The organism is Ruania suaedae, assembly GCF_021049265.1.
GTDB classification, from domain to species: Bacteria; Actinomycetota; Actinomycetes; order Actinomycetales; family Beutenbergiaceae; genus Ruania; species Ruania suaedae.
The window spans coordinates 684,199-797,616 of sequence record NZ_CP088018.1; the positions used below are offsets into that span (position 1 = coordinate 684,199).

The 113,418-nt window shown below is 71.3% G+C and carries 101 protein-coding genes, 3 tRNA genes and 5 riboswitches (2 of these 109 cut by a window edge); of the genes, 65 read left to right on the forward strand and 39 right to left on the reverse strand.

What is annotated here, in order from left to right; translation table 11 throughout:
• The 7 genes from LQF12_RS03120 to LQF12_RS03150 form a co-directional block, all read left to right on the forward strand.
• A protein-coding gene (locus tag LQF12_RS03120; RefSeq protein ID WP_231054545.1) for an HNH endonuclease signature motif containing protein crosses the window boundary here: on the forward strand, positions 1-213 show its 3' end. The gene continues 1,314 nt to the left of window position 1, outside the view; 213 of the gene's 1,527 nt are visible here — the last part of the coding sequence; the start codon falls outside the window, past its left edge; its stop codon occupies positions 211-213.
• Between the two features lie 112 nt (positions 214-325).
• Positions 326-769, forward strand: a complete 444-nt coding sequence (locus tag LQF12_RS03125; RefSeq protein ID WP_231054546.1) for a MarR family winged helix-turn-helix transcriptional regulator — start codon at positions 326-328, stop codon at positions 767-769.
• Positions 766-2,220, forward strand: coding sequence for an MFS transporter (locus LQF12_RS03130; protein WP_231054547.1), 1,455 nt, complete (start codon positions 766-768; stop codon positions 2,218-2,220). The genes LQF12_RS03125 and LQF12_RS03130 overlap by 4 nt, the downstream gene beginning before the upstream one ends.
• Before the next feature lie 51 nt (positions 2,221-2,271).
• Positions 2,272-2,383, forward strand: a riboswitch (TPP riboswitch).
• A 57-nt stretch (positions 2,384-2,440) separates the two neighbouring features.
• Positions 2,441-3,079, forward strand: a complete 639-nt coding sequence (locus LQF12_RS03135) for a YkoF family thiamine/hydroxymethylpyrimidine-binding protein (RefSeq protein ID WP_231054548.1) — start codon at positions 2,441-2,443, stop codon at positions 3,077-3,079.
• Complete coding sequence (locus LQF12_RS03140; RefSeq protein ID WP_231054549.1) at positions 3,076-3,732, forward strand: ECF transporter S component; 657 nt, start codon at positions 3,076-3,078, stop codon at positions 3,730-3,732. Before LQF12_RS03135 ends, LQF12_RS03140 begins: the two co-directional genes overlap by 4 nt.
• Before the next feature lies 1 nt (position 3,733).
• Positions 3,734-5,416, forward strand: coding sequence for an ABC transporter ATP-binding protein (locus LQF12_RS03145; RefSeq protein ID WP_231054550.1), 1,683 nt, complete (start codon positions 3,734-3,736; stop codon positions 5,414-5,416).
• Positions 5,413-6,243, forward strand: coding sequence for an energy-coupling factor transporter transmembrane component T family protein (locus LQF12_RS03150; protein ID WP_231054551.1), 831 nt, complete (start codon positions 5,413-5,415; stop codon positions 6,241-6,243). The genes LQF12_RS03145 and LQF12_RS03150 overlap by 4 nt, the downstream gene beginning before the upstream one ends.
• A 6-nt stretch (positions 6,244-6,249) precedes the next feature.
• On the opposite strand, the gene LQF12_RS03155 is transcribed toward LQF12_RS03150, so the two are convergent.
• From LQF12_RS03155 to LQF12_RS03165, 3 genes are read right to left on the reverse strand one after another with little or no spacing between them, the layout of a single operon-like run.
• Positions 6,250-7,062 (reverse strand): SDR family NAD(P)-dependent oxidoreductase, encoded by an 813-nt coding sequence (locus LQF12_RS03155; RefSeq protein WP_231054552.1) that lies wholly within the window; start codon positions 7,060-7,062, stop codon positions 6,250-6,252.
• Positions 7,062-8,183, reverse strand: a complete 1,122-nt coding sequence (gene serC, locus LQF12_RS03160) for a phosphoserine transaminase (RefSeq protein WP_253073855.1) — start codon at positions 8,181-8,183, stop codon at positions 7,062-7,064. Before serC ends, LQF12_RS03155 begins: the two co-directional genes overlap by 1 nt.
• A 25-nt stretch (positions 8,184-8,208) precedes the next feature.
• A complete protein-coding gene (locus tag LQF12_RS03165; RefSeq protein ID WP_231054554.1) occupies positions 8,209-9,207 on the reverse strand; it encodes a citrate synthase in 999 nt (332 codons plus the stop codon).
• 115 nt (positions 9,208-9,322) lie between these two features.
• Here LQF12_RS03165 and LQF12_RS03170 point away from each other — a divergent pair, with 115 nt between their 5' ends.
• The 3 genes from LQF12_RS03170 to LQF12_RS03180 all read left to right on the forward strand — a co-directional run bounded on the left by LQF12_RS03170 (position 9,323) and on the right by LQF12_RS03180 (position 12,279).
• Positions 9,323-10,003: an iron-dependent transcriptional repressor DtxR gene (locus tag LQF12_RS03170; RefSeq protein WP_231054555.1), complete on the forward strand. Its 681-nt coding sequence runs from the start codon at positions 9,323-9,325 to the stop codon at positions 10,001-10,003.
• Positions 10,004-10,162: 159 nt separating this feature from the next.
• Positions 10,163-10,311, forward strand: a riboswitch (cyclic di-AMP (ydaO/yuaA leader).
• Between the two features lie 139 nt (positions 10,312-10,450).
• Positions 10,451-11,158 carry a C40 family peptidase gene (locus tag LQF12_RS03175; RefSeq protein ID WP_231054556.1) on the forward strand — a complete coding sequence of 236 codons (708 nt, stop codon included), beginning with the start codon at positions 10,451-10,453 and terminating at the stop codon, positions 11,156-11,158.
• A gap of 185 nt (positions 11,159-11,343) precedes the next feature.
• Complete coding sequence (locus LQF12_RS03180; RefSeq protein ID WP_231054557.1) at positions 11,344-12,279, forward strand: universal stress protein; 936 nt, start codon at positions 11,344-11,346, stop codon at positions 12,277-12,279.
• A gap of 7 nt (positions 12,280-12,286) precedes the next feature.
• On the opposite strand, the gene LQF12_RS03185 is transcribed toward LQF12_RS03180, so the two are convergent.
• The gene (locus tag LQF12_RS03185) at positions 12,287-12,739 is read right to left on the reverse strand and encodes a hypothetical protein (RefSeq protein ID WP_231054558.1); all 453 of its coding nucleotides are present in this window, start codon (positions 12,737-12,739) and stop codon (positions 12,287-12,289) included.
• Positions 12,740-12,825: 86 nt separating this feature from the next.
• Between LQF12_RS03185 and LQF12_RS03190 the strand changes: the two genes are divergently transcribed.
• The 3 genes from LQF12_RS03190 to LQF12_RS03200 all read left to right on the forward strand — a co-directional run bounded on the left by LQF12_RS03190 (position 12,826) and on the right by LQF12_RS03200 (position 17,651).
• Positions 12,826-12,901 (forward strand) — tRNA-Arg (locus LQF12_RS03190).
• A gap of 165 nt (positions 12,902-13,066) precedes the next feature.
• Entirely contained in the window at positions 13,067-17,446 is a 4,380-nt protein-coding gene (locus LQF12_RS03195; protein WP_231054559.1) for a PDDEXK-like endonuclease domain-containing protein, read from the forward strand.
• Positions 17,439-17,651, forward strand: a complete 213-nt coding sequence (locus tag LQF12_RS03200) for a hypothetical protein (RefSeq protein WP_231054560.1) — start codon at positions 17,439-17,441, stop codon at positions 17,649-17,651. The genes LQF12_RS03195 and LQF12_RS03200 overlap by 8 nt, the downstream gene beginning before the upstream one ends.
• A 7-nt stretch (positions 17,652-17,658) precedes the next feature.
• Here the strand turns inward: LQF12_RS03200 and mscL are convergent, their stop codons facing one another.
• The 3 genes from mscL to LQF12_RS03215 all read right to left on the reverse strand — a co-directional run bounded on the left by mscL (position 17,659) and on the right by LQF12_RS03215 (position 19,212).
• Positions 17,659-18,069, reverse strand: coding sequence for a large conductance mechanosensitive channel protein MscL (mscL, locus tag LQF12_RS03205; protein ID WP_231055495.1), 411 nt, complete (start codon positions 18,067-18,069; stop codon positions 17,659-17,661).
• Between the two features lie 23 nt (positions 18,070-18,092).
• On the reverse strand, positions 18,093-18,752 hold the full coding sequence (locus LQF12_RS03210; RefSeq protein ID WP_231054561.1) for an SAF domain-containing protein: 660 nt from the start codon (positions 18,750-18,752) through the stop codon (positions 18,093-18,095).
• A gap of 100 nt (positions 18,753-18,852) precedes the next feature.
• Positions 18,853-19,212 carry an FmdB family zinc ribbon protein gene (locus LQF12_RS03215; RefSeq protein WP_231054562.1) on the reverse strand — a complete coding sequence of 120 codons (360 nt, stop codon included), beginning with the start codon at positions 19,210-19,212 and terminating at the stop codon, positions 18,853-18,855.
• 139 nt (positions 19,213-19,351) lie between these two features.
• Between LQF12_RS03215 and LQF12_RS03220 the strand changes: the two genes are divergently transcribed.
• Positions 19,352-22,036 carry a penicillin acylase family protein gene (locus tag LQF12_RS03220; RefSeq protein ID WP_231054563.1) on the forward strand — a complete coding sequence of 895 codons (2,685 nt, stop codon included), beginning with the start codon at positions 19,352-19,354 and terminating at the stop codon, positions 22,034-22,036.
• A gap of 37 nt (positions 22,037-22,073) precedes the next feature.
• Here the strand turns inward: LQF12_RS03220 and LQF12_RS03225 are convergent, their stop codons facing one another.
• Positions 22,074-22,694 carry a 5-formyltetrahydrofolate cyclo-ligase gene (locus LQF12_RS03225; RefSeq protein WP_231054564.1) on the reverse strand — a complete coding sequence of 207 codons (621 nt, stop codon included), beginning with the start codon at positions 22,692-22,694 and terminating at the stop codon, positions 22,074-22,076.
• Positions 22,695-22,785: 91 nt separating this feature from the next.
• On the opposite strand from LQF12_RS03225, the gene LQF12_RS03230 reads away from it, so the two are divergent.
• The 5 genes from LQF12_RS03230 to LQF12_RS03250 all read left to right on the forward strand — a co-directional run bounded on the left by LQF12_RS03230 (position 22,786) and on the right by LQF12_RS03250 (position 26,699).
• A complete protein-coding gene (locus LQF12_RS03230; protein WP_231054565.1) occupies positions 22,786-23,706 on the forward strand; it encodes a UTP--glucose-1-phosphate uridylyltransferase in 921 nt (306 codons plus the stop codon).
• Positions 23,703-24,929, forward strand: coding sequence for a molybdopterin molybdotransferase MoeA (locus LQF12_RS03235; protein ID WP_231054566.1), 1,227 nt, complete (start codon positions 23,703-23,705; stop codon positions 24,927-24,929). Before LQF12_RS03230 ends, LQF12_RS03235 begins: the two co-directional genes overlap by 4 nt.
• 1 nt (position 24,930) lies before the next feature.
• A complete protein-coding gene (locus tag LQF12_RS03240) occupies positions 24,931-25,506 on the forward strand; it encodes a GNAT family N-acetyltransferase (RefSeq protein WP_231054567.1) in 576 nt (191 codons plus the stop codon).
• A 101-nt stretch (positions 25,507-25,607) separates the two neighbouring features.
• Entirely contained in the window at positions 25,608-26,549 is a 942-nt protein-coding gene (locus LQF12_RS03245; protein WP_231054568.1) for a hypothetical protein, read from the forward strand.
• Between the two features lie 77 nt (positions 26,550-26,626).
• Positions 26,627-26,699, forward strand: a tRNA-Ala gene (locus tag LQF12_RS03250).
• Between the two features lie 56 nt (positions 26,700-26,755).
• Here LQF12_RS03250 and LQF12_RS03255 read toward each other — a convergent pair.
• Positions 26,756-27,967: an IS481 family transposase gene (locus LQF12_RS03255; protein WP_231054569.1), complete on the reverse strand. Its 1,212-nt coding sequence runs from the start codon at positions 27,965-27,967 to the stop codon at positions 26,756-26,758.
• A 220-nt stretch (positions 27,968-28,187) separates the two neighbouring features.
• Positions 28,188-29,198 carry an NAD-dependent epimerase/dehydratase family protein gene (locus LQF12_RS03260; protein WP_231054570.1) on the reverse strand — a complete coding sequence of 337 codons (1,011 nt, stop codon included), beginning with the start codon at positions 29,196-29,198 and terminating at the stop codon, positions 28,188-28,190.
• Between the two features lie 62 nt (positions 29,199-29,260).
• Between LQF12_RS03260 and LQF12_RS03265 the strand changes: the two genes are divergently transcribed.
• Positions 29,261-30,085: an NAD-dependent epimerase/dehydratase family protein gene (locus tag LQF12_RS03265; RefSeq protein WP_231054571.1), complete on the forward strand. Its 825-nt coding sequence runs from the start codon at positions 29,261-29,263 to the stop codon at positions 30,083-30,085.
• A gap of 42 nt (positions 30,086-30,127) precedes the next feature.
• On the opposite strand, the gene LQF12_RS03270 is transcribed toward LQF12_RS03265, so the two are convergent.
• The 5 genes from LQF12_RS03270 to LQF12_RS03290 all read right to left on the reverse strand — a co-directional run bounded on the left by LQF12_RS03270 (position 30,128) and on the right by LQF12_RS03290 (position 35,779).
• Positions 30,128-31,531 (reverse strand): alanine racemase, encoded by a 1,404-nt coding sequence (locus LQF12_RS03270; RefSeq protein WP_231054572.1) that lies wholly within the window; start codon positions 31,529-31,531, stop codon positions 30,128-30,130.
• Positions 31,528-33,186: an FAD/NAD(P)-binding protein gene (locus LQF12_RS03275; RefSeq protein ID WP_231054573.1), complete on the reverse strand. Its 1,659-nt coding sequence runs from the start codon at positions 33,184-33,186 to the stop codon at positions 31,528-31,530. The genes LQF12_RS03270 and LQF12_RS03275 overlap by 4 nt, the downstream gene beginning before the upstream one ends.
• Complete coding sequence (locus tag LQF12_RS03280; protein ID WP_290370724.1) at positions 33,183-34,145, reverse strand: pyridoxal-phosphate dependent enzyme; 963 nt, start codon at positions 34,143-34,145, stop codon at positions 33,183-33,185. Before LQF12_RS03280 ends, LQF12_RS03275 begins: the two co-directional genes overlap by 4 nt.
• 238 nt (positions 34,146-34,383) lie before the next feature.
• Positions 34,384-34,881 (reverse strand): DUF427 domain-containing protein, encoded by a 498-nt coding sequence (locus LQF12_RS03285; RefSeq protein WP_231054575.1) that lies wholly within the window; start codon positions 34,879-34,881, stop codon positions 34,384-34,386.
• 25 nt (positions 34,882-34,906) lie between these two features.
• A complete protein-coding gene (locus tag LQF12_RS03290; protein ID WP_231054576.1) occupies positions 34,907-35,779 on the reverse strand; it encodes a UbiA family prenyltransferase in 873 nt (290 codons plus the stop codon).
• Between the two features lie 17 nt (positions 35,780-35,796).
• On the opposite strand from LQF12_RS03290, the gene LQF12_RS03295 reads away from it, so the two are divergent.
• The 4 genes from LQF12_RS03295 to LQF12_RS03310 all read left to right on the forward strand — a co-directional run bounded on the left by LQF12_RS03295 (position 35,797) and on the right by LQF12_RS03310 (position 41,353).
• The gene (locus LQF12_RS03295) at positions 35,797-36,873 is read left to right on the forward strand and encodes a type III polyketide synthase (protein ID WP_231054577.1); all 1,077 of its coding nucleotides are present in this window, start codon (positions 35,797-35,799) and stop codon (positions 36,871-36,873) included.
• 5 nt (positions 36,874-36,878) lie between these two features.
• A complete protein-coding gene (locus LQF12_RS03300; protein ID WP_231054578.1) occupies positions 36,879-37,406 on the forward strand; it encodes an isoprenylcysteine carboxyl methyltransferase family protein in 528 nt (175 codons plus the stop codon).
• Complete coding sequence (locus LQF12_RS03305; protein WP_290370725.1) at positions 37,403-38,440, forward strand: NAD(P)/FAD-dependent oxidoreductase; 1,038 nt, start codon at positions 37,403-37,405, stop codon at positions 38,438-38,440. Before LQF12_RS03300 ends, LQF12_RS03305 begins: the two co-directional genes overlap by 4 nt.
• Before the next feature lie 99 nt (positions 38,441-38,539).
• Positions 38,540-41,353: a discoidin domain-containing protein gene (locus tag LQF12_RS03310; RefSeq protein ID WP_231054579.1), complete on the forward strand. Its 2,814-nt coding sequence runs from the start codon at positions 38,540-38,542 to the stop codon at positions 41,351-41,353.
• Here LQF12_RS03310 and LQF12_RS03315 read toward each other — a convergent pair.
• On the reverse strand, positions 41,295-42,242 hold the full coding sequence (locus tag LQF12_RS03315) for a MurR/RpiR family transcriptional regulator (RefSeq protein WP_290370726.1): 948 nt from the start codon (positions 42,240-42,242) through the stop codon (positions 41,295-41,297). The two genes, LQF12_RS03310 and LQF12_RS03315, sit on opposite strands and share 59 nt — an antisense overlap.
• Positions 42,243-42,313: 71 nt before the next feature.
• A complete protein-coding gene (locus tag LQF12_RS03320) occupies positions 42,314-43,399 on the reverse strand; it encodes a DNA glycosylase AlkZ-like family protein (RefSeq protein WP_231054581.1) in 1,086 nt (361 codons plus the stop codon).
• 97 nt (positions 43,400-43,496) lie between these two features.
• Between LQF12_RS03320 and ligD the strand changes: the two genes are divergently transcribed.
• A complete protein-coding gene (gene ligD / locus LQF12_RS03325) occupies positions 43,497-44,423 on the forward strand; it encodes a non-homologous end-joining DNA ligase (protein ID WP_231054582.1) in 927 nt (308 codons plus the stop codon).
• A 67-nt stretch (positions 44,424-44,490) separates the two neighbouring features.
• The gene (locus LQF12_RS03330; RefSeq protein WP_231054583.1) at positions 44,491-45,453 is read left to right on the forward strand and encodes a bile acid:sodium symporter family protein; all 963 of its coding nucleotides are present in this window, start codon (positions 44,491-44,493) and stop codon (positions 45,451-45,453) included.
• A gap of 12 nt (positions 45,454-45,465) precedes the next feature.
• Here the strand turns inward: LQF12_RS03330 and LQF12_RS03335 are convergent, their stop codons facing one another.
• Together LQF12_RS03335 and LQF12_RS03340 are read right to left on the reverse strand one after the other, a co-directional pair.
• Positions 45,466-46,770: an FtsX-like permease family protein gene (locus LQF12_RS03335; RefSeq protein WP_231054584.1), complete on the reverse strand. Its 1,305-nt coding sequence runs from the start codon at positions 46,768-46,770 to the stop codon at positions 45,466-45,468.
• Complete coding sequence (locus LQF12_RS03340) at positions 46,767-47,492, reverse strand: ABC transporter ATP-binding protein (protein WP_231054585.1); 726 nt, start codon at positions 47,490-47,492, stop codon at positions 46,767-46,769. The genes LQF12_RS03335 and LQF12_RS03340 overlap by 4 nt, the downstream gene beginning before the upstream one ends.
• Positions 47,493-47,711: 219 nt before the next feature.
• Here LQF12_RS03340 and LQF12_RS03345 point away from each other — a divergent pair.
• From LQF12_RS03345 to LQF12_RS03375, 7 genes are all read left to right on the forward strand, one after another.
• Positions 47,712-47,784 (forward strand) — tRNA-Arg (locus tag LQF12_RS03345).
• 1,353 nt (positions 47,785-49,137) lie between these two features.
• Positions 49,138-51,711, forward strand: coding sequence for an alginate lyase family protein (locus tag LQF12_RS03350; protein ID WP_231054586.1), 2,574 nt, complete (start codon positions 49,138-49,140; stop codon positions 51,709-51,711).
• Positions 51,712-52,157: 446 nt separating this feature from the next.
• Entirely contained in the window at positions 52,158-53,024 is an 867-nt protein-coding gene (locus LQF12_RS03355) for a carbohydrate ABC transporter permease (protein WP_231054587.1), read from the forward strand.
• Between the two features lie 101 nt (positions 53,025-53,125).
• Positions 53,126-53,911, forward strand: a complete 786-nt coding sequence (locus LQF12_RS03360; RefSeq protein ID WP_231054588.1) for a carbohydrate ABC transporter permease — start codon at positions 53,126-53,128, stop codon at positions 53,909-53,911.
• 62 nt (positions 53,912-53,973) lie between these two features.
• Positions 53,974-55,305, forward strand: a complete 1,332-nt coding sequence (locus LQF12_RS03365) for a sugar ABC transporter substrate-binding protein (RefSeq protein WP_231054589.1) — start codon at positions 53,974-53,976, stop codon at positions 55,303-55,305.
• Positions 55,306-55,423: 118 nt separating this feature from the next.
• Positions 55,424-56,356 carry a MurR/RpiR family transcriptional regulator gene (locus LQF12_RS03370; RefSeq protein WP_231054590.1) on the forward strand — a complete coding sequence of 311 codons (933 nt, stop codon included), beginning with the start codon at positions 55,424-55,426 and terminating at the stop codon, positions 56,354-56,356.
• Between the two features lie 3 nt (positions 56,357-56,359).
• Positions 56,360-58,702: an FAD-dependent oxidoreductase gene (locus tag LQF12_RS03375; protein WP_231054591.1), complete on the forward strand. Its 2,343-nt coding sequence runs from the start codon at positions 56,360-56,362 to the stop codon at positions 58,700-58,702.
• 235 nt (positions 58,703-58,937) lie between these two features.
• Here the strand turns inward: LQF12_RS03375 and LQF12_RS03380 are convergent, their stop codons facing one another.
• On the reverse strand, positions 58,938-59,111 hold the full coding sequence (locus LQF12_RS03380) for a CsbD family protein (RefSeq protein WP_231054592.1): 174 nt from the start codon (positions 59,109-59,111) through the stop codon (positions 58,938-58,940).
• Positions 59,112-59,417: 306 nt separating this feature from the next.
• Here LQF12_RS03380 and LQF12_RS03385 point away from each other — a divergent pair, with 306 nt between their 5' ends.
• Together LQF12_RS03385 and LQF12_RS03390 are read left to right on the forward strand one after the other, a co-directional pair.
• On the forward strand, positions 59,418-59,780 hold the full coding sequence (locus tag LQF12_RS03385) for a hypothetical protein (RefSeq protein WP_231054593.1): 363 nt from the start codon (positions 59,418-59,420) through the stop codon (positions 59,778-59,780).
• A gap of 48 nt (positions 59,781-59,828) precedes the next feature.
• The gene (locus LQF12_RS03390) at positions 59,829-60,410 is read left to right on the forward strand and encodes a site-specific integrase (RefSeq protein ID WP_231055497.1); all 582 of its coding nucleotides are present in this window, start codon (positions 59,829-59,831) and stop codon (positions 60,408-60,410) included.
• Positions 60,411-60,422: 12 nt separating this feature from the next.
• On the opposite strand, the gene LQF12_RS03395 is transcribed toward LQF12_RS03390, so the two are convergent.
• Positions 60,423-60,656 (reverse strand): metallothionein, encoded by a 234-nt coding sequence (locus tag LQF12_RS03395; protein WP_231054594.1) that lies wholly within the window; start codon positions 60,654-60,656, stop codon positions 60,423-60,425.
• A 171-nt stretch (positions 60,657-60,827) separates the two neighbouring features.
• On the opposite strand from LQF12_RS03395, the gene LQF12_RS03400 reads away from it, so the two are divergent.
• From LQF12_RS03400 to LQF12_RS03420, 5 genes are all read left to right on the forward strand, one after another.
• On the forward strand, positions 60,828-62,459 hold the full coding sequence (locus LQF12_RS03400) for an NAD-dependent epimerase/dehydratase family protein (protein ID WP_231054595.1): 1,632 nt from the start codon (positions 60,828-60,830) through the stop codon (positions 62,457-62,459).
• Positions 62,460-62,553: 94 nt separating this feature from the next.
• Positions 62,554-63,450 carry an SDR family oxidoreductase gene (locus LQF12_RS03405; protein ID WP_231054596.1) on the forward strand — a complete coding sequence of 299 codons (897 nt, stop codon included), beginning with the start codon at positions 62,554-62,556 and terminating at the stop codon, positions 63,448-63,450.
• Between the two features lie 45 nt (positions 63,451-63,495).
• The gene (gene ku, locus LQF12_RS03410) at positions 63,496-64,473 is read left to right on the forward strand and encodes a non-homologous end joining protein Ku (protein ID WP_231054597.1); all 978 of its coding nucleotides are present in this window, start codon (positions 63,496-63,498) and stop codon (positions 64,471-64,473) included.
• Positions 64,470-64,664 (forward strand): hypothetical protein, encoded by a 195-nt coding sequence (locus tag LQF12_RS03415; protein WP_231054598.1) that lies wholly within the window; start codon positions 64,470-64,472, stop codon positions 64,662-64,664. The genes ku and LQF12_RS03415 overlap by 4 nt, the downstream gene beginning before the upstream one ends.
• Positions 64,665-64,712: 48 nt before the next feature.
• Positions 64,713-64,985 (forward strand): DUF7218 family protein, encoded by a 273-nt coding sequence (locus tag LQF12_RS03420; RefSeq protein WP_231054599.1) that lies wholly within the window; start codon positions 64,713-64,715, stop codon positions 64,983-64,985.
• Positions 64,986-65,161: 176 nt separating this feature from the next.
• Here LQF12_RS03420 and LQF12_RS03425 read toward each other — a convergent pair whose 3' ends face one another.
• Positions 65,162-65,635: a hypothetical protein gene (locus tag LQF12_RS03425; protein WP_231054600.1), complete on the reverse strand. Its 474-nt coding sequence runs from the start codon at positions 65,633-65,635 to the stop codon at positions 65,162-65,164.
• 210 nt (positions 65,636-65,845) lie between these two features.
• Here LQF12_RS03425 and LQF12_RS03430 point away from each other — a divergent pair, with 210 nt between their 5' ends.
• The 16 genes from LQF12_RS03430 to ribH all read left to right on the forward strand — a co-directional run bounded on the left by LQF12_RS03430 (position 65,846) and on the right by ribH (position 82,761).
• Entirely contained in the window at positions 65,846-66,286 is a 441-nt protein-coding gene (locus LQF12_RS03430) for a hypothetical protein (protein ID WP_231054601.1), read from the forward strand.
• A gap of 134 nt (positions 66,287-66,420) precedes the next feature.
• Complete coding sequence (locus LQF12_RS03435) at positions 66,421-67,158, forward strand: sugar phosphate isomerase/epimerase family protein (protein WP_231054602.1); 738 nt, start codon at positions 66,421-66,423, stop codon at positions 67,156-67,158.
• Positions 67,158-68,255, forward strand: coding sequence for a Gfo/Idh/MocA family protein (locus LQF12_RS03440; protein WP_231054603.1), 1,098 nt, complete (start codon positions 67,158-67,160; stop codon positions 68,253-68,255). The genes LQF12_RS03435 and LQF12_RS03440 overlap by 1 nt, the downstream gene beginning before the upstream one ends.
• Before the next feature lie 186 nt (positions 68,256-68,441).
• Entirely contained in the window at positions 68,442-69,848 is a 1,407-nt protein-coding gene (locus LQF12_RS03445) for a dicarboxylate/amino acid:cation symporter (protein ID WP_231054604.1), read from the forward strand.
• A gap of 84 nt (positions 69,849-69,932) precedes the next feature.
• A complete protein-coding gene (locus LQF12_RS03450) occupies positions 69,933-70,439 on the forward strand; it encodes a MarR family winged helix-turn-helix transcriptional regulator (RefSeq protein WP_231054605.1) in 507 nt (168 codons plus the stop codon).
• Between the two features lie 271 nt (positions 70,440-70,710).
• Positions 70,711-71,388 (forward strand): DUF624 domain-containing protein, encoded by a 678-nt coding sequence (locus LQF12_RS03455; protein ID WP_231054606.1) that lies wholly within the window; start codon positions 70,711-70,713, stop codon positions 71,386-71,388.
• A 57-nt stretch (positions 71,389-71,445) separates the two neighbouring features.
• Complete coding sequence (locus LQF12_RS03460; protein WP_231054607.1) at positions 71,446-72,975, forward strand: extracellular solute-binding protein; 1,530 nt, start codon at positions 71,446-71,448, stop codon at positions 72,973-72,975.
• A gap of 90 nt (positions 72,976-73,065) precedes the next feature.
• Positions 73,066-74,037 (forward strand): ABC transporter permease, encoded by a 972-nt coding sequence (locus LQF12_RS03465; protein WP_231054608.1) that lies wholly within the window; start codon positions 73,066-73,068, stop codon positions 74,035-74,037.
• Complete coding sequence (locus tag LQF12_RS03470) at positions 74,037-74,936, forward strand: carbohydrate ABC transporter permease (protein WP_231054609.1); 900 nt, start codon at positions 74,037-74,039, stop codon at positions 74,934-74,936. The genes LQF12_RS03465 and LQF12_RS03470 overlap by 1 nt, the downstream gene beginning before the upstream one ends.
• Before the next feature lie 4 nt (positions 74,937-74,940).
• On the forward strand, positions 74,941-75,609 hold the full coding sequence (locus LQF12_RS03475; protein ID WP_231054610.1) for a GDSL-type esterase/lipase family protein: 669 nt from the start codon (positions 74,941-74,943) through the stop codon (positions 75,607-75,609).
• The gene (locus LQF12_RS03480; protein ID WP_231054611.1) at positions 75,591-76,277 is read left to right on the forward strand and encodes a DUF1961 family protein; all 687 of its coding nucleotides are present in this window, start codon (positions 75,591-75,593) and stop codon (positions 76,275-76,277) included. The genes LQF12_RS03475 and LQF12_RS03480 overlap by 19 nt, the downstream gene beginning before the upstream one ends.
• Complete coding sequence (locus LQF12_RS03485) at positions 76,274-78,919, forward strand: exo-rhamnogalacturonan lyase family protein (RefSeq protein ID WP_231054612.1); 2,646 nt, start codon at positions 76,274-76,276, stop codon at positions 78,917-78,919. Before LQF12_RS03480 ends, LQF12_RS03485 begins: the two co-directional genes overlap by 4 nt.
• A 65-nt stretch (positions 78,920-78,984) precedes the next feature.
• Positions 78,985-79,115: riboswitch (FMN riboswitch) on the forward strand.
• A gap of 100 nt (positions 79,116-79,215) precedes the next feature.
• Positions 79,216-80,307 (forward strand): bifunctional diaminohydroxyphosphoribosylaminopyrimidine deaminase/5-amino-6-(5-phosphoribosylamino)uracil reductase RibD, encoded by a 1,092-nt coding sequence (ribD, locus tag LQF12_RS03490; protein WP_231054613.1) that lies wholly within the window; start codon positions 79,216-79,218, stop codon positions 80,305-80,307.
• Positions 80,308-80,364: 57 nt separating this feature from the next.
• Positions 80,365-81,018 carry a riboflavin synthase gene (locus LQF12_RS03495; protein WP_231054614.1) on the forward strand — a complete coding sequence of 218 codons (654 nt, stop codon included), beginning with the start codon at positions 80,365-80,367 and terminating at the stop codon, positions 81,016-81,018.
• A complete protein-coding gene (gene ribB / locus LQF12_RS03500; RefSeq protein WP_290370727.1) occupies positions 81,011-82,279 on the forward strand; it encodes a 3,4-dihydroxy-2-butanone-4-phosphate synthase in 1,269 nt (422 codons plus the stop codon). Before LQF12_RS03495 ends, ribB begins: the two co-directional genes overlap by 8 nt.
• A complete protein-coding gene (ribH, locus tag LQF12_RS03505; RefSeq protein WP_354004693.1) occupies positions 82,276-82,761 on the forward strand; it encodes a 6,7-dimethyl-8-ribityllumazine synthase in 486 nt (161 codons plus the stop codon). The genes ribB and ribH overlap by 4 nt, the downstream gene beginning before the upstream one ends.
• Positions 82,762-82,776: 15 nt before the next feature.
• On the opposite strand, the gene LQF12_RS03510 is transcribed toward ribH, so the two are convergent.
• From LQF12_RS03510 to LQF12_RS03520, 3 genes are all read right to left on the reverse strand, one after another.
• A complete protein-coding gene (locus LQF12_RS03510) occupies positions 82,777-83,580 on the reverse strand; it encodes a VOC family protein (RefSeq protein ID WP_231054615.1) in 804 nt (267 codons plus the stop codon).
• Positions 83,581-83,582: 2 nt separating this feature from the next.
• Positions 83,583-84,050, reverse strand: coding sequence for a DUF1801 domain-containing protein (locus LQF12_RS03515; protein WP_231054616.1), 468 nt, complete (start codon positions 84,048-84,050; stop codon positions 83,583-83,585).
• Positions 84,051-84,139: 89 nt separating this feature from the next.
• A complete protein-coding gene (locus tag LQF12_RS03520; protein WP_231054617.1) occupies positions 84,140-84,874 on the reverse strand; it encodes a glycerophosphodiester phosphodiesterase in 735 nt (244 codons plus the stop codon).
• 166 nt (positions 84,875-85,040) lie between these two features.
• Between LQF12_RS03520 and LQF12_RS03525 the strand changes: the two genes are divergently transcribed.
• The gene (locus tag LQF12_RS03525) at positions 85,041-85,787 is read left to right on the forward strand and encodes a ParA family protein (protein WP_231054618.1); all 747 of its coding nucleotides are present in this window, start codon (positions 85,041-85,043) and stop codon (positions 85,785-85,787) included.
• A gap of 69 nt (positions 85,788-85,856) precedes the next feature.
• Entirely contained in the window at positions 85,857-87,617 is a 1,761-nt protein-coding gene (locus tag LQF12_RS03530; protein WP_231054619.1) for an HNH endonuclease signature motif containing protein, read from the forward strand.
• A 43-nt stretch (positions 87,618-87,660) separates the two neighbouring features.
• On the opposite strand, the gene recD is transcribed toward LQF12_RS03530, so the two are convergent.
• Genes recD through recC form a run of 3 tightly spaced genes read right to left on the reverse strand, consistent with a single transcriptional unit; the run spans position 87,661 to position 96,547 of the window.
• A complete protein-coding gene (gene recD, locus LQF12_RS03535) occupies positions 87,661-89,619 on the reverse strand; it encodes an exodeoxyribonuclease V subunit alpha (protein ID WP_231054620.1) in 1,959 nt (652 codons plus the stop codon).
• A complete protein-coding gene (locus LQF12_RS03540) occupies positions 89,616-93,113 on the reverse strand; it encodes a UvrD-helicase domain-containing protein (protein ID WP_231054621.1) in 3,498 nt (1,165 codons plus the stop codon). Before LQF12_RS03540 ends, recD begins: the two co-directional genes overlap by 4 nt.
• Positions 93,110-96,547 carry an exodeoxyribonuclease V subunit gamma gene (recC, locus tag LQF12_RS03545; protein ID WP_231054622.1) on the reverse strand — a complete coding sequence of 1,146 codons (3,438 nt, stop codon included), beginning with the start codon at positions 96,545-96,547 and terminating at the stop codon, positions 93,110-93,112. Before recC ends, LQF12_RS03540 begins: the two co-directional genes overlap by 4 nt.
• Before the next feature lie 71 nt (positions 96,548-96,618).
• Between recC and LQF12_RS03550 the strand changes: the two genes are divergently transcribed.
• A complete protein-coding gene (locus tag LQF12_RS03550) occupies positions 96,619-97,521 on the forward strand; it encodes an SMP-30/gluconolactonase/LRE family protein (RefSeq protein ID WP_231054623.1) in 903 nt (300 codons plus the stop codon).
• Positions 97,522-97,534: 13 nt separating this feature from the next.
• Here the strand turns inward: LQF12_RS03550 and LQF12_RS03555 are convergent, their stop codons facing one another.
• The 7 genes from LQF12_RS03555 to LQF12_RS03585 form a co-directional block, all read right to left on the reverse strand.
• On the reverse strand, positions 97,535-98,536 hold the full coding sequence (locus LQF12_RS03555; RefSeq protein WP_231054624.1) for a LacI family DNA-binding transcriptional regulator: 1,002 nt from the start codon (positions 98,534-98,536) through the stop codon (positions 97,535-97,537).
• A 26-nt stretch (positions 98,537-98,562) separates the two neighbouring features.
• Positions 98,563-100,128, reverse strand: coding sequence for a glycoside hydrolase family 1 protein (locus tag LQF12_RS03560; protein WP_231054625.1), 1,566 nt, complete (start codon positions 100,126-100,128; stop codon positions 98,563-98,565).
• A gap of 10 nt (positions 100,129-100,138) precedes the next feature.
• Entirely contained in the window at positions 100,139-101,089 is a 951-nt protein-coding gene (locus LQF12_RS03565) for a carbohydrate ABC transporter permease (protein ID WP_231054626.1), read from the reverse strand.
• The gene (locus tag LQF12_RS03570) at positions 101,086-102,246 is read right to left on the reverse strand and encodes a carbohydrate ABC transporter permease (RefSeq protein WP_231054627.1); all 1,161 of its coding nucleotides are present in this window, start codon (positions 102,244-102,246) and stop codon (positions 101,086-101,088) included. Before LQF12_RS03570 ends, LQF12_RS03565 begins: the two co-directional genes overlap by 4 nt.
• Positions 102,247-102,346: 100 nt before the next feature.
• Positions 102,347-103,675 (reverse strand): ABC transporter substrate-binding protein, encoded by a 1,329-nt coding sequence (locus LQF12_RS03575; protein ID WP_231054628.1) that lies wholly within the window; start codon positions 103,673-103,675, stop codon positions 102,347-102,349.
• Positions 103,676-103,884: 209 nt separating this feature from the next.
• On the reverse strand, positions 103,885-104,571 hold the full coding sequence (locus LQF12_RS03580; protein ID WP_231054629.1) for a trimeric intracellular cation channel family protein: 687 nt from the start codon (positions 104,569-104,571) through the stop codon (positions 103,885-103,887).
• Positions 104,572-104,620: 49 nt separating this feature from the next.
• Entirely contained in the window at positions 104,621-104,947 is a 327-nt protein-coding gene (locus tag LQF12_RS03585) for a histone-like nucleoid-structuring protein Lsr2 (protein ID WP_231054630.1), read from the reverse strand.
• Between the two features lie 83 nt (positions 104,948-105,030).
• On the opposite strand from LQF12_RS03585, the gene LQF12_RS03590 reads away from it, so the two are divergent.
• From LQF12_RS03590 to LQF12_RS03600, 3 genes are read left to right on the forward strand one after another with little or no spacing between them, the layout of a single operon-like run.
• Positions 105,031-105,663: a hypothetical protein gene (locus tag LQF12_RS03590; RefSeq protein ID WP_231054631.1), complete on the forward strand. Its 633-nt coding sequence runs from the start codon at positions 105,031-105,033 to the stop codon at positions 105,661-105,663.
• 11 nt (positions 105,664-105,674) lie between these two features.
• The gene (locus LQF12_RS03595; RefSeq protein ID WP_231054632.1) at positions 105,675-106,226 is read left to right on the forward strand and encodes a hypothetical protein; all 552 of its coding nucleotides are present in this window, start codon (positions 105,675-105,677) and stop codon (positions 106,224-106,226) included.
• Positions 106,223-106,768, forward strand: a complete 546-nt coding sequence (locus LQF12_RS03600) for a hypothetical protein (protein WP_231054633.1) — start codon at positions 106,223-106,225, stop codon at positions 106,766-106,768. Before LQF12_RS03595 ends, LQF12_RS03600 begins: the two co-directional genes overlap by 4 nt.
• A gap of 32 nt (positions 106,769-106,800) precedes the next feature.
• On the opposite strand, the gene LQF12_RS03605 is transcribed toward LQF12_RS03600, so the two are convergent.
• From LQF12_RS03605 to LQF12_RS03620, 4 genes are all read right to left on the reverse strand, one after another.
• Entirely contained in the window at positions 106,801-108,111 is a 1,311-nt protein-coding gene (locus tag LQF12_RS03605) for a hypothetical protein (RefSeq protein WP_231054634.1), read from the reverse strand.
• Positions 108,108-109,070: an alpha/beta hydrolase gene (locus LQF12_RS03610; RefSeq protein ID WP_231054635.1), complete on the reverse strand. Its 963-nt coding sequence runs from the start codon at positions 109,068-109,070 to the stop codon at positions 108,108-108,110. Before LQF12_RS03610 ends, LQF12_RS03605 begins: the two co-directional genes overlap by 4 nt.
• 44 nt (positions 109,071-109,114) lie before the next feature.
• Positions 109,115-110,524 carry an aminotransferase class V-fold PLP-dependent enzyme gene (locus LQF12_RS03615; protein ID WP_231054636.1) on the reverse strand — a complete coding sequence of 470 codons (1,410 nt, stop codon included), beginning with the start codon at positions 110,522-110,524 and terminating at the stop codon, positions 109,115-109,117.
• A gap of 30 nt (positions 110,525-110,554) precedes the next feature.
• Positions 110,555-110,670, reverse strand: a riboswitch (SAM riboswitch).
• A gap of 73 nt (positions 110,671-110,743) precedes the next feature.
• Positions 110,744-112,144, reverse strand: a complete 1,401-nt coding sequence (locus LQF12_RS03620; protein WP_231054637.1) for a hypothetical protein — start codon at positions 112,142-112,144, stop codon at positions 110,744-110,746.
• A gap of 114 nt (positions 112,145-112,258) precedes the next feature.
• Positions 112,259-112,343: riboswitch (SAM riboswitch) on the forward strand.
• A gap of 5 nt (positions 112,344-112,348) precedes the next feature.
• On the opposite strand from LQF12_RS03620, the gene LQF12_RS03625 reads away from it, so the two are divergent.
• The 3 genes in view from LQF12_RS03625 to LQF12_RS03635 are tightly spaced (at most 13 nt apart) and all read left to right on the forward strand, a layout consistent with a single transcriptional unit that may run on beyond the window.
• Entirely contained in the window at positions 112,349-112,615 is a 267-nt protein-coding gene (locus LQF12_RS03625; RefSeq protein ID WP_231054638.1) for a DUF1737 domain-containing protein, read from the forward strand.
• On the forward strand, positions 112,612-113,031 hold the full coding sequence (locus LQF12_RS03630; protein ID WP_231054639.1) for a rhodanese-like domain-containing protein: 420 nt from the start codon (positions 112,612-112,614) through the stop codon (positions 113,029-113,031). Before LQF12_RS03625 ends, LQF12_RS03630 begins: the two co-directional genes overlap by 4 nt.
• Before the next feature lie 13 nt (positions 113,032-113,044).
• Positions 113,045-113,418, forward strand: partial view of an O-succinylhomoserine sulfhydrylase gene (locus LQF12_RS03635; RefSeq protein WP_231054640.1) — the beginning only. The gene runs 850 nt beyond the window's last position; the window shows 374 of its 1,224 coding nt (coding positions 1-374); it begins with the start codon at positions 113,045-113,047; its stop codon lies off the right edge, out of view.

The following is a 113,418-nucleotide window of genomic DNA, read 5'->3' on the forward strand; positions in this document are numbered from 1 at the left end:
GATGCGGGTGGTCCGACGAGCGTGACCAATCTCGGTCCGCTCTGCGTACGCGACCATCTCCTCAAGACCCACGGCGATTTCGCCGTCACGCAGCCGGAGTCGGGGGTGTTCGAGTGGATCACGCCGACCGGGCACCGGTATCGGCGCGAACGGGACGGTGCCACCACCGGGGTGGGTATCGCGCGATCACCCGCGGGCGATCCGCCGTTCTGACACTCTGCCTGCCTCTGCTTGTCGTCGTGCTCCTAGTTCCCGCTCGCCGGAGCGCTGCCAGATGAATCCCGCAGCCTTTACTTACCCAAACTAACGAGTTACGATGGTTGCGATGGGCAACGAACGTGGGTGCGCTCCCCGGCCTCCCGGTGGCCTCGCCTCCCGACTGCGGACGACGCTGCTGCGGACCTCCCGCAAATTGCGCGCCGAGCACGCCGGGCAGCTGTCCGAGGCGCACCGGTCCATGCTCGGGAACGTGGTCACGAACGGTCCGCTCACCCCGGGGGAGCTGGCGGCGCGCGAGCACGTCCAGCCGCCCTCGATGAGTCGGATGATCCGCACTCTCGAGGAGGCGGGACTCCTGGCCCGCACGACCCACCCCAGTGATGGCCGGCAGGTCCTTGTCACGGCCACGGACGCGGGCAGGGCCTACGTCCGGGAGACCCGCCGCCGCCGGGACGAGTGGCTCTCCCGCCGTCTTGCCGCCCTGACCCCAGCCGAACGGCAGATCCTGTCCGATGCCGAAGAGATCCTGAGGAGGATCACCACCCAGTGAACAGAATGTTCGCCTCGTTGCGCCTGTACAACTACCGACTGTGGTTCGCAGGCGCCCTCGTGGCGAACGTCGGCACCTGGATGCAGCGCATCGCGCAGGACTGGCTCGTCCTCACCGAGCTCTCCGACGACTCCGGTACCGCCGTCGGTATCGTCACCGGACTTCAGTTCGTCCCATCGGTCCTCCTCACTCCCTACGCCGGTGTGCTCGCCGACCGGCTGGACAAGCGCACACTGCTGCTGGTCACGCAGGGCGCGATGGGCGTGCTGGCGGCCGCTCTGGGTGCACTTGTGCTGAGCGGTCAGGCCGAGCTGTGGCACGTCTACGTTTTCGCCCTGCTGCTGGGGATCGCCAGCGCCTTCGACGTCCCGGCCCGGCAGACCTTCGTCGCCGAGCTGGTCCCCGTGGACGGGCTGCCGAACGCGGTCGCCCTCAACAGCGCCTCCTTCAACGCAGCCCGCATGATCGGCCCCGGGGTCGCCGGACTGCTGATCGCCGTGGTGGGGCCGGGATGGGTCTTCCTCATCAACGCGGCCTCCTTCGCGGCCACGATCGTGGCGATGCTCGCCATGCGCGCGAGCGACCTACGCCGCGTGCCCCGCACCCCTCGCGCACGGGGACAGCTGCGAGCCGGCTTCGCCTACGTGCGCCACCGCAGTGACATCGTCCTCATCATGATCGTGGTGTTCGTGGTCGGCGGAATCGGCCTGAACTTCCAGCTCACCTCGGCGGTGATGGCCAGGGTGGAGTTCGGTCGTGATGCCGGCGAGTACGGGATCCTCGGATCGATCCTCGCGGTGGGCTCGCTGGCCGGTGCGCTGATGGCGGCCCGCCGCAGACGCCCGCGCGTGCGGATGGTCATCCTGGCAGCCTTCGGCTACGCGGCCTCGGCGACGCTGCTGGCGCTCGCACCCACCTACGAGCTGTTCGCCCTCGCCTGTATCCCGGCCGGGTTCTGCTCGTTGACGATGCTCACCTCGGCGAACGCCGCCATCCAGATCAGCACCGACCCTGCCTTCCGAGGCCGGGTGATGAGCCTGTACGTGGTGGTGCTCTTCGCGGGCAACCCGATCGGCTCGCCCCTGGTGGGATGGATCGCCGACGCCTGGGGACCGCGCTGGTCGATCGGGGTCGGTGCCATCGCCGCCTTCGTCGTCGCGGCCGCTGCCGCGGTCTGGGCGAGCCGGTCCTGGGACGTGGAGGTGCGGTACCGGATCGGTGCGCGCCCGCGCCTGCAGCTGACGAATGCCGGCGAACGAGCCGCCGCGGAGAGCATGAGCGTCAGCGCCACCGAACGCACCGGCGAGAGTGCCGACCAGGCCACCGACGAGAGCACCGACGAGGACGGCGCCGAGCCGTCGCCCGAGCAGCCCCCGCCGGACCGCACGGCGGCGCCCCGCAGCCGCTGGCCCCGGCGCCGCTCGGCCCGCCTCGGTCCGTACCGCCCCTGAGCCATCGCGGCCGGGTGTGGCTGGTGGCCCCGGGGGAGTAGGGTGTGCGGTGACAAGCCCCCGGGGAGCGCGTAGGCGCTGAGAGTGTGGTCGGTACACCGGCCGCAGACCCGCGGAACCTGACCCGGTTCGCACCGGCGTAGGGAGTAGGGCAGCACAGTGGCAGGCGCAGCGCACCCGTGCGCGGTGGTTGCCCACTGCGTCCTCCGGGGACCCATCGATGAAGGGACCCCTGATGCCCGCGAGCGACACCCCGGCCCCCACCCCCGACGCCTACGGCGTCGGCGCCCGCTTCTCGTTGCACCCGATGACCGATCGCTTCGTGGAGGTGATCCTGGGGGCGCTCGACACCGCCGACTCCACCGGTCTCGATCTCACCACCGACGACGTATCCACCCACGTCCGCGGCCGGGAGGATCGCATCCTGGCCTACCTCACCGAGGCGATCGCCCACGCCGGCCGCACCGGTGTGCACACCGTCGCCCACGTGCTGCTCTCCCGGGGGTGCCCGGGCGAGGTCGCCTGCGAGATCGCCGACGGCGCAGCGTACGCCCCTCAGGTCCCCGCCCGACTGCCCGCCACGGGCGTGCAGGCCAGCGCCCACTGGGCGCTCTACCCGCTGGACGACAGCCACGAGGCTGATCACATGGCCGGCATCTACGCCGCGATCGAGCACGCCCAGGACCTCGGCGTGTTCACCGGCTCCGAGCACTACGTCACCCGGCTCGACGGTGATCTGGCCGACGTGCTCGGCGCCGTCGCCGCCGGCTGGTTGCTCGTGGGGGAGAAGGTGCGGCACGTGACCACCCACGTCACCGTGTCCCTGAACTCCCCGACCGCCCAGGCAGGCGCCCGATGAGCGCCCGCGGGGGCGGCCGCACGGCCGGACGGCGTCCGATCACGCTGCACGACCTCGTCCTGCTGGCGGTGCTGGCGGTGGTCTTCGGCTTCCTGTACTGGGCTCTGGTGCAGTTGTGGGGCTGGCTGCAGGTGGCCATGGGCCCGTTCGGAGACCTGGCGCAGAACGTGCTCGTCGGTGGCTGGATGGTGGTGGCGCCGCTCGCGATCTACATCGTCCGCAAACCGGGAACGGGCATCGTGGTGGAGATCGTGGCCTCGATCGTCGAGGTGGTCTTCCTCGCCTCCCCGGTCGGGCCGATGCTGATCCTGGTCGGCTTCATCCAGGGTGCCGGCGCGGAGGTCGCCTTCGCGGCGACCCGCTATCGCCGGTACGGCTGGTGGGTCTTCATCGCCTCGGGGATCACTGCCGCACTGGCCAACCTGGCCCTCGGCATGGTCCGGTTCGGTTGGCTCGGGCAGGACTTCTTCGCCCTGCGGCTGGGCTTCCAGCTCGCCTCCGGCATCATCCTGTGCGGACTGCTCGCCAAGCTGATCGGCGATGCGCTGCTGCGCACCGGGGTGCTGGACAACTATGCGATCGGCCGGGCGGCGCGGGAGGCCGAGCACGCCACCCGCGCAGCCGCAGCCCAGTCCGGACCGGGCGACGCCTGACGTGGTCGTGCACCTGCGCGGCGCCGGCATCCACTACCCCCGCGCCGAGGCCCCCGTGCTCACCGCGGTCGACCTGGACCTCGCGGCCGGCGAGCGGTTGCTCGTGCTGGGCCGGTCCGGGACCGGCAAGAGCTCGCTGCTGCGTGCGCTCGCCGGTGTGGTCCCCGGCACGATCGAGGCGGATGTGACCGGCAGCTGGCAGGTGTGCGGCCACGACCCCCGGGTGACGCCGGTGCCGGAGCTGGCCATGCAGGTCGCGACCCTGACACAGGACCCGGCTGACCAGCTGTGCCTGCCCACTGTGATCGACGAGGTGGGCTTCGCGCTGGAGAACCGGGCCGTGCCGCCCGAGCAGATCCTCCCGCGGGTCCGTGCGGCCCTCGCTGCGGTCGGTGCCTCCCACCTGGCGGGCCGTCGTACCAGCGAGCTCTCCGGCGGCGAGGGCCAGCGCGTGGCCCTCGCCGCGGCGCTCGTGGCCGGGCCCGAGCTGATGCTCCTCGACGAGCCGACGGCGCTGCTCGACCCGGTCTCGGCGCGCGAGGTGGGAAGGCTGCTGTCGGACCTGCCCGGGGCGAGCCTGCTGATCGAGCACCGCCTCGACGAGCTGGGCGCCCTCCCGGAGCGCAGCCTCCTGCTGGGACCCGACGGAGCCGTGGCTGCGGTGGGGCCCACTGCGGAGCTGCTTCTCGACGAGAACGTCGCCGGGACCGGGACCTGGGTGCCGGCAGGGGTGGAGGTGGCCCGCGCCCTGCGCCGCCTCACCGGCGCGAACACCGCCGGGCAGGCGGCAATCACCGGAGCCTCGCTCGATACAGACCTGCCGGCGCTGGACGCCGCGCTGGCCTCCGCCTCCCACCGGCCCACCTCCCACCGGCCCGCCCGGGAGCCGGGGCAGGTGCTGGTCACCGGCGACGGCGTCTCGGTCCGGCGCGGCGAGCGCGAGGTGGTCCGCGGGGTGGACCTGCAGGTGCGCGCCGGGACCATCACGGCCGTGCTGGGCACTAACGGTTCGGGCAAGAGCACCTTGCTGCTGGGCCTGGCCGGGCTGCTCCCGGCCACCGGCGTCCATGGCGCGGGAAGCGTCGGGATGGTCTTCCAGAACCCGGAGCACCAGTTCCTGGCGCGCTCGGCCTGGGCCGAGATCGAGCTCGGTCTGCGCGGCGACCCAGCGGCCGGGCCGAGCGCCGGTGAGGCCGATGGGCTCGAGGTGCTGCGCCGCTACGGCCTCGCCCACGTCGCCGAGCGCGATCCGTTCCGGCTCTCCGGCGGTCAGCAACGCCGACTCTCCCTGGCCGCGATGACGGCGATGGGCGACGACGTGCTCCTCGCCGACGAGCCCACCTTCGGCCAGGACCGGCGCACCACCCTCGCCGTCGCCGACCAGCTGCGCGGGATCGCCGAGCGCGGTGGCGCGGTCGTGCTGGTCAGTCATGACCTACGGCTGGTGGCCTCGCTCGCCGATCAGGTGCTGCTGCTCGACGGCGGCCGGCCCGTGGCCACCGGCCCCACCGCCGAGGTGCTCACCGACGCGGTGCTCGCGCGGGCAGGCCTGCGGCTGCCGCCGCTGCTGCAGGCGTGGGCCGGAGCCGGTGGGGATCCGCACCGCCTCCCGGTGATGTTGGACGCCCTCGACGAGCTGGCGCTCGAGGCGAGCGATGGCGGTGCCGTGGGGGTGGGCCCGTGACCACCCCTGCGTTCGGACGTCCTCTCCCGGTCGACTCGCTGCTGCACCGGCGCGACCCGACCGTGAAGCTGATCGTGGTGCTGGTGGTGTGTCTGGCGATCACCGCCGTGGTCGACCCCGCGACCCCGGCGGCGCTCTACCTGCTCGCCTGGCCCGCCGCGGTACTCGCTGGGAAGATCCCGGTGCGCACGCTGCTGCGCGCGCACGTACCGTTCGTCGCGTTCGCCCTCAGCCTGCTGATGGTCAACGCCGCCACGCGTGAGGGCGAGGTCGTCGCCCGGGTGCTCGCCGTCGACGTCACCGCCGAGGGGTTGCTGATCGGCGCCGGCCTGGCGATCCGCACCCTGCTGATCGGCGTGGTGTCGGTGACCTTCGTGCTCACCACCGACGGCGCGCGGCTGATGACCAGCCTGCACCAGCATCTGCGGCTGAGCGGGCGGTTCGCCTATGCCGTGCTCGCCGGCTACCGGTTGCTCGAGCAGCTTCCCGAGACCTGGCAGACGATCCGCTCGGCACAGGCCGCACGCGACCCCCGGCAGCGCACCCGGCCGGATTCCCGCAGAGGGCCCTCCGCTCGTCCCAGAGCCCTCGCGCACGCCGCCTTCGCGCTGCTGGTCACCTCGTTGCGACGCGGTGAGCGGATGTCGATCGCCCTCGAGACCCGGGGCCTGGGCGCCGGCCGGCGGACGATCGCTGCGCCGTCGGACCTGCGCTGGGCCGACGGAGCGGTGGCCTTGGTGGCCCTGGGCACCACGGCCGCGGTGCTGCTCGTCTCCTGGCAGCTGGGCCTGTTGCGCGGACTCGGCGCACTGGGCGTGTTCGGCTGAGGCCCCTCAGCGCGGATCGGGCCAGCCCAGCCCGATCATGTGCGTCAGCGGGCCGGTCATCAGCCCGCCGTCCACCGGCAGGGTCGCCCCGGTGATCCAGGAGGACTCGTCCGAGGCGAGGAAGGCGACGGCGGCCGCCACCTCCTCCGGTAGGCCCACCCGGCCCATGGGGTAGGCGGCCGTGATGCGATCCAGCATGGCCCGCTGACCCGGGCCCTTCTCGGTCCAGTTGCGGGTGACGATCGTGCCGGGCGCGACGGCGTTCGCCCGGACCCAGCCGTGGTCGTCACCGACTGTGCCGCGCGCCTGCGGGCCGTGGGTGACCGCGATGTTCATGATCGCGTTGATCAGGCCCGCCTTGGCCGCGGAGTAGGGAATACTGCCGGCCGCGCCCATCCCGTTCACGGACGCCGTCGCCACGATGCGCCCGCCGCCGGGTGCCTCCAGCAGCGCCGGCATCGCCGCCTGGATCGTGCGCACCGCCCCGTGCAGCGTCGGGTCGACCTGGGCGTCCCAGCTGTCCTCGTCGAGCGCCTCGAGGGTCTCCGAGCCGGCCACGCCCACGTTCGGGACCAGCACGTCCAGCCGGCCGAACGCCGTCACGGCCTCCTCGACGGCGCCGCGGGCCTCCTCGAGGCTGCCCACATCGCACCGCACGGCGCGCCCGCCCACCTCGGCAGCCACCGACCGGGCGGCGTCGGCGTCGAGGTCGGCCACCACCACGTCGCAGCCCTCGGCGGCGAGACGGGCGCAGACCGCCCGTCCGATCCCGTGCGCCCCGCCGGTGACCAAGGCGGCGCGCCCGCTCAGCCCGCGCATCACAGCTGCTCCACCACGTAGTCCACGCACGCGGTCAGGGCCATCACGTCCGCGGGATCGACGGAGGGGTACATCCCGACCCGGATCTGGTTGCGCCCGAGCTTGCGGTAGGGCTCGATGTCGACCACCCCGTTCTCGCGCAGCACGGCTGCGACCCGGGCGGCGTCGACGTCGTCGGTGAAGTCGATGGTGCCCACCACGGGCGAACGAGCGTGGGGATCGGTGACGAAGGGGGTGGCGTACTCGCTGCGCTCGGCCCACTCGTACAGCGCCGCCGCCGACCGTGCACAGCGGCCTGCCGCGAAGGCCATCCCTCCGCCGGACAGCAGCCAGTCCACCTGTTCGGCCATGAGCACCAGGGTCGCGATGGCGGGGGTGTTGAGGGTCTGCTCCTTGCGGGAGTTCTCCAGCGCGACGCCCAGCGAGAGCGACTCGGGAACCCACCGTCCGGACAGCTCCTCCACCCGGGCCAGGGCGGCGGGGGAGAGAACGGCCAGCCACAGTCCGCCGTCGGAGCCCAGACCCTTCTGCGGTGCGAAGTAGTAGGCGTCGCACTGGTGCAGGTCCACCGGGACGCCCCCGGCGGCCGAGGTGCCGTCGACGAGCATGAGGGCCTCGCCCGGCTCGTCGGCGGGCAGGCGTTCGACCGGCGCCACCACTCCGGTGGAGGTCTCGTTCTGCGCCCAGGCGTAGGCGTCGATCCCCGCTTCGGGTCGCGGCCGTGCGAGCGTGCCCGGCTCGCCGGAGACCACGCTCGGCTCGCCCAGGAACGGCGCGCGCCGGGCGGCGGTGGCGAACTTCGCCCCGAACTCACCGGTGCTCACGTGCTGCGAACGCTCCCGGATCAGCCCGAAGGTCGCCGCGTCCCAGAAGAACGTCGAACCGCCGTTGCCCAGGACGATCTCGTGCCCCTCGGGTACGTGCAGCAGCTCCCGCAGGCCCTCCCGGACCCGGGCGACGAGATGCCGGACCGGTGGCTGGCGGTGGGAGGTGCCCATCAGCGTCGTCCCGAGCGCGGCGAGCGCGTCCGACTGGGCGGGGCGGATGCGGCTCGGCCCACTGCCGAACCTCCCGTCGGTGGGCAGCAGCTCGGGGGGCAGGGCGAGCGTGGTCATGGGCATCCCTTCGTGCGGTGGGCCGATCTTCTCACCTCGGCGCCACCGTCAGTTCGCCGTGCGCCTGCAGGATGTGGGCGCTCCACCCGGCGACGCGGCCGCAGGCGATCATCGCCGTGAACATCGGCGGCGGCACCTGGGCGAGGTCGAGCAGCACGCTCGCCCAGAACACGGCGTGCCCGCCGTAGGCGGCGGCGGGGCGGATGTTGCGCTCGGCCAGCGCGTCGTACCCGGCCTTCGCCACGGCGTCGGCGATCTCCAGGCGAGGCGCGCCGAGGGCGCGGGCGACCTCGCGCAGCGCCTCCACCCGCGGGTCGGTGCCGTGATAGCCGTCCTGATGAAACCCGAACAGTGCGCCCGCTGCCAGCGCCCGTTCCACCGCACCGCGTGGGTCACCGGTGCGTTCTGCCTCCTGGATGAGGGCCAGTGCCCGGACGGCGGCCCCACCCCCGCGTGGTCCGCTCACCGCGGCCACCGCTCCGGACAGACAGGCCGCGGCGTCCGCGCCCGTGGCCGCGATCTGGCGGGCCACTGCGGTCGAGGAGGTGAGGCCGTGCTCGGCGAGGGCCACCCAGCAGGCGTCGATGGCACGGACCTGGGTGTCGTCCACCTCGCCGCGCCAGCGCATCACGAAGCGGCGGGCCGTGCCCTCCACCGTGTTGACCTGCCGTTGGCGAATCGCAGGCCGGTCATCGCCGCGGGCCGACTGGGCGACGAAGGACAGCGCCATCACCGAGGCGCGGGCCAGGTCGCTGCGTAGCTGGGTCCGGTCGATCTCACCGATGGGCCGAAACCCCCACACCGGCGCGAGCTGGGCGAGGGCGCTCTGGACGTCCACGCGATGATCACCGGTGCGCACGGTCAGCGGGAAGGGTTCCGCCGGCGGGAGCTCGCGCCCCTCGTCGCCGTCGACGAGCAGGCCCCAGACCGTCTCGAACCCGCCCCGGGCGACCAGTTCGCGCACGTCCCGGCCGCGGAAGTACAGTCCGCGCTCTGGGTCGACCGAGGAGATCGGGTCGGGTGCCGTCATAGCGCCCAGGCTAGTCGCGTTGGTGAGGTGGTCGGCGATCCGGTGGAGGGGGTCATCACCGGACAAGTACTGTGGCCTGCAGGACGTGTGGGCGTAGGCGATGGGGAGAGTGCTCGTGAGCGATCTGATCGACACCACGGAGATGTACCTGAAGACCGTCTTCGAGTTGATCGAGGAGGGCATCGTGCCCCTGCGCGCCCGCATCGCCGAGCGGCTCGGGCACTCCGGTCCCACGGTCTCGCAGACCGTGGCCCGGCTGGAGCGGGACGGGCTGATGATCGTCACCGGTGACCGGCACCTGGAGCTGACCGACGAGGGCATGACCCGGGCCACGCGGGTGATGCGCAAGCATCGCCTGGCCGAGCGGTTGCTGACCGACGTCATCGGGCTCGACTGGCCACACGTGCACGAAGAGGCTTGCCGCTGGGAGCACGTGATGAGCAGGCAGGTCGAGGAGCGGCTCATCGCCCTGCTCGATCACCCCGGCTTCGACCCGTACGGCAACCCGATCCCCGGCTTGGAGGAGTTCGGTGAGGCGAGCCGGCCCGAGATGGAGCTCGGTACCTGGCTCACCGACGTCCCGGCAGGCGTGGACTACGTCCTGACCCGGCTGGGCGAGCCGCTGCAGGTGGACACCGAGATGCTGGCCGAGCTGGAGAAGGCGGGCGTGCGGCCCGGGGTGCGCGTCGCCGTGGGGCGCGAGGCGGGTGTGCACACGCTGGCACCGGCGGGCTCCGACGTCGTGCTGGAACTGAGCGAGGACGTCGCCAAGCACGTGTTCGTCCGGCCCGCCTGAGAGGTTGGCCTGACCGCCCGGCACCGCCGCTGGATGTGGTCCATGTCACAATCGTGACCGGAATGTGACATTCCCGTGATCCGGGGGGTAGTGTGTGCCTCGCTCGACGAAACCCTCCTTCGACGAGTACTTCGGCCAGACGCCTAACCCTGTCACTGGCTGGGGTGACGACTGACCCGTGACAGGGGCGGGGGACCCACTTCCGGTGCGCAAGCGCCTCGGGGTGAAGTCCACCGGATGACCGGCGGACCGGGTGTCTTTCCCACCCGAACCCGACAGCTCACCTCGTAGGCATCAGGAGAGGTAACCCAATTGACCCAGTGCACTGAGCGCTCGCGGCACCGCGCAGCGCAGCGCCCCGTCACCCCCCTCACCACCTTCGGGCAGGCCGTTCGCGGTCCGGTCGGACGGCGCACGGCAGTTGCCGTCGCCTCCTCCGGTGTGATCTTGGGGCTGAGCGCGTCCGCCGCCATCGCCGGTCCGGTCGACACCGGCACCGCGCCGGTGCGCACCGCGAACCTCGCCTCGGCCGTCGTGGCCGATGACGATTCCATCGCCGTCTCCGAGGTCGTCACCGTCGCGGCTGACATCTCGTGGACCCTCGGCACCGAGGTCGAGGTCTCCGCCGAGGCCCCGCCGCCCCCGCCGGAGCCCGAGCCGGAGCCGGAGCCGGTCGCCACCTACGAGCGTGCGACCACGACGGCCCAGACCTCACGTACCGGTGAGCGTGCCGCTGCCGCCGAGACCGAGCAGGCTGCCGAGCCGGAGCAGGCTGAGCAGGCCGAGCAGGCTCCCGCCGCCAGCTCCGACGCCTCCGGCGTCCGCGCCCAGATCGTCGACATCGCCCACCGCTACCTCGGCACCCCCTACGTCTGGGGAGGTGGCACGCCGGCAGGCTTCGACTGCTCGGGCTTCACCGCGTATGTCTTCGCCCAGGTCGGCATCTCGCTGCCCCGTTCCTCGGCTGCGCAGGGCAGTGCGGGTCAGCGTGTCTCGGCCGCTGAGGCCCAGCCCGGTGACCTGGTCTGGTGGCCCGGCCACGTCGGCATCTACCTGGGTGGCAACCAGCACATCGCTGCGCGCAACCCCAGCACTCCGCTGACCGCCGGCCCGATCTACAACTCCAGCCCCGTTTTCATCCGCGTCGTCGGCTGATCCCGGTCTGTCCCGGACGGGCCCGCTCCTCTTCAGGAGCGGGCCCGTTTCGCGTGCGCCCGTGCCTCACCTGGTGGACACCGGCGTCCGACTGGTGAGGCCCTGGCGCGTTCGGCCCCGGCGCGCCTGCCGAGCAGGCAGAATGTGACCACCAAGGTCCGCGACGGTCGGGGGTGGAAGAGGTCATGGAACACGAACAGGTCGTCCTCGTCGGGGTCGACGGCTCCGCCGCGAGCCTGAACGCTCTCGAGTGGGCCGTCGCGCAGGCGCGCCGGGTGGGGTGGCGGCTGCACCTGGTGTGCGCCTACGCGCTACCCACCTTCGCCGCGGCATCGCTCGACGGCGGCTACGCCACCCTCGACGACACCGCCATCCGGGACGGCGCTCAGGCCGCACTGGACGAGGCGGTCGAGCAGGCGAGCGGGCGCGGCGTCGACGTCACCAGCTCGCTCGAGACCGGCGACCCTGCCGGCGTGCTCGTCGAGCTCACCAAGCAGGTGTGCCTGGCGGTGGTCGGCACCCGCGGCAACAGCGGCTTCGCCGAGCGGATCCTCGGGACCGTCTCCTCCGCCCTGCCCGCCCACGCGCACTGCCCCACCGTGGTCGTGCCCTTGCACGCAGAGGACGGCGAACCCTCGCTGCCGATCCGGCGCATCGTGGTCGGGGTGGACGGCTCGGACTCGGCGAAGGTGGCGCTGGCTCGTGCGATCGAGCAGGCGGCGGTATGGGACGCCGAACTGACGGCCGTGGTCGGCGTGCCGATCGGCGCCGGCGCCGGGTTGCTCGGCTGGTTGCCGGCCTCCGTCGACCGCGAGGTCGTGCTGGCCGACATCACCGAGGGCCTGAACGTGACCGTGGACCGCGCCCTCGAAGGGCGCGACCTGACCGTGCGGCGCCATGCCCTCGACGGATCGGGGGCCGAGCTGCTCTCGGAGTTCTCCACCGCGGTCGACCTGGTCGTCGTCGGCACGCGGGGGCGCGGCGGTTTCGCCGGGATGCTGCTCGGATCGACGTCGCAGCAGGTGCTCCACCACGCGGTGTGCCCGGTGATGGTGGTACCCACGCGGATCAAGGACGAGGGCCTGCCGCCGATCGCTATGGGCTGGAAGCGGCGGCACTGAGGTCGCCTCAGCGCGGCGCCGGCCGGAGGGAGGCCTCCACGCGCTGCAGGGCGCGAGCCGTCATCAGCTGCATGGCCGGTGCCAGCAGCGGGTGCACCGCGCGCAACGGTCCGGCCAGGACGATGTCCTCGGTCCAGTCGACCCGGCAGGTGGTCGGCCCGAGCGGGATGACGACGATCCGGGCGACACCGAGCAACAGCGGGCCCACCTTCTCGAACACGGCCACGCCCGGACGTGGCGGTGGGCCGTCGTCGGGAGGGTCGGCGCGCGTGACGATCATGACGTCGCGCACCCACCGCGCCGACACCGCCACGATGGTGTCCCCGACCTGCGCCGGCGCCGGACGTGCCGTGATGCGCGTGAAGGGGATCAGCGACTCGTGCGCGGTCAGGGTGGTCAGGTGGTCGAAGACGGCCGAGGCCGGCTCGCCGAGCACCCGGGAGGCGGTGGTGCTGGTCACCCCGCTACCGTCCCACGCCGCGCGCCATTGTGCGAGAGCGGGTTTCGCGCAACACCGCGCCGGACGGGTAGTGTTTCCGGTGGTCCGCCCCCGTAGCTCAGGGGATAGAGCAACCGCCTCCTAAGCGGTAGGTCGCGCGTTCGAATCGCGCCGGGGGCACCAAGGCGCTTGCGCCGTTTGCCCCTCGGGCGATTCGGGAGGAGCGTAGCGACGGTTCGCGCCGGGGGCACCAAGGCGCGGTTGGGAAAAGGCGCCGGCGATCACGAGTTGGCTGCGTCCGCGGCGGGTCAGCGCCGAGAACGCCGAACCACTGGTTAGCGTGGGTGTGTGAGGTCCGTCCGTCTGCCACGCCCCGGTAGCTCCCGAGACCCGGGAGCGCAGCAGCCGACCCCGGGCGCGAGCGCCACGGGTGAGCGGGGCCGGTTCGAGGAGAACGACACCCCGCGAGAGCGCGAGGTGGCAGCCGCTGTGGCCGCCTGGCGCGCGCGCCTGACCGACCTCGTGGGCGGCAGCGCGTTGTGGGACGTCTATGCCCTCGGTGACGCGATGGTCGAGCTGACCGCAGCCCACCCCTCGGGCATCGCCCAGCTCTACGCCGGGCGCAGCACCCCGTTGAGCAATCTGGTCCGCGAGGGTTCGGCGCTGACTCAGGCACGCCGGCGCGCCCGGATCGTCGTGGCCCGTACCGAGGAGCTCGCCCAGCGCTTCGGTGTCGCCCCCACCTACGTCGCGATGGGGGTGGCCACCTGGGAGTCGACCACGGCCGGTGACCCGGCCGGTGCCGATGCGGCTCCGCTCGAAGAAGGCGACGGCAGCGAGGACTATGGCAACGGCGAGGACAGTGACCTCTCGGACCCCGGCACGGTGCCGGCCGTGCGCCCCCTCACCGCTGAACCCGAGGACATCGTCCCGCGGACCGTGCACGCGCCGGTGCTGCTGCGGCCGGTGCGGGTGCGGGTGCACGGCTCCGACGCCGAGATCGACCTCGAGATCGATCCGGCCGTCGAACTGAACAGCCTGCTGGTGCGTGACCTGCGCGCCCGCGGCGTGGAGGTGGATGCCGGGCAGATCGCGCGGTCGACGATGACCCCGCACGGCTTCTCGCCGCGGCCGGCGCTGGAGCACATCGCCGAGCTCGGTCAGATCCTCCCGGGTTTCCGGCTCGAACCGAGGATCGTCGTCGGAGCGTTCGTCCATCCGGGTCAGGCGCTGGCCGACGACCTCGACGCCCAGGAACGCGAGCTCGCCACGCACGACGTGGTGGCCGCGCTGGCCGGTGTCGATGGTGCGCGAATGGCCGTGGCGGGCGATCCGCCCGCGCCCGACCCCGACGATCGTGACCCCGACGAGGAGGCCGGCGTCGGAGACCTCGATCCCGGCCAGCAGGACGTGCTGGACGCCGTGACGGCCGGCGGGCACCTGCTCGTGGACACCCCGCCCGGCACGGACAGCGCCGCGACCATGGCGGCGGTCGTGGCGCAGGCCGCGGCGGACGGGCGGCGCGTGCTCTACGTGCCGGGTACGCGGCGCGCGGGCCAGGCCCTCCTGGACGCCCTGCGCCGCGCCGGCGTGGCCGATCTCGCCCTGGACCTGAGCAACGACCCGCGTTGGCCGAGCACGGCGTCGTCCCGGCTGGTGGAGGGTCTCAACCCACCCGAGCCCGAGATCGACACGGAGGCGCGGGCGGCCGAGCGGGCGAGACTGCGCCAGGCGCGAGAGGCGCTGAGGGAGCACCTGGATGCCCTCCACCGCCCGCGCCTGCCCTGGCAGGCCTCCGCCTATGACGCACTGCAGGCGCTCGCCGAGCTCACCTCGCAGCGACCGGGGCCCCGCACCCAGGTGCGCGTGGCCAGCCACGCCGTGCGTTCGATGTCCGAGCAGGACCGTCAGCACGCCCGTGAGGAACTGGCCCGGGCGGCCGCGCTCGGCGCCTTCCGGCTGCGGGCGGCCGATACGCCGTGGTTCGGGGCGCGACTGACCTCTGCCGATCACGCCACGGCCACCCTCGAACGCGTACGTGAGCTTGGCGAGCTGATGCCAGACCTGCGGGCGCAGATCGCCCGGACGGCCGTCCAGACCGGCCTGGACGAGGCGACGACGCTGGAGCAGTGGTCCGAGCAGCTGCTGTTGCTGGACGGGATCCGGTCCTCGCTGGACGTGTTCACGCCGCAGGTCTTCGAGCGCTCCGCTGCTGACATGGTCGCGGCCACCGGGACCCGGGCGTGGCGCGCTCAGCACGACATCGACATGGGCTGGGGCACCCGGCGCCGGCTCAAGAAGCAGGCGCGCGACCTGCTTCGCCCGGGCGGGTCCGTGGGGGACCTGCACGCCGAACTGATCGATGTGCAGGAACGACGCGACCTGTGGCGCCGGCACTGCGCCGGCGGCGGATGGCCCCGGCTGCCCGAGGGAATGTCGGAGATCGCCCGGACCGAGGCGAGGGTCGCCGGCCTGGCGAGCGAGCTCGACCCGGTCCTGGCCGGCACGCTCGGCGGGCGTGAGATGGCCGAGGTCCCGCTCGAGGAGCTGGCCACGCGGCTGGCCCGGCTGGGGGCCGACGACGTCGCGCTGCGCCAGCTTCCCGAACGGGCGGCCGTGCTGGCTCACCTCGGCGGACTGGGCCTGGACGACCTGCTCGCCGACCTCACCCATCGCCGGGTGCCCACCTCCCTCGTGGGCGCCGAGTTCGACCTCGCCTGGTGGTCCAGCGTGCTCGAGGAGATCCTCGGGGACGATCCCTCGCTGGCGGGACTGGAGACCTCCGTGCTGGAGGAGGCCGCTGCCACGCTGCGCGAGTCGGACAGGGCGCAGACCGCCTCGCTGACGGCGCAGGTGCTCGCACGGGTCCGGGAGCACGTGCGCGCGAGCATCGCGGCGGACCGGGCGCGGGCCCAGGAGTTCTACCGCGCGGTGCGCGGCGGCGGGACCGACCTGAAGGACCTGCTGGAGGAGTACGGGCAGGTCGTCTGGGCGCCGCGACCGGTGTGGATCGTCCCGCCGATGGTCGTACCGCAGGTGCTGCCCCCGGAGCGCACGGTCGATCTGGTGGTGCTGGACGCCGTCCAGCACGTGCCCGCCGAGCAGGTGATCTCCTCGATCGCCCGCGCCACTCAGGTGGTCGTGGTCGGCGACACGCGCCGCGGCAGTGAGGGCGGGGTGGTCTCGCAGCTGTCCTGGTTGCCGACGCTGACCCTTCACCCCGGGCGTGGCCGGCAGGCTCCCGATGTGGCCGCCTTCCTCTCGGCTCACGGCTATGACGAGACGGTCCAGCCGTTGCCCACCCCTCCCGGTGAGCGCAGCGTGCGGCTCGAGCTCGTGGACGGCACCGGCATGCCGGTGCCGGGGGCCGACGTCGTCGAGAGCGTCCAGGCCGAGGTGGATCGCGTCGTCGACCTGGTGATCGACCATGCGCTCAGCCGGCCGGAGGAGTCACTGGCCGTCGTGGCGCTGAACACCCGCCACGCCGACCGGGTCCGCGAGGCGGTGCTCTCCGTGGCGGCCGGCAGCGCCAGCATGTCGGCCTACTTCGACCAGTCGCGTACCGAGGCCTTCACCGTGGTGGACGTGGAGTCGGCCGCCGGTCTGCGCCGCGACGCCATCGTTCTCACGCTCGGGTTCGGCAAGACCCCGCACGGGCGCGTGCTGCACCGCTTCGGTGCCATCTCCGGCCCCGACGGCGTCGCCTACCTGACCGACGCTCTCGACGCCGTGCGTCACCGCCTCACCCTCGTCAGCTGCCTCGGCCCGGAGGACCTCGACCCGGAGCGCGTGCGCGCGCCCGGCTCGCAGATGCTGCTGGACCTGCTGCACATGGCCGCGGCCGGGCAGGCCCAGCGTCCGCAGGAGGACCCCGGCCTCGGGGTCGACCGGCTGCTGCTGGACCTGGCCGAACGGCTGTGGCGGCGTGGCCTGACAGTCGTGCCGCGGTACGGGATCCCGGGCGGTATCAGGATCCCGCTGGCGGTCGGCCACCCGGCCCTGCCGGACGATCTGCTGCTCGCGGTACGCACTGACGACGAGGACTACATGGCCGAGCCGAGCCTGCGGCGCCGCGACCGGCACTGGGTCGAGCGCCTGGTGGACCGAGGCTGGCACGTACGCACCGTCTACTCCTCGGCGGTGTTCATGGACCCGCAGGGCGAGGCCGAGAAGATCGCCGCCCAGCTCGATCTCATCGTCGCCGAGCGCACCGGAATCCCGCCCGAGGAGCGCCCCGCCCTGCCGCAGCGTTGGGAGGACGAGACCAGTGATCTCGCCGATGGCCCGGGCTCAGCCGTCACCTCGGCACGGGGGGTGGCGATGGTGGGCGCCTCGCTGGCGGGCAGCGCCGCCGGACCGGCGGACCGGGATGCCGGGATGCGCACCGACCGGCCGGACGTGCCGGCGGGGCAGCCGCTGAGCAGGTACGGCGACGACGAGCTCGATGCGCTTGTCGCGTGGATCGCCTCGGACGGGCTCGGGCGGACCGTCGAGGAGCTGCGGGACGAGCTGCGGCGCGAACTCGGGATCGCCAAGCGGGGCACGCACGTGGACGCGGTACTCGCCGCAGCGGCGCGTCGCTCCGGGCTGGCCGAGCCCGCTTCGGCTCCCGGGATCACCGAGACCACTGAGGTCACGGAAGCCACGGAGGTCACGGAGTCCCCGGCGGAGGCCGAGGAGAGCGAGCGGCCCGTGGCCGACGACGACGAGCGGGGCGAGCGTGGCTGAGGGCTCCGCCACGGGCGAATCCGGCGAGGACGAGGTCCCCGGCGAGGAGACCACCCGGCGGCGCCGGCACCGCCGAGTGGTCCGGCCGGGCACCGGGCCGGAGCCCTTGGTCGACCGGCGGCTGTTCGACGCCGAGGAGCAGCGCCGTGAGGACGGCTCCGATGACGATCGTTTCCTGCGGGACGTCCCGCCGCACTGGTCCTGACCGCTGCTCAGTTCTTCGTGGCGAGCAGGTCCCGGATCTCGGTCAGCAGCAGGATGTCCTCCGCGGGTGCCGCGGGCGCCGGCTCCACGCCGCGAGCGCGGCGCTCGGCGAGCTTGTTCATCGGCATCACCACCGCGAAGTAGATCGCAGCGGCGACCAGCAGGAAGTTGATCAGCGCCGTGAGGACGGCACCAAGGAGCACCTCGGTGGGTTCGCCGCCGGTCTGCTCGGCGGTACGCATCGTGATCACCCAGATCCGATCGAGGTTCGGCTGCCCGAAGATCCCGCCGATCAGAGGGTTGAGGACGTTGTCGACCAGCGCCGTCACGACGGTGCCGAACGCGGCACCGATGACCACGCCCACGGCCAGGTCGATCACGTTCCCGCGTGCGATGAACTCCTTGAAACCCTGCAGCATGGTCACTTCCCAACTGTCGCTGTCTACGGTTGATCCCCGGGGATCAGCACCGCCCGCACTGGCGTCAGCGCACCGGCACCGGACAGCACAGTAGCCGCATCGGGGGAGATCGCCACGACGACGGCGCCGGAGGCCTGAGCCCCGCCCACGTCGAGCAGTCCGGACGCGTCCTCACCCGCGTCCAGCCGGGCCAGCACCAGCGCGTCGTCGGCGACCAGCTCGGCGCCGGACCCACCCGGATCGAGCTCGGCGGACTCCCACGAGGGCGGCTGGTAGAGGCGGAGCCGGTCACCCACGCGGACCAGCGTCATCAGCTGCGGGTCGGCCAGCTGGACCGGGACCACGACAGTTCCAGGAGGTGCCGCGTCCACCAGCCCGGAGGAGACCACCATCGTGGCGGCCACCGGCAGATCCTCGGGTACGCCGGCGGCGAGTGTCTGGCCGATGAGTTCCTCGGCAGTGAGGGCGGCGGCCGGTGGGTTCAGAGCCGGGCGTTCCCGCAGATCACCTGAGGTCACCTCGGTCCCGGCCGGGAGGTCACGGGCGGCGACCGTCAGGGTGCCGGTCGGTTGCGGTGGGGCCAGGTCGGACAGGATCAGCAGGCCGGCACTGGTCAGGCAGACCGCGGCCAGCACGAACCTGAACCGCCAGAGGGTGCCGAGGAGCCGTGGTCGCGTCGTCATGGGGCGACGCTAGGCGCGGCCGGTCACCGGGCACGTGCACTCCGCGCGGGGCTGTGGACAGTGCTGCAGCGGGACGGTGGCCGGGCCGCCGCTCACCCGGTCAGGAGGACGAGGCGGCCTTCGCCGGCGCGGAGGACGCCGAGGAGTTCGAGGAGTTCGACGACTTCTCGGAAGACGCCGAGCTCGACTTCTCCGAGGAGGAGCTCGACTTCTCGGACGAGCCGGACTTCTCGGACGAGCCGGAGCCCGCGGACTTGCCGCTCCGGGACTTATCGGACCCGGCGCGGGAGTCGTTGCGATAGAAGCCCGACCCCTTGAAGACCACGCCGACGGCCGAGAACTGCTTGCGCAGCGTCGGCTGGTCGCACGCGGGGCACACCGTCAGGGAGTCCTCGCTGAACGACTGGTAGATGTCGAATGCGTGCGAGCAGGACGAGCACGCGTAGGCGTAGGTGGGCACCTGGTCCTCCGGGACTCGAGCGGGTTCGGCCGAGATGGCCGACGTCCCAGTGTACGCTGATCCGCCCCCTCGCCGTACGCGCCGGGCGGTAGGCGGCGCCTCGCCGCGGATCGCACTCCCGGCGGCTACCCTCGGGAGGGTGTCTGGGACAACAGTGCTCCGCCGGGCGGGCCTCGGCCTCGCCGCCGTGCTCGTGGTCGCGCTGGTGGTCGCGACCGTGGCGACGTTCACCTTCGTCCGCCGTCCTCTCCCCGATCACGACGGCGCCCCCCAGGTCCCCGGCCTCGGCGCCGAGGTCGAGGTGGTGCGCGACGAGCGCGGGATCCCGCACGTCTACGCCGATACGGCCACCGACCTGTTCATGGCGCAGGGGTACGTCCACGCCCAGGACCGGTTCTTCGAGATGGACTACCGGCGCCACCTGACGGCGGGCCGGCTGGCCGAGCTCGTCGGCCCCGTCGAGACGGCGCTCGAGGCCGACCAGGCCATCCGCACCATGGGGTGGCGCCGGGTGGCCGAGGCGGAATGGGAGTTGCTGGAGCCGCAGACGCGCACCTACCTCAGTGCCTACGCCGACGGCGTCAATGCCTACCTGAACGAACGCTCCCCGAGCGGCATCGCCCTCGAGTACACCGTGCTCGGGATCGGGGTCGAGGTGACCGACATCGAGCCCTGGCACCCGATCGACTCCCTCGCCTGGCTGAAGGCGATGGCGTGGGATCTGGTCGGCAACTACGCCGACGAGCTCGAGCGTGCCGCCGCCTACGGGCAGACCGGTGACCTGGACATGGTCGCCCAGCTGTTCCCGGAGTACCCGGCCGACCGGAACCTGCCGATCCTGCCGACCGAGCGCGAGATCGAGACCCACGCAGAGCTGGCCGCCGAGAACGACACCGGGACAGACACCGAGGCCGGCGGCGGGACGGGAGGCGACGCCGAGGCGTCCGGCCCGGATGCCGAGCTTACGACCGCCGCCGCGCAGGCGCTGGAGTCCACCCGTGCCGTGCTGGGAGCCGTTCCGCACGCGCTGGGCAGCGGCGACGGTATCGGGTCCAACTCCTGGGTGGTCTCAGGCGAGCACACCTCCTCCGGGCTGCCGCTGCTCGCCAACGATCCACATCTGGGGCCCTCCGTCCCGGGCATCTGGTATCAGGCCGGTCTGCACTGCCGCACCGTCGGTCCGGAGTGCCCGTTCGAGGTCAGCGGGTTCACCTTCGCGGGCATGCCCGGGGTGGTGATCGGCCACAACGCCGAGCTCTCGTGGGGCCTGACGAACCTCACCGCCGACAGCAGCGACTTCTTCCTTGAGCGGACCTACCCCGACGGTACCTACCTCTATGACGGCGCCCGGCGGCGGATCACCGAGCGGATCGAGACGATCGAGGTCAACGGTGGTGACCCGATCGAGCTGACCGTCCGGTCCACCGAGCACGGGCCGATCGTCTCCGACGTCATCGCCCCGACGCGTGCGGCCGCCGACCTTCCCCTGCCCGAGCAGTCGCCGCCCTCGGGCACCAGCGGGTTCGCCGTCGCCCTCTCCTGGACGGCGCTGGAGCCGGGCCGCACGATGGATGCGGTGTTCGCGATCAATACCGCCAGCGACGCCTCCGACATCGCCGCTGCGGCGGCGCTGTTCGAGGTACCGACCCAGAACATCGTGTTCGCGACCACCGAGGGCGACATCGGGTACCAGGCTCCCGGGAGGATTCCCGTCAGAGCAGCCGTCCCCGACGGCGTCGTCCCCGCCGACGGCTCCTGGCCCAGGCCCGGGTGGGATCCGCGCTACGACTGGCAGGGTTACCTCGATCCGGCAGATCTGCCCGCCGCGCTCAATCCGGAGTCCGGCTACATCGTGGCGGCGAACCAGCCCGTGCTCACCCCTGACCGGTACGCCGAGCTGGGCGGCGACTTCGCGTACGGCTTCCGTGCCCAGCAGATCCGCGACCAGCTGAGCGAGATGGTCGCGGCCGGGCCCGTGGACGGTGCCGACATGTCACGGATCCAGGCGGACGAGACCGATCCGGCCGCCGAGATGCTCGTGCCCACGCTGCTCGAGCTGGACCTCACCGACGACGAGGTCGACGGTGTCGACCCGGAGTTCGTGGCGGAGGCCGTGGAGCTGTTCGAGGACTGGGACCGCGTCAACGATGCCGACTCACCGGCGGCGGCCTATTTCGCCGCCGTCTGGACGAATCTGCTCCGGCTCACCTTCTGGGACCAGATGCCCGAGTCGCAGCGCCCGAGCGGGGGAAGTCGCTGGATCGAGGTCGTGCGCGGGCTGCTGGCGGAGGAGGACAACCCGTGGTGGGATGACCGCGCCACGTTGAACCAGGTCGAGCAGCGCGACCGGATCCTCCGGATGGCGCTGGCCGAGGCCCGCACCCAGCTGACGGTCTCCCTCGGGAAGAACCCGCAGGACTGGCGCTGGGACCAGCTGCACCTGCTCACCCCGGCCCACCCGATCCTCGGCACGCCCGGCGGCGGGATACCCGCGCTGGTCTCCGACTACGTCAACCTCGACACGATCGGCCTCGGTGGCGGCTCCTCGATCGTCAACGCCACCGGGTGGAGCGCGGCCGCCTGGTCGGAGGATGGGTACCCCGACTTCAGCGTCAGCGCTGTTCCCTCCATGCGGATGGTGGTCGACCTGGCAGACCTGGACGCCTCCACCTGGGTCAACCTCACCGGCAGCTCCGGGCATCCGGCGTCCGAGCACTACGGGGACCAGTACGAGGCCTGGGCGTCCGGGGAGACGTTCGCCTGGCCGTTCAGCCGCAGTGCCGTCGACGCGGCAGCGGAGCAGCGTCAGACCCTGGTCCCCTAGGAACCGGCCGGCCCGGAAGGCCGGTGCCCGGGTGAGGTCAGGAGCGCAGCCAGTGCAGGCCCGAGGGGGTCAGCACGCCGTCGACGGGCCGGTCGTGCGCAGCGGAGGGCAGCGGATCGCTGCACCGCTCGTCCTCGAAGACGATCGCGATCACCGGCGTCTGGTCCTGGGCGTGGGCGAGCACCCGGTCGTACCAGCCGCCGCCCTGTCCCAGACGCACACCGCGCGTGTCGACGGCCAGCGCCGGCGCGAAGATGAGGTCGGCAGAGGCGATCGCGGACTCGCCCAGGCCCGGCCCCTCCGGCTCCGGGGGGCGGCCCGGGGCGTGCTCGGCGAGCGGGTCGCCCACCCGGTAGGCCGCCCAGTCGCGTGTCAGACCCGGCCCCAGCACCGGCAGCAGGATCCTCACGCCCGCCTCGTCGAGCACCTCCAGCAACGGGCCGGTGTTCGGCTCGGAGGGCCGGGCGGCGTAGGCGGCCACGGTCGTGACGCCGTCGAGCAGGGCACGGGCGTGGACGGCGATCGCGTCTGCGGCCTCCCGGCGCTCACGCTCGGGGCGGTCGCGACGATGGCGCCGGACCTCTTCCCGCACGAGGTGCTTGGCGTCCTCGAGCTCCAGCCCGGATGCGCCGGGGGAACTGGGTGAGAGGGTCCACATGCCCCTACCTTCCCACCCCGGGTGCGTCCACGCCACAGCCAGGTCGCACGGCCACAGCGCATCTCGGCAGGTGGACCGATAGCCTCATCCCATGAGCGCAGTGACGAAGGCAGTGGTTCCCGTGGCAGGTCTCGGCACCCGGTTCGCGCCGGCGACGAAGGCGATCCCGAAGGTGATGCTGCCGGTGGTGGACACCCCCTCGATCCAGTACGTGGTCGAGGAAGCCGCCGCCGCCGGGCTCACCGACGTGGTGCTCGTGACCGGGCGTGGTCAGGCCTCGGTGGCCGACCACTTCGACTCCAACCCCGAGCTCGAGCGCGTGCTGGAGGAGAAGGGCGATCAGAAGCGACTGGACGCCGTCCGAGCCTCCTCCGAGCTGGCCCAGGTGCACCTCGTGCGCCAGGGTGCCCCGCTCGGGCTCGGCCACGCGGTGCTCACGGCGGCCGCGCACGTGGGCGAGGAGCCCTTCGCCGTCCAGCTCGGCGACGACCTGATCGACGCGCGCGACCCGATCCTGCCGACGATGATCGCCGCCCAGGAGGCCCTGGGTGGCTCGGTGATCGCGCTGATGGAGGTCGAGCCCAGCCAGATCCACCTGTACGGGTGCGCAGCCGTGGAGCCGGTGGACGCCTCCGCGCTGTCGGGAGAGCTGGCGGACCGGAGCGAGGACATCGTGCGGGTGCGGCACATGGTCGAGAAGCCCGATGCCGCCGATGCGCCCTCCAACCTGGCGATGATCGGACGCTACGTGCTCCACCCGGACGTCTTCGACGTGCTGCGCACCACCGAGCCCGGCCGGGGCGGGGAGATCCAGCTCACCGACGCCCTCGCCGAGCTGGCCGACCGCCCCGGCCCGGGCGGCGGGGTGCACGGCGTGGTCTTCCGCGGACGGCGCTACGACACCGGTGACCGTCTCGACTATCTCAAGGCCGTGGTCCAGCTCGGCGCCGACCACGAGGACCTGGGCGAGGACTTCCTGACCTGGTTGCGCGGGTACGTGGCCCGGCGATGAAGTCCGTCTCCGAGCACCTCGCCGCGGTGCTGGACCTGCTGCAGCCGTTGCCCGCGCTGGAGGTCGTGCTGCGTGATGCCGTGCGCTGCGTGCTCGCCGAGGACGTTACCGCCGACCAGGACCTGCCTGAGCGTGATCTCGCCGGGATCGACGGTTACGCCGTCCTGAGCAGGGACGTCGACGGCGCCTCGCCACAGGGCCAGGTCACGCTCCGGGTGCTCGACGACCTGCTCGCCGGGGCGGTGGAGGCCCAGCGCGCGGTGACCGGTTCGGCGCTGCGGGTGGCGTCGGGGGCGCCACTGCCCGCGGGGGCCGATGCCGTGGTCCCCCTGGAGAGCACCGACGGCGGCCGCGCGGCCGTGCAGGTCAGCGCCGGTGCGGCGCCGGGCGCGTACGTGCGGCGGCAGGGGGAGGACCTGCGCGCCGGTGAGATCGCGCTCGCCGCCGGCGAGCGCATCGGGGCCCGGCAGATCGCGTTGCTCGCCGCCCTCGGGCGCGGCCGGGTGCGTGTGCACCCGCGGCCACGGGTGGTCCTGGTCTCCATCGGTGACGAGCTGGCCGAGCCGGGCCGCCGGGCCAGCGCCGGCGAGATCTTCGACGCCAACGGCCACGCCCTGTCCACCGCGGTGCAGGATGCGGGCGGGTCGACCTTCCGCGTCGCCGCCGTCGCGGACGAGCGCACCCGGCTGGCCGAGACCCTGGAGGACCAGCTCGTCCGCGCTGATCTCGTCATCACCACCGGGGGTTTGAGCTACGGCGGCAACGACACCGTCAAGGAGGTCGTCGGGCAGCTCGGGCAGGTGCGGTTCGACAACGTGGCGATCTGGCCAGGGCGGCAGTTCGGCGTCGGGTGGATCGGGGGAGAGGCCGGCCGGGAGACCCCGATCGTATGCCTGCCCGGCGACCCGGTCGCCGCTCAGGTGGGCTACGAGGTCTTCGTCCGGCCGGCGCTGCTGGCGATGGCCGGGCATAGCGAGCGCTACCGGCCGACGGTGAGCGCGGCGGTCACCCAGGCGTGGCGCTCCCCGGACGGTCGCCGTCAATTCGTCCCGGTCACCGTGCTCGGTAGTCCGCAGGAGGGCTACCGGGCTACGCCGGCAGGTGCCCCGGACCGGCTGTCGGTGAGTGCGATGTCGCGTGCGAACGGGCTGGCCGTGGTGCCCGAGGCCGTCACGACCGTCGAGTCCGGCAGCCGGCTGCACTGTCTGGTGCTGGAGAGCTGAGGTGGACCTCGAGCTCGTGGCCCCGGAGCTGCGACTGCGGCCGCTGCGACGCCGGGACCGGAACGCATGGGAGGCGCTGCGCCGCAGCAACGCGGCCTGGCTGGCGCCCTGGGAGGCGACCTCACCCGAGGCGGGGGTGTACCGGCCGACGTTCTGGCGCTACATCCGCGATCAGGCCCGGGCCGCCCGGGAGGGGACCGGCTATGCGTTCGTGATGGAGCACGAGGGTCAGATCGTCGGGCAGGTGACCATCGCCGGCGTCGCCCGCGGGTCGCTGCAGGCGGCCACGATCGGCTACTGGATCTCCGAACACGTCGCCGGCCGCGGCCTCACGCCGCTGGCGGTGGCGATGGCCGCCGACTTCTGCTGGTTCCGTCTCGGGCTGCACCGCGTCGAGGTCAACATCCGCCCCGAGAACGCCGCCAGCCTGCGCGTGGTGGAGAAGCTCGGCTTCCGGCCCGAGGGGATGAGGCCCGGCTATCTGCACATCCAGGGCCGCTGGGCCGACCACCTGAGCTTCGCGCTGAACCGCGAGGAGGTCGGGGAGGGGCTCCTGGCCCGGTGGCAGCGGCGCTGACGCCCTGCCCGACCGCGCGCAATGCCGACTTCTGCGAACGCGGGCCGACACGCCGCCGGTGATGAGCGCCTGCGGGGCTGCGTGGTCATACCGTTCAGAGCGTGGAGTTCGCCGGATGGGTCGTCGTGGCGATCGCGGTGATGATCTTCGGATACCTGCTTCCGACCGCGATCCGTTCCAGGCAGGTCGTCATGGACTCCCGGGTGGCCGACAGGTTCTCCGGGGGACTGCGAGTCCTGGCCCGCACCGGTGACGCTCCCCGCACCACCACCACCCCTACGAGCACCAGCCGCGGATACCTGCACCCCGCCGTGGCCGAGGAGGACAGACCGATGCACTCGCCCGTCGCTGCGCGGCCCGCTGCCGCGGATGTGCGCCGTGCGGCTGCAGCCCGCGCCGCGCGCGCCGCTGCCGCCAGCCGACGCGCTGCCGCGGCGAGGCGCCGGCTCGTGCTCACCCTGGCCCTGCTCGGGCTGACCATCGCCGGCTGGGCCGTGGTCGGAATGACGACCCTCGGCGTCGCCGCCGGCATCGTGCCGAGCGTGGCGTTCGCCGGCGTGCTCGTACTCGGCCGACGTGCCGCCACGCAGGCCAGGATCGCCGACGAGCGCTGGGCAGCGGAGATCGAGCGCGCGAGGAAGGCCGAGGAGGCGCGCGCCGCGCGCCGCCCGAAGCAGCCCGCGGCCACGCCCGCCAGCCTGCGCATCGAGCTCGATCCAGGCACGATGATGGCCGAGCACGCCCCCGAGGTCGAGGAGCGCCGGGTACAGATCCCCGCGAGTGAGGGCTGGACGCCGGTCCCCGTGCCGGCGCCGATGTACACCATGAAGCCCGTCGCGCGGCGGCGGGAGCAGCCGGCGGCCGCCGAGACCGTCGAGGAACAGTCCGCCGGCCAGGTGCAGCACGCCCCGGCGGCCCCGATGGGTTCGATTCAGGAGCCGGTCCTCGGCGAGGCTCGCCCCAGCGGGGCGGGACGCGCGGTGGCGGCGCCGTCGGTGGACCTGCAGGCGGTGCTGGAGCGGCGCCGGGCCGTCGGCCAGTAGGGGTCGAGGACCTACCGGCTCGGCACCGGCGCGGAGTTCGCCCAGCCGTTCACAGGTGTTATCCTGGATCCCGCCCTGGGGCTATGGCGCAGTTGGTAGCGCGTCTCGTTCGCAATGAGAAGGTCGGGGGTTCGAATCCCCCTAGCTCCACCCTGTGATGTCGCAGGACATCGGAATAGCCCGAACCCACGGATTGTGGGTTCGGGCTAGTTCTTTGTGGGGGCTGGTCCTGGGGGGCGTCCGGTGGGTTGGTAGCGCTTGGTGGGGTCGAGGGTGAGCTCGCGCAGGATCTCGCCGGTGGCGGCATTGATGATGGTGATGTCGAGGTCGGCGATGAGGAGGATCACGGGGGTTCGGGCGTGGGTTCGTCCGATGCCGATGTGGTGGAGGGTGCCGCCGTGGCGGAGGGTGACTTTGCCGGCGGTATCGACGCGGTCGTGGCGCACGCGGTGGTGAGGTTCGCCGGGTGTGGTGGCGGGGGTGGCCTTGGGGCGGGGTGTGTAGGCGGTGGCCGGGGTTGCCCGGTGGGGTAGAGACCGGTGGGGGCGTCGGTGGTTGTACTCGGTGGTGAACTCATCGAGCAGCGCTTGCAGGGCGGTGATGGTGGTGGGCTGGTCGGGGCGGGCGCGTAGCCACTTCTTGAGGGTCTGCTGGAAGCGCTCGACTTTGCCCTGGGTGGTGGGGTGGCCAGGCTTGCCGTTCTTCTGGATGATGCCGCGGCGGTGCAGTTCGGTCTCCAGTGCGGTGCGTCCACCGCGGCGCTTCTTGCTGGCCAGGCGCACGGTGTAGACCAGGCCGTTGTCGGTCAGGGTGGAGGCGGGGTAGCCGTGTTCGCGGGCGGTCTGGGCGAAGGTGGCGGCCACGATGGTGGAGGTGATCGCTTTGTGGGCGCTCAGGTGCAGCACGGCGCGGGAGTGGTCATCGAGCCAGGTGATGATCTCGGTGTCGGCGCCGGCGCGTCCGCTGGGGCGGGTGAGGCGGTAGTGGGTGAAGTCCGATTGCCAGCACTCGTTCGGCTGCGCGGCTTCGAAACGCACGTAGGAGGACTTCGGTCGCTTCTTCGGCTCGGCGGTGATGAGCCCGGCGCGGGTCAGGATCCGGTGGATCGTGGCCCGGTGGACCTCGATGTGGTGGGTGTGGCCCAGGTGCCAGGCGATCGTTTCGGCGCCGCAGTCCAGGCCAGCACGCGACAGGCGGGCGCGGATGGCCACGATCAGCTCCACGACCTCGGCATCGGTGGCCCTCGGCGTGGTGTGGGGGCGCCGCGAGCGTGGGACGAATGCGGCCTCGCCCTCGAGCCGATAGCGGGCCATCAACTTGGAGATCCAACTCTGGGATACGCCGTAGCGGCGAGCGATGGCGGACTGAGACTGGCCCGAGTTCACCGCGGTCACCACCAGGCGTCGCTTGTTGTCCATAGACCACGAGCCTGGCCACAGCGGCTATACCGATCTCGTGCGACACCCCTATTCCCATGACCCGCGACACCCTATTCCGATGTCCTGCACCAGCACACCACCGTCTCCGCGTTTTGATGTCGCAGGACATCGCCAGTAGCCCGAACCCACGGATGGTGGGTTCGGGCTAGTTCGTTGTGGGGGCGGCCGGCCAGTGACCTCGCGACGTCGCCCCCGGTAGCTATGACCTGAAGCGGGCGATGAGTCGGTCCAGCCCGGCGTCGACATCGGGGTCGACGACGCGGCGGCGCTCGTCGGCGTCGTACCAGTCGAGGACCTCCGCGGCGCCCTGCCAGTAGCGGGTGGTGGCGGTGTACTCCGGCACCAGCGCTTTGACCTTGCTGTTGTCGAAGACCACCGAGTGCACCTTGTCCCCGACCAGCCCGTCGAGTTCGCCCGGCAGCTCCGCCCCGATGGCCCATCCCGGGATCGGCACCAGGTCCGGCTCGCCGGCGCCGGCCGCACGGGCCAGGATCCGGGTGATCTGGGCCCAGGTGAGCACCTCGTCGGAGGTGATGTGGAAGGCGTCCCCGACGGCGCGGTGGTCGCCGAGCAGCCCGACGAACGCGACGGCGAAGTCGCGCGTGTGCGTCAGCGTCCACAACGAGGTGCCGTCGCCGACCACGGGCACGGGTGCTCCGCGACGGAGGCGGTCGATTGCGGTCCAGCCTCCCGGGATCGGGACGCTGCGCTCGTCGTAGGTGTGGCTGGGGCGCACGATCGTCGCCGGAAAGTCCCGCTCGCGCCAGGCCCGCACCAGCACCTCCTCGCTCGCGATCTTGTCGCGCGAGTACTGCCAGAAGGGGTTCTTCAACGGTGTCGACTCGGTGATCGGCAGATGCGCCACCGGCTTGGCGTACGCCGACGCCGAGGAGATGTAGACGTACTGGCCGACGACGCCGTCGAAGATCTCGACGTCAGCCGCCGCCTGCTCGGGCGAGAACGAGCGGAAGTTCACCACGACGTCCCACTCCTGACCGGCGACGGCGGCCCGGATCGAGTCCGGATCACCAGCGTCCCCCACCAGAGACCGGGCGCCCTCGATCGGAGGCCGAGCGCCCGGCGCATCGGATGCCCCCGAGACGCCCCGGTTCAGCAGCGTGAGGTCATGACCCCGTTCGATCGCCAGGCGGCTGGACGCCGCGCTGATCGTGCCGTTGCCGCCGATGAAGAGGACCCGCAAAGCTGCCATGACGCCCACCCTAGCCAGCCTCGTCGCTGGGTCGGCGTAGCCGCCGCTGTCACACTGGGCCGATGAGCCGCACACGTGTCCTGCTGACCGGCGCCACCGGCTACGTCGCCGGGCAGCTGCTGCCCGCGCTGCGCGAGCGCTATGACCTGACGATGATCGACGTCCGCGACACCGACCGGGACGGGCGGCCGATCGAGGGAGTGCAGCTGGTCGATCTGCTGGCCGCGGACGACGCCGAGCTGCGACGACTGTGCGAGGGCGTCGATGTGATCGTGCACGCCGGGTACGCCCGGCCGGACGGTGCCCCGAGTTACGCCGCCGAGCGGCGCAACCTGGACATGACGGCCCGCGTCTTCGAGGCTGCCCAGCAGGCCGGGGTGCGGCGGGTCGTGGTCACCAGCACCAACCAGGCCTCCAAGTGGTACGAGCAGCCATGGAAGGCCGGCCGGATCGATCGGGTGGATCCGTACGACTACCCGCGGCCCGACACGTTCTACGGCTGGGCCAAGGCCGCCTACGAGTCGCTCGGTTTTCTCTACGCCAGCGGCGGCGCCGGACCTGCGGTGGAGAACGTTCACGTGCGGATCGTCTGCCCCCGTCCGATCCGTGCGGAGGCCTTCGCCGATCGTCCGACCGAGGACTACCTGCGCGACATCACCGGTTGGGTCTCCGAGCGCGACCTGCAGCAGTTGTACGTGCGGTCGATCGAGGCGGAGTCGGTCGACGACGAGCACGGCGTCCCGTTCCAGATCTTCTACGGGGTCTCGGGTAACGCCCGCACGTTCTGGTCGATCGCGAACGCGCGCCGGGTCGTCGGCTATGCACCGCAGGACGACTCCGAGATCGCCTTCGCCGACGAGATCGCCGCCCGGACCCACCCGGGCTGAGACGTCACCGGTCGCGAGTGACGCGAGTCGGTGCCGTCGCGATCAGAGGTCGACGGCGTCCCGGCGCCAGGACCCGCCGTCCGCCACGACCGTGGCGGCGAGGGGCAGCTGGTGGGACGGGCTCTCGAGAATGTGCATGAGGTAGCCGCCGGTGTTGACGAATACGGCGATGTCGTCCCTGCCGACACCCGCGGGAAAGCGGAGTCGGCGGCGCAGCAGCAGCTCCTCCTCGATGCAGTACGCCCCCACCAGGAAGCCGTCGCCGGGCTCGCTCGGGGGCCTGCCGCCGTCGGGGCGTATCCAGAGCGGGTCGAGCAGGACGTCGCGAGAGGTGGAGCGCATCTGCGTACGGTTCATGAACAGGCCGACCAGCGGTTCGCCGTCGCTGGTCTGCTTGCGGAACGCCACCCGGGCGAGGGTGAGGCCGCAGCCGTCGAGCATCGCGCGGCCGGGTTCACAGTGCAGCGCGAGCTCGAGCTCGGCGAGGCCCTCGGCCACGGTTCGGTGCTGGTCCAGGTGTGAGGTGAGCACCTCGTGCAGCCAGGTTCCGGCGTCGAGTGGCTGCCAGAACGGATACACCTCGGGCGAGGGCCGATCCGCGGTCGGGTCCGTCATCCCCAGCGTGTCACCGCGCCAGGTGAGGCGGCTGGGCTCGGAGCCCAGCCGGTACCAGAAGTCCCGCCACTGCCGTTCGTCGGCGAGGTACCGCACGGGTAGTCCGCCACCCATGTCGACGAACCGGACGGGATGCCCCTGAGCGCGCAGGATCGGTACGGTCTTCATCGCCTCCCGCAGCCCGGCCACGCGGTCCGCCACGGCGTAGCCATGGAGGTGGAAGTGCAGTCCGACGATGTTCAGGTGCCGGGTGTCGACACTGTCCAGGTCGTGCATCCACTGCTGCGCCGGGAGGCCGAAACGCGTGGCCGCCACCCCTGGTGCCACGATCGACAGCCGCAACGCCACCCGTGCGGTGAGACCGGAGCGGCCGGCCTCCTCGATGAGGTCGGTGAGTTCGTCGCGGTTGTCGATGCTGAGGACGGCCCCGCTCTCGAGGGCGGTGGCGAGCAGTCGGCGGTCCTTGACTGCCGCCGAGACGATGATCCGCTCGCACGGCATCCCCGCACGCAGGCTCTGATCCAGCTCGGTCCACGAGGCGACATCGACCCCGGCGCCCGCCGCCCGTGCCGCATCGATCAGGCCCACCGCCTTGTTCGCCTTCCGGGCGACGAAGACGCCCAGGTCGACGCCCTGCGCCACCGCGACCTCGTGGAGCCGGCGCACGTGACGCTCGAGCGGTCGGAAGTCGAGCAGGTTCACGGGGGAGCCGAACTCCTCCAGCAGCTGCACGCAGCGCTCGGGATCGGCGAGCAGCCGGTCCATCCAGGGCTCGGTCCGTGCCGTCAGCGGAGCGATACCGTGCACGAGGGCGCGGGGGTCGGAGGTCATCGGGGTCTCTCCTGGGATGGGCGGTCCGGTCGGTCTGACGTCCGGGCGGGTGGAGTCAGCAGGTCATGGGCCGTCGCCGCGGCCCATCGCGTGGCGTCGTGGTGAAGATGCCGCTGCAGGGAGTCGTGGTCGACCACCGGTCCCTCGGTGGGCCGTCCCAGAGCGCTCAGCCCAGCGCTCGTGGTGCCGTCCGCGCGCAGGCAGGTGCCGTCGGGACGGGTCAGCACACCCGTCTCCCCGGGCCGGACCGTCACATGGCCGTCGGCCAGCAGACCGGCCCACAGCGGTGCTCCGGGCACGAAGCGACCGCCGGGTCGCCACGACCCGACCGGCGCACTCACCCCCGCGGCCCATGGCCGAGCGTGCGGCAGCACGCCCCCCGGAGCGATGTGGGCGACGATCCCCGGCGGGGACGGCGGCACCCGCTCAATGGTCACGGTGAGCCGACCGACGTCGATGAGTGCGACCAGCTGCGCCACCAGCTCGGCCGGGGGACCGAACGCCCATCGTTCGAGTGTCGAGGCCCGGCGCCGGAACGTCGTCCATGTCTCCTCCCGCCGATCCTGGCGCTCGAGGGAGGCGAGCAGATCCGGGTACGCAGCCGCCCACGCCCGGCCCAGCCACCAGGCGGGATCGGCGTCCGGCTCACCGGTCGCGCGGCGAAGGTCCTCCCGCCAGCGTCCGGCGACGGCGGCGGAGTCGGCGAGTGCGGGTGGGGCGTCGAGCCAGGCCCTCGCCGCGGCCACGTCGAGTTCGACGTCGTGGGCCGCCGCGGCACGCCGTGCCGCCTCGAGGAGCGTGTCCCACCATCGCTCGCCGAGAGGATCGGTGGACCAGCGCCGGCGCAGCGTGGCGACCGCGGCGAGCATCGCCCGCGACGGCTCGACGGGTTTGGGGAGCATCATCCGGCCGGACCGGGAGGAGAGGACGATCCGGTCGGGCTCGCGACCCGACGCCCGGTAGCGCGGCACGGCGGCGAGGTCGGCACGCCGGTCCCACGTCCCGCCCCGGCCGGCGGTGAGGCACATGACGGCGTCGAACGCCGTCAGCGCCGCTCCTTCGACGAGGACCGTCCGGCCCGCAGCAGTGCTGGGCTCACCCGCCACCAGGCGGGCGTAGTCGAACGGCGCCGACTCACGGTGCCCGGTGCACAGCAGCACCCGGGAGGCCGCGAGCGTCGCCCGCTGCGCCGGCGCCTCGCCCTCGATCCGGCAGCTCCAGCCGTCCGGCCCGGGGCTGACACCGACGGCCGTGGCGCGCGCATGCTCCAACGTGAACCACGGCGACGACCTCAGACGCTCCCACACCCACCGCAGGTAGCGCCCGACACGGGAGCGGGAGGGGTAGCGATCACAGGCGGTCCCCAGCTGGTGGTGGTGCCATTGTCGAAGGTCCCACGGCACCGACGGGCACCGCAGGTCCACGATGCCGGCCGAGACATTCATCCGCAGGGCTGGGGGCTGATCGACGCGCCACACGGCGCCCGCGCCGGGGTCCTCAGGGTCGACGGCGACCACGCGGACGGGTGCTCGATGCCGACGTCGGTCCGGTGTCGTCTCCAGCGCGATCTCGAGGTCGGCGAGTGCACGCAGCATCTGCGGGCCTGCACCGACGGCGAGGATGTCGGCGTTGCCGGCGGCGGCATCCGTGCTCACGCCGCTGAGGAGCCGAACGGATTCGGTGCACCGGCCGCCAGCGCCTCCAGCGGGCCGGTGCCGAAGGTGTCCGCCACCCACTCGTCGTCGTAGACGGTGGGGAGGTAGGGGACACCGGAATCATGGACGATGACAGCGACACGGGCGTCGTCGGACAGGCGGGCCAGATCACGGCCGAGGGCGGCCACGATGGCCCCGGTGGAGGCGCCGGCCAGGATTCCCTCACGGCGCGCCAGCAGCCGGCACCCCAGCACCATGTCGCTCTCGGGGATGCGATGGAGGACGTCGGGACGAGCCGAGCCCGACAGCGCGGTCTCGACGCCGGCACCAAGTCCCGGGAGCTGACGCTCCGCCGGGGTACCGCCGAACAAGGCCGATCCCTCGGCGTCCACCGCCACGAGCTCGACGTCGTGCCCATCGGCGGCGATAGCCTGCTGGAGCCCGAGCAGCGTGCCCGAGGTGCTTGTCGCTGCGTAGAGGTGGGTGGGCGGCCGGCCGAGGTCGGCGACGATCTCCGGGTAGGTCGAGGCGGCGTGGACCGCCGGGCTGTCGGCGTTGCCGTACTGGTCGGTGGTCACCGCCCCCGGGATGGCGTCGAGGAGCTCACGGACACGCCGGAGCCGGGCGGCGAGCCGATTGCCGTCGGGCGGGGTCGGGACGCGTTCGAGCGTGGCGCCGTAGGCCTGCATCGCGCGGCACGCAGCGACATTGGCGCGTTCGTCCACGACGGCGACGAAGACGAATCCGGAGATCGCGCACAAGCGGGCGAGTGCGACACCGAGGTTGCCGGACGTCGACTCCACGACCGTGCCGCCCGGCGAGAGGTGGCCGTCCCGGACCAGGCCCGCCAGCAGGGCGACGGCCGTTCGCTCCTTGATGCTGCCCGAGAGCTGCAGGCTGTCCAGCTTCCCGTGGATCACGGGTGCGGACCGTGGGAAGAGGCGGTCGAGCCGGGTCATCGGCGTGGCCCGGAAGGACCGGTGCGGCCACTCGTCCGAAGGCCTCCCCGTCGAGCCGAATGCCACGTCCAGGTCCACGCCCGTCCTCACCGGCGCCGGGTCGGGTGGACGCCTGTGACGAGGCTAACCGAGTCCTCCGGAATCGGCGCTCCGGCCGATGATCACCGTGAGGAAGGGTGTGGTTTCCCACCGCCAGGGCTGCTCCGGCATGGGGCCCCGACGCGACAGCGGGAGGGCGTCACCATCCCATCGATCCCGGCTCACCCTTGAAGGGCCCCGCCACCGAGGACGTGACCCAGCCGCCGTAGAACTGGCCCGGCTGTGGTCGGACGACTTCCCCGGCCACGGTGCACTCGTCCATCCCCTGGGCGTAGACGGCGACGCGGTCGGCGAGTGCCTCGTAGCCGGGGTTCGGGCGGGGATAGGTCCAGGCCGCGGCGAGGCGGGTCTGCCCGCCGCCGTGCACGTCGAAGTAGCGGGCTGCGCCCTTGAACTCGCAGAACGACGAGCCCTCGCCGGCTGTCAGCACACCTTCGCCGAACGCGCTGATCGGCAGGTAGTACACCGGCGGATGGCTGGTCTCGAGCGCGCTCACCGCATCCTGCGTGGTGGCGATCAGTTCGCCACCGAGGGTGATCGTGACGAGACCGTCGACGCCTCGCACGCGCGGCGGGCGCGGATAATCCCAGACGCTCTCCTGCCCGGGGCCGACCGGATCGGGCCGTGGATGTCTCATGCGGTCAGGCTAGCCCGCCGGCCCCTCACGCGCCCTCGGCCACCTCGGGTGCGGCCAGCACCAGCAGCAGGACGCAGACCGCCGCCACCGCCATGCTCAGCGAGAACGGCATCCGGCTGCGTGGTCGCGTGCGCGCCACGACGCCCGCGGCCACCGCCAGCACCAGGGCCACACCGGCTCCGCCCCACACCAGCGCTCCGGGCTGCCGGTCCGGGCCGAGCACCACGACCGCCGTGGCAGTGACCAGCACCACCGGCGCCAGCAGCCGCGATGCCGCCGGCCCGATCCGGTGCGGCAGGCCCCGCACCCCCGTGCGGCGATCATCCTCCAGGTCGGGCAGGGTGTTGGCGACGTGCGCACCCACGCCGAGCAACGCCGTCGCCCCGATCGCCCACGGGGCGGTGCCGGCCGGAGGCAGGCACGCGAGCACCACGAACATCGGCAGCAGACCGAAGGAGAGCGCATACGGCAGCCACGACAGCGGCGTCGACTTCAGCAGTAGGTTGTAGCTCCAGGCGCTGGCCACCGCGGCCAGATGCACCGCGCCCGGTACCCACCCGGTCGCCAGCGAGAGCACCACGCACGCCAGCAGCGCCGCCAGTGCGCACCGCCGGAGCACGGTCACCGAGACCGCACCGGTGACCACGGGCTTGTCCGGGCGCGCAGTGACCCGGTCGCGGCCGGCGTCGATCCAGTCGTTGGACCAGCCCACCGAGAGCTGGCCGGCCAGGACGGCCAGCGTCACCAGCACGACGGCGCCCGCCGAGGCCCCGATCCCCACGGCGAACGCGGTGGCGAGCAGGGTGACCAGCACCACCGGGCCGGGGTGGCTGGCTGCGAGCAACCCGGCCCAGCGAGGCCGGCGGGTGGCGTCATCGCAGTGCGTGCTCGGTTCCACGATGACACGATGTCACGATGGTGCACCTGCTGGCCGTCGGCCGCGCTCTTCCCGGCGATCCGCATCCGCAGCAGGAGATCACCGACGCGATCGGCTCGATGCTGACCGGGGATCCGGTCCGCCTGCGCGCCCTGCACCGCCTGCACGCCGCGACGGGGGTGCGCAGCAGGCACCTCGCGCTGCCCCTCGAGGAGTACGGCTCGCTCACCTCCTTCGGCCAGGCCAACGACGCCTTCATCCGCGAGGGCACCGCACTGGCCGAGCAGGCCTGCCGGGCGGCGCTGGACGCGGCGCACCTGGAACCCGCCGCGTGCGACGTCCTCGTGTCCACCTCGGTGACCGGCATCGCCGTACCCTCGATCGACGTCGGGCTCGTCGCCACCCTCGGACTGCGATCGGACCTGCGCCGCATGCCCTCCTTCGGGCTGGGGTGCGCCGGCGGCGCCGCCTCCCTCGCGCAGCTGCGCGACTACCTCCTCGGCCACCCCGGCCACGCCGGCATGCTGGTCTCGGTGGAGCTGTGCTCGCTGACCATCCAGCGCGGCGACGATTCCACCGCGAACCTGGTCGCGAGCGGACTCTTCGGCGATGGCGCCGCCGCCGTGGTGATGGTGGGCGACGAGCACCCGATGGCCGGTGCGCCGGAGAGCATCGAGGTGGTCGATGCCGCGAGCGCGCTCTACCCCGGCACCACCGAGCAGCTCGGCTGGCGCATCAGCGAGACCGGGTTCTCCATCCTGCTCTCCCCGGGCCTGCCGGACTCCGTCGCCAAGCACCTCGCCGGTGACGTCGACGCCCTGCTCACCATGCACGGGCTGACGCGCGCCGACGTCGCAGCCTGGGTGGTGCACGCCGGTGGCCCGCGGATCTTCGACGCGGTCGGTGACGCCCTCGACCTGGCCGACGGCGAGCTCGACCTCAGCCGGGCGTCGCTGGCGGCGGTGGGCAACCTCTCCTCCTCCTCGGTGCTGCACGTGCTCGCCGACACCCTCGAACGCGGCCGGCCCGGGCCGGGTGACTACGCTGTGCTCATGGCTTTCGGCCCCGGTGTCACCGCCGAGCTCGTGCTGCTGCGACGCCCGGAGCGAGGGTGAACCCGATGATGGCGATCTTCGTCGCCGTCATCGCCGCCACTGCGTTGGAGCGGGTGCTCGAACTCATCGTCTCGGCCCGGAACGCGCGATGGGCGTTCGACCGCGGTGGCGTGGAGTCCGGGCGCGGGCACTTCCCGGCCATGGTGGCCCTGCACACCGCGCTGCTGATCGGCGCCGTGGCGGAGGTGTGGATCGCCGACCGGCCCTTCCTCCCCGCCCTCGGCTGGGCGGCGCTCGCGGCCGTGGTGGCCGGCCAGACGCTGCGGTGGTGGTGCATCACCAGCCTGGGCCCGCGGTGGAATACCCGGATCATCGTGGTGCCGGACCTGCCGCTAATCACCCGCGGCCCCTACCGCTGGTTCAGTCACCCTAATTACGTGGCCGTCGTCCTCGAGGGGATCGCCCTGCCGCTCGTGCACACCGCCTGGGTCACTGCGATCGCCTTCACCGTGCTCAACGCGATCCTGCTGCTCGGTTTCCGGATCCCCGCCGAGGAGCGGGCACTGGCAGGCCCGGCCGGTCACCGGCCGTGACCGGGCCGCAGGAGCGCACCGACGTCCTGATCATGGGAGGCGGGCCGGTCGGCCTGGCCGCCGCGATCGAGGCCCGCCGCGCCGGGTGGGAGGTGATCGTGCTCGAACCGCGGACCGGGCCCATCGACAAGGCGTGCGGGGAGGGTCTGATGCCCGGCGCGCTCGCCGGCCTGCGCCGGCTGGGCGTGGACCCCGCGGGCCATGTGCTGGCCGGCATCAGCTATCGCGACGGCCGCCGGGTCGTCGACCACCGGTTCCGGACGGGACCGGGCCGCGGGGTGCGGCGCACCACCCTGCACGCGGCGATGCGGGAACGGGCCACCGAGCTGGGCGTGCAGATCCGCTCCACGAAGGCCGAGAGCATCGAGCAGGACAGCCAGAGTGTGCGCGCCGCCGGTGTCTCGGCCCGGTGGCTGCTGGCGTGCGACGGCCTGCACTCGACGGCCCGCCGGCTCTGCGGGCTCGAGATCGCCGGCACCGGAGACCGCCGGTTCGGGCTGCGCCGCCACTTCCGCGTGCGCCCGTGGAGCGATCTGGTCGAGGTGCACTGGGGCGCCGGCGTGGAGGCCTACGTGACGCCGGTGGCCGAGGACGTCGTCGGGGTTGCGCTGCTCGGGGGCCGGGGCATGGACTTCGACGCCAGGGTGGGCGAGATCGACGAGCTCGCCGGCAGGCTGTCCGCCGCCGAGCCGCTCGGCGCGGTGCGGGGGGCGGGGCCGCTACGCCAACGCTCCCGACGGCGGGTGGCCGGCCGGGTCCGCCTGGTCGGGGACGCCTCCGGTTACGTGGACGCCCTCACGGGCGAGGGCCTCAGCGTCGGGCTCGCGCAGGCGCGGGTAGCGGTGGACACCCTCGACGCCGGCCCGCAGGCCTACGAGCAGGCCTGGGCCCGCGCGACCCGGGATTATCGCGTGCTCACCGGGGGCCTCGTGCGTTGGGCGACCTCGCCCGCGCGGCCCGCGATCGTGCCGGTGGCGGCCGCCCTCCCGGGTCTCTACGGGGCGATCGTGGAGCGGCTCGCCCACCGAGCATGAAATACGCTTTCAGGCTATTGACACTTCAGTGGAAGTCTCACTAACGTCGGGGCACACGGTGGCAGCGATGCCGCGAGCCCATGCACAGAGGAGAAAGTCATGCGGGATCATCCCCGGCGGTCCGGTTCGAGGCGAGCGGCAGCAGCCGGCGTGATCCTTGCTCTCGTGGGCTCTCTGCTGACCGCTCTCGCGGTCCCCGCGTTCGCGGCGCCGGACCCGACGTCGGTGGAGTCCTACGCACCCGAGGGAACCGCGAACCTCGCCCCGGCCGGCCTCGTCACGGTGAGCAGCTCCCAGGGCGGCGCCTCGCCCGCCATCCTCAACGACGGCGCCTCGGGCCACCCGGAGCTGGGTGTCTGGGTCGCCGACGAGACCGGCGTCGACGCCGGTGGATGGGTCCAGCTCGACCTGCCGCGCGAGTCCGAGCTCTCCCGCGTCGTCGTCTTCCCGCGGGGCGACCCGGGGTTCTACGGCTTCTACTACCCGATCGACTTCACCGTCAGCGTGCTCGACGCCGAAGGGGAGACCGTCGCCGAGGAGCGCGTCGTCCACGACGACAGCCCGGAGGCGGTCGTCACCGAGCCCGATGTCGTCGACTTCGACGAGCCGGTCACCGGTGTCGCAGTCCGTATCGACGTGACGACCAGGCAGTCCCGGGAGGGCGGGATCCTGCAGTTCTCCGAGATCGCCGCCTTCGGTGTCGCGCAGGACGGGCCCGACTACCAGCCGGTCGGCACCGACAACCTCTCGGTGACCTCCTCGGTGATCGCCTCCTCCAGCTATGAGCAGCCGGGGGAGTCCTGGGCGGCACGCTTCGCCATCGACGGTGACACCGCACGGACCAGCGGGTGGAGCACCGACCCCTACGCGCGCGTCCAGGACCCGAGCACCAGCGCCAGCCTGCAGCTGCAGCTGCAGTGCGAGTCGGATCTGTCCCGCGTGGTCGTCTTCCCCCGGGAGAAGTCCTTCCCCCGCGACTACCGCATCCAGATCTCCGACGACGCCTCCACCTGGACGACCGTGGCCGAGAGCCTGGAGAACGCGCCGGACGAGTCCGAGCCGCAGGTCTTCGACCTGGCGGGCGAGCCCACGGCCCGCTACGTGCGGCTGTTCGTGGACACCCGCAACGGCCCCGCCGGCGTGGACGGCTACCTCGTCCAGCTCGCCGAGATCGCCGTCTACGGTCAGGGCGGGAGCTGCGTGAACCAGGTCAAGCCGGCGCTGCTGCTGGAGCCGGGAACCAGCGACGACACCTGGTTCGCCGACACCACCGAGGACGCGGCGTACGAGGTCTCCTCCTCGGCGCCGGAGGTCGCCACGGTCGCTGCCGATGGCACGATAACCGCGGTCGCGCCCGGTGAGGCGACCATCACCCTGACCACCGGCGAGACCACTCTGAGCGTGCCGGTCGAGGTGGCCGAGAACGTCGAACGCATCGGTGACGACTTCGCCATCACCGTCTTCTGGGCGCCGCTGCCCGAGTACGTCAACGACGAGCAGTACGACTACCTGGCCGACGCCGGGATCGACATCGTGCAGGCCTCGCAGCTGACCGCCACCCGGGAGGTCAACCTGGAGATGGCTCGCCTCTCGCACGAGCGCGGGATGCAGACCATCGTCCAGGACCAGGCCGCCACCGGGTCGTTCACCACCTGGTCGGAGCAGGAGGCGGGGGAGTGGGCACAGACCTACACCAACGTGCCCGGTGTGGGTGGCTTCTACCTCATCGACGAACCGGCGGACGCGACGCGGTACGCCACTGCGTTCAACGGGATCCGCGATGCGGCGCCGGAGTACTACCCCCACCTCAACTTCTTCCCGTACGGCTACTACGGGGGCGCCGACCAGAACGACGCGGCGATGCGGGCCTGGCTGGACGCGACCGCGCCGCACGCGATCGACGAGCCCGACTACCTGATGTACGACCTCTATCCCTTCCTGATCGAGGGGACGAACTTCGAGGGCCTGTTCACCAACCTCGACACCGTGCGCGAGGTGGGCCTGGAGTACGACATCAAGACGGCCATGTACCTGCAGAGCGTGGGGATCCCGGGCGCCTACCGGCGCACCAACCCCACCGAGATCACCTACGAGGCGAACCTCGCCATGGCGTACGGGTACAAGCAGCTGTCCTACTTCACCTGGTGGACCCCGACCGATCGGGGCGAGCCGTTCACCGATGCGATCATGACGGCGGACGGTCAGCCGACCGACCTGTACGAGCCGGTCCAGGACCTGAACGCGCAGATCCATGCCCTCGGTCCGACCCTGATGCGCCTGGACGCGCAGGAGGTCTACCTCGCCGGCGCCACCTACGGGCAGCAGCCCGTGCCGGAGGACTTCTTCGTCCAGCCACAGAGCGAGGGCGATCTCGTGCTCTCGCACATGGTCGACCGGACCAACGAGGACGAGTACCTGTTCGTGGTCAACAACAGCTTCACCGACGGCCAGGACGCGGCCCTCGCCTTCGAGGATCCGGCCACCCGCCTGCAGGAGGTGAGCCGCGTCGACGGCTCGCTGGGTGAGATCGTCTCGGTCGCCGGTGACGGCGAGGGTGCGTCCGGTCTGCTGGAGCGGGAGCTGCAGCCGGGTGAGGGCGTGCTCTACCGGATCGCCACCGACGACCCGATCGACCCGGTGGACCCGGACCCGACCGACCCGCCGACCGAGGAGCCCACGGACGAGCCGACGGACGACCCGACTCCGGACCCGACCGAGGAGCCCACCGATCCGGCGGGCGAGGCGCCGACCGACGAGGAGACCCCCGGCAGCAACGCCGGCGAGGGATCCGACGGCGGGCTGCCCGTCACGGGCGCGCAGGGCCCCTGGGCGCTGGTGGCCCTGGCCGCGATGGTCATGGCCGGGGGCGCGTTGCTGGTCCGCCGGGCGCGGGCTTGGCACCCAGCCGGGTGACAGCCTCCTGGGCCCGGCGCGCGTGCTCGCGTGAGCGCGCCGGGTCGTGCCAGGAGACGAGCAGGTAGAGCAGGTCGGCCGCGAAGACCTGGGTGTGGGAGGCGGTGAGCTGGCCCAGGTCGCGGTAGTCGTCCGGTGGTGCGGTCCGGATGAGGAGGTCGGCCAGCTCGGCGAGCGGGGAGCGATGGTCGCTGGTGATCGCGATCGTCGCCGCCCCGGCCTCGCGCGCCATGGTCAGCATCTCGATGGTCTGCGAGGTCACGCCCGAGTTCGAGACCCCGACGGCCACCGCCGACGCGTCCAGGCAGGCCGCGCTCATCACGCCCATGTGCAGGTCGGACCAGCCGCGGGCGTTGATGCCGACCTGGAACAGGCGCTCCACGAGGCCCCCGGCCACCGACCCCGACCCGCCGACCCCGTAGACGTCCACCCGGGAGCTCTCGGCGATCAGCCGGGCGGCCTCCCGGACGTGACGCAGGTCGATCAGGTCCGCGGAGGCCTGCAGCGCCTGGACGTGGGTGGACAGGAAGGTGCGCAGCAGCTCCTTGTCCTCCATGTCGGGATGAACCATCGCCCCCGGCTCACCGGCGAGGCCGTCCTGAGCCACCGATCGCCCGACGTCGGCCGCGGCACCGACGCGCAGCTGCAGGTACCCGCCGTAGCCCAGCACCTTGCAGAACCGGCTCAGGGTCGGTGGGGAGACGCCGGCGCGGGCCGCCAGGCCCGAGCTCGAGAGGTTGATCGGCAGCTCCGGGTTCTCGAGCAGCAACGTGGCGAGGCTGGCCATACCACGGCTCAGGCGCGGTCGGGCGGCCTGCAGCCGTGCCCGCAGTCCGAAGTCGGCCGGGAAGGTGGATGTGTCGTCGTCAGAACCCTGTGGAATCCCCATTCTCGAAAGTTTTCCATTCCTGAAAGGGATTTTCAACAACCGCCGTGGCCCCGTCCGGCTCCGCGGCCGGGTCAGCCCTCCTCGACCAGCAGAGGGCGCCCGAGGACCTGGGCGAGCTCCTCCGCCGCGAGGGTGAGGGGGGCCGACGAGTCCGGGGCGTCGAACCAGTGAACACGAATCACGTCCGCGTTGACTGTCCAGGTTCCCTGCACGCGTCCGCCGACGAGAACGAGGTTCGAGCCGCGGGTCGCGGCCTGGCGATGCGCGGCGGGCACGATATGGGTATCGGAGGTGCCGGCGCCGAGAACCCACTGATCCGCACCGGGCAGGAGCACGATCCGGTCGGACGCCTCGGCACCGGTGATCGCTTCCGCGTCCTCGGCCACGCACAGCGCCTCCTCACCGCCGACCGTGATCGTGGCCACGCCGGCGTCCGGGCTCGTGAGCCAGGTCTCGATGCGTCGTCGGCCGGCACTGAGACCCTCCCCGAGCCAGTAGTGGAGCCTGTCCCGCGTCGCGGGCCCGTAGGCGGCGAGGTAGGCCCGGATGGCCAGCGGGCCGGCCTCATCGAGCTCTACGAGACCGGTCCAACCGGGAAGTGACTCCAGCAGCTGGAACCTCAGCACGCCGTCGGACGGGCGCAGGCACAGGTCGCCCTGCCAGCCGAACGGTTTGAGCAGGGTGTGGGACGTGCTCGTGAACCCCTCCGCCAGGTGTCGATAGGCGGGATCGGCAGTGACGGCGGCCGCCAGCTCCTGCTGAGTGAGCGGGCCCTCAGCCAACGCCTCGCGCACCGTCGCTCGCAGCCGGGGCCAGTCCTCGGGCTCGAGACGATAGTGCTCGCGCCAGCTGGAGCGTTCCCATTGCCGGCCGGCACAGCGCAGCGACAGGTGGATCGACGCCGAGGCCGGGGTCATCACGTGCGTCGTTCCACGGAACGCATAGGTGGCGATGAGGCGTTGCTGGGCCAAGGCCGCGGCCGGGTCGCCGTGCGCCGGCTGCGCCAGGCGGAGTCCGATCGCGGTTGCCGCGTCTCCCGACCAGGACGGCACAGCGATCAGCCGGTCAACGACCGCCTCGACGCTCCCGGCGCGCTCCTCGCCGAGGTAGTGCCGTCGCAGTCGCCAACCGAGCGCGGCGGCCCAGGTCGTGGCCATGCGGCGAGCCTATCGCCGGACCCGTGGCGGTGACATGCGGGCTGACCTGAGCCATCCCGGAGTGTGCGCCGCGGTCGCGCCCCGCTACCGTGAGCTCATGGCCGAGGACGCCGTCGAGCTCTCCGTGGGCGAGCGCACTGTGCGCATCTCCCACCCGGACCGGGTGATGTTCCCCGCCCGCGGGGAGACCAAGCTCGACCTCGCGCACTACTACTGCGCCGTCGCCGAGGGCATCACCCGCGCCCTGCGTGAGCGCCCCTGCATGCTGCACCGTTACCCCACCGGGGTGAGCGGGGAGAAGGTGCACCAGAAGCGGTTGCCGCACGGGGCGCCGTCGTGGGTGGAGACGGTGCCCATCTACTTCCCGCGCTTCCAGCGCACGGTGCCCGAGCTCTGCGTCACCGAGCCGGCGGCGGTGATCTGGGCGGTGCAGATGGGCACGGTGGAGCTGCACCCCTGGAACTCCCGGCGCGGCCACGTCGAGGAGCCGGACGAGTGGCGCATCGATCTCGACCCGATGCCGGACTGTCCCTTCGACCGGGTGCGCCGGACCGCCCACGTGGTCCACGAGATCCTCGACGAGCTCGGCATCACCGGCTACCCCAAGACCTCCGGTGGGTCCGGCCTGCACGTCTACGTACGCATCGAGCCCCGATGGGGCTTCGAGCAGGTCAGGACGGCGGCCCTCGCCTTCGCCCGGGAGGTCGCCCGCCGTGCGCCGTCGGAGGTGACCACGGCCTGGTGGCGCAAGGACCGGGACCCGGCGGCGGTGTTCGTGGACTACAACCAGAACTCCCGCGATCACACCATCGCGGCGGCCTACTCCGTGCGCGGCAACCGCGAGGCGACCGTGTCCACCCCGATCGGCTGGGACGAGATCGACGACGTCGAGCCCCGCGAGCTCACCCTGGCCACCGTGCCGGAGCGGTTCGCGCGGCTGGGCGATCTGCACGCCGGCATCGACAATGTGGCGTACTCGATCGAGACGCTGCTGGAGTGGGCCGAGCGGGACGAGCAGTCCTGACACACGCTCGTCATCCGTGCCCGGATACTGTGTCGATCATGCGTGTTGATCTCCGGGCGCCTGCACTGTGAGCCGCCTCCGCAGGATCTGGTCGGCCATCGACCCGTTCGTCCTGCTCATCCTCGCCGCGCTCGTCCTCGGGCTGGTGCTGCCGCTCCCCGAGCCCGCGCTCGACGCCGTCACGACGGTCGGCGACGTCGCGATCATCCTGCTCTTCGGGGTCTACGGGATGCGGCTGCGCACCACCGAGGTGCTGGGCTCGCTGCGCAACTGGCGGCTGCAGGGCGGCATCCTGGCCTCGACCTACCTGATCTTCCCGGCACTGGGGCTGCTGCTCTCCTGGGCCGTCACGCCACTGGTCGGGGCGGCGCTCGCGGCCGGGCTGCTCTACCTGAGCCTGCTGCCCTCCACCGTGCAGTCCTCGGTGGCCTTCGTCTCCATCGCCCGGGGCAACGTGGCCGGGGCGATCAGCGCGGCCACGATCTCCAACGTGGTGGGGATGGTGGCCACGCCGCTGCTGGTGCTGTGGCTGATGGGGGCCTCCGGAGCCGCCGGCATGGGAGGGTTGCGCTCGGTGCTGCTGCAGCTGCTGCTGCCGTTCGTGGTCGGCCAGCTCCTGCAGCCGTTCCTCGGGGACTGGGTGCGCGCCCACCGGCCCATCACCCTGGTGCTCGACCGGGCGACCATCACCCTGCTGGTGCTCGGTGCCGTGGCCTCGGCCACGGCCGACGGCGTCTGGCAGGAGGTCTCCGCCGTCATGCTGGTGGCCCTGCTCGGGGTGAGCGGACTCCTGCTGGCCGTACTGCTGGCGATCACGTGGTGGGGCGGCAAGGGGCTGGGCCTGGACGTCCCGGACCGGATCGCGCTGCTGATGGCCGGGTCGAAGAAGTCCCTCGCGACCGGGCTGCCGATGGCGCTGGTGCTCTTCCCGGCCGCGGCTGCTGCCACCATCGCGGTCCCGGTGATCATCTTCCACCAGCTCCAGCTCGTGGTGTGCGCGGGCCTCGCCCGGCGCCTGGCCGCCCGCTGATCGGCGCGGCGCTCACACGAGCACTATGCGCACCACCCGCCCGGCGGCCACGGCGCCGAGGAGGACCAGTGCGCAGGCGCCGGCCACGCTCAGCGCGAACTGGATCAGCACGGGAACCGAGGACAGGAACGCGAAGCCGAGTGCCGGGAGCATGAACACCAGGGCGCTGGCAGTGGCCAGACCCACGGCTGCGGCGAGCGGGATGACCGTCTCCTGCAGCCGGGCGGTGGTCAGCACCTTGCGATCCGTGCCCGCCAGCCGCGGCGCCCGGTACTCACCGGCCTGGTCGATCACCCGCCCTGCCTGCATCACGCCGGTGGAGACGGCGGCCACCAGGCCGGCGATGGCGAGGGTGAGGAATCCGCCGGTCGACATATCGCGGCTGAACTGGTCCTGCTGGTCGCCGAACATGGCGGCGACGGCCGTCATCCCGGCGATGAATGTCGCCAGTGCCACCCCGCCGACGCTGCGCCACGCGGTCTGCGGGGAGTCGATGATGCGACGGGCCGCGATCAGCGTGGCAGGCGTGCGGGCGCGCCAGGCAGCGAAGCGCCCGATCAGCCCCATGACCCACGGCCCGAGCAGGTTCATCATCGCGAACCCGCCGACGACGAGCGTCACCATCACGCCCAGCCCGGCCAGGCCGCTGCCCCAGAGGGCTGCGAAGGCGAGGCCGAAGACGACCAGCGGCACCACCCGGGACCAGTGCAGCGGGCTCGGCGAGGTCCGTGCGGCCACCCCGAGCGGGGTGATCGCGACCTTGCGCAGGCTGGCGCCCGCGGAGAACAGCGCGACCGATCCGACGACGCCGATCACTGCGAGCAGGACCCACCAGGGCGGCACGAGCTCGCCGTAGCTGAACGGGTCGCCCTGGAAGGAGACCGGCAGCACCAGTGGGATCAGGGCGAACGTGCCCGCGGTCCCGATCAGCGCACCCAGCAGGGCCTGACCGGTGGCGTCGAGAATGGTCAGCAGCGAGACCTGACCGGTGGTGGCGCCGGCCAGTCGCAGAGCTGCCAGCCGTTCGTCGCGGCGGGCCACCGCCAGGCGCGCTGCCGCACCGCCGAGGGTGACCAGCGGCACCATGAGCAGGGCCGAGGCGGTAGCGGCGAGGATGATGTAGAGCCCGTCATCCTCCGGCCCCACCTGGTTCTGGCCGCGATCGATGAAGGCGAACAGGCCACCGAGCACGACTCCGGCGACCGCCGTCGTCACGGCGAACGCGAGCACCGCCAGAGCCGCGGTGAGCCGCTGGGGGTCTCCGGCGCCGGCGGAGCGGCGGCGCAGCAGCAGCCAGAGGTCGAATGCGGCCCTCATCGCAGCGAAGCCCGGTCGGCGGACGTGTGCTCGCGGCGGTGCTCGGCCACGATCCGCCCGTCCTGCATCTGGACGGTGCGCTCGCACCAGCGGGCGACCTGCGGATCGTGGGTGACGACCACCAGCGCGGCGCCGGTGGCCCGGGTGGCGTCGGTGAGCACCCGGAGCACATCGTGCCCGGTCTGCTGGTCCAGCGCACCGGTCGGCTCGTCGGCGAAGACCACTCCGGGGGAGCCGACCAGCGCCCGGGCGATCGCCACGCGCTGGGCCTGTCCGCCGGAGAGCTCGCCCGGCCGGCGGGAGGCCATGCCGGCCAGCCCCAGGAAGTCCAGCCACCGGCGCGCCGTTTCGACGGCGCTCTCGCGGGGCGTGCCCCCGAGCATCAGCGGCAGGGCCGCGTTCTCCTCCGCCGGCAGCTCCGGGAGGAGCTGGCCGGACTGGAACACGAAGCCGAAGTCGGTCCGTCGCAACGCCGTGCGGGCGGCGTCGGGGAGTCCGGCGAGGTCCTGTCCCGCCCAGAGGACTTCCCCCTGGGTGGGGGTGAGTACCCCGGCCAGGCAGTGCAGCAGAGTCGTCTTGCCCGAGCCGGAGGGCCCCATGACGGCGACCGACTCACCTGGGGTGACGGTGAGGTCGACGCCGGCCAGTGCCGTGGTTGGGACGCCGGTGGTGCCGTAGGTCTTCACCAGCCGGCGGGCGGAGAGCGGGGTACGTGTGGTCATGACATCGAGCCTGCCGGGCCGGCACCTGCGCGCGCGTCGGTCGGGGGGCTGGTTCTGCGGGCGGGCGTCTCAGTCCGGGGACGGCGTCCACGTCAGCCCCTGGGGGGACGGAGGGTGCCCCGACGCCGGCGGTGCACCCCCGTGTGACGGGCGCGACAGGCGAACGATTGGCCAGCAGCCTGCGGTGGCGGTAGAGTGAATCGCGGCAAATCAGCCACTGCGCCCGTAGCTTAATGGATAGAGCATCTGACTACGGATCAGAAGGTTGGGGGTTCGAGTCCCTCCGGGCGCGCTCGTTGAGACAGCGACGATATCGGCTCCATCCGGAATACCGGGTGGAGCCGTTGTCGTACATGCTGGCAGGACTGTGCGGGCAGTGCGACCTCTCACGGGTCTCTCACGAGGTGCGCCGGGAACGCGCGTACGTTGCCCTCGAGCCACCCGATGCTGCTCGTCCCCACCTGGCCGGATACTTCGCCCCCGTCGCCACACCTGCCACCTCGCGGGTTCGGTGGCGTGTGAGGCGCTGCTGGTGGGCAAGACGGAACAGCTCGCAGAATGAGTCTCTGATGTCGACGACGTTGGGCACTACTGTGGCGTCGATCCGCGAGACTGATGGTGGGCTGGCCGGCTCGTCGCAGTTGGGCGTTGAGTTGATGCGCGCCCTGGTAGGCGCCCTGCCCCAGGGAGCCCTGAGCCCGGGATAGGTGGTCGGATCCATCGCAGCTGGCGTTGGTGCGCAGCGTCTACGACTCGAACAGGTCCCTCGTATACAAGAAGCCACTAAGGTCGGCCAGGTCCACCGAGCCAGCCCGATGGGCGTGGTCGACCTCTTCGCTTGCGTCGGGACAGGCTGCACATTCCACCGCTCCTACCAGCCCACCAAACGCCTGCGCCGTGCGGTGGCACGGTAGGCGCTGCTCGTCACCTCCGGCGGCGCGCGCAGCATCACTCAGGTCTACTGCCGTGCTGCTGCGTGGCGCGCCGATCCGCGGAGTGGACCGTAGTCGAAGGCGATGACCAACGGGATCCTCGCCGCCCTCGGTGCCGTGATCACCACCTCCACTCGTCCGGACCACGTGACGGAGAAGTACCAGACGCGGGCGCGGATTGGTCATGCGGGGCCGTTGTGCAGTGTGACCGTGTCGGGGTTGGGCTGTGCCTCACTGTCGGTGCACAGCAGTTGCCGGACGAACATAGTTATCGAAACGGTTGCGCAAGGTGCTCTCGCTTCGGTAAACTCTACCGGAGCGACCAGGCGATCAAGGGAGACGAGATGGGAGCTGACCTTCATGGCACAGGTGGGGGTTCGGGAGGCGGCATGTCCGTAGAGCTCAGAGAGCTACGCATCCTCGTCGCGGCGATTCGCTTGACGTACTTGCAAGCCTGAGGTCGACCATTGTGCGCCGGAGCGCTGACGTGTTCGTAAGTAGGCGTCAGAGCGGAGCCAATCGCGTCGAGCGTCGGTGAGAACGCGGGGTTTGCATCCGGTTGCCGCCGCCATGTCTGGGGCTTGCCACGTACTCATAGCTCCACCACGTGCCTGTCTTACGAGTGGACGGGAAGAATCGAAAATGCGTTTCCGACCTTGCGCCGAAAATGACTCAGTGAATTGCCCACGTAGGACTACAGAACAGGAACTGAGATGTCGAAAATGATGGCGCGATGGCGCTTGCTACCTCTGCTGCTCGTAGCGCTCCTCGCAGGGGCGGTGATGCCGGCCGCCGCCAGCGCTGCACCCGGCGAGGACCTATCCGACAGTTTCGAAACCTTGCAGGACCACTGGTTGCCTGTCTCTGGGAACTGGCAAGTTTCGGACGGTGCGGCTGAATCGAGTGCGGTTAATGACGAGCACGGCCACAAACTCGCTCTCTTCGGCCACCGATTGGCTGGAGATGGCGGGGTCACTGTCACTTTCGAGTTGACAGGGAAGGCTGGCACTTCGACGTGGGGCGGAGTCAGCGTGCATCGGGCTGGCGTTCTGGACGGGTACACGACATCGGGATACACGGCCTTGATTCGCCGCAACGGCGAGATGGCGATCATCAAAGCCGATGGTGGCAACGGCGTCACCTACCTAGCACGAACTGACACCGATGCACGTCCTGGAGAGGGACCCGTAAGCCTGACCTTCGAGGTCGCCGGTGACCTCCTGAGCGCGAGCGTGGCTGGTACCACAATCACAGCCACGGACTCTAGCTTTCGAGACGGGGGAGTGTCGATCTTCGCCCATCGGGATACCGTCGTGTCAGTCGCGCAGTTCGAGGCCGAGGGTCTGGCACCGGCCGACGACACGGTGCCGCTTCCGGAAGACTGTCTCCCGCCCTCTGGGGACATGACGGAGCCCGATCGGGGAGATGTACTGATCTCGGATAACCGCCTCGGGGTGATCATGAACCGCCTTGCGCAGGAGACGGGCCCCCAGGCGAGCGCTTTCGAGCGACTGATGGACGACGTTGCCGCAGACGTGGAGAGAGAGCCGTTCGCACCCTCGGTTTGGTTCGTTCCCTTCTTCTACAACGACCCTGATGGCCACCGCGAAGCGCGTGACGGGCTGCAAGAGGACGCTAACGCGGCCTATCGCCTAGCTTTGGCGTACCGACTAACCGGCGAGGCTGCCTATGGAGAGAGCGCTGCCAGCTTCGTGGAAGCGTGGACATACGACGTGGAGTGCTTCCGTACCTCGGAAGACTCCGCGCTGGCCTTCAGTTACCACTTCCCAGCGATGGTGTTTGCGGCCGACCTCCTGCGCGAAACGGAGGTTTGGAGTGCCGCGGCTGAGGCTGACTTCGCCTCGATGCTGCGTCAGCAGGCGCTCGAGATCTCTTCCGCGATCGCTGGGCGCGGAAATAATTGGGGCAACTGGGGTGTCACCCTCTCCACGGCTATCGCAGCGTATCTCGGTGACGACGACCTGATGGGTGAACAGGTCGAGAGAGCCCGAGAACATATCGAAGGCCAAATCGATGCCGATGGCCATTTGTCCGAGGAAGTGACTCGTAACGGCGGGGTCGGCGACTATGGCATCTGGTACTCGCACTTCTCTTTGCTGCCAGCTTTGCTCACTGCCGAAATCGCAGAACCGCATGGATACGATCTGTTCTCCTACGAGAATTCCCACGGTCTCAACCTCGGCGACGCTGTCGAAATTCTCGCGGGATGGGTCGAGTCCCCTGAGTCCTTTCCATACTTCGACGGGCCCGTTGAGGATTTGGCAAACGTGCGTACGATCGACTACTTGCGCGAAGTGGGCGTGAGTGCGCATAGCATGAGCCACTTCGAAATCGCAGGCAGTCGCTACGAACTTCCTGTTGTGAATCGGCTACTTGCCGTAGAACGTCCTATGACCACGATCCACGCGGCTCCGCATTTGACCCTCACTCACGGTGATATGAGCGAGCGGTCGCCCGAGTTTGATCCGCGGCTGGTAGTTTCTCCTGCGAAGGTCGACGAATCCGCTTTAGAGCGCGGTGAGGTTACCGTCACAGGCTCCGGCTTCGCTCCTGATTCGGAGGTCGTTCTTTCCGTCAATGGAACAGAAGCTGAATCCAAGCGTACCGATAATGATGGCACAGTGGTATTCGTGCTATCCGGGCCCTTGCCGATCGGCGAGCACGTAGTGGCGGTTTCTGCTGTGGAAGGCAGTGCCGAAGCGCAGCTGGAGGTCGTCGGTGATCCAGACCAGACTCCAGGTGACGTGCCCAGCGAGGAGGACCTGACGCCGGGAACTGAGGGTGGCATCGCTGTGCCCGCATCGGCGAGTGAGGGAGCTGTGATCACGGTGTCCTTCAGTGCTGACCTTGCCGGAGAGCGCGTAGAGCTCTGGATCTTCAGCCAGCCGACTTACATGGGCGCCCACACGGTGGATGCGAACGGCACGGTCTCCGTCGCCCTACCTGAAGGCATTGTTGGTGAGCGCAGGATTGCTGCCTATGGCGCGGAGCGGAACATTATCGGTTGGGATCGGATCACTGTTCGAGCCGCTGGTGGTAGCGATGGAGGCTCGGGTGATGACGGTTCCGACAATGATGCAGGCGACTCGAGCACGGATGGGCTAGGCGCCAGTGAGGAGACCTCCGAGGATGATGGGGTCGACGGCCGCGGGGATCTTGCGGAGACGGGGTTCGTCGGGGTCGGTGCTGCCATCGCGGCCATCATGGCCATCGCATCCGGCGTGATGCTGCTGAGGGTCCGGCGGCAGGCCGGAATCGGCGACTGATTCCCCAGGATGCCGGAGCTGGCTTGTGGACCTTCATGTGCGCGAGTCAGTTCCGGCTCCGTGAGCGCGAGGGTGCTTGCCGTTGCCGCACCCCCGGCCATCGACTCCTGCAGTCCTCGACCGGCATGCATGGTGATGACCTCGGTGCGGGAGTCGACGTGTGTTGGAGGGCCCCCGGCTCGACGGGAGCGACGATTCGGTGCTCGAGGCAGGGTCGGCGCTACCTCCCCGGGAGTGGCCCCGTCCAGCGGCGGTAAACCTTGTCGATACGGTTGCCTAGCGTCTAGAAAAGCGATAATGTCTCTCAAAGTGTTGTTGGATCGAAGGAGATCGCAAGTGAACTGGGTAGCCTGGAGGCACGGATCATGACCGTGACGAAGCACGCGCGACCGCAGCGGGACCTAGCCGGATCGGTTGCCCACGGCTCGCACCGGTCCGCTCGACGGATGAGCGACCTGAGGTTCGCCTGGTTGTTGATCCTGCCCGGTGTGGCGATGCTGCTGGCCGTAGTGCTGTACCCGCTGGTGCGCTCGCTGAGTTCCGCCTTCTTTAGCGAGAGCCTCCTCTACCCAGGCAGAGAGTTTGTCGGCCTGACCAACATCCAGGCAGCACTCGGAGACGACTTTCTGCGGCTGCTGTGGCAGACCGGGATCTTCACCGTCGGCGCAACGGTCCTGCCGTTCGTCGTCGGGCTGGGAGTAGCGCTCGCACTGAACGCTCGCCTGCCCGGCCGCAGCATCCTGCGTGGAGCCTTCCTGTTTCCGTGGCTGTTGCCCGCCGTCGTCGTCTCGTTCCTGTGGATGTGGATCTTCGATGCCAGCTATGGCGCCTTCAACGGCCTGCTCCAGCAGCTGTCGCTGATCGACCAACCGCGAGCCTGGTTGTTCGACACCTCCACCGCTCGGGTGGCACTGATCGTGGCGAAGTCTTGGAATGCGTTCCCGTGGGTCATGGTCATGCTCCTCGCCGCCCTGCAGACGGTTCCGGACGACCTGCACGAAGCGGCCTCGCTCGACGGGGCCGGCAAGGTGCGCAGGTTCTGGACCGTGACCTGGCCCCACATCAGCGGTGTCGCCGGGATCATCATCCTGCTTGAGTTCATCTGGAACTTCCAGCACTTCGATCTGATATTCGTGATGACCGGTGGTGGACCTGCACAGACCACTCAGACCTTGGCCACGGCCCTGTACGACTCGGCGTTCCGGTCCTACGACCTCGGGCAGGCCGGAGCCATCGGCATCCTATGGATGATCGTCCTGCTGGTCCTCGTGGTCTTCTATGTTCGATTTTCTGAGCGCAGCGAGGCGAACTGATGGCTGTGGGAACCCCGACGCAGTTGGCACCTCGCACGCAGGCGACGACGCGTACGCGCACGAGAAGACGCAGATTCCCGCTTGGGCCTTGGGCCGCCGTCGTGGGCTTCGGACTGTTCGCCTTCGCACCGGTCTACTGGCTGGTGATTACCTCGATCACCCCGGACAGCCAGGTGTATCGCTATCCGGTGACATTCTTCCCGGAGTCGGTCACGTTCGACAACTACCGAAGCGTCTTCACCGACCCAGAGATCTTCGGTTGGTTGGCAAACTCCGTGATCGTCTCGGTGATCACCGCTGTGCTGAGCGTGGCGACCTCGATGTACATGGGATATTCCATCTCGAAGTTCCGCTATCGCGGTCGGCGCACGCTGCTGTACTTCGTTCTATCCAGCCAGATGCTGCCGTCCGCGCTCCTGCTGGTGACGCTGTACGGGGTCTTCTCGACGTTCGGTGTGCTCAACACCTACTTCGTGCTGATCATCTCGTTCACGACCTTCACGTTGCCGCTGTGCGTGTGGATGCTCAAGGGGTTCTTCGACAACCTCCCTGACGACATCATCGAAGCGTCGAAGATCGACGGTGCGTCCAATTGGCGTACGCTGCACGCGATCGTCCTCCCGCTTGCCGCGCCCGGCCTGGTCGCGTCCGGGTTGTTCGCGTTCATGCGCGGCTGGAACGACTTCATCTTCGCCTTGACCCTGACCGGCCCCGAGCGTCAGACGCTCCCGCCAGCTCTCGTGAACCGCTATATCGGTGAAGCCGCGACTGACTGGCCTGAGCTCATGGCTGCTTCAGTGCTCGTCGCGCTGCCCGTGGCGGTCGCGTTCGTTGCGCTCCAACGGCACCTGGTCGGCGGTATTACCGCAGGAGCCGTCAAGGGCTAACACTCCATGTCCACCATCAACGCCGATGAGCGACCACGCATGTACACGAAGGAGACTGCAACATGAACCGCATGACCAGCATGAACCAGAACCCCAGCGCCGGTGCTGGCTTGAGCCGCCGGAACCTGCTCGGCCTGAGCGGTGCCCTCGGTCTGGGTGGACTGGGCCTGACGGCCTGCTCCGACGGCGAGGGTACTGACGCCGGGGCGGCGGGCGCTCCCTCGGGTGAGGGCGGTCAGGACTTCACGTTCACCTCGTTCGCGTTGTCCGAGGATCCGCCTAAGGAGTGGCTGGAGCAGACGGTAGCCGACTATGCCTCGGACGAGGGCATCAGCATCAGTACGTCGAGCTACGCCTACAACGAGGCGTTGAACCAGATGATCCTGCAGAGCCGGGGTGGCGAACTCGCCGGCGTTGCTCACTTGGACATCGCGTGGTTGGCGCCGGTCGTGGCCACGGGCACGTTGGCGGACCTGTCCGAGTACACCAGCGGCGCCGGCTACACCGAAGCCGCGTTGGGTACGGGCCAGTTCGACGGCGTGCAGTATGGGATTCCGTGGACCACGGCCGCGATCGGTCTGATCGGCAACTCCGAGCTCCTGGAGCAGGTCGGCGTCGACTTCGTGCCCAGCACGCTGACGGAGTTCGAGGAGGTACTGCGCGAGGTGAAGAGCCTGGGAAGTGACATCGTCCCCTATGCCGCTTCTACCGAGGTGGCCCAGCTGAAGGACTTCATCGTCTGGATGCAGACGTTCGGATCGGCGGTGGTGGAGGACGGTCAATGCACGGTGGGTGACGAGGCCTCGATCGAGGCCATGACCTGGTACAAGAAGCTCTACACCGACGGTCTCATCGCTCCGGACATCGAGCGAAACGCTGCACGCAATCTGTTCAGCCAGGGTAGGACCGCGTACTACGACGACGCGCCCATCGGTTCGGCAATCGTGGTCACCAACTCGCCCGATACTGAGATCCGCTCGAAGATGATCCCGCTGGCACGTCCGGTTCGCAACGACGGCGACGTCCCGCAAGCATTGGCGTGGGGACATGTCCTTGTCGTGACTGACGGCGAGGCGTCCACCTCAGGGGCCGAGTTCGCCCGGTGGCTGACATCGGACCAAGAGACGGTCCTCGGCTACTTCGATGCCTCGAGCAATCCGCCCACCACCTCCGAAGGACTCGAGACCCCGGAGGTGCAGGAGGACGAGTTCCTCTCGGCCTTCACCGAGAACATCACGGCCACCGCCACGCCGAGCCCCTTCTGGGAGTTCACCAATTACGCCCAGATGGAGACCGCGGTTGCTGACAGTGTCCAGGCCGTTCTGCTCGGCAACCAGACCCCAGAGGAAGGGATGAGGGCGGCTGGCGAAGCGGTGAACGGCCTAATCTCCTAGTTGCTGGCCGGCTCATCCGCCGTGGGTCAGGTGAACGGAGCATTGCAGTGGTGAGTGCTGCTGCACGAACAACAGCCAATGGCGCCCTCGGTGCGTCGAGGCGAGAAGGAGCAGGCAAGTGAGAGAGCCGGAGACGCGCGATAGTGCCCATCGGAGCGATGGCGCCGATCGCGGGGCGGACGTCGACTACGGCCCGAGCCCCCTGCAGGCGCTCAGAGAGGCGCTACCGCGATTGAAGCGGACGATGGCGCGAAGCGCGCAGTACATCGTGGACCACCCTGGGGAAGTTGGCGAGTCTTCCATCACCGGTCTGGCACGATCGGCCGACGTCTCGCCCGCGAGCCTGAGTCGATTGGCAGCCCGTCTCGGATTCTCCGGCTTCCCCGCGATGCGGGCCGCGATCGCCACCGAGCACGGACGCGAAATGGAGGCGGGCTGGCACCGGGACATCGGCGACGAGATCCTGCCTGAGGACGGACCGAAGGCCGTGCTCGAGGTCCTGGCGGCCAATCAGCAACGTGCCGCACGCACGGCCATGGGGGCCATCGACGTCGACCTGGTGGCCCAGGCCGCTGACTGGATCGCATCCGCGAGGCGCATCCACCTGCACGGAGAGTGGGCGGACTCGGTGGCCGTGTCGGAGCTGTATATGCGGCTGCTGCGGCTCGGGCTGCCGGTCTGGTTCCACGACGGTGCCGTGACCTCGCAGGTTCTGGCCAGCATGATGCAGGCCGGCGACGTTGCGCTCATCCTCTCGCGCGGCGGAAACGATGAGGTCGGTCTGGATTTCTGTAACCGTGCGCGCAAGAACTCCGCTCACACCGTGGCCATCACTGGTGACCCGGACTCGGCCCTCGCCGATCGCTCGGAGATCAGCATTTTCACCGGGGTTCGAGAGGGGCTGACGTGGACCGACTTCTTCGCCGGGCGCGCCAGCGACACCTTGACGACATCGCTGCTTTGGGTGCTCGTCGCCCAACGCGTGCCGGGTGGTCTCGGGTTGGCGGCGAACCTGTTCGACAAGATTCCTACTGCTCATGGAGATCGATAACACGTGACGTCCAACGACGTTGACCTCATTCCCTTGGAAACGGTCCATAGCGACATCACCGTCGTTGGTGGTGGTTTGGCCGGGGTCTGTGCGGCGCTTGCCGCTGCTCGGCAGGGAATGCGGGTCGCCCTGGTGCAGAACCGACCCATTCTCGGAGGCAACTCCTCGAGCGAGGTCCGAGTGTGGGTATGCGGCGCTACGGCGCACGGAGTCCAGCACTACGCACGCGAGACCGGCATCATGGGCGAGTTGTTCGTGGAGAACCAGTTCACCAATCCGGAGGGCAACCCCTACTACTGGGATCTGGTGCTGCTTGAGGCCGTACGTGCCGAGCCCGGTATCGAACTGTTCCTGAACACCGATGTCCGGGAAGTCGATGCGGACGGGCCGGTCGAGGACCGCCGGATCACCTCGGTCTCGGGGTGGCAGATGGGGTCCGAGCGTCGTCTGCAGTTCCGCTCGGGCACCTACATCGACGCGAGTGGAGACGGACTCGTCGGATTCCTCGCCGGTGCGCGGTACCGGACCGGGCGCGAGGCCCGCGACGAGTATCAGGAATCGTGGGCGCCCGAGTCCGCCGACGCCGAGACACTGGGCTCGACGATCCTCTTCTATGTCAAGGACGTCGGATACCCGGTGAAGTACGTCCCGCCGTCGTTCGCCCGGGACATCACCCAGACGTCCATCCCCACACTGCGGGACATCCATGAGGGGGCGAACGGGTGCGACTATTGGTGGATCGAGTGGGGCGGCGACCGTGACGTCGTGGCGAACAACGAAGAGATCCGTGACGAGCTCCAGGGTGCCATCTACGGCATCTGGGACTATCTCAAGAACTCCGGCAAGTTCGATGCCGACAACCTCACGCTGGAATGGATCGGCGCCGTACCGGGCAAGCGCGAGTACCGACGATTCCTCGGGGATCACGTCCTGACCCAGCACGACGTCCTGAACCAGACGCCGTTCGAGGACCGGGTGGCCTTCGGGGGTTGGTCGATCGACCTGCACCCGCCAGGTGGCATGTACGCCACCGAGAAGGGATCGCGGCACTGGCACCCCGACGGGAACTATCACATTCCGTTGCGCTCGCTGTACTCACAGAACGTCTCCAACATGTGGATGGCGGGCCGTAACATCTCGGCCACGCACGTCGCTTTCGGCAGCACCCGGGTGATGGCGACGTGCGGGGTGATCGGCGAGGCGGCCGGGATCGGGGCGGCATTGAGTACGAGTCGCGGTTATACGGCCCGCGAGCTCGCCACAGAACACGTCGACGAGGTGCGGCGGGCCATCGTGCGCTCCGACGCCTCGGTCCTGGGCGTGCGTCACGATGACGCCGCTGATCATGCGTTGACCGCCCAGGTCACGGCGAGCTCGCAACTCACCGTTCTCGGTGCGAGCACCTCATCAGGGCGGCACCACCTCACCGCAGCCCTGGGTGTGGTTGTGCCGGTGGATCCTGCCCTCGACGGCATCGAGTTGTTGATCGACGCCGAGCGGGGCACGGAGCTCACGGTCGAGGTGCACGAGGTGGGCCAGCCTCAGAACTACGTGCCGCACGCGAAGGTGACCAGCGGCTCGGTGCAGGTCACCGCAGGAAAGGAACAGTGGATCACGGTGCCGGTGCGGTGGCAGCCGGGTACGCCGCAGAACGCGTTCCTGGTGGTCCATGCCAACTCGGATGTCGCGATGCACACGTCGCCGGCTCCGCTGCCAGGTGTGGTGACGCTGACCCACCGCGAGCTCTCCCATGAGGAGCCGTACTCCGAGCAATGGCGTGCGTGGAAGCAGGTGCTGCACCGGACGGCACCGTGCCTGCGGATCATGTCGAACACTGGCGCTTTCTCCCCACAGAAAGCTGTCGGAGGGTACGCCCGGCCGTGGGCGGGGCCGCAGATGTGGGTATCGGAGCCACTCTCGGAGGACCCCCAACCTTGGCTGCACCTCGCGTGGGATCAGGCCGTCTCGATCGGGGAAGTCGCGGTGATCTTCGACGATGACCTGGATGAAGACTTGATCAACCTCCACCACCATCGAACCCCTTTCGAGGTGTTGCCGACGTTGGTCAGCGACTACCGGATCGAGGCGGCCGACCCGGCCGGCAAGATCACCGTGATCGCTGACGTCGTCGGCAACCGGGTACGGCACCGGCGCCACCGGCTGCCAGAGCCCGTTACCGCGACGTCCCTTCGACTCGTGGTGACCGGCACGAACGGGGCGCCGCAGGCACATGTGGTGTCGCTGCGGGCTTGGGCTCCCAAAAATCAGCAGTGCTTGGAGAAGGGACCGGCTCGGCTTCAAGGTCGTGATCGCCGTCACTCAGAACACTCGTCCAGCGCGCTGTAGGAGGGCGCGGTGCGGTAGCGCTCCAGCACCCCCCTGAGCGAGCCTCCGGGCGACCGTGCAAAGCACCTGGGTGGCGCCGCCTCACGCGAGTGCCCGGGCGGTGCAGCGCAGAGCATCGGACGGCGATTGGAAGTCACTCTGGTCGTCGCCTGCCGGTTTCTCGCCCCTGGCGCCCCCAGACGCGAGAACGCCGTGCAGGAAAGTCACCTGCACGGCGTTCGACGCGTGCTTCGGCTCAGCGCTTGAAGGCGTCCTTGACGTTCTCGCCGGCCTGCTTCAGGCTCGCGGCTGACTGGTCAGCCTTGCCCTCGGCCTCCAGCTGCTCGTCGTCGGTGGCCTCACCGGCAGCCTCCTTGGACTTCCCGCTGAGGTCTTGCGCGGTGTTCCGGATCTTGTCCTCGGCGCCCATGGGTGCTCCTCTCGGTCGAATGCGTGGACGGTCGCTCCCTGCGGAGGGGCGTCCGTGCTCTCCAGCCTGGTACCGGTCTGGCAGACCCGCAACCGGGCGCATGTTCTTCGCATGACCTGGGGGCAAGCTCCGGATGCGCGGTCAGTCGCCCGTGCACACACTGGTCGCTCACACCAGGCTCGGGACCGGAGCCGGATTGGAGAGGCCAGATGGCCGAGGATGCAGCCCGCGCCGAGGAGTGGCACCGCTACCTCAGGAAACTCGGTGGGACCGACAGCACCTGCGCACAGGGCTGAGCAGGCACCGATGCAGGCCGTCCGCCGCTCCGACCCCGAGACCCCGGGGTGGGGTCGTCGGCGTGCCGGCCGCGGCTTCGTGTACCTGGACACCCACGGGCGGCGGTTGAGCGGGGCGGCTGGAGTGTGCCGATGCCGGGAGCTCGCGATCCCGCCGGCCTGGGAGGACGTGTGGATCTGCCCGCACGCCGACGGCCACATCCAGGCCGTCGGTACCGACGGTGCGGGGCGTCGCCAGTACCTCTACCACCCGCTCTGGCGGGCGGCACGCGACGCCGAGAAGTACGAGCACGTCCTCGAGGTCGCGGAGCGGCTGCCCGCTGCGAGGCGGAGGGTGACCCGCGATCTGGCCCTGACCGGGATGCCACGCTAGCGCGCGTGTGCCGTCGCCTTCTGCCTCCTCGACCGCGGGCTGTTCCGGATCGGTTCCGAGGCGTACGAGGCCGAGCACGGCAGCTTCGGGCTGGCGACCCTGCGCAAGCAGCACCTGCGACTGCGCAGGGACGGGGTCGCCGTCTTCGACTATCCCGCCAAGTCCGGTCAGCACCGGCACCTGGAGCTCGACGCGGAGGAGTTGCTCGCGCCACTGGCCCTGCTGCGCCGCCGGCGATCCGGCGGTGACCGGTTGCTCGCCCATCGCACCGGCCAGGGGTGGGAACCGCTGGGCACCACGACGATCGCGTCCTACCTCAAGGACAGGCTGGGCACTGACGCCAGCGCCAAGGACTTCCGAACCTGGCACGCCACGGTGCTCGCCGCGGTGACCCTCGCGGCGGCCGGGCCCGCCGAGGACGAAGCCACCATCCGCGATCACCTCACCCGCACGATCGCCGACGTGGCCGACCACCTCGGCAACACCCCCGCGGTCAGCCGCTCGGCCTATATCGACCCGCGCGTGCTCGAGGCCTACCGGAGCGAGGGCGCGCTCGAACTCCCGGCGCCGGACTCGGAGCCGGACGAGGTGAGCGAGAGGGCGGTGCGCACGCTGCTGCGGGAGTCGTGAGCGCGCGCCCGGTCACGCCCGGTCGGTCAGCTCCGTCTCGCCCGAGACGTGGGCGCAATGCGCGCAGCAGTAGATCGCCTCCGCGGACTCCACCCCGTGGCCCAGGATCCGGCAACCACAGTGGGCGCAGGTCGGTGCGAACACGTGGATCGCGCACTCGATGCTGTCGAAGGTCTCGGTGCGGCCGCCCTGGGTCACGGTGAGCGGCTTGTCGTACTCGTTGCCGCAGGTGAAACAGGTGTCCATGGCGTGCTCCTCCGTCTGGTCGGCGTCCTTCGGTCCCTTCCACGGTCACGCAGATCGGCCGTCCACGCGACCTGGGAGGTGCGGTCTCGGACTGCGAAGGGGCGGAGGACGATGAATAGTGGCGTGCATCGAGGCAGCATGAGGCGCCCGGCGTCGGGACGGAGATGGGTGATGAGGGTCGTCGTTGTCGGCGCCAGCGGGAATGTGGGCACCAGCGTGCTCGAGGCACTCGCTGCGGAGGAGTCGGTCACCGAGGTCGTAGGGCTGGCGCGGCGGCTGCCCGATGAGCGCACCGCTCCCTACAGCGGCGTCGACTGGCGCCGGATCGACCTGGCCACGAGCCCGGCCGAGCTGCAGCCCCGGTTGCGCGAGGTGTTCGAGGGCGCGGACACCGTCGTCCACCTCGCCTGGGCGATCCAGCCGAACCATCAGCGCGACTACATGCGCCGGGTGAACGTGGAGGGGACGCGGCTGGTCGCCGAGGCGGCCGCCGCGGCGCAGGTGCAGCACCTGGTCGTGGCTTCCTCGTGGGCGGTCTACTCGCCCGTTCCCGACGGTGGCCTCCGCGATGAGACGGCGAGCCGGGACGGCATCCCCTCCTCCCACTACAGCGTGGACAAGGCGGCGCAGGAGCGGGTCCTCGACGAGGTCGAGGCAGCCCACCCCGCGATGGTCGTGACCCGGATGCGCACCGCACTGGTGTTCCGGCCCGACGCCGGGGCCGCGATCGGTCGCTACTTCCTGGGCCCGTTCGTCCCTCGCTCGCTGTTGCGGCCGGGCCGGATCCCGATCCTGCCGCTGCCGCGCGGCCTGCGCCTGCAGGTCGTGCACGGCCACGACGTCGGACGTGCCTATGCCGCCGTGGTCCGACACCGAGCGGGAGGGGCGTTCAACGTCGCTGCACCCGAGACGTTGCGGGCCCCCCAGCTGGCCGAGATCCTCGACCACGGCCGCCACGTGGAGGTCCCGGCGGCAGTCCTGCGTCCGCTGCTGCACTACGGCTGGCGGGCGCGGCTCCTGGCCCCCGACGCCGGCTGGCTCGATATGGCGATGAACGTGCCGGTGATGGACACCGCGCGGATCCGCGAACTCGGCTGGCGAGCCGAGCGGTCGGCCGCGGAGACCGTCCACGAGATGGCCACGGGTGTGGCCGACCTCAGCGGCGCCGCCAGTCCACCGATGCGACCTCGCGAGCGCTCCTTCGGCGGGCCCGTCGAGTCGCTCGTGCCCGCCCGCACCGAGGCACGCACGTCGCTCGGCCGCAGCGGTCCGCGCGAGTTGCCGGCGGAGGCGTTCGATGCGCGTGTGCCGGACCATATCGACGGCGGCCTGCTCGGCCTCTACCTGGCCGATCACCTCGCCGGTGCCACCGCCGGCCGCGAGCGGGCCCGGCGGATGGCCTCCGACCTCGCCGATGGACCGCTTGGCCCGGACCTCGCCCGATTCAGCGCTGATCTCACCCGCGAGCGGGAGCTGCTGCGCGAGCTGATCCACGTCCTAGGCCTGCACCCGCGGCCCTTCCGTGCCGCGCTGGGCTGGTTGGCCGAACGGCTGGGCCGGGCCAAGGCGAACCGGCACGTGGTGAGCACCTCACCCACCACGCCGCTGCTGGAGATCGAGCTGATGTTCAGTGTCGTCCACGGCAAGCTCGGGTTGTGGCGGACGCTGCAGACGCTCTCCGCCGACCTCAACCTCCCCCAGGAGGTGTTCGACGAGCTCGCCGAGCACGCGCGCGAGCAGGCGCGCACGCTGGAACGCCTCCACGAACGTGTGAGCCCCGATGCCTGGAGCAGCTCGCAATAAGGCATTCTCCCGCCGCGGCCCGGCCCGAGATGCGGACCTCGCCGGAGCGGCGCACGCTGGAATCTCACGTGTACGGCCTACGTCAGGAGCGCAGATGAGCACCGATCAGCTGACCTTCACCAACCCGGTCGAGCGCTTCGCCTCGATCAGCCCACCCAAGCAGCACCAGCCCGAGCCCGGACTCGAATCCGAGATGGAACCGCAGCCCGACATCGGCGAGCACAACTACCGCGGGACTGGCCGGCTCGAGGGACGCAAGGCGCTGGTCACCGGCGGCGACTCCGGTATCGGGGCCGCGACCGCGATCGCCTTCGCCCGCGAGGGCGCCGACGTCGCCATTAACTACCTGCCTGCCGAGGAGAGCGACGCGCAGAACGTCGCGCGCATCATCACCGAGTGCGGACGGCGTGCGGTCACCATCCCGGGCGACCTCACCGACGCCTCGTTCTGCGCCGAGCTGCCCGGGCGTGCCGCCGAGGAGCTCGGGGGCCTGGACATCCTGGTCAACAACGCCGGCCGGCAGATCGCCGGTGAGGGCCTCGCCAGCATCGGCGACGAGCAGCTCGAGGACACCTTCGCCGCGAACATCCTGTCCTTCTTCCGGGTCACCCGCGCCGCGCTGCCGCACCTTCCGCCCGGCTCCTCGATCATCAACAGCACCTCGATCCAGGCCTACCAGCCCTCCCCGAAGTTGATGGACTACGCCTCCACCAAGGCGGCGATCAACAACTTCACCAAGGGCCTCGCCGAGGAGCTCGCCCCGGAGGGCGTGCGGGTGAACGCGGTCGCGCCGGGCCCGATCTGGACGGTCCTGCAGCCGGCGGAGGGCCAGCCGGAGGAGGCACTGCCGGAGTTCGGCAAGAAGACACCCCTGGGCCGCGCCGGCCAGCCGACCGAGCTCGCGCCCGCGTACGTCTTTCTCGCCTCGCCCGAGTCCAGCTACGTCGTCGGCGCGACGATCCATGTCAACGGCGGTCAGCCCACGCCGTGACGCGCCCGGCGCGATGACCGTGGGTGATGAAGGGAGCGAGGACAGATGGCGCGCTCGCTGTGGACGGGAGCGTTGGCGTTCGGACTCGTGAACGTCCCGGTCGGCCTGTACGCGGCGACCGAGGATCGCAGCGTGCGGTTCCGGCAGTTCGAGAAGGGCACCTCCGCGAGGATCCGCTACCAGCGGGTCAACGAGGAGACCGGCGATGAGGTTCCCTACGAGAACATCGTCAAGGGCTACGAGCTCGAGTCGGGGGAGTACGTGCTGCTCGAGCGGGAGGAACTGGACGAGATCGCCCCCGGCCGCTCCCGCGTCATCGAGATCACCGACTTCGTCGACACCGCCGAGATCGATCCGGTCTACTACCAGCGCACCTACTACCTGGGCCCACGCAACGAGTCCGCCGAGCGTGCCTATGCGCTGCTGGCCACCGCGATGCGCGAGAGCGGGCGGGTCGGGATCGCGAACTTCGTCATGCGTTCGCGCCAGTACCTGGCCGTCGTGCGCCCCTACGGCGACGCGCTCGCCCTCGAGACGATGCACTTCGCCGACGAGGTCCGCGACCCGCAGCGTGAGCTCTCCCACCTGCCGACGAGCGCCGCCCCCGCAGGGCGCGATATCGACATGGCCACCTCGCTCATCGACGCCATGACAGGCCCATGGGACCCGGACGCCTACGCCGACACCTACCGCGAGAAGGTGCTCGAGCTCGTGGTGGCGAAGGCACAGGGGGAGGGGGCAGTGGCCACCGGTGAGCGGGAGGAGAGCGAGGAGAACGTTGTCGATCTCGTCGAGGCGTTGCGCCGGTCCGTGGACGAGTCGCGGGCACGCCGGCAGGGCGGCGCGGACTCGCCGCGCCGGAGCCCGGCAACGCCTCCGCCCGAGGACCGGCTCGAGCAGATGTCCAAGAGCGAGCTCTACGACCTCGCCCAGGAGCGGGACATCGGCGGTCGATCCCAGATGACCAAGAAGCAGCTCGTGGCGGCCCTGTCCGAGACCGGATCCCGCAGGCGCGCCTCATGAGGGCCGACGCGAGCGAGACCGTGCGCGAGTGCTCCGGCAGTCGTGTCGACCACCTCGACGGGAGCTGGGACTGCACGCGCAGCGCCTGCGTCGATCCGGCGGACGCGCACTGGCTCACCGTCGGCTGCACCGACACGGCCGCGCGCTGCGGGTGCGAGGGACGTGAGAGCGCGCTCGAGCCCGAGCGCTGAACGACACCGGCGAGCCGCCGGCTCGCCCCGGAGGAAAGGATGATTGCCATGCCCGCGAGCGACAAGCCCGGCCCCAGCGTCAAGGACGACGAGCTCTACGAGAAGTTGCGCGATGAAGGCAACTCCAAGGAGAAGTCCGCGCGCATCGCCAACCAGGCGGCGTCGTCGTCCCGGTCGAAGGTGGGGCAGAAGGGCGGCAGCTCCCAGGCCTACGAGGACTGGACCGTGGACGAGCTCCACGACCGGGCCGCCGAGGTCGGCATCGAGGGACGCTCCAGCATGAACAAGGACGAGCTCATCGAGGCGCTGCGCAACTCCTGACCCATCGCACCTCGGTTATGACCGAGGTCACACCCGTTCTGGCGTGACGATCGACCTCGATCGAGGTCCTATGGGGTGAGTGCTACTACTGCGGTCTCTCCCCCGGGCCCTGCAGGTGCGTGCACTCGGACCCCGGACGGGCCGGCTCGGCCCGTCCGGGGTCACCCGGATGCGGCTCACGTGGCGAAGACGTCGATCCCGAGCGTGGCGAGGGTGCCGAAGGCGATCCCCCACAGGGCGATCGAGACGAGCTGCCACCCGATGACGGCGTTGCGGGACGCGCCGAAGGAGACCATCGCCATCGACGTGATCTGGCTGGGTAGCACCGTCTGCCCCAGCAGGCTCACCCCGGGCACGCCGAACCGGTCGAACATGCGCTTGAGGCGCTCGCGGCGCGGGGATGGCTCCGCGGTACCGTTCTTCGTCGCCGACTTCCGCACGCGGGCGGCAGTGAGCACGAGGATGGCCATCGACGCGCCGTTGCCGATGATCGCGACGGGGATCGCCACGAACGGGCTCAGTCCGGCGAGGACCCCGATCGCCGACCCGAAGTAGGACTCGACGAACGGGATGGCGCTCGCCAGCAGCACGCCCAGCCACTGGATGACGGTGGGCAGTCCCTCGGTGAACTCGCGCAACGACTCGATCATGATCAGGCTCCTTCTCCAGGCCGGCGATCCGGCCACGACGTGCGGTACATCAGCCAGCCTCGTGCCGGAGGGGGGCCGCCGGTAGTGCCGGTGCGCACCGGTTGGTCGCGGTCCTGTCACCGGCGACGCATGACGAACGTCATCCCGAGGTGTGATCAAGATCACACCGGGTGAGCGTCACGGAAAGCGGCCCGCCGGGTCTGTATGGGTATGAACGACAACAGCCTCGACGCCATGCTCATGACGGACGCCCCGGACGTGGCCCCGCTGGTGTCGTGGCTGCTCTCGGCAGAGCGGCAGCTCCCGGTCGTCCTGGTCAGCGTCGCCCGGTCGAGAGCGAGCGCGCTGGTCGATCTCGGCCGCCTGCTGGGCGAGCTCGACGGCGCAGCGCAGGTGCGCGTGGTCGAGGCCGAGGCCGCCACGGCCCTGCGGTCACAGTTCGCACCCGCCCGCCATCTCTACGGCGGTGCGGTTCGGGTGATCCCCGCCGGCGTCTCCCACGAGGCGCCGCCGCGGCTGCACGTCCCGTTCGGCGCGGCGGACAGTCAGCGCGTGACGACGGCCGTGATCGAGGACGTCCGCCTGGCGCAGGGGGCGACCGTGCGCCCGATCTCACCGGCGTTCGGCCGCCTCGCCCTCAGCCTGCGCTGACGATCGCGACATCCCCCGCCCGAGGCGGTCGCCCCGTTGCAGGTCGCCTCGGATCGAAACGTTTCGTTCATTGGGTGCTTCCGAGTATCGTGGCTGGTGCACTGCACCGAGCTGACTCACCGAGGAGCCTGATCATGACCGGAGCACCGATCTCCGTCCAGCTGTACTCCGTCCGCGACGCCATGAAGGCGGACCTCGCGGGCACCCTGCACCGGATCGCCGACATCGGGTTCACCGAGGCCGAGGCGTTCGGCTTCGTCGACCGCGTCCAGGAGTACCGGGACGCCGCGCAGGCCTCCGGTGTGCGCCTGACCTCCGGCCACGCCAAGCTCGTCCTCGCCGACGACCCGGCGCCCGTGCTGGAGGCAGCCCGCGCCCTCGGGATGTCCACGCTGATCGATCCGGCCATCCCGGCCGAGCACTGGCAGACGCGCGAGTCCGTCGAAGGGCTCGCCGCCCGGCTGAACGAGCTGGCCGCCCTGGGCGCCGAGCAGGGCCTGGCCATCGGCTACCACAACCACTGGTGGGAGCTGTCCCGGATCGAGGGCGCCCCCGCGCTGGAGATCTTCGCCGCCGCGCTCGACGAGCGCGTCGTGCTGGAGGTCGACACCTACTGGGCCGAGGTCGGAGGCGAGCCGGCCCCGGCGCTGCTGGAGCGGCTGGGCGCGCGCGTGACCCACATCCACGTCAAGGACGGCCCGCTGACCCGCGACAACAAGGCCCAGCTGCCGGCCGGTGCCGGCCAGGCGCCCGTCGAGGCGATCCTCGCCGCCGCCCCGGACGCCGTCCGTGTCGTCGAGTTCGACGACTACGAGGGGGACGTCTTCGAGGGCGTCGCCACCAGCCTGGCCTACCTCAAGGAGCGCGCGTGATGGCCGGCCGCGTCGGGGTCGGCGTCATCGGCGCCGGAGTGATCAGCACCCAGTACCTCAAAAACCTGACGATCTTCCCCGACCTCGAGGTGCTCTTCATCGCCGACCTCGACGTCGAGCGGGCGCGGGCCCAGGCCCAGGAGTTCGGTGTGCCGGGCCACGGGACCGTGGCCGAGCTGCTGGCGCACGAGGGCGTCGAGATCGTCCTGAACCTCACCATCCCGGCCGTGCACGCCGAGGTGGGTCAGCAGATCGTCGCGGCCGGCAAGCACCAGTGGAGCGAGAAGCCGCTGGCGCTGGACCGGCCCTCGGGTCGTCAGCTGCTGGAGTCGGCCCGGGCCGCGGGTCTGCGGGTCGCCTGTGCTCCCGATACGGTTCTGGGCGCCGGGCTGCAGACCACGATCCGTGAGCTGCGCGCCGGTCGCATCGGTACGCCGCTGAACGGCCTCGTGCTGTTCCAGGTGCCGGGGCCGGAGTCCTGGCACCCCAGCCCGGAGTTCCTGTTCGACACCGGCGCCGGCCCGCTGTTCGACATCGGCCCGTACTACCTGACGGCGCTGGTGCACCTGCTGGGCCCGGTCACCCGCGTCAGTGCGACGGCCTCCACCGCGCGCCCGGTCCGGGTGATCGGGTCGGGGCCCAAGGCGGGCACCCAGTTCCCGGTGAACGTGCCCACCCACCACAGCGCGCTGATCGAGTTCGAGTCCGGCGCGGCCGCCCAGGCCGTGTTCAGCTTCGAGTCCGAGATCCGGCGCACCCTGCTGGAGGTCACCGGCACCACCGGCGCGGTCGTGGTGCCCGACCCCAACACCTTCGAGGGGTCCACCGCGTGGTGGGCACCTGCGGCGAAGGAGGCCGAGCAGATCCCGGCCGTGGGCAGCACCACCACCCGCGGGACCGGCGTGGTCGAGCTGGCGCGGGCGATCCGCTCCGGGCGCCCCGAGCGGGCCTCCGGCGAGATCGCCTTCCACGTGCTGGACGTGATGATCTCCATCGCGGAGGCGGCGAGCACCCGCAGCTCGATCGAGCTCACCAGCTCGGTCACGGTGCCCGAGCCGTTGCCGATCGACTGGGACCCCACCGCCGGGACCCTGTAGCCCGATCGCGAGGAGCCCGGAGCTGTCCAGCATGCGGACTGTTCCGGGCTCCTCGCATGTCCGGCCCGGGCGCCGGTGCAGGATCTTCTGCGGCCCGCGGACGTGGGTCATGTACGCCTGACGGTCTCGGGCGCCGCACCCGTGCGCGTGAGGCCGGCGAACCGCCCATCCTGCGAAAGGCCCCCTGTGTCCACCGACACCTCCACGCCCTCGACGGCGCCCGCTCCGGACTCCCGGCGCCGGCGCCTGCGTCTGCCCTCCTTCAGCGTCCAGATCGTCCTGGGCCTCGTCCTCGGTGCCCTGCTCGGCTGGGTGGCCCTGCAGATGGGTACGGTCGGCCCCGACGAGGACCCGAACTGGCTCACGGAGACGCTCGCCACCATCGGTGGGTCGTTCGTCACGCTGCTGCGCGCCATCGTGCCCCCGCTGGTCTTCCTGGCGATCGTCGCCTCGATCGCCAACCTGCGCAAGGTCTCCAACGCCGCCCGCCTGGCCGGGCAGACGCTGCTCTGGTTCGCCATCACCGCGGCGGTCTCGGTGGCGATCGGCATGGCGCTCGGACTGATCTTCCGGCCCGGGGAGAACACCTCGATCAGTGCCGATCTGGCCGAGGCGCCGGGCCGGACCGGTTCCTGGGTCGACTTCCTCACCGGCCTCATCCCCAGCAACGTGCTCGGCCTCGACGCCGGCCTGCGCGAGGACTCGGTCTCGCTGAACTTCAACGTGCTGCAGATCGTGGTGATCGCCCTCGTGGTGGGGATCGCGGCGCTGCGCTCGGGCCCGAAGGCGGACACCTTCCTCAGCTTCAACGCCTCCGCGCTCGTGGTGATCCAGAAGGTGCTCTGGTGGATCATCCGGCTCGCCCCGCTGGGCACGCTCGGCCTGATCGGGCGGGCCGTGGCCACCTACGGCACGGACCTGTTCGCACCGCTGGCGACCTTCGCCGTCGCCATCTACGTGGGTCTGGCCCTCGTGCTGTTCGTGCTCTACCCGGTGCTGCTGCGCGCGAACGGGCTGCCGGCACTGCCGTACTACAGGGGCGCATGGCCGGCCATCCAGCTCGGTTTCGTCTCCCGCTCCTCGATCGGCACGCTGCCGGTGACCGAGCGCGTCACCGAGCGCAACCTCGGGGTGCCGCGGGAGTACGCCTCCTTCGCGGTGCCGCTGGGCGCGACCACCAAGATGGACGGCTGCGCCGCCATCTACCCGGCGATCGCGGCGATCTTCGTCGCGCAGTTCTACGGCATCGACCTGTCGGTCACCGACTACCTGCTGATCGCCTTCGTTTCGGTGGTCGGTTCCGCCGCGACGGCGGGGCTCACCGGGGCGGTGGTCATGCTCACCCTGACGCTGTCCACCCTCGGGCTGCCGCTGGAGGGCGTGGGCCTGCTGCTGGCCGTGGACCCGATCCTCGACATGGGGCGCACGGCGGTGAACGTGGCCGGGCAGGCGCTCGTGCCGGCCATCGTCTCCAAGCGGGAGGGCATCCTGGACGAGGACCGCTACCGGTCCGGCAATGCCGAGAACCTCTTCGCCGACGACGAGGACGGGGCCGCCGAGGAGAGCAGGCAGCCGGAGCGGGCGAACGCCTGAGCCGAAGTTCCGGGTCGCCGCTGGGGGAACTCAGCGGCGACCCGGCACGTTGTCAGAGGTGTGAGCATGATCCATGAGGCGCCCGTGAGCACACGCGACGCCGGTACCGCCCTGTCCGTGGTCAACGTCAGGGACGTGGCGCCCGCCGCCGGGGTCGCCGAGATCCTCTCCCTCGCCGACGAGCTCAGCCGCATCGGCGACGCCGGGACTCAGCTCGCCCGGGCGATCGAGTCCACCACCGGTCTGCGGGCCGGCGAGGTGCAGGTGCTCGCCGCGATCGCCGCCGGCGCCGAGCACCCCCGGGCCATCGCCGACTCGACCGGGCAGGTCCCGGACGCGGCCGAGGCCACGGTCGACTCATTGGCCGACCGAGGGCTGGTGGGTCGCCACGCGCACGAGTCCGATCCCAGGGGCGACCTCGGACTGGTGCACGTCAGCGCGAGCGGGCACGCCGTGCTCGAGCAGGTAGAGGCCGTCCGCATCCGCCTGGCCGATGCCCTCTTCGGCGCGCTGGGCCTGGAGAAGGCGCAGGAGCTGCGCCGGACCCTGTCGGCGGTCGCCGAACTGGTCGAGGCGCCGGCCCTGCGGTGACGGCGGATCCGCTGATCCGCTGAACGACCGATCCGTCGGACGACCGATCCGCAGCGGCACTGTCCGCCGCGCCTGCGCGCCCGGCTGCCTGCTCACCCGCACCCGATCCGGGAAGTCTCCCGAGCCGGTTGACGCCGCCCCCGGGGCGTGCTTATTGTGAATCCATTCAAGCCCGGGAAACCCCTTTCCTGGGAGCCGCCGCAGGCGTCGGTTCTGTATCGCTTCACGAGCGAGCGCCGCCTGCCCGGATCAATGGTGAGGTGGACGTGCGATGACGCTCAGCGAGACTCGGAGCCGCGACGCGGCGACGCCCACCGGCCACGTAGCACCACCCGCCGTCAGCGGCACCGGTCGCCTGTACGGCTGGGCGGAGGCGCTGGCCTTCATGGCCATGATGAACATCCTCGTCGTCGTCTTCACCCTGGCCGGCGCCGTTCTGCTGGGGTGGGCACCGGCGGTGGCGGCTGCGGTCGCCTGCTCGCGCCGGCGCCTGCGCTCCGAGACCCACCCCTGGCTACGGACCTTCGCGACGATCTGGCGCCGTGAGTTCTGGCGTGCCAACCGCCTGCAGGCGGCCGGCAACGTCGTCATCGCGCTGCTGGCGTCCAACCTGCTCCTCTTCCGCGGCGAGCCCGGTCACGACGTCCTCGCCGTGGCGCTCGCGGTCGCGCTCGGGCTGGCGGTGGTCCACCAGATCCTGGCGGTCGTCATGGATGCCCACTACGAGCTCGGAGCGGGGGAGTGCCTTCGGCTCGCCGGCGCCTTCGCCGTCCGCTTCCCGGGCGCGCCGCTGCTCCTGGCGGTCGCCACGGCACTGGCGACGGCGTTCACGATCGCCCTACCCGGGCTCCTGCCCGTCCTCACCCTCGGTGCCTGGCTCTACCTGTGCACGGCCCTGTGCCTGTCGTTCTTCGCTGCGAACGACCGTGCGCTCGACGCAACCCTCTGACCCCCGCAGCACCCTCCCTCCCAGTGAGGCCGACGAAGTACTCACGAAAGGACAACCATGAACAAGCGAATCCTTGCCCCCGTAGCCGTGCTGGCAGCGGGTGGCCTGGCCCTGACCGCATGCAGCGGTGACGGCGACACCGGTGGCGAAGGAGGCGAGCTGGAGTCCCTGACCATCATGTCGCCCTACTTCGCCGAGGTGCCGCCGGAGAGCGACGACCCGGTCGGGAGCGCGCTGAGCGATCTCGCGGGGATGCCGCTGGAGATCCAGTGGGTCCCGAACTCCTCCTACGGCGACCGCATCAACACGGTGCTGGCCGGCGACGACATCCCCGACGTCATGGTCATCACCGGCAAGGATCAGGGCTTCGTCTCCACGGCCGAGGCCGGCGGTTTCTGGGACCTCACCGAGCACCTGGCCTCGGGTGACTACCCGAACCTGGTCACCGAGAACCCCGAGGTGCAGGAGGCCTCCAGCGTCAACGGCACGGTCTTCGGCGTCTACCGGGCGCGCGACGTCATCCGCGCCAGCGTCATCCTGCGCGCGGACTGGCTGGAGAACCTCGGTCTCGACGAGCCCGAGACCACCGAGGACCTCGCCGAGATCGCCCGCGCCTTCACCGAGGACGACCCCGACGGCAACGGCGAGGACGACACCTACGGCATGATCGCGCCGCAGTGGCCGGGCGGCATCGGGACGAACAGCCCCTACGACACCATGGAGGTCTGGCACGGCTCCGGCAACGTGTGGCGCGAGGAGGGCGGCGAGCTCATCCCCGCCTTCACCACACCGGAGTGGCGCGAGGCCCTGGAGTACGAGCGTGAGCTCGTCCAGAGCGGCTACATCAACCCCGACTACGCCACGATGGACCCGGCCACGTGGAACGAGCCGTTCCTCAACGGCGAGGGTGGCATCATCCTCGACGTGCAGTCCCGTGCCGCGCAGCTGCGCGACCTGTTCCGCCAGGGCGGGGAGGACCCGGACGAGCACGTCGCGCTGGTCGGTCAGGTCGAGGGCCCGAACGGCGCCTATGCGCTGCCGACCACCGGGTACGCCGGCTTCCTCGCCATCCCGCGCTCGTCGGTGCAGACCGAGGAGCAGCTCGCCCAGGTGCTCACCGTCCTCGACGAGCTCAACACCACCGAGGCACAGGTGCTGATGAACAACGGGATCGAGGGTGACAACTTCGAGGTGGTCGACGGCTACGCCGACTATGACCCCGAGCGCCAGGACTTCACCGACCAGGTCACCGGGGCGTGGGCCCAGCTCGGGATGAACGTCGCCGGCTACGAGGGTTACTCCCCGCTGCCCGAGGGCGAGGCCGACGTGGCCTTCGAGGAGCTGCGGTTGGAGCTGCAGGCCGAGGACCAGGCCAACGCGGTGTTCAACCCGGCGGCCGGCCTCGTCTCCGAGACCTACACCACCAACGGCACCCAGCTCGACAACATCATCGGTGACGCCCGGATCCAGTACCTGGCCGGGCAGATCGACGAGGCCGGGCTCGAGGAGGCGATCGAGCGCTGGCGCACCAGCGGCGGTGACACGGTCACCGAGGAGATCAACGCGCTCTACGACGAGCTCGGCTGACCCAGCTCCTCACCGGTGCGGGGCACGCGCAGGCCCGTGGCGCCTGCGCTGCCCCGCACCGGACACCATCCGCGCTCAGAGAGGAGCGGTATGACAACGACGACGACGCAGGCCGTGGCGGTCGAGACCTCCGGCGAGGGGCTGCCCCCCAAGAACCGTCGCAACCTGGGCCAGAACCTGCTGCGCTACCGCTGGTTGTTCTTCCTGATGCTGCCCGGCATCGCGTACTTCCTCATCTTCCGCTTCTGGCCCATGTACGGGGCGCAGATCGCGTTCCGCAACTACGTGCCGTTCCTGGGTATCGAGGGCAGCGAGTGGGTCGGCTGGGACCACTTCGCCGACTTCTTCTCGAACCCGGACTTCCCCCGGCTGCTGGGCAACACCCTCATCATCGCGGGGCTGACGCTGTTCATCGCCTTCCCGGTCACGATCGTCATGGCGCTGCTGCTGAACGAGCTGCGGCTGAACATCCTCAAGCGCACGGTGCAGACCCTGGTCTACATCCCGCACTTCCTGTCCTGGACGGTCGTGGTCTCCCTGACCGGGCTGCTGTTCGCCGTCGGGAACGGGCCGTTGTGGACGCTGGTCAACGACCTCTTCGGCACGAGCACGAACTTTCTCGCCGATCCGGCCTGGTTCCGTCCGCTGATCCTGCTGCAGGAGATCTGGAAGAACACCGGCTGGGGGACGATCATCTTCCTCGCGGCGCTCGCGGGCGTGGACCAGGAGCAGTACGAGGCGGCGATCATCGATGGCGCGGGCCGGTGGCAACGGGTCCGCTTCATCACGATCCCCTCGATCATGAGCACGATCATCGTGCTGCTGATCCTGCAGACCGGCCAGATCCTCAACACCGGCTTCGAGCAGATCTACCTGATGTCGAATGCGCTGAACCGGTCGGTGGCCGACGTCTTCGACACCTACGTCTACTTCACGGGTATCCAGCAGGGTGCCTACAGCTACTCCACGGCGGTCGGCCTCGCGAAGGCCATCGTCGGACTCATCCTCATCTTCGGCACGAACTGGCTGGCCAAGCGGTTCAACCAGGCAGGGATCTTCTGATGGCGACCACGATCGGGCCCAATCGGGTCAAGTACCGTTTCAACACTCCGGCCGGCAAGGTCTTCGACGTCGTCAACGTCGTGCTCCTGGTGGGCGTGGGTGCGCTGGCGATCCTGCCGTTCCTCTACGTGTTCGCCGGCTCTCTGGCCACCGAGTACGAGATCACCACCCGGCCGTTCTTCATCTGGCCCACCGAGATCACGACCGCCTCCTACGAGTCGATCCTGAGTTCGAGCGTCTTCGTGCGCGCGTTCATCACGACGGTGGTGGTCACCCTCGTCGGGACGTTCGTCCAGCTCGCCCTGACGGCGCTGATGGCCTACCCGCTGGCCAAGGTGGACCTGCCCGGCCGGCGCACCATCATGACCCTGGTGGTCTTCACGATGGTCTTCAGCGCGGGGATGATCCCCACCTTCCTGATCGTGAAGAATCTGGGCCTGCTCGACAGCTACTGGGCCCTGATCCTGCCGATGGCGATCAATCCGTTCAGCCTGATCATCATCAAGAACTTCTTCCAGGAGCTGCCCAAGGAGCTCGAGGAGTCCGCCCGGATCGATGGCGCGAACGAGCTGCGCATCCTCGCCAACGTGGTGATGCCGCTGTCCAAGCCCGTGCTGGCGACCTTCGCGCTCTTCTACGCGGTGGGCATCTGGAACGACTACATGTCGCCGTTGCTCTACCTCAACGACCAGAACAAGTGGACGCTGCAGATGATCCTGCGCCAGGTGACCGCCTCGGCCTCGCTGAGCCCGGACGACCTCAACACCGAGGTGCCGCCACCGGCCCAGGGGATCAAGTTCGCCGTCGTGATGGTGGCCACGATCCCGGTGCTGCTGGCCTACCCCTTCCTGCAGAAGCACTTCGCCAAGGGCATGCTGATCGGCAGCGTCAAGGGATGAGCCGATGACCATCCATCTGGCGGGAGACTCCACCCTCGCTCCCGGCCCGCTCGACGGCTCCGGGGTGATCGGCTGGGGCGGTGTGCTGGCCGAGTTCGTCGAGGAGCCCGTGGCCAACCGGGCCATCGGCGGGGCGACGACGGACTCGTTCGTGGCCCAGGGCCGGTGGCAGGAGACGATCGAGGCGATCGCGCCGGGCGACACCGTGATCCTCGGCTTCGGTCACAACGACCAGAAGCTTGACGAGCTCGCCGCCGACGGGCGCTACACGCAGAACCTCACCGGGTTCGTCGAGCAGGTGCGCGAGCGGTCCGGCCTCGCGGTGCTGACCACGAGCGTGGAGCGGCTGCTCCACACCGACGACGGCGCCCTGCGCGCCTCCCACGGGGGCTACCCGCGGGCCGTCCGCCGGCTCGGCAGGAACCTGGAGGTGCCGGTGATCGAGCTGACCGCGTTCACGCGCTGGCTCTACACCTGGCTCGGGGACGAGGCAGGCCCGGTGATCTTCCCGCACGGGAAGCCGGACCGGGCGCCCGAGGAGGCGCGCGACACCACCCACTTCGGCCTGGACGGGGCGCGTGCGGTGGCCGGCTTCGTGGCCGAGAACCTGCGCGCGATCCGCGGTCTGGACGACGACGGCGAGCCACTCGGCCGATGGGTGGCGCAACCGTGACCTATCGCAATGCCCTCGCCACGCCGTCGGACCTGGCCGGATGGGTGCCGGAAGGCCCCGTGGGCACGCGCTTCGCCGACGGCGGTATGGAACTGTTCAGCACCGCCGACGAGGCCTCCCTGGAGGCCGGGGGGCGGGGCGACCACGCCCACGTCACCTACTGGTGCCCGGAGATCTTCGGACCCGACGTGGAGATCACCTGGGAGTTCCGGCCACTGGCCGGCGCCGGGCTGGCGATGCTGTTCTTCGCCGCCACCGGCGCACGGGGAGAGGACCTCTTCGATCCCGCGCTGGCCGAGCGCACCGGCTTCTATCCCCAGTACCACTCCGGTGACATCGCCACGCTGCACGTGTCCTACCTGCGCCGGAAGTGGGCCACCGAGCGGCGCCTGCGCACCTGCAACCTGCGCAAGAGCCCCGGCTTCCACCTCGTCGCCCAGGGCGCCGACCCGCTTCCGGGGCCCGAGGACGCCGACGGTCACTACCGGATCCGGGTGGTCAAACGCGGCCCGCACGTCTCCTTCGCCGTCGACGAGCTCGAGCTGTTCCGCTGGACCGACGACGACCCCGCCACCGGCGCCCCGCTCGGCGGCGGCCGGATCGGCCTGCGCCAGATGTCCCCGCTCATCGCCCACTACCGCAACCTCGAGGTGACCCCGCTGTCATGATGACCACGATCGATGTCCCGCTGCGCTGGATCGACGACGAGACCCCGGCCGGCCTGCCGGCGGGGGCGACCCTGGGCGCCCCGCTCCCGCGTGGAGCCGTCGGGGGCGGCGCCGGCACGCTCGACTTCGCGGCGCTGGGCGTGGTCGACGCCGGCGGTGCCCCGGTGCCGGCGCAGCTGTGGCCGCTGGCCACCTGGCCGGACGGCAGCGTCAAGTGGACCGGCATCGCCCTCGGCGCCACCGATGAGCCCAGCAGCTCCTACCGGCTGCGCTCGGAGGCCCCCGCGCCGCCGCCGTCGGCAACCGTGCGCGTCAGCGAGACCTCCGGAGGCGTCACGATCGACACCGGTGCGATGGTCGTGCGGCTGTCGCCGAGCGGGCCGGTGCTGGTGGAGTCCCTCGAGGTCGAGGGTCGGGAGGTGGCCCGCGGCGGGGTGCTGATCTCGAGCGTGCAGGGACGACCCGATCCGGACCACGGCTCGCGCGACCACGGGATCGGCCACGTCGAACGGGTCGAGGTCGAGCAGTCCGGACCCGTGCGGGCCGTGGTCCGGCTCGAGGGCCGCCACCACACCGACGGCGGCCGCCGGTGGCTGCCGTTCACGGTGCGGCTGGTGGCGGTGGCCGGCTCGCCCCGGCTGCGCCTGGTGCACTCCTTCGTCTGGGACGGCGACGCTGACGCCGACTTCCTGTCCTCGCTCGGGATCCGCTTCGACGTCCCGCTGCGCGCCGAGCCGCACGACCGGCACGTGCGCCTGGCCGGCGCCGGCGGCGGGCTGCTCCGGGAGGCCGTGCGCGGCCTGACGGGCCTGCGACGGGACCCGGGCGCTGCGGTGCGTCAGGCGCAGCTGGCGGGCGAGCCCACGCCGTCGCCGGAGACCTGGGACCAGGACGTCGCGCGCCTCGCGCGCTGGATCCCCACCTGGGATGCCTGGCAGCTGCGCCAGCACAGCGCCAACGGCTTCACCATCCGCAAACGCACCCAGCCCGGGCACGCATGGATCGGGGTGACCGAGGGCACCCGGTCGGACGGATTCGGCTACCTCGGCGACACCTCCGGCGGGCTCGGCATGGGGCTGACCGGGTTCTGGCAGTCCCACCCGACCGGGATCGACATCGCCGGCGCCGCCGCTGCCGGGCCGGATGCGGCCGGCTCGCTGACGATGTGGCTGTGGTCGCCGGACGCCGAACCGATGGACCTGCGCTTCTATCACGACGGCCTCGGCCAGGAGACCTACGAGCAGCAGCTCGACGCCCTCGACATCACCTACGAGGACTACGAGCCGGGCTTCGGCGATGCGCACGGGATCGCGCGCACGCACGAGCTGGACCTCGTCGGCTACGCCGCCACGCCGGCTGTGGAGCAGCTCGCGGCGCAGGTGCGGCACACCGTGCAGGCGCCCCGGCTCGCTCCCACCCCGCAGGTGCTGCACGCCGCCGGGGTGTTCGGTGACTGGGACCTGCCCGAGCGCAGCACCCCCGCGCGCGCCCGGCTGGAGGACAGGCTGACGGCGCTGCTGGATTTCTACGTCGGGCAGATCGACCAGCGCTCCTGGTACGGCTTCTGGAACTACGGCGACCTCATGCACTCCTACGACGCCGACCGGCACACGTGGCGTTACGACGTCGGCGGCTACGCCTGGGACAACTCCGAGCTCTCCCCGGACCTGTGGTTGTGGACGTCCTTCCTGCGGACCGGCCGGGCCGACGTGTTCCGGCTGGCCGAGCGGCTCACCCGGCACACCGGAGACGTCGACGTCTACCACGCCGGGCAGTGGAAGGGCCTGGGTACCCGGCACAACGTCCAGCACTGGGGGTGCAGCGCCAAGCAGCTGCGCATCTCCACGCCGGCCTACCGGCGCCACCACTACTTCCTGACCGCCGACGAGCACACCCGGGACCTGATGCTCGAGCTGCGCGAGAGCGACGAGACCTTCCTCGGCCTGGACCCGGTGCGCAAGGTCCGCCCGGACGCGGCCACCTACGCCCCGCAGCGCAACGCCGTCGGGGTGGGCCTGGGAACGGACTGGAGTGCGCTCGCGGCGACCTGGCTCGCCGACTGGGAGATCACCGGGAACCCCCGTTCCCGGGACCGGCTGCTCGGCACGATGGCCGACATCGGGGCGCTCAGGTACGGCTTCTTCACCGGTGAGGCGCTCTACGACCTGGACACCGGGCGCTTCGACACCTCGCGTGAGCGGGTGGGCGCCTCGCACCTGTCGATCATGTTCGGCCTGGTCGAGGTGTGCAGCGAACTGGTGGACCTGGTGCCCGAGGACGATGCCCCCGGGTTCCGCGACGCCTGGCTGCAGTACTGCCGCCTCTACCTCGGCAGCGCCGAGGAGCAGGTGGCCGAGCTGGGCTCCGAGCACGGGGGAGCGCCGTTCGAGCAGCCGCATGCGCGGGTGCTCGCCTACGCCGCGAACCGGCTCGGCCGCCCGGACCTGGCGGAGCGGGCGTGGCGGGCGTTCTTCGTGGGCGGTGAGCGGATGCGGGGTGACTTCGTGTCCACGCAGACGCTGCCGCCGTACGTGCCCGCCCCGGTCGACGATGCCCCGACGCTGTGGACCAACGACGCCGCCCAGGGGAGCCTGGCGACGATGCAGTGCCTGGCGCTGATCGGGGACCACCTGCCGGAGTGAGATCGGCCACGAAGGCGCAGACGATGCCGGAGCGGTGTGCAAGACTGGCGGCGTCGAACTGAAGTTCGCGCACTCCGGGGTCGGTGTAATTCCGAACCGGCGGTAACAGTCCGCGACCCGGCCGCAGCCAGCGGCCGGTTGACCAGGTGAGATTCCTGGACCGACGGTGAAAGTCCGGATGGGAGGAAGTGCGCGCGCGACGGTCGGCGTCTCCCGTCGGCTCGTGCCGGTGGCGAGGTGCCGTTCGTCGTCGCCGGCCCCGGGCTGCGCCCTAGCGCAGGAGGACCCAGGTGGCCATGTCCCTTCCGCGTGATCGCGACCACGACCTGGTCGTCGACGCCCTCGATCACGCCATCGAGCTGAGCGCCCGCGGACTGGGCCGGGTCAGCCCGAACCCCGCCGTCGGGTGCGTGATCCTCGACATCGAGGGTCACACCGTGGGCGAGGGGTGGCATCAGCGCCCCGGCGGCCCGCACGCCGAGGTCGCCGCGATCGCCGACGCCGCGGAACGGGTCTTCGCACCCGACGAGGCGCCGGAGGGGTTCCTGGGCGGCTGCACCGCCGTGGTCACCCTCGAACCCTGCCCGCACACCGGGCGGACGGGCCCCTGCACCGAGGCGCTGCTCGAGGCCGGGGTCTCCCGCGTGGTCTACGCGCTCGAGGACCCCCTGCACGGCGGCGGGGCCGACGTCCTGCGCCACTATGGCGTCGAGGTGCACGGCCCCGGCAGTGCGCTGGTGCCGGACGCGCAGGCCCGGGCGGCCACGCTCGTGCTCGAACCCTGGTCGACGGCGCAGCGCACCGGCCGCCCGCACGTCACCTGGAAGTTTGCCGCCACCCTCGACGGGCGGTCCGCGGCCGCCGACGGCAGCAGCCGGTGGATCACCGGTGAGCAGGCTCGTGCCGACGTCCACCGGCTGCGTGACGAGGCCGACGCAGTGCTCATCGGGGCGGGGACCCAGCGCGCCGACGATCCGCAGCTGACCGTGCGGCCGGCGCCGCCGGACGGGCGCCAGCCGCTCCGGGTGGTCCTCGACCCCCGCGGCACCACCGCTGCGGACTCGCGCATCCTCGACGACGCCGCCCCCACCCTGGTGCTGGGCGTGACCGATCTGCACGAGGTGCTCGCCATCCTGTACGAGCGTGACGTCAGGTCGGTGCTGCTCGAGGGTGGCCCGCGCCTGGCCGGCTCGTTCTTCGCCGCCGGTCTGGTCGATCGCGTGGTCGCCTATCTCGCCCCTGCCCTGCTCGGCGCCGGCGCGGCGGCACTCGCCGATGCGGGCGTGAGCACCCTTGCGGGCGCCCACCGTCTCGAGCCGGTCGAGGTCACCACCCTGGGAGCCGACCTCCGGCTCATCGCCCGCCCCGTCCGCCGAACGGAACCGTGAGCGGCTCTCCGGCCGCGCCACCACTCGTCGTGCCGTCCACCCCTGCAAGGAGAGACCATGTTCACCGGAATCGTCACCGATCTCGCGACCGTCACCGCGCTCGAGACCGCCCCGGGCGGGGCCCGGCTCCGCGTCCGGGGCAGGCTGCCGCGGGACGTCGCCCCGGGTGACTCCATCGCCGTCGACGGTGTCTGCGTCACGGTCACCACCGTGACCACGGTGGAAGGCGCCGGGGGTGAGGGCGGAGGCGGCGCCGTCGTGGAGTTCACGGCCGATCTCATGCCCGCCACGCTGGACCGGACCACGATCGGGCGGCGCGAACCCGGGGACCGGGTCAACCTCGAGCCGGCGCTCGCGGCGAACGGGCGCTTCGGCGGTCACGTGGTCACCGGGCACATCGACGCCGTCGCGGCGGTGGTGGGGCGCACCAGCGGCGAGCTGGCCGACCGGCTGACCGTCGCCGTGCCCGCCCACCTGGCGCGCTACGTGGTGGCTCAGGGATCGATCACGATCGACGGCGTCTCCCTCACGGTCGCCGAGCTCACCGACACCGCCGAGGGATGCGAGGTGACGATCGGTCTCATCCCCGCCACCCTCGAGGCCACCACGCTCGGACGGCGCACCCCGCCCGACCGGGTGAACGTCGAGGTCGACGTGCTCGCCAAGCAGGTCGAGCGCCTCCTCGCCGCCGGGGAGACCGCCCGTGCGTGAGGTGGAGGACGCGATCGCCGCGATCGCCGCCGGCCGGATGGTGATCGTCACCGACGACGCCGACCGGGAGGACGAGGGCGATCTGGTGGCCGCCGCCGAGACCATCACCCCCCAGATCGTCGCGTTTATGGCCACACACGGGCGCGGGCTCATCTGCGCACCGGTCGCCGGGGAGATCGCCGATCGGCTGGAGCTGGCGCCGATGGTCCGGCGCAACACCGAGGCGCACGGGACGGCCTTCACGGTCTCCGTGGACGCCGCCGCGGGCATCACCACCGGCATCAGCGCCGCCGACCGCGCCCGTACCATCGCGCTGCTCACCGATCCGGCCACCCGGCCCGGCGATCTGGCCCGGCCCGGGCACGTCTTCCCGCTCCTTGCCCACCCCGACGGTGTGCTGGGCCGGATCGGGCACACCGAGGCCGGTGTGGACCTGGCCCGGCTCGCCGGGCGCGCGCCCGCCGCCGTCATCTGCGAGATCCTCACCCCCGACGGCGTCCCCGCCCGCGGCGAGGAGCTGCGCGCCCTGGCCGCGGCTCACGACCTGCCCGTGGTCAGCGTGGCCGAGCTCGTCGCCCATCGCTGCCGGTCCGGTGGCGCTCCGGCGCCCGCCCGGTCCGGCGTGCACCGGTCCGCGACGGCGACCCTCCCCACGGCGCACGGGCCGTTCCGCTCGATCGTGTTCACCGACGTCTCGGGTATCGAGCACGTGGCACTGTGCCGCGGCCTCGGGCCCGGCGACCGGTTCGACGGCGCCGGGGACGTGCTCGTGCGGGTGCACTCGGAGTGCCTGACCGGCGAGGCGTTCGGCTCGCTGCGCTGCGACTGCGGGCCCCAGCTCGAGGACGCGCTGGCGGCGATCGCCGCCTCCGGGCGCGGCGCCGTCGTGTACCTGCGCGGCCATGAGGGCCGTGGCACCGGGCTGAGCGCGAAGATCCGCGCCTACGCCCTGCAGGAGCAGGGGCGCGACACCGTCGAGGCGAACCTGGAGCAGGGCCTGCCCGCCGACGCCCGCGACTACGGCGCTGCCGCCGCCATCCTGCTTGACGTCGGCGCCCGGACGGTCCGCCTGCAGTCGAACAACCCGGCCAAGTCGGCAGCCCTGGCGCTCGGCGGGGTACACGTCAGCGCGCACGTGCCCGCACCGGCGCCGGTCGGCGCGGACAACCTTCCCTACCTGCGCACCAAGGCCGAGCGGATGGGGCACGTGCTGCCCTGGCTGCCGAGCCGGCCCACCCCCCACGAGAGGACCACCGCATGAGCACCCCCGCCCCGCACGCCGGACCTCAGGTCCAGGTGCCGCACGTACCCCACCTGCGGGTCGCCGTCGTGGCTGCCTGCTGGCACGAGGAGATCACCACCGGCCTGCTCACCGGGGCGCTCCGGGCGCTCGCGGAGGCCGGCATCGACGAGCCGCAGGTGGTGCGGGTGCCGGGCAGCTTCGAGCTGCCCGTGGCCGCCGGCCGGCTGGCGCGTGGCGGTTTCGATGCCGTGGTGGCCCTCGGGATGGTCCTGCAGGGGACGACCGCGCACTTCGAGTACGTCTGCCAGGGCGTGACGTCGGGGCTCACGCAGGTGGCCACGAGCACCGGCGTCCCGGTCGGGTTCGGCGTGCTGACCTGCACCGGCGTGGAGCAGGCGCGCGACCGTGCCGGCCTGCCCGGCTCGCGGCAGGATGTCGGTTACGAGGCGACGGTGGCGGCACTCAGTACCGCGGTCGCGCTCGCCGGCGCCGGGGTGTGAGCCGGTGGTGGCCGGTCAGGTGCTGACGAGCCACCGGAAGCCGTCGGGATCGGTGAAGACGCCGCGGTAGCCATGGTCGGTGGCATCGCCGGGGGTGGTGACTGCTCCGCCGGCCGCGGCGGCCGAGTCGAGCAGGGCGTCGACGGCTGCGGGGGTGGCGGCGCGGTGCCTCAGCGTCAGCGCGCTCCCCGAGCGTCCCTCGGTGCCGGCGCTCCCCTGGGGGCCCACACCGACGTCCTTGGCCAGCACGGGGTGCTGCATCAGGCACAGGCGGGTCGCCCCCGGAAGCGGTGCGAAGTCGATGTACTTCGATCCGTAGTCGCGGTCCGGGACCAGACCGAGCGCCTCGTAGAAGGCCCGGGAGGTTGTCGGCTCACCCACCCCGAGAATGAGGGTGGTCTCTGTCGGCCTGGGAGTGGACGCCGCCGGGTCGGAGTCCTTGCGGGTGCCCGCGGCGACCTTCCAGACGGATCCGTCGATGGCGCGGAAGACCCCGGAGAAGGAGCCGAAGAGGGCCTTCTTCGCCGGCTTGAGCTCCTGGGCGCCGGCGCCCGCCGCGGCCTGCATGACCGCCCGGACGTCGGAGGGCTGCTCCACCAGATAGGTGAGGACGTAGCCGTCGAAGCCGGATGGGACCGTGCCGGGGGATGGGGCCGTGCCGGGGGTCTGGTCGAGCTCGAGCCGCCCGCGGCCGTGCAGGTCCAGGACGGCGACCTCCCCGCCGTCGGTGAGAGAGGGGGCGAAGGTGCTCGTGTATCCATCGAGCGCCCGGGCCGGATCGGCGGCGGTGATCGAGACGGCGTCGAGAGTCAGTGCCATGGTCAGCCCACCGCCCGCTCGACCAGGCCGGCGAGCTGCTTCCACGCGGCCTCGGTGGGTTCGGTCAGGGCGTAGGCCGTCGGCCACAGTCCCGAGTCGTCGTCGAGCGCGGCCAGCGTGCTGACACCGAAGGTGGAGTAGCGCTCCTTGTCCATCTGACCGCTGCGGAAGAAGACGACGACCTTGCCCTTGCGGGCGTACCCCGGTTGCCCGTAGTAGAGCTTGGGAGCGAGCTCGGGCGCGGTGGTCGTCACGATCGTGTGCACCCGTTCGGCGAGCTCACGATCGCCGTTCGGCATCTCGGCGATCTTCGCCAGCACGTCGGCCTCGTCGGCTGCTGCCTTGGCCTCAGCCGTCTCGTCGCGGCTGCCGCGCTTCGCCTGAGTCCTGAGCTCGGCGGCGCGCTGCTTCATCGCCTCGCGCTCCTGCGCGGAGAACCCCTCGGACTGTTCCTTGCGTGATGCGGACATCGTGATCCCCTCTTGTCGGTCTTTGGTGCTGATCACCGTAGACGCGGGGCTGGGGGCGGCACTTCTCGATTCCTGATCGATGTGAGGGGTCAGGACTGCTGGGCCTCCAGCCAGCCGGCGAGCCGGTCGGGGCGGTCGGTGATGATGCCGTCCACCCCGGCGGCCACCAGCGGCGCCCAGTGCACGGCGTCGTTGGAGGTCCAGGTGAAGATCTGTAGGCCGGCCTCGTGCACGCGCGTCACGACGGAGGGGTCGGCGATGACGCTCGCCGAGGACGGGTTGCAGGCAGTCGCGCTGATCGTGGCGCAGGCCTCGAGCGCCCGCTCATCGGCCTCCTCGACCAGCAGACCGCGGCGCATCGCGGGTGCGAGCGTCTGCAGCGTGCTCAGCATCTCCACCTCGAAGGACTGGGCGATGACGCGTTCGGTCAGACCGGCCTCGGTGATCTGCGCGAGCAGTGCCCGGGTGGGCTCGATCGGCCACGCGCCCTTGAGTTCCAGCAGCAGCTCCAGGTCGGGGTAGCGCAGCATCAGGGCCACGACGTCGCCGAGGAGCGGCAGGGCCGTCCCCTCGTAGGCCGGGTCGAACCACTCGCCCGCATCGAGGTGGCGCACGTCCGTGGCGCGCATCTCGGCGACGATCCCGGCGCCGTCGGTGGTGCGGTCCACGGAGGAGTCGTGGATCACCACGGCCGAACCGTCGACGGCGACCTGGACGTCGATCTCGATCATGTGCGAGCCGGCCTGGGCGGCGGCCGCGAAGGCAGGCAGGGTGTTCTCGGGCGCCACGGACGAGTTGCCGCGGTGGGCGATGATCTGGGTCATGGATGCTCCTGTCGGTCTCGGGCACCACGGTACGGCGGACCGGTGACAGGGGACGTTGCCGCCGGGCAGGTGTCGCCGTCCGTTCGGCGAACGTTCATCTCCGGCGGCTCGCACAGTCCCCGCGTGGCGGTGACAGAACCGCACGAGCGCCCATAGTGTGGCTGGGGTGAAGATCGTCGCGGTGTACTCCACCAAGGGTGGAGCAGGGAAGACGTCAGCAGCGGTCAACCTCGCGTGGGAGGCGAGCAGGTCCGGGCGCGTCCTGGTGTGGGATCTGGACGCCCAGGGCGCCACCACGTACCTGACGGGTGTCAAGGCCAAGCTCAAGGGCGGCGTCGCCAAGCTCGTCAAGGGCAGCAGCACGATCTCGGAGGTGGTCAGGCAGGCGCAGTTCGCCGACGGCGGCCACCGGATCGATGTCCTGCCCGCCGATGACTCCTATCGCGAGCTCGAACTGATGCTCGACGCCGCGAAGGGCTCGCGCCGGCGCCTAGAGAAGGCCCTCAAGGACGCGGCGGGCACCTACGACACCGTCATCCTGGACTGCCCGCCGGGCGCCTCGCTGGTGGCGGAGAACGCCGTGCGCGCCGCGGACGTGATCGTGACGCCGGTGCCGCCGGCCGTACTCTCGCTGCGTTCCCTGGAGCAGGTGCGTGACCTGGTGGCCGACTCCGCCAAGCCCGCCCCGATCCTGGCCTTCCTGTCGATGGTCGACCGCCGCAAGGTCTCCCACCGGCGCGCGGCGGAGGAGTTGCCGGCCGAGCACGCGGAGATCGTCGACGTCGTGGTCCCGGCCAGCGTCATCGTGGAACGGATGGGCTCTGAGCGGGCGCCGGTGGCGGCATTCGCGCCGCGGCACCAGGTGTGTGAGGCGTACGCGAGGCTGTGGGAGCTGGTCGCCGCGCGCGGGTGAAGCGACCCTCTGATCCGCGGATTTCCGCGGATCAGCGTCGATGTCGGTGGTCGCTGATCTACTGTTCCCATGGCCGACGAACGCAGCGGGGCGGGGGCGCATCAGGGCAGCCCACCCGACGGCGTCGCGCCCAGTGGCAGCGGCAGTGGCCGCGTGCGTGCGTCGCTGCGTGAGCGCGTCGATCAGGCGCGCTCGGTGGACCGGGCGACTCCCTCCTGGTCGTTCGATGCGACCTGTTCCGAGGCGGCCGAGGTGGTCGCGGATGCCCGTGCCGACGCCGAGCTGCTGGACCTGCTGGAGGCCGAGCGCGACGGCATGAGGACCCCTGATGAGGGGTTGCTCATCGAGTTCATCGCCGCCGCCGACCGGCTCGTCAATCACCTGGGCTCGCTCCAGGCCTCGTTCGTCGCCGAGCTCGTGGATCGCCGTCGTGGCGCCCGTGGCACCTCACGCACACGCGATGAGATCGCGGCCCGGCTCGCGACCACGGGGTACTCGGCGGATGTGATCGTGGGTCGTGCGGCGGCGCTCGCGACCGCACCGGACGTCGATGAAGCACTCGACCGTGGCGCCATCTCGGCGCGCAAGGCGGAACTGATCACCGAGGCCACCGACCGCCTCGAACTCCCGCAGGCACGGGCCGTGCAGGAGTACGGGGTCGGCTACGCCGAGCATCACACCCCGCCGCAGCTGCGACGTGAGCTCGAGGCGGCCGTTCTCGCGGTCGACCCGGAGGGCGCTGAGCGGGCGCACGAGAGGGAGGTGACGCGGCGGAAGATGGTGCTCGAGCCGTCACGCCATGGCATGTCCTGGGTCGGTGCCTACGTGCCCGCCCATGAGGCGTCGGCCGTCTACACCTGCATCGACGGCATCGCCGCCGACACGAGCGCCGACGACCCCCGCACTCTCGACCAGCGCCGTGCCGATGCCTTCTGTCAGATATTCCGCGACATCCTCGTCACCGGTGAGGTCCCTGGGGGTGCTGCGCTGCCCGATCGCCAGGGTTGGAGGCCGGCGGTGCAGGTGACGGCGACGACCACTGTCCTCGCGGGCGACGATCAGACGCCCGCGATACTGCACGGGTACGGCCCGGTGACGGCCGCCTCGGCGCGGCGGATGGCCCGTGAGGGTGAGATCGAGCTCGAGAACCACTTACAGTGCCCCGTTCCCCGGTGGCCGTCGCGGGGCCGGACGGACCTGCTCGACCCGATGCGAGAACTGCTCCCGTCGCCGCGAGAGCCCGGCCTCCCCGACGGTAGCGACCCGGCGGCGACGACGGCGTGGGTGCACAGGCGACAACGGGAGGCATCTCGATGTCGCAGCGGCCCTGCGAGAGATGCGGAGCCCGTCACGCTCCTGGAGACCGTGCTCGGACTGGTCTGCAGCGACTCCTATGCACCCTCGCGTCGCCTGCGCGGCCTGATCGTCGACCGCGACCAGACCTGCCGCTTCCCCGGGTGCATGGTGCCCGGGTGGCGCTGCCAGATCGATCACATCGTCGCCTTCGACCCTGACCTTCCGGCCTGGGCACAGACGGTGGAGAGCAACCTGCAGCTGCTGTGCCGTCACCACCATCAGGGCAAGACCGAGCAGGCGTTCAGCGTCGAGCGAGAGGCGTGGACCGGGATCACCACCTGGCGCACCCGCACCGGCCACGTCTACGCCAGGCTCCCCGAACGCCAGGACCTGACTGCCCTCACCGCCCGGCTTCGCAGTGACGCCGCTGCCGTGTGGGTGGGCGACGGCTTGGACGATCTGGCACCGTACGAACTCGAGGAGCTCCGGGAGGAACCTGCCACCCATCTGCTCGCCGAGTGGGAGGTGACCTAGCAGTGGCAGCAGGCGTAGGGCGGCGAGGGCCGTCCGTCGACGATCAGAGCGGCTCGCGTAGCCCGCTCGCTCGCCGCACCGGGTGCTCGACCGCTGCTCGGACGGCCTCCTCGCTGCCCACCACGCGCACGAACGCCCGCGCACGGGTCACGGCGGTGTACAACAGCTCGCGGGTCAGCAGCGGTGAGGCCGCCGGCGGCAGGATCAGCGACACCCGGGTGAACTGGCTGCCCTGCGCACGGTGCACCGTCATCGCGTGCACGGTCTCGACCGGCGGGAGCCGGTGCGTGCGCACCAGTACCGGCCGGGCCGGGTCCCCGAATGCGGCGACCACCGTCTCGCCGTCGGCGACGAGCACGCCCGTGTCACCGTTGTAGAGCCCCACGGCCTGGTCGTTGCTGGTCACCAGGATCGGACGCCCGACGGCCCAGGGGTTACCGGCCGAGGGCGCCCGGGCTCCTGGTGCGCCGCTGGCTGCCAGACTCTCCTGCACCCATGTCTCCACCTGGGCGGCCCATCGGACCACGCCCGCGGGCCCGCGCCGGTGCGCGAGCATCAGCCGGTGCTCGCCCAGTGCGGTCAGTGCTGCTGCGGCATCGCCGGCGCGGGCGTGCGTCACGAGACTCGTGCCGGCCCGGATGGCGTCCGCGCGCACGCTTGCCACCGCGGCCTCGTCCAGCCGCTCGACGTCCGCCGCCACCAGCTCGACCCCGTGCCGGCCCGCGCGCAGCAGTTCCAGCACGCGCTCGGCGTCGCCGGCCCGGATCGCGGCCGCCAAGGGCAGGATCTCCGATCCCTGCTGCTGCCGGTGCACCGTGGTCAGTCGCACCACCCCGTTGCCCAGATCGGACGTCAGCCGTGACTCACCGCCCTGTGTCTGTGCGTCCGGGTCCGCGCTGGGTTCGTCCGGCTCGACCGCCAGCCCTGCGGGCGCCTCGGCCACCGGCGGCCGGGCCACCAGGTCACCGAGCACGGCGCCTGCCTCCACCGAGGCCAGCTGGTCCGGGTCCCCGACCAGCACCAGCCGTGCCTCAGGGCGCAGCGCCTCGAGCAACCGTGCCATCAGTGACAGCGGCACCATCGACGTCTCGTCGACCACCACCACATCGTGGGGAAGGTGGTGCCTGGAGTCGTGCCGGAAGCGGGTGGTGCTGCCCGGCTTGTACCCGAGCAGCCGGTGCACTGTCGTCGCCTCCGGTGCGCCCACTCGATCCTTGTCCTCATCCTGGAGCCCCCCGATCACCTCGGCCGCCGCCTCCTGCAACCGTGCTGCTGCCTTCCCCGTGGGCGCCGCGAGGGCCACGCGAAGCTGACCGTCGACGTCCTGCAGCACCGCGAGCAGCCGCGCCACGGTGGTCGTCTTGCCCGTTCCCGGCCCGCCGGTGAGCACGGTCAACCGCCGTCGCAGCGCGTGTGTCGCGGCGAGCCGCTGCTTGCTGTCGCTCGCCTCCGGGAACAGTCGCGCCAGCGCCTCGCGACCGTCGGCGACCGGCAGATCCGCCTCCGTCAGCCGGGCGTCGATCAGCCGGCGTACGGTCAGCTCGTCCCGCCAGTAGCGGTCGAGGTAGAGCCGCCCGTTCACCCAGCGCACCGGTCGCACGTCGTCGCCGGCGCTACCGGCAGCGTCCGCTCCGAGGGTGACCATCGGGCTCGCCTGCACCGCTTCGACCCAGGCGGCGTGCTCGGGCCACTGCGGCGGCTCCGCCGACGCCTCCGGCTCGGAGCCGGCATCGTCGGGGATACGCAGCGCCTCCAGCTCGGCCGGCTCTCCCAGGTGCAGGCACACCGACCCCCCGCGCAGCGCCCGGACGGTCAGCGCGGCAGCGAGCAGCACCCGCTCGTCCATCTCACCGGTGAGACGGCCCAGCCGGGTGGCGACCTGCACGTCCGTCGCGGTCACGAGGCCGGCGGCGTTGAACTGCGCCAGGAGTGGCGGCGCTGCGACGGCCGAGCGCACGTCACCCTCGGGCCGCAGGGGCGGGTTCGCCGTGGTCACGCTCATCGGGTGCCGTCCTTGCCTGTTCGGTGCGGTCCGCCGTCGAGCAGTTCGGACAGTGCCGGCACCAGACCAGGCGGCGGACGCCATGCCAGGACCCCGTACGGCGACCCGTCCGGCCCGACCGGGGTGTGGGCGCCGGCCATGCCCCGCACGAAGAGGTAGAGGCCGCCGCCCAGGTGAACCCCGGGATCGTACTCATGCATCCGCCACCGCAGATAGCGATGCAGCCCCACCAGGTAGAGCAACAGCTGCAGCGGATAGTGCGCGTCCAGCATCGCCTCCATGACGGCGCCGGGTCGGTAGTCGTGCAGCGTCAGCTCGCTCCCCGGGCCTCCCAGGCGATTCGACTTGTAGTCGCACACCAGGAACTGTGGCTGCCCCTGGTCCCCGTGAACCCGGAGCACCGCGTCGATCGAACCGGTCAGGTATCCGCGCAGCTCGGCCGGACCCTGCGGGTCGGCGGCCAGGGCCCGCAGCATCTGCGGGTAGGGCGCGAACGGGTCCCCGGCGTCGAGGTGTGCCTCGAGGGTGGCCGCCACGTCGTGCAGCGTGGCGGCCTCCATGCGTTCGGCCCCTACGTCCCGCGTGCTCGTGTCGCCGTCCCCACCCGCCAGGGGCAGCTCGAACTCCAGCTCCGAGAGACGGTCCGACGGCGCGAATTCGGCGAGCGTCCGCTCGGCCGCCAGCGGACCCAGCGGGGTGCGCATCACCGTGCCCAGCGCCGCAGCGAGGGCATCCACGTCCAACCCGTCCACCCGCGCGGAGGACGCCGCACGGCAGCGGGCGAGGAGCTCGGCGTCCAGATCCGGCGCCGCGGTGTCGGCGTACTCGAGCACCTCGTGCACCAATGTGCCGAACGCTGCTCCGGCCGGCTGGTCCGCCATCGGGGACGGTGCCTCGGCGCCCGGCGCCGGCGCCGCGGTCGCCCGGGTGAGCGTGATGCCTTCGTCGTTGCTCGCGGGCTCGTCCAGGACCCCGGCATCCTCGGGTTCGCTGAGCACTCCTGCCTCGCCCCGGTCCGCCTCGACCGGCGCCGCCTGCGCCAACGTCCGGTGCGCGTGGTGGCCCTGGTGCGCCGCCGCCGTCAGTGCGGTGTAGGAGGCGCGCCGCCAGCCGGCGTCGGGCAGCCGGTCCAGGTGGGCAACGGCAAGTGCGGGGGAGGTCAGGTCCGGCGGGTCCCACCGCTGCCGGCGCGGGTCCGCCGGTGCCACCTCGGCCGCGATCGTGCCACCGGAACGGTGAGCGATGTCCGCGAACGCCTCGGTCACCGCCTCGTCCCGCAGCGCGCCGGTGTCGGCTGCCACCGCCGGTTCGCCGCCGAGGTCCCGGGCGCCGAGCAGCACCCTCGTCAAAGGCCCCTTGGCAGAATTGCGCGAGGGCGCCCAGTGCGCGACCACCTGGTGCTGGGCTCGTGTCAGTGCCACGTACAGCAGGCGCAGGTCCTCACCCCGGTCCTCACGCTGGTAGCGCTCGCGCGCCTCGCGATACAGGTGCGAGCCCTGCCCGCCCACGTGCAGGATCCGACGCCCGTCACCGGCGTGAAAGCCGAGGATGGAGGGAGTGGAGGACTCGTACCGGTCCCACGCGAAGGGCACGTACACCACCCCGAACTCCAGGCCCTTGCTGGCGTGCACGGTCACCACCTGCACGGCCGCCGCATCGGTCTCCAACCGCCGGCTGCGCTCCTCCTCGAAATCGCGGGTCGCCTCCCGGATCCGGCGGCGCAGCCATCCGGTCAGTGCCGCGGCACCCAGGCCCTCGGTCACAGCGACCGAGTGCAGCACCTCTCCCACGTGCCGCAGATCGGTCAGTTGCCGCTCGCCGGTGGTGGTGCGCATCAGCCGCTCGGCGATCCCCCCGCGGGTCAGTGCCTCGTGCAGCGCCGCCACTCCGCGCCCGCTGAGCAGCCGTGACCAGGTGCGCACCGTCTCGGCGAGCCGATCGCGGTCACTGTCGCTCGCAGTGGCGAGCCGGTGTCCGTCCCATCCGACGAAGGCGGTCAGCGCGAGGGCCGAGGCACGTGGGTGCGACCCGGGTTGCTCGAGCGCGTCCAGCAGCGTCAGCCAGTCGCGGGCGGCGGGGGTGGCGAACACGCTTGACAGCCCCGAGACGACGGCCGGCACACCCCGGGCGCTGAGCTCGGCCCGCACCTGCTCGGCCTGGGCATTCGTCCGGGTCAGGACCGCCACGTCCCCCGGTTGCAGGACGCGCCAGTGCCCTTCGTCCCGCACCTGCGCGCGTCCGAGCCGCTCGACGATGTCCGCCGCGGTGTCGGCAGCGATGAACGAGCGGACGTCGCCGACGAAGGGGTCCTTGCCCGGTCGCACCCCGAGCGCCTCGCGCGTGACCTGGCGCAGCCGCACGGCCGGTCCGCCGTCGAAACGGGGTTCGTGGTGGGCGGGGGAGACCGGGCCTACGGAGATCTCCTCATGCCCCAGGGCCGCACCGCCGAGCACGGCGTGCAGGGCGCTCAGGAGGGAGGCGTCGCTGCGCCAGTTGGTCCCGAGGGTGGCCGTGGTGACGGCGTCGTGCTTGGCCTCCAGATAGGCCTCCACGTCGGCACCGCGGAAGGCGTAGATGGCCTGCTTCGGGTCCCCGATCAGCACCAGCGTGCGGTGGGTGTGGAAGGCGGTGCGCAGGATCTCCCACTGCACCGGGTCGGTGTCCTGGAACTCGTCCACCATGACGACCCGGTAGCGCTCGCGGATCCGCTGCGCAGCGGCCGCGCCGTTCCGGGGGTCGCGTAGGGCGTCCCGCAGCAGTACCAGCAGGTCGTCGTAGTCCATCAGGTGCCCGACGCGCTTGCGCCGTTCGGTCTCGGCCCGCACCGCCACCGCCAGCCGGTACCGGAGCCCACCGAGATCGGTGGTGTCGTCCGTCTTCGGTTCCAGCTGCGCGCCATGGTCACTGACGGCGGCGCGCCCGAGCGCGTAGAGCTCGTCCGGGCTCAGCCGTGGCTGCTTCTCGTCGGAGAACTCCTGCACGTAGAGGTCATCGGTCACCTCCCGGACGAGGTCGGCCACATCCGGGACGAAGGTGGCGGCCGGGTCGACGTCGGCCGCGATCCCCAAGGCGGTCAGCATCTGCTGGCAGAACCCGTGGGTGGTGGTGATCGTGGCCGCGTCCAGCTGCGAGAGTGCCCGGGCCAGGCGAGCTCGCCGCCGTCCCAGCTCGTCCTCGTCCGTGTCGGCGAGCAGCGCCACGATCGCATCGGAGCTGCGGGCCGCATCGGGTGCGCGCAGCGCTCGCTCGGTGCCCACGAGCCGCTCGCGCACGCGGTCGCGCAGTTCCGAGGTGGCGGCGCGCCCGAAGGTGACCAGCATGAGGTCCTTCAGCTCGGCCACCCCCTCGGCGACGTAGCGGGCGGCGAGGGCGGCGATGGTGAAGGTCTTCCCGGTGCCGGCGCTGGCCTCCAGCACGGTCGTGCCCACCGGTAGGTCGCCGCAGACGTCGAACACGGTCGAGCGCGGGCTGTGCGGCGCGGCAGGGCCAGTCATGCGCTGCTCCGTTCCTCGCATGCGAGCAGCGGGTCCCACACCCGCCGCGCGAGCGCGCCCAGTCGCGTCGTCTCCTCCGGGTGGCGCGCCCGATCCGCAGCCGACGGCGCACCCGCCACGCGCTCGAGGGTGGCCGCCTCGCCGAAGCACAGGATATGGAAGGGATCCTCGGGCCCGAAGTCGTACCCCCAGTTGCGCCGCACCACGGCCAGGGCGGAGTCCGGGCTGCTGCCGCGCGACCGCGCGCCCGCGTAGCGCTCGGCCGTCTTCGGTGGCAGCGGCAGCGGCAGCCGCGAGGCCTCCTGGTGCAGCGCCACCAGGTCGGTGAGCACCGCCTCCGGGTCCGCGGGCGGACGGAGGCAACTGGCAGCTGCGGTCGGAGCATCGTCGCCGTATCTGCTGTTCTCGCCCCGGCCGATGGTCACCGTGTGCCACGGCAGGTCCGGGGCCGAGACCGCCAGGGCGAGGAGCTGGACCCACGCCCGGACCCGATGCTTGGCGCCCAGCTTGGAGTACTCCGCGCGCACCACCCGGTGCCCGTGCACCCCGGGCACCGTCCCGGCCACCAGGACGGGACCGGTCTCGGCCAACACATCCACCCCGGTGGCGCGCGTGTGCTCCGTGTCCATGGCGCCGTCCATCTGTGCGGCCTCGGTGGCCATGGCGTGGATCGGCCGGATCCGTTCCATCACCTGCAGCAGCGCGGCGTTCCCGAGCTGACGGGGCGGCATGTGCCCGCGCCGCCACTCCGCCTGGAAGGCCCGCCGCGGCTCGGTGCCGGCCAGCATCGCCGCCAGGATGCGATCGCCGGCCGCCCAGGACTCCAGCGGCCCCACACTCAGCGGCAACCTGTCCTCGACCTCGTCCTCCTGGCGCAGCACCTGCACGCCCAGCCGCCGCCGGACGAACCACTTCGCCGGATGTTCGAGCAGTTCGATCAGCTCGTCCAGGTCGAGCACCGGGCGTTCGGCGGCCTGCGACGGGCTCGTGTCCTCCGATGTGTTTGCGGCCTCGGGAGCCGGCAGCGGTTCGGTCACCAGCAGGCCCGGAGCCACCCGCTCGCCGCGTCCGGCCCGGGCGCCCCGGAAGGCGGCCACGTCGAAGCTGAACGGGCCCGGCGCGCCGAGGGCGCCGTCGGTGAAGGCCCGTTCGTCGACGGACTGCAACGGGTGCTGCACCACCAGATGCGCGCGGATCGTGCCGCCGCCCGGAGCGGTTGCCACCCGCTCGAGGGCGTCGATCATCTCGGCCACCGGCACGGCCGGGGGCCGGGAGGCACCGGTGCGCTCGTCGGCGCCGGTGTGCACGATCACTAGATGCTCACCGGCCGCGGTGACCGCGTCCAGGAAGATCTGCCGGTCCTCGCTGCGCAGATCGCGCTCGCCCAGGCATGGATCGCGCGCGAGCAGGTCATCGCCGCTCGGCGTGGGCGACCGGGGGAAAGCGCCGTCGTCCATCCCCAGCAGGCACACCACCCGGTGCGGCACCGCGCGCATCGGCTCCAGCGAGCACACCGTCAGTGCACCGGTGCGGAACCCCGAGCGCGTCGGCCGCCCGGCCAGCCGGTCGGCGAGCAGGGCGCGCACATCCGCCAGCAGCAGGGGCCCCTCCTCGTGACCGCCGGCACCCGCCGCGCCGGACTCACGCACGCCGGCCAGCACCCGGCGGGCGTGGATCGCCTGCCACGGCTCCTCCGGCTCGGTGAGCAGGGTCAGCACGTCCTCGAGGGTGTCCAGCCAGCGGTGCAGCGGGGGGGCGCCATCCATCCGGGCGAGCAGACGCGCGAGCCGATCGACCAGTTCGGCGAACCGGCCGGCCCGGTCCACGTCGGTGGAGCCCACATCGTCGACCGGCAGCGCGGCGCCGACGTAACGGGAGTCCTCCTCGGCCATCGCCACCCCGAGCAGGACCCGGTCCAGGGCGGCGTCCCAGGTCCCCTGGCGCACCGACGGGTCGATCCCGAACCGCGCGCGGCGCGACCCGTCCTCGCCCCAGCGCACCCCCACCTCGATGGCCCACGTGCGCCACCGGTCGAGGTCGTCGTCGCTGAGCCGGAACCGACGGCGCACCGGGGTCGAGGCGGCCAGGTCGAGGACATCCGGTGCCCCGACCCGGCTGTCGGCGAGCCGCAGCACCGTCTCGAGCACGGCCAGCACCGGGTTGGTGCTGCTCGCCCCCCGGTCGGCGAGGCTCACCCGCAGCTGCTGGCCGGGGTGCACCTGCGTGGCGCCGTCGGGGGCCGCGCCGAAGGTGGCGGTGATCAACGGCGCGAACGCGTCGACGTCGGGGCACATCACCACCACGTCGCGTGGCTCCAGGCTCGGATCGGCGGCGAACAGGCCCGTGAGCACCTCGCGCAGCACTTCCACCTGCCGCGCCCGCCCGTGGCAGGCGTGCACCTGCACGCTCCGGTCGTTGACCGCGACGGGAAGTGCCCCGGGTTCCGGTTCGTCCTCGCGCAGCGACTGCTGCAGACGGCCGAGCAACGTGGCAGGGGGAGGCGGTGCAGCATGGTGGCGCACCACCGGGCCCGCCGGATCGTCGAGCACCCGGCGCTGCAGCTCGGTCGCATCGCTGCCCATCGAGATCAGCAGTGGGTGGCGAGCGACCGGCTTCTGGCCCGCCCGGCGGACACTCGATGCCGGCTCACGCTCGACGGCGCCCCACACCGCGGGGGAGGGGTGCGGCAACCACAGGTGCACATCCCGGGAACGGGCCAGTCCGCGCAGCACCCGCAGCTGGTCCTCGGGCAGGCGGGTGGGCCCGAACACCGACAGCCGCCCGGGTAGGTCGACGGACTCCGGATGCGCCTCGATGGCGGTGAGAGCCGTCGCCAGCGTCTCCGCCGGGCTGGGTGAACCGATGTGCTCGCGCACGCGCCGCCAGAGCTGCGGCTGCCATCGCAGATCGTCCGGGACCGGCGCGCTGTGCCCGTCGGTGTCGATCCCAGCGAGCCAGGCCGCGATCAGGTCCGGGCGCTGATGGGCGTAGGAGGCGAACAGGCCGGCGATGCGTTGGGCGAGGGCCACCCGCCGGGAGCGGCGCACGGTATCTTCCGCCTGCCCGAGGTATCTCGACAACGGCGCGGCCCAGTCCTCGTCCAGGCAGCCGTCGACGGTCTCCAGCACCGGCCACACCAGCCGCGCCGAGCGCCAGGGGTCCTCCTCCGGGTCCACCCCTCCGGTCGCGGCGAGCACGGCCTGGACCAGCCGCCCCGGGGAGCGGAAGTCGACGTTCGCACACACACCCTCGGAGGTGCTGCCCGCGGGGACCCCCAGATGGTGGGAGAGCCGCTGCGCGAGCCACCGCTCGATACCCCGGGTGGGCACGGCCACCACGTCCGGGGTGAACGGGTCCTCCGGAGGTTCGGCGAGCACCGCGGCCAGGGGCGCGACCAACGCGTCGGTGCGCTCGGAGCGGTGGATGTGCAACACGCCGGTCATGCTACGGCCCGGGTGTGACATGGGGCTCACACCGCCCTGGCTGCTGTGCCAGCATGAGGCGTATGGACACGTGCATCGAGCCCGGCGCCCGGCTGCGCCGCCTGTACACCGGCAGCGTCTGGGCCGAGGGGCCGATCTGGCTGCCCGGCCCCGAGAGCGCCGGCCGGGTGCGCTGGAGCGACATCCCGAACAACCGCATCCTCGAGCACGACCTCACCTCCGGGCGCACCCGTGTCTACTCCAAGGAAGCCGAGTACACCAACGGCCGCACCCACGATCTGACCGGTGCCGTGGTGCAGTGCTCGCACGGGCGCCGCGCGGTGGAGCGTGACAGCCCGGACGAGAGCCCCGCCCCGGTCACCCTGGTCGACTCCTGGCAGGGGCACCGCCTCAACTCCCCGAACGACGTCGTCGTCGCCTCCGACGGCGCGATCTGGTTCACCGACCCGCCCTACGGCATCCTCACGAACAAGGAGGGCCGCCAGGCACCCCAGGAGTACGGCGGGTGCTACGTCTTCCGCTACGACGAGGCCACCGGCGAGCTGACCGCCCCGATCACCGACATGATCCACCCCAACGGGCTCGCGTTCTCACCGGACGAGAGCATCCTCTACGTCTCCGACACCGGCGACGGCGCCAGGCACCTGCGCGCCTACGACGTGCAACGACCCGACGGCGGCTCGCCCGCCTGCGTCAACGGCCGGGTCCTGGCCACGGTCCGCCCCGGCGCCTCCGACGGCTTCCGCATCGACACCGAGGGCCGCATCTGGACCTCTGCCGGGGACGGCGTGCAGATCCTCACCCCCGGCGGTGAGCACGTGGAGACGATCGCGGTGCCGGAGACCGTCTCGAACGTGTGCTTCGGTGGTCCCGACGGGCAGGACCTGTTCATCACCGCCACCAGCAGCCTCTACACGATCCGGGTCACGGCGAGGCAGGCGCCCCGGCCGGCGCCCGCACGCTGAGCCGGCGGGCAGCTCAGGCGGTGCCACCCTCGACGAGCGCGGGGGTCAGGACCTGGGGGGCGGCGGGCGCCGGTCCGCCGTCGACCATCGCCAGCAGCGTGCCGGTGGCGGCGGCCACCATCTCCACCAGCGGGTTGTAGACCGTGGTCAGCCGCGGGGTCGTACGCTCGGCGACACCGAGGTTGTCATAGCCCACCACCGCGACGTCCTCGGGGACGCGTAGCCCTCGCTCGGCCAGCACCTGCATCGCGCCGACCCCCATGAGGTCCGAGGCGACGAAGATCCCGTCCAGCCCGGGGTGGGCCTGGAGCAGTTCGGCGGTGGCCCGTGCCCCGCTCTCCACGGTGAAGTCTCCGTGGGTGACGGCATCGGTGGCCAGCCCGGCCTCGCTCACGGCCCGGCGCCAACCCTCGAGCCGGTCCACGCCCCCGGTCATGCTCATCGGCCCGCTCACGGTCCCGATCCGCCGGCAGCCGCGCTCCAGCAGCCGGGTGGCGGCGATCGCGCCCCCGGCGACATTGTCGGTGTCGACGTAGTGCAGGCCCGTGTCGCTGAAGGGGCGCCCGACGAAGACGACCGGCAGGGCGGCGCCCGCCAGCTGGTCGTCCAGGTGGTCCTGCTTGTGGTGGGAGGCCACGATCGCACCGTCGACGTGCCCGCCGCGCAGGTACTGCGCCGTGCGTCCGGGGCGCTCTCCGCGCCGGGAGAGCAGCAGCACCAGCTGCAGGTCGGTGCCCATCAGCCCGTCGCTGACCCCCCGCAGCAGGCCTGCCAGGAAGGGGTCGGAGAGGATCCGGGCGTCCGGCTCGGGCATGACGAGCGCGATCGAGCCGGTCCGCCTCGTCACCAGCGTGCGCGCCGCCGGGTTGGGGGAGTAGCCCAGCATCGCGACCGCGTCGTCCACGGCGCGCTGGGCTTCGGGGGAGACCTTCCGGCCGCCGTTGATCGCCCGGGAGGCCGTCGATCGCGAGACCCCCGCGGAGCGGGCCACGTCATCCAGGGTCACGGTCGGCATGGGACCCGAGCGTAGCCGCGTGAGGGTCATCGCGGCGGGCCCGTATCGTCAGCATCGCCGGCGCCGCCGGTCTCATCTGGGCCGGCCAGCCCGTTCGCGGCCACCGTGCGGGCGTACCACCAGCCCGAGGCCTTGACGGTGCGCTGCTGGCTCCCGTAGTCCACCCGGACGATCCCGAACCGCTTGGTGTAGCCCAGGGCCCATTCGAAGTTGTCCAGCAGCGACCACACGAAGTAGCCCTCGACCCGTGCACCCGCCTCGATCGCCGCGTGCGCGGCCCGCAGGTGGGCGTCCAGGTAGGCGACCCGGTCGCGGTCATCCACCTCGCCGGCGGGGCCGACCACATCCGGGTAGGCCGCGCCGTTCTCGGTGACCACCATCGGCGTCCCGCGCGGGCCGGTGTAGTCGGACTGCAGTCGCAGCAGCAGCCGCGTCAGCCCTTCCGGCTGGACCTCCCAGCCCATGTCGGTGGTCGGCAGCCCGCGGCCGCGGTGGTGCACACCCCCCACCGGCTGGGGTGCCCCGACCACGCGGTGACCCGCCTCCTCGGCGGAACGGACGCCGTCGGGCCGGTTGCTTCCCGCCTGGACCTGCGGGTCGGGCCGGGCGGAGACGGCCGAGCCGTTGTAGTAGTTGACGCCGAGCACGTCGATGGGGGCCGAGATGAGGTCCAGGTCCCCCGCACGGATGTGGCCGGTCAGCCCCAGGTGTGCCACGTCCTCGAGGATGTCGGCCGGGTAGGAGCCGCAGAAGATCGGGTCCAGGAACATCCGGTTGAAGAACCCGTCCTCCAGCCGCGCCGCGTCGACGTCGGCCGGGTCGCCGGCGTCATGGGGATCGGCCACGGTGAAGTTCAGCGTGATCCCCAGCCTCGCCCCGCCGTCCCGACGGCGCAGCTCGCCCAGGGCGAGCCCGTGCCCCAGCAGCAGGTGGTGGGCCGCCGCCAGACCGTCCGCGGGGGACTGCCGCCCGGGGGCGTGCACGCCGGCGGTGTAGCCGAGGAACGCCGAGCACCAGGGCTCGTTCAGCGTGGTCCAGGTCCGCACGCGATCGCCGAGCGCCTCGTGCATCACCGCGGCGTACTCGGCGAACCGGTAGGCGGTCTCCCGCACGGGCCAGCCGCCCTCGTCCTCGAGCGCCTGCGGCAGGTCCCAGTGGTAGAGGGTCAGCCACGGGTCGATCCCGGCGCCGAGCAGCTCATCGACCAGGCGCGAGTAGTGGTCCAGCCCGGCCTGGTTCACCCGGCGGCCGTCGGGCATGACGCGCGACCATGCCGTGGAGAAGCGGTAGGAGCCGATGCCCAGCTCACGCAGCAGCGCGATGTCGGCGGGGTAGCGGTGGTACTGGTCGCAGGCCACGGATCCGTCGGCGCCGCCGTGGGTGGCCCCGGGCACCTGGCAGAAGGTGTCCCAGATCGAGGGTCCGCGGCCGTCCTCCCGGGCGGCGCCCTCCACCTGGTACGCGGCGGTGGCTGCTCCCCAGCGGAAGCCGGAAGGGAAGCGCACCGGAGCGGTGGCGGGCAGCTCGAGCGGCCGCGACGGGGTGAACGGGACGGAGGACGCCAGGGCATGGGTGAGATCGGAGGTCGTCATGGTCGTCCTCTCAGCCCTTGACCGCACCGGTCATGATCCCGGCCACGAGCTGCTTGCCGACGATCGCGAAGATCACCAGCAGCGGGAAGGTGACCAGGAAGATCCCGGCCATCACCAGCGAGTGGTCGGTGAAGTACTGACCCTGCAGCGACTGCACCACCAGCGGCAGGGTCGGGTTCTGGGAGTTCAGCACGATCGAGGGCCAGAAGAACATCGTCCACTGCATCACGAACCAGAACAGGAACAGCATCGCCGCCGCGGGCAGGGCCGCCGGCAGGGCGATGGACCGGAAGGTGCGGAACATCGACGCACCGTCCACCCGGGCCGCCTCGACCAGCTCGTAGGGAAGCGCCGAGGAGAGGTACTGGGTCATCCAGAACACCCCGAACGGGCACAGCATCGCCGGCACGATGACCGCCTGCAGCTTGCCGACCCAGTCCAGGTCGGTCATGAGGATGTAGAGCGGGATCACGCCCAGCTGGGTGGGCACCGCCATGGTGGCGATGACGAACACCAGCAGCCCGCGCCGCCACGCGAAGCGCAGCTTGGCGAAGGCGAAGCCGGCCAGGGTGGAGAACAGCACCACCGACAGCGAGGCGGTCACCGAGATGATCATCGAGTTGGTCAGCGCCTTCCAGAAGTTGATCTGGGTGGCGCTGATGACGGTGGCGAACCGGTCGAACAGGCTCAGGTCCGGCAGCCACTGCGGGATGGCCCGCTGGGAGATCTCCTGCTGGGTGGAGGAGCCGAGCACCAGCGTGTAGTACAGCGGGAAGATCGAGATCGCCAGTGCGAGTGCGAGCAGGGCGTAGGTGACCCAGCCCGGCCGGCGGGAGGCAGCGCGGGCGGCGCGGCCGGTGCGGTTCGGACGGTCGTGCCTGCCCAGGCGCTCCTGACGGCGGGCGGCGGCCCGGGCGGCCGCCTTGCCGGCGGTCTGGGCGGTGACGGGTACCGAGCTCATCGGTCTCCTCCTGGCGTGGTCTGACTTCCGGGCCGGTCGGGGCCGGGATCCGGTGGGGAGGGGTCGGCGGGTTCAGCCGGTTCGGCACGGTGCGCAGCGTCGGCACCGGCGGCGCGGGCCTGGGAGGCCGCCTGCGCCCGGGCGATCAGCTCCTTGGTGCGGCGCCTGCTGGCGGGACGTTCGCCGTCAGAGGTGGCGATACGGGTGGTGAGGAAGAAGTTGATCAGGCCGATGCACACGATCAGCAGGAAGAGCAACCACGCGACGGCGGCCGCTCGCCCGAAGTTCTTCTGGTTGCCCCAGGCGACGTCGTAGAGGTACAGGACGGTGGTCATCCAGTTCCGGCTGGGCCCGCCCAGGCCCTGGGCGTCGTACATGCGGACCTCGTCGAAGATCTGCATCCCGCCGATGGTCGCCGTGATGACCACGAACACCATCGTGGCGCGGATCTGCGGCACGGTGACGGAGAAGAACTGCCGCAGCCGGCCGGCGCCGTCGATGACGGCGGCCTCGTAGAGCTCACGTGGGACCGCCTGCATGGCGGCCAGCAGGATGAGGGCGTTGTAGCCGGTCCAGCGGAAGTTCACGATCGTCGCGATGGCCACATGGCTGGCGAAGCGGTCGCTGTGCCAGCCGACCGCGTCGAGCCCGATCCCGCCGAGCACGGCGTTGACGAGGCCGTACTGGTCGGCGAACATGCGGCCGAAGATCATCGAGACGGCGACCGGTGCGACCACATAGGGCACGAGCACACCCATCCGCCAGAACGTCGCCGCCCGCAGGTTCTGGTCCAGCAGCGCCGCGATCGTGATCGCGAGGGCGAGCTGGGGGCCGGCCGAGAGGATGAAGATCGAGAAGGTGTTCGCCACCGACTTCCAGAACACGGCCTGACCGAGCACGTCGGTGAAGTTCTGCAGGCCCACGAATTCGCCCTGGCCACCGAGGAGGTTCCACTCGTGCACCGAGACGTAGGCGGTGTACACCAGCGGGAACGCGCCCACCAGAGCGAACAGGATGAAGAAGGGGGAGATGTAGAGGTAGGGCGAGAACTTCACGTCCCAGCGGCCCAGACGCTGCGAGAAGCCGACCCGCCGCGGCGGCTGGGGGTCGGGCCTGCCGCGGGTGGGTGCGGGTGCGGGGGTCTTCAGGGCAGTCATCGGTGGCTTCCTGTGGCGACGGGGCGGAGTGGAGCAGAGCGCGGGGCGCGGCGTGCGACCCGGTGCCGGGCCGGCTCATCGAGCCGGCCCGGCGGTCGGGTCACATCAGGCCGAGTGAGTTGAACGACTCCAGGGCGCCGTCCCAGCTGGTCTCGGCGTCCTGCTCCTGCGTCACGTCGACCCGCAGGATCGCGTCCTGCACGGCCTGGTGGATCGCGAAGTAGTTCGCGCCCTTGAACGGTGCTCCCTCGATCGCCTCGGCGCGCGAGGTGAAGACCTCACCGACCGGAGCGTCGTTGAAGAACGGGTTCGTGAAGGCCTGGACCGCCTCGGAGGACTGGGCCTCGATCTGCGAGGGGAAGGTGCCGGCGTTCTCGAACGCCACGGTCTGCTGCTCCGGTGCGGTCAGCCATGCGGCGAGCTCGGTGGCCGCCTCGGTGTTGGCGCCGGAGGCCGGCACGGTCAGGAAGGACCCGCCCCAGTTGCCACCGCCACCGGGGAACACATCGGCCACGTTCCAGCCGTCGATCCCACCGGCGCGCTCCTCGATCGGTCCGGTCATCCAGGCCGGGCACAGCATGGTGGCGAAGCCGTCGTTCTGGAACGCGGCGTCCCAGTCGGCGGTCCACTGCTCCAGGCCGGCGGAGAGCCCGTCGTCCACGGAGGCGGCGAGGACCTGCTGGTAGAGGTCCTGCACGGCCGAGTTGGAGGCGAGGTCGACAGGTTCGCCGGTGCCGGCATCCTCGTAGGCCGCCTCGAGCTGGTTCACCATGCCCTGGTAGGTCGGCTGGGCGCCGTCGAACCAGGCCGCGTCGGAGGCGGCCACGAACTCACGTCCGGCGGCGAAGTAGTCCTCCCAGCTCGCGCCCTCGCCACCGAGCAGCTCGGCCACCTCGGCCGGGTCGGTCGGCAGGCCGGCGTCGGCGAACAGGTCCTGGCGGTAGCAGATCGCCTCCGGGCCGATGTCGGTGCCGTAGCCGATGAGCTGGCCGTCGATGGTGGTGGCCTGGGCCACCTTCCAGTCGAGCCAGCGGTCCTCGAGCTCGGGGTCGGTCAGGTCGACGAACAGCTCCGGGTACTGCATCAGCTCGGGCAGCCAGTCCACCTCGATCGCCTCGATGTCGGACAGTCCCTCGCCGCCGGCGGCGATCTTCGTGGTGAGGTTGGTGCGCGCCGCCTCGGAGGTGTCCGCGGTGACGAGCTCGACCGTCACGCCCGGGTGCTCGGACTCGTACTGGTCGAGCATCTCCTCGGTGTAGCCGAACTGGTTGAAGGTGGCGACGGTCAGCGTGACCGCCTCGCCGTCGTCGGAGCCGGCGGAGCCGGTGTCCTCGGACTCGCTGCCGCTGTCACCGCCGCCGCAGGCGGCGAGCGCTGTCATCGCGGCGATGCTCGTGCTCGCCGCGAGGATCCGGGTGCGTGTTCTCATGATGACGTCCTTGTCTGTGTGGGCTTCGGTGCCGTGGTAGCGCTCCCACCTGCAGGGGTGGGAGCGCTTCCACACGTGAGTCATGGTGCGCTCGATGGAGGTGAGCCGTCAAGCCTCACCAGCGGCGCAGCAGCGCCCGTGCGACCCTCCGGTGTGCATCGGTGCAGGTCAGGGCGCTGGGTCGGGCGACAATGTGTCCGGATTGTTACCTAGCGGCGCCGACGGCGCACCGCGCGACCGGCAAGGCTCCGCCATCGCCGGAAGCTCGGACGGGGTGGCTTCCACCCGATCGCCTCCGGTAGCACCCACCCTCGCCACTGGGCGAGCAGGCACAGCACGGCGCCGAGCCCTGCACCGGCGAGACCGCCGACGGTGCTGGCGCCGAGCAGGGTGACGGCGGTGGCCAGGACGGCTGCGGCGAGCGCGCAGGTGGCGTACAGGGTGGACCGTCCCAGGATCCGGGGGACCTGGCGCATCACCACGTCCCGGACGAAGCCGCCCCCGACGGCGGTGACCACCCCGAGCATCACCGCGGCCAGCGGGCCGAGCCCGACGGCGAGCGCCTTCTGCGCCCCCACCGCGGCCCACAGGCCCAGTGCCAGCGCATCGATCGGCGGGAACGCGCGGTCCCAGATGCGCCCTTCGAGCCGCACCGCGAAGGCGATCACCGCACCGGCCAGGGCGGTGAGCACGTAGGCGTTGTCGGTCAACGCCACGGGTGGCCCGGCCTGCAGCAGCGTGTCCCGGATCATGCCGCCGCCGAGGCCGGAGAGGATCGCGAGCACCGCGAACCCGATCGGGTCGAGCCGGTGGGCCCGGGCGACCACGCCGCCCAGGATCGCGTTGAAGAGCACCCCGGTCAGATCGAGCCAGCGGATGAGGGCGTCGGGATCCATCAGGTCCGCACCCGTGCGCCCACGTCAGCCTCCGCAGCGGTCGACGGGCTCAGTTGCCGGCGGCGCGGAACTGCTCGATCACATCGGCGGGCACGCGTGTGCGGGCCGGCAGGGTGATCCCGCGCGAGCGCGCCCACTCCCGCACCGCGCGGGTGTCGACCGGTGTCTCGTCCCGGACGGACCCGCCCTCGGCGACGCCCCCGCGTACCCGGCGGGCCGCTGCGGCGTACGGCGCGAGCGCGCGCACCAGCTTGTCGCGGTTGGCGCCGTTGAGATCGATCTCGTAGACGGCGTCCTCGAGCGAGAAGCGCACGGTGTGCTGGGCTTCGGTGCCGTCGAGGTCGTCGGTCAGATCGACGATCGTCCTGGTGGCCACGTGGTCTCCTGGGTCGAGGGGTGAGGCCATCGTAGGACGTGCACGGTGCCGCCGGTGCCGGTCCTGCTCGCTACTGTGGCGTCATGAGCCCCCCACCTGCGCGCGCGCGGCTGTCCCACGCCTGGGCGCGGGCGACGGCCACGCGGTGGCGGCAGGTCGGCGTCGGGCTCGCCCTCGGTGTGGTGCTGGCGCCGGTCGGAGTGGCGACCGTGGGTGGTTTCGCCACCGCGGACGAGGTCCAGGTGGAGCGCTACGACGTCGGGGAGCGGGTCGAGCTGGGGCAGGTGGACGCCGTGGTGGTCTCCTCCTTCGTCTCGGACGAGGTCTACTCCTCCGGGCTGCCCGAGGGGGCCTCTGCGTGGGCGGGCCTGGTCGTCGAGGTCGTCAACCCCGGCCGGGACGAGGTCATCCTCAGCCGGGAGCTCTTCCGGGTGCCAGGGGTGGGTGCGACGCAGGAGCAGCCGTGGATGACGATGGTCGTCAGCGACGCCTCGGTCCTCGTCGGCCTCCCACCCGATGTCGCGGTGGAGGTGGCGCTGTTGTGGCCGGTCGAGGAGGCGGGGGCGGGCGGGAGCCTCGAGGTCGAGCTCTATCCCGTCCTTGCGAGCGCCAGCTTCCTCGATCCCGGCAGCACGCTCTGGCAGCCCGAGGCGCTGCTCGGTGTGGTGTCGGTCCCGATCGATGCGCCGCCGCCGACGCTGGTGGAGGAGGAGTGAGGCCCGCGCGGGTGTCGCTCGTGGTCAGCGTCGTCCTCGTGCTCGCGGCGGGGGTCGGCGTGAACGCACTGGACGAGCGGACGTCCCCCTCGGGCTCGGTGAGCACGCCGTTCTCGCTCGGGGAGGACGTGGAGGTCGGGAACTACCGGGTTCACGTGCATGGTGCCCGGGCGGCGCAGACGCTCGAGGACGACGGTGAGCTGCTCACGACCGCCGGCCGCTGGGTGATCGTCGATCTGTCCTACGCCGCTGTCCGCTCGCCCGAGTACTCGGCCTCCATGGGGCTGCGCGATTCCCAGGGACGCATGTACACGGTCTCCAACCGGTCCCCGGTCTCGGGATGGCCGGTCGCGCCCGATACCTGGATGCGCGGCGAGGTCGCGTTCGAGGTGGCCTCGGACTCCGTCGGTGAGATGACGTTGTTCGTCTGGCCCTTCCGGCGCTCGCTCTCCGAGGACGCACCGGTCGGATACGCCACGACCCGGGTGACGGTCGAGGACGTGGCCTCCGAGGAGTCGGCGGTGCTGGCGGAGCCGGAGCTCCTCGAGGCGGGGGAGCGATGAGCGCGATGAGTCCCACCGGCGGTCGTCTGCGGACTCCTCGCCTGCTCGTACTTGTCGCGGTGCTCGCCCTGGTGGCACTGGGCTGGCAGGTCACGCGCGAGGCGCGGGTCAACTGGTGGCCGACCGGTCCGCACGAGGCGATCGGTCCGGGTGAGGATTTCGCCGGTGTGCAGGTCGAGCTCGTCGGTCTCGAACCAGCCGGCCGGGTGACCGAGTGGGACACGCCGTGGTCGCCACCGGAGGGCTTCGAGGCCTGGCGTACCTCGCTCGCCGTGACCACCACGCAGGAGGAGCTGGTCTCGATGGAGGTGCTGGTGGAGACCGCCGACGGGCGGCAGTTCGCGGCGGGCGAGCACGTGCCGTTCAGTGCCGACGGGTACGAGTGGTCGCTGAGCGTGGCCGTCCCCGAGGAGGGGGAGGACCCGATTCCGGAGGTGCAGCACCTGCTCGTGCTGTTGCCCGCGGATGCCGAGCCGGCGGCGGTGCGGATCGAGACGACGCTGCTGTATCCGCAGTACGTCCGGCTGCCGGTGGCGCAGTAGCCCTGAGTACCTCCGACCGGTGCGCAGGGCTGTCAGCGCACCGGGCGGGCGGGCAGACGCAGGGCGGTGGGTGCACCGAGCCGGGCGAGGAGCCGGTCGGCGGTCGCAGCGAGCAGGGTCGCCGTCAGAACCATGGTGGCGATGTCGGAGGCGATGGTCAGCGGCTCCCACCATGCGTTCCATGCGAGCCCGTCCATCCACGGCACGATCGCGCGGAAGAGGCCCCACACCGCGTAGGGCACGAAGGTGAGCAGCAGGTAGAGGAGGCTGTAGGCAGCCAGGGGCGCCCACCCCGAGCGGACCATCAACCCCAGGCCCGCCATGAGCATCCCGAACCGGCCCTCCGGCTGGCTCATCCGCTCCCAGGCGCGCGCCACGCGTGGGTCCTGCGCCCGGTCGGTGAAGCGGCCGGAGAACGGGACCCTGGCCGAGAGGTCGGCGGCGCTGACCAGCTCCGAGGTGCGCACGCCGTAGATGACCAGGCCGATCGTCAGCCACGCCAGCGGCACCACGATCGCCGTTACCGCGCCGGCGAGCACGGCGCCGCCCGCTCCGATCAGCCAGGAGACGACACCGCCCAGGGAGGGCAGCACGAGGGTCACCCCGTCCCACCAGGCTCCGACGGCCCGGGCGATCACCCGGGAGTGCCACCAGCCGTTGACACCGTTGACGAGATAGCCGATCACACCGGCGCCGAGCACGATCCAGACCAGCTCGAAGTAGCCGACGACGATCCGCAGGCTCATCCGGACCGGTGCCTCCTGGTCGTGCCAGAGCGAGTCGCGCTCGACGAGCTGGGACCCGATGCGGCGCAGCACGAGCGCCACGACGACGATCGCGAGCACGATCGGGGACGTGGCGTCCGCGAGCCGGGCGGTGCCGTCGACGTCGCCGATGTCCATCCGGGCGAAGTCGTCCTCGAGGCCGGCGAGGGAGTAGGTACGCCCGTCCTCGCGCAGCCCGCCGCCGCTCTCGTAGACCACCAGGAACGGCACGAGCACGCTGCCCAGCGCGGCGATGAGATCGCGCACGACGCTGCGCGAGCGGGCACGGCGGCGCAGCACCAGCAGGATCGCGACAGTGGTCAGCAGCGTGGCGAAGGGCACCAGGGTGAGGGTGAGCATCCCCGGCACGGCACCGAGGCGGCCGGCCAGGACGGACAGGTCCTGCAGGTAGAGGCGCACGGTGACACCGACCAGCGCCAGCACCAGCACGGTGAACCCGTGGGTGCGCAGCAGCCGGACGGTGGTCGCCAGCAGTGCCACCAGCTCCACCACGAGCGCGCGGAAGGAGAACGGGTCCCCCGCATGGGCGACGTCGGCGGGCCGCGGGAGGGTGGTCACGAGGGTGAGGATAGCGAGCCGGTCCCGTCGGCGGGCAGCCGGCGAGCCAGCCAGTCCAGGACGGTCTGCACATACCGGGCACGCACCCGCGGGCTCGAGAGGGCGAGATCGTGGCGGCCGCCGTCGAACCGGCGCACGCTGACGTCCGGCCCCAGCCGGGGCGCGCGGGCCCACATCTGCTCCACGTCGAGCACGCAGTCGGCGCCGGCGAGGTCGGCGGCGCTCGGGTGGCCCGGGTGGCCGCTGCGCCCGGAGGTGCACACCAGCACGGGCACCTGGACGTCGAGCCCGCGGGCGATGCGGGCGTGGCCCCGCCGCACGGCCCGCAACCAGCCGGCATGGACGGGGACGTCCTCGATGGGTTTGCGGGTGAGGTCGTAGTCCCAGTCCCCACCGGCGGAGACGTGCAGGCTGCGGCCGTATGCCTCGCCCAGGGTGCTCACCCGCAGCATCGGCCAGCGCCCGCCGAGCACATCGACGATCCGGGTGGTGACCACCCGGTTCAGCCAGGAGGAGTTCAGGTCGAACCAGGGACTGTTCAGCACCAGGGCGTCGACGGCGCCGGAGTGGTCGGAGGCGTACAGGGAGGCGATCAGCCCGCCGGTGGAGTGCCCCAGCAGTACCACCTCCTCGGCGCCGGCGCGGAGCCGGTTCAGTGCGAGGGTGATCTCCTCGTCGTAGGTGCGCAGGTCGGCCACGAAGCTCGGTGGGCGGCCGGGCCGGATCGAGCGGCCGCAGTCGCGCAGGTCGAGGGCGTGGAAGGTGTAGCCGGCATCGAGCCACGCCTGGGCGTGCTCGGTCTGGAAGAAGTAGTCGGTGAAGCCGTGCAGGTACAGCACCGCGCGGGTCGAGCTCGGAGTCCCCGCGCTGACCAGGGTCGCGACGGCCTCGCCTCCGGCGTCGGGTCGCAGCGGCAGGGTCTGCTGCTGCCAGGGCTCACCCAGGATGTCGGTCACCATGCAGCGAGGCTAGTGTGCCTGGCCCTCGAGCGGCGCCGGTGGGGTCAGTGGGCGCCGGCGAGCACCTGCGCGACCGTCGGCGCGGTGCTCGGGGCCGGTCCGCACCCGGCACCGGCTGCGGCGGTCGCGAGCACCGACGGCGCGTCCGCCTCGGCGTGCAGGTCCTGCAGCAGGCCGAGGGCCGCGGGCAGCTCGCGCTGGTCGTCGCGGGGCTGCCACCGCCCGCCCACCACCTCGTAGGAGGCCTGCGGACCGGTGGTGAGGTAGCTCTCGATCCCGGCGATCAGCCGGTCCACGTGCTCGTCGGTGGTGCCGAGGCCGATGCTGGCTCGGAGTCCCGCCTCCAGCCCCCGGGCCGCGAGCAGCGGGTGGGCGCAGAACCGCCCGTCCCGCACCCCGATCCCGTGCTCGGCCGAGAGGTACGCGGCGACCAGCCCGGCGTCGTGGCCGGGCACGCTGAAGGAGACGACGGCGGTGGGTTCGGCCGAGTCGGGCCACAGCCGCAGCACCTGCACGCCCTCGAGCGCCTCGAGTCCGGCCACCAGCCGCGCCCGCAGCCGGGAGTCGTGCTCGGCGAGGCGCTCGGCCACCGCCTCGAGCTGGGTGCAGGCCACGCCGAGCGCGATCGCGCCGATCACGTTCGGGCTCCCGGCCTCGTGTCGCTGCGGGGCCGGCTCCCAGACCGTCTCCTCGAGGGCCACGTTCGTCACCGCTCCGCCCCCGGCGAGGTACGGGGTGCCGGCGTCCAGCCAGTCTCGGCGCCCGACCAGCGCACCCGCACCGTAGGGGGCGTAGAGCTTGTGGCCGGAGATGGCCACGTAGTCGGCGCCGGTGGCCTGCAGCGAGAAGAGGCGATGCGGCGCCAGCTGGGCGGCGTCGACCACCACCCGGGCTCCCGCCTCGTGCGCTGCGGTGACCACCTCGGTCACCGGCAGCGACTCACCGGTCACGTTCGAGGCACCGGTGATCGCGACCAGGGCGTACTGCCCCTCGGCCAGGGCCTCGCGCAGGGCCGTCACGGTCTCGGCGACGGTGGCGCGCGCGGCGAGCACGTCGGCGCCGTGGCGCTGCCACGGGAGCAGATTGGCATGATGCTCGATGTCGAGCACCAGCACCCGCCCCGGCACGCATCCGCCGAGCAGGTTCAACGAGTCGGTGGTGTTGCGGGTGATCACCGCGACGTCGCCCTCACGGGCTCCCACGAAGCGCCCGACGGCGGCGCGTGCCTGCTCGTAGAGCGCCGTCGAGACCTGCGAGAGGTAGCCGGCGCCGCGGTGCACGCTCGCGTAGAGCGGCAGCGCGCGAGAGACGGCGTCGGCCACGGCTGTGAGCGCGGGTGCGCTCGCGGCGTAGTCGAGGTTGGCGTAGCCGATCGTCCACTCACCCTCGCGGGGGACGGTGAGCGGCACGGCCGTGTCGGCGCCGACGAGGGGGAGCAGGGACTGCTGCGACATGTGATCCTCCAAGGTCCGTCGGACCCTGAGGGCCCGCGCTTGCCGGGCGCCACCTCGACGCCGGCCAGGTCGTCACCCGGGGCACCCCACCGCGGTTGGAGGGTTGCCGGCCAGCGAGCCGGGGCTTCGCGCTGGCGCTCATGACCTTGGCTCCTAGAGTGCCACGTCCACCGGGGTGCTCGTCCATCCGGCGGCGTTGCTGTCTCACGTGGTGAGTCCTCAGCAGGTGGCGGGATCGTCCGAACGCATTGGCCGGTACTCGACCGTGGTGCCCTCGGCACTGGCCTCGAGCGTGGGCCCGGCGGCCTCGGTCCGCTCCGTCAGGATCACCTCCACCTCGACCTCGCCGCCGGTGACCAACGGCGCCCACGCCGCGGGCAGGGTGGGATCGTCGGTGACCCAGTCGACGTCGTTGAGGCGGCCGAGGCGCCGGATGTCGCACGCCTCGTTCACCACCAGCCGGTAGGGCCAGACGCGGCCCGGTTCGATCGTGTCGCCGCTGCGCGCCGGCGCCTGCTCGTCCGCGGCATCGATCAGGTCGGGGTCGGTGCCGATCTGATCCGCCGTGGCGGTGCTGCCCGGCGTGGACAGGTCGGCCGAGACGACGGTGCGCTCCTCCGGCACCCCGGCGGGCGGGTCCTCGGCGCTGAGCTGGACGTGGAACGGGCCCTCGGGAAGGGCCTCACGCTGGACGGCCACGACGAAGGCGTGCGGGTTCGCGTCCTCGGTGCAGGCTCCCGGTGAGCCGGGCACGACGATCTCGGCGTGCAGCACCCGGCCGGTCGCCACCACGTCGTCGAGCCGGATCGGGCAGCTGGAGCCGTACACGGCACCGAACCAGACGGCGATCTCGCTCTCCAGGTCCAACGCCGGCACCTCGCCGCTCATCCCGGCTTGCTCCCACAGGTCGGCGTACTGCGACTCGGTCGTGGCCACCCCGGTGCGATAGACCTCCCCGGTCTGCTCCTCTCCGAGCAGCCGCCACTGCTCCCCCTCGGTGGGCTGCTCACCGGGCTCGACCACCTCCTCGGGCTCCGGCCCCGAGACGCACAGCGGTTCGTCGACGAACTCCTCCATCGCCTGCAGGTTCTCCTCCGACAGGACGCTGAGTTCGACGGCGACCACGCCCAGCTGAGGTTCCGGTGCGAGACTGCTCACCGCGCCCTCGGGTCCCTCGGTGCGCACCCGCTCGGCGAGGTCGGCCAGCTGCTCCTCGGTGTGCAGGGCCTCGACCACCGCCACCCCCTCGTCGCTGAACTCATCGGCGACCTCGGTGCGGCGCTCGGCGACATCCTGGGTGAACGCCACCGACACCCAGCCGTTGTGCTCGCGGTCGATCCAGATCCCGGCATAGCCCGGCAGGTCCTGCGCCCACGCACGGACCTCCTCCACGGGCTGGTCGTTGCCCACGTACACCGGATCGTCCCGGTAGTTCTCATCGGGAGCGCGCAGCGGTGTGACGTCCTCGCAGGCGACGATGCTGTCGTCGGGAGGTGGTGCGCCCGGTGTCTCGGGTTGGATCGCCCCGCACGCGGTCAGACCAGCGGTCGTCAGGATCGCCATCGTGGCTCCGAGACGCTTGCGGTCGCGCATCTTGCCCCCACTTTCCGGGTTCATCACGATCGTGTCCTGACGGCCGACCGTGTTGCACCTACCACGCAGCCTACTGTCCGATCCGTGGGCGGGCGCGGACAGTGACATGACAGCCCGGCGATCGCCGACCTACGATGCAGGGGACCATCCAGAGCAGCCGAGAGATCTGGCTCGATGACGCTGCAGCAACCTCGCCCGAAGGTGCTACCGCCAGAACCGATGGAGGAGCGCATGACCGAGCACACGACCGGGCACCCGAACGGTCCGGGCACACATGGCCGGGGCGGCCCCGCCGGACCTCCTGGCCACCGGTACCGGTTGCTCACCGGTCCTGACGACGCGGCCTTCTGCGAGCGCGTCAGCGATGCCCTCGAGGAGGGCTACGAACTGTACGGGTCGCCGTCGGTGACCTTCGACGGCAGCAGGGTCATCGCCGCACAGGCGGTGCGGTGGCCCACCAACGACGAACGACCGAACGCGGAGGTGCGGCCCGTATGAGCTATGCAGGTGACCTGAACCCCAAGGACGCATGGGCGCTCCTGGCCGAGCACCCCGACGCCGCGCTCGTGGACGTCCGCACGCAGGCCGAGTGGTCCTTCGTCGGTGTGCCGCGCACGGACGAGATCGACCGGCCGACGCTGCTGATCGAGTGGAACACCTTCCCGAACGGCTCGCGCAACCCCGCGTTCCTGGACCAGCTGAGCCGTGCCGGGTACGCGGCCGGGGACGGCAAGCCGCTGGTGTTCATCTGCCGCAGCGGACAGCGCTCCATCGCCGCCGCGGAGGCGGCCACGGCCGCCGGGTTCGGCCCGGCGTACAACGTCAGCGACGGTTTCGAGGGGCCCACCGACACCGAGGGCCACCGTGGCTGGGTCGGGTGGCGGGCGGACGGCCTGCCCTGGACGCAGAGCTGAACCGGGCGCCGTCGTGAGTGATCCGCGCCCGCACGCCAGTCTGCCCGAGGGGCTCGGGCCGGCCACCCTCGCCGTGCGCGGCGGGCAGCAACGGACCGAGTTCCGTGAGACCTCCGAGCCGCTGTTCCTCACCCAGGGGTACGTCTACGACCACGCCGCCGACGCCGAAGCCGCGTTCGCGGGCGAGGCCGACCGGTTCATCTACTCCCGCTATGGCAATCCGACCGTGGCCGCCTTCGAGGAACGGTTGCGCCTGCTCGAGGGGTCCGAGGCCTGCTTCTCGACGGCGACCGGTATGTCCGCCGTGTTCACCTCCCTGGCCGCCCTGGTCTCCTCGGGCAGCCGGATCGTGGCTGGGAATGCGTTGTTCGGCTCCACCTTCGTGGT

What these genes read in the sequence shown, in the direction of transcription:
- LQF12_RS03235 (WP_231054566.1), top strand. Translation starts at nt 23,703, where the DNA reads ATGAAGTCCGTCTCCGAGCACCTCGCCGCGGTGCTGGACCTGCTGCAG.
- LQF12_RS03530 (WP_231054619.1), top strand. Translation starts at nt 85,857, where the DNA reads ATGGCCGACGAACGCAGCGGGGCGGGGGCGCATCAGGGCAGCCCACCC.
- LQF12_RS03565 (WP_231054626.1), bottom strand. Translation starts at nt 101,089, where the DNA reads ATGAGCTCGGTACCCGTCACCGCCCAGACCGCCGGCAAGGCGGCCGCC.
- LQF12_RS03270 (WP_231054572.1), bottom strand. Translation starts at nt 31,531, where the DNA reads ATGACCTCCGACCCCCGCGCCCTCGTGCACGGTATCGCTCCGCTGACG.
- LQF12_RS03225 (WP_231054564.1), bottom strand. Translation starts at nt 22,694, where the DNA reads ATGTGGACCCTCTCACCCAGTTCCCCCGGCGCATCCGGGCTGGAGCTC.
- LQF12_RS03180 (WP_231054557.1), top strand. Translation starts at nt 11,344, where the DNA reads ATGGAACACGAACAGGTCGTCCTCGTCGGGGTCGACGGCTCCGCCGCG.
- LQF12_RS03560 (WP_231054625.1), bottom strand. Translation starts at nt 100,128, where the DNA reads ATGACGACCTCCGATCTCACCCATGCCCTGGCGTCCTCCGTCCCGTTC.
- LQF12_RS03285 (WP_231054575.1), bottom strand. Translation starts at nt 34,881, where the DNA reads ATGAGACATCCACGGCCCGATCCGGTCGGCCCCGGGCAGGAGAGCGTC.
- LQF12_RS03600 (WP_231054633.1), top strand. Translation starts at nt 106,223, where the DNA reads ATGAGCGCGATGAGTCCCACCGGCGGTCGTCTGCGGACTCCTCGCCTG.
- LQF12_RS03580 (WP_231054629.1), bottom strand. Translation starts at nt 104,571, where the DNA reads ATGGATCCCGACGCCCTCATCCGCTGGCTCGATCTGACCGGGGTGCTC.
- LQF12_RS03395 (WP_231054594.1), bottom strand. Translation starts at nt 60,656, where the DNA reads ATGGACACCTGTTTCACCTGCGGCAACGAGTACGACAAGCCGCTCACC.
- LQF12_RS03440 (WP_231054603.1), top strand. Translation starts at nt 67,158, where the DNA reads ATGGCCGGCCGCGTCGGGGTCGGCGTCATCGGCGCCGGAGTGATCAGC.
- LQF12_RS03590 (WP_231054631.1), top strand. Translation starts at nt 105,031, where the DNA reads ATGAGCCCCCCACCTGCGCGCGCGCGGCTGTCCCACGCCTGGGCGCGG.
- LQF12_RS03425 (WP_231054600.1), bottom strand. Translation starts at nt 65,635, where the DNA reads ATGATCGAGTCGTTGCGCGAGTTCACCGAGGGACTGCCCACCGTCATC.
- LQF12_RS03255 (WP_231054569.1), bottom strand. Translation starts at nt 27,967, where the DNA reads ATGGACAACAAGCGACGCCTGGTGGTGACCGCGGTGAACTCGGGCCAG.
- LQF12_RS03420 (WP_231054599.1), top strand. Translation starts at nt 64,713, where the DNA reads ATGCCCGCGAGCGACAAGCCCGGCCCCAGCGTCAAGGACGACGAGCTC.
- LQF12_RS03280 (WP_290370724.1), bottom strand. Translation starts at nt 34,145, where the DNA reads ATGACCCGGCTCGACCGCCTCTTCCCACGGTCCGCACCCGTGATCCAC.
- LQF12_RS03155 (WP_231054552.1), bottom strand. Translation starts at nt 7,062, where the DNA reads ATGCGCGGGCTGAGCGGGCGCGCCGCCTTGGTCACCGGCGGGGCGCAC.
- LQF12_RS03455 (WP_231054606.1), top strand. Translation starts at nt 70,711, where the DNA reads ATGACGCTCAGCGAGACTCGGAGCCGCGACGCGGCGACGCCCACCGGC.
- LQF12_RS03575 (WP_231054628.1), bottom strand. Translation starts at nt 103,675, where the DNA reads ATGAGAACACGCACCCGGATCCTCGCGGCGAGCACGAGCATCGCCGCG.
- LQF12_RS03350 (WP_231054586.1), top strand. Translation starts at nt 49,138, where the DNA reads ATGTCGAAAATGATGGCGCGATGGCGCTTGCTACCTCTGCTGCTCGTA.
- ku (WP_231054597.1), top strand. Translation starts at nt 63,496, where the DNA reads ATGGCGCGCTCGCTGTGGACGGGAGCGTTGGCGTTCGGACTCGTGAAC.
- LQF12_RS03615 (WP_231054636.1), bottom strand. Translation starts at nt 110,524, where the DNA reads ATGTCGCAGCAGTCCCTGCTCCCCCTCGTCGGCGCCGACACGGCCGTG.
- LQF12_RS03320 (WP_231054581.1), bottom strand. Translation starts at nt 43,399, where the DNA reads ATGGCCACGACCTGGGCCGCCGCGCTCGGTTGGCGACTGCGACGGCAC.
- LQF12_RS03125 (WP_231054546.1), top strand. Translation starts at nt 326, where the DNA reads ATGGGCAACGAACGTGGGTGCGCTCCCCGGCCTCCCGGTGGCCTCGCC.
- LQF12_RS03355 (WP_231054587.1), top strand. Translation starts at nt 52,158, where the DNA reads ATGAGCGACCTGAGGTTCGCCTGGTTGTTGATCCTGCCCGGTGTGGCG.
- LQF12_RS03365 (WP_231054589.1), top strand. Translation starts at nt 53,974, where the DNA reads ATGAACCGCATGACCAGCATGAACCAGAACCCCAGCGCCGGTGCTGGC.
- serC (WP_253073855.1), bottom strand. Translation starts at nt 8,183, where the DNA reads ATGCCCATGACCACGCTCGCCCTGCCCCCCGAGCTGCTGCCCACCGAC.
- LQF12_RS03385 (WP_231054593.1), top strand. Translation starts at nt 59,418, where the DNA reads ATGCAGGCCGTCCGCCGCTCCGACCCCGAGACCCCGGGGTGGGGTCGT.
- LQF12_RS03400 (WP_231054595.1), top strand. Translation starts at nt 60,828, where the DNA reads ATGAGGGTCGTCGTTGTCGGCGCCAGCGGGAATGTGGGCACCAGCGTG.
- LQF12_RS03470 (WP_231054609.1), top strand. Translation starts at nt 74,037, where the DNA reads ATGGCGACCACGATCGGGCCCAATCGGGTCAAGTACCGTTTCAACACT.
- LQF12_RS03430 (WP_231054601.1), top strand. Translation starts at nt 65,846, where the DNA reads ATGAACGACAACAGCCTCGACGCCATGCTCATGACGGACGCCCCGGAC.
- LQF12_RS03335 (WP_231054584.1), bottom strand. Translation starts at nt 46,770, where the DNA reads ATGAGGGCCGCATTCGACCTCTGGCTGCTGCTGCGCCGCCGCTCCGCC.
- mscL (WP_231055495.1), bottom strand. Translation starts at nt 18,069, where the DNA reads ATGCTGCAGGGTTTCAAGGAGTTCATCGCACGCGGGAACGTGATCGAC.
- LQF12_RS03265 (WP_231054571.1), top strand. Translation starts at nt 29,261, where the DNA reads ATGAGCCGCACACGTGTCCTGCTGACCGGCGCCACCGGCTACGTCGCC.
- LQF12_RS03510 (WP_231054615.1), bottom strand. Translation starts at nt 83,580, where the DNA reads ATGGCACTGACTCTCGACGCCGTCTCGATCACCGCCGCCGATCCGGCC.
- LQF12_RS03340 (WP_231054585.1), bottom strand. Translation starts at nt 47,492, where the DNA reads ATGACCACACGTACCCCGCTCTCCGCCCGCCGGCTGGTGAAGACCTAC.
- LQF12_RS03435 (WP_231054602.1), top strand. Translation starts at nt 66,421, where the DNA reads ATGACCGGAGCACCGATCTCCGTCCAGCTGTACTCCGTCCGCGACGCC.
- LQF12_RS03480 (WP_231054611.1), top strand. Translation starts at nt 75,591, where the DNA reads ATGGGTGGCGCAACCGTGACCTATCGCAATGCCCTCGCCACGCCGTCG.
- LQF12_RS03495 (WP_231054614.1), top strand. Translation starts at nt 80,365, where the DNA reads ATGTTCACCGGAATCGTCACCGATCTCGCGACCGTCACCGCGCTCGAG.
- LQF12_RS03460 (WP_231054607.1), top strand. Translation starts at nt 71,446, where the DNA reads ATGAACAAGCGAATCCTTGCCCCCGTAGCCGTGCTGGCAGCGGGTGGC.
- LQF12_RS03520 (WP_231054617.1), bottom strand. Translation starts at nt 84,874, where the DNA reads ATGACCCAGATCATCGCCCACCGCGGCAACTCGTCCGTGGCGCCCGAG.
- LQF12_RS03405 (WP_231054596.1), top strand. Translation starts at nt 62,554, where the DNA reads ATGAGCACCGATCAGCTGACCTTCACCAACCCGGTCGAGCGCTTCGCC.
- LQF12_RS03570 (WP_231054627.1), bottom strand. Translation starts at nt 102,246, where the DNA reads ATGACTGCCCTGAAGACCCCCGCACCCGCACCCACCCGCGGCAGGCCC.
- LQF12_RS03630 (WP_231054639.1), top strand. Translation starts at nt 112,612, where the DNA reads ATGAGCTATGCAGGTGACCTGAACCCCAAGGACGCATGGGCGCTCCTG.
- LQF12_RS03515 (WP_231054616.1), bottom strand. Translation starts at nt 84,050, where the DNA reads ATGTCCGCATCACGCAAGGAACAGTCCGAGGGGTTCTCCGCGCAGGAG.
- LQF12_RS03625 (WP_231054638.1), top strand. Translation starts at nt 112,349, where the DNA reads ATGACCGAGCACACGACCGGGCACCCGAACGGTCCGGGCACACATGGC.
- LQF12_RS03135 (WP_231054548.1), top strand. Translation starts at nt 2,441, where the DNA reads ATGAAGGGACCCCTGATGCCCGCGAGCGACACCCCGGCCCCCACCCCC.
- LQF12_RS03230 (WP_231054565.1), top strand. Translation starts at nt 22,786, where the DNA reads ATGAGCGCAGTGACGAAGGCAGTGGTTCCCGTGGCAGGTCTCGGCACC.
- LQF12_RS03295 (WP_231054577.1), top strand. Translation starts at nt 35,797, where the DNA reads ATGGTGCACCTGCTGGCCGTCGGCCGCGCTCTTCCCGGCGATCCGCAT.
- LQF12_RS03300 (WP_231054578.1), top strand. Translation starts at nt 36,879, where the DNA reads ATGATGGCGATCTTCGTCGCCGTCATCGCCGCCACTGCGTTGGAGCGG.
- LQF12_RS03415 (WP_231054598.1), top strand. Translation starts at nt 64,470, where the DNA reads ATGAGGGCCGACGCGAGCGAGACCGTGCGCGAGTGCTCCGGCAGTCGT.
- ribD (WP_231054613.1), top strand. Translation starts at nt 79,216, where the DNA reads ATGTCCCTTCCGCGTGATCGCGACCACGACCTGGTCGTCGACGCCCTC.
- LQF12_RS03540 (WP_231054621.1), bottom strand. Translation starts at nt 93,113, where the DNA reads ATGACTGGCCCTGCCGCGCCGCACAGCCCGCGCTCGACCGTGTTCGAC.
- LQF12_RS03310 (WP_231054579.1), top strand. Translation starts at nt 38,540, where the DNA reads ATGCGGGATCATCCCCGGCGGTCCGGTTCGAGGCGAGCGGCAGCAGCC.
- LQF12_RS03260 (WP_231054570.1), bottom strand. Translation starts at nt 29,198, where the DNA reads ATGGCAGCTTTGCGGGTCCTCTTCATCGGCGGCAACGGCACGATCAGC.
- LQF12_RS03610 (WP_231054635.1), bottom strand. Translation starts at nt 109,070, where the DNA reads ATGGTGACCGACATCCTGGGTGAGCCCTGGCAGCAGCAGACCCTGCCG.
- LQF12_RS03475 (WP_231054610.1), top strand. Translation starts at nt 74,941, where the DNA reads ATGACCATCCATCTGGCGGGAGACTCCACCCTCGCTCCCGGCCCGCTC.
- ligD (WP_231054582.1), top strand. Translation starts at nt 43,497, where the DNA reads ATGGCCGAGGACGCCGTCGAGCTCTCCGTGGGCGAGCGCACTGTGCGC.
- LQF12_RS03550 (WP_231054623.1), top strand. Translation starts at nt 96,619, where the DNA reads ATGGACACGTGCATCGAGCCCGGCGCCCGGCTGCGCCGCCTGTACACC.
- LQF12_RS03315 (WP_290370726.1), bottom strand. Translation starts at nt 42,242, where the DNA reads ATGGGGATTCCACAGGGTTCTGACGACGACACATCCACCTTCCCGGCC.
- ribH (WP_354004693.1), top strand. Translation starts at nt 82,276, where the DNA reads ATGAGCACCCCCGCCCCGCACGCCGGACCTCAGGTCCAGGTGCCGCAC.
- LQF12_RS03485 (WP_231054612.1), top strand. Translation starts at nt 76,274, where the DNA reads ATGATGACCACGATCGATGTCCCGCTGCGCTGGATCGACGACGAGACC.
- LQF12_RS03380 (WP_231054592.1), bottom strand. Translation starts at nt 59,111, where the DNA reads ATGGGCGCCGAGGACAAGATCCGGAACACCGCGCAAGACCTCAGCGGG.
- LQF12_RS03465 (WP_231054608.1), top strand. Translation starts at nt 73,066, where the DNA reads ATGACAACGACGACGACGCAGGCCGTGGCGGTCGAGACCTCCGGCGAG.
- LQF12_RS03165 (WP_231054554.1), bottom strand. Translation starts at nt 9,207, where the DNA reads ATGACGGCACCCGACCCGATCTCCTCGGTCGACCCAGAGCGCGGACTG.
- recD (WP_231054620.1), bottom strand. Translation starts at nt 89,619, where the DNA reads ATGAGCGTGACCACGGCGAACCCGCCCCTGCGGCCCGAGGGTGACGTG.
- LQF12_RS03555 (WP_231054624.1), bottom strand. Translation starts at nt 98,536, where the DNA reads ATGCCGACCGTGACCCTGGATGACGTGGCCCGCTCCGCGGGGGTCTCG.
- LQF12_RS03210 (WP_231054561.1), bottom strand. Translation starts at nt 18,752, where the DNA reads ATGACGACGCGACCACGGCTCCTCGGCACCCTCTGGCGGTTCAGGTTC.
- LQF12_RS03140 (WP_231054549.1), top strand. Translation starts at nt 3,076, where the DNA reads ATGAGCGCCCGCGGGGGCGGCCGCACGGCCGGACGGCGTCCGATCACG.